Raw genomic sequence first — 113,453 nt, 5'->3', positions numbered from 1 at the left:
ACTCGGTCGCGGCCGACCCGGGCGGCAGCTTCGCGGTGTTTCCGCTGCGCGACGACGGCGCGGCCGGCCAGGCCGTGCTGGCGGTCCACCACGAAGGCACCGGGCCCGTGAAGGGCCGCCAGGACGGCGCGCACGTGCATTCGACGGTGTTTTCGCCGGACGGCCGCTACCTGTTCGTGCAAGATCTCGGCGCGGACAAGATCTACGGCTACCGCTACACGGTGGACGGCAGCCGCGGGCTGATCAGCCCGACCGACACGCGCTACACGCCGGTGAAGGCAGGCTCCGGCCCGCGTCACATGGTGTTCGGCGCGGACGGCCGCTTCGCGTATGTGACGAGCGAGCTCAACGCGTCGGTCGAGGTGTTCGGCTATCGCGACGGCAAGCTGACGCCGGTCGAGACGGTGCCGATGACGGCGCCGGGCTTCAAGGGCAAGGTCGGCGGCGGCGCGATCCACCTGTCGCCGGACGGCCGCTTCCTGTACGCGAGCAACCGCGGCGACGCGAACGACCTGGTGATCTACGCGGTGAACCAGGCCGACGGCCGGTTGAAGCGCGTCGGCCGCCAGTCGAGCCTCGGCAAGACGCCGCGCGAATTCCTGATCGACCCGACCGGCAAGTGGCTGATCGTCGGCAACCAGGACAGCGACACGTTCTACGTGTTCAGTCGCGATGTCGAAACGGGGCAGCTCGGCGCGAATCCGCAGAAGGTCGCGGTCGGCAAGCCGGTCGACTTCAAGCTGGTGCCGGTCGCGCAGTAAATCGCGGCCGATTCCCGGTCGATGCAAGAAGGGCGCTGCCGAGGCAGCGCCCTTCGTATTTGCGGCAGCCGCTTGCGCGGCGCGCCCGTATCGATGCCGGCGGCCGTGCTGCCGGCTTGCTCAGTCGGCCGCGGCTGGCACGAGCACCTCGCGGCTGCCGTTGATGCCCATCGCCGACACGAGGCCCGCGGCTTCCATCTGCTCGACGAGCCGCGCCGCGCGGTTGTAGCCGATGCGCAACTGACGCTGCACCGACGAGATCGACGCGCGCCGCGTGCGCACGACGAACGCGACGGCTTCGTCGTACAGCGGATCGGCTTCCGCATCCGGCGCATCGCCGAACAGGTCCTGCGTCGCGCCGTCGGCGGCCGGGCCGTCGAGAATCCCTTCCTCGTACTGCGGCTCGCCGAACTGCTTCAGGTACTCGACGATCCGGTGCACTTCCTCGTCGGCGACGAACGCGCCGTGCACGCGCTGCGGATACCCGGTGCCCGGCGGCAGGAACAGCATGTCGCCCATCCCGAGCAGCGACTCGGCGCCCATCTGGTCGAGGATCGTGCGCGAGTCGATCTTCGACGACACCTGGAACGCGACGCGCGTCGGGATGTTCGCCTTGATGAGGCCCGTGATCACGTCGACGGACGGCCGTTGCGTCGCGAGGATCAGGTGGATGCCGGCCGCGCGCGCCTTCTGCGCGAGGCGGGCGATCAGCTCCTCGATCTTCTTGCCGGCGACCATCATCAGGTCGGCCAGCTCGTCGATCACGACGACGATCAGCGGCAGCGTCGACAGCGGCTCCGGATCCTCGGGCGTCAGCGAGAACGGGTTGCCGATCTTCTTTTCCTTCGCCTCTGCGTCGCGGATCTTCTGGTTGAAGCCCGCGAGGTTGCGCACGCCGACGGCCGACATCAGCCGGTAGCGCTTCTCCATTTCGCCGACGCACCAGTTCAGCGCGTTCGCCGCGAGCTTCATGTCGGTGACGACCGGCGCGAGCAGGTGCGGGATGCCTTCGTAGACCGACAGCTCCAGCATCTTCGGGTCGATCATGATGAGCCGCACGTCTTCCGGCGTCGCCTTGTACAGCAGCGACAGGATCATCGCGTTGATCGCGACCGACTTGCCCGAACCCGTCGTGCCCGCCACGAGCATGTGCGGCGCCTTTGCGAGATCGGTGACGACCGGGTGGCCGGTGATGTCCTTGCCCATCGCGATCGTCAGTTGCGACGGCGAATGCTGGTACTGCCGCGATTCGAGGATCTCCGACAGGCGGATCATCTGGCGCTTCGCGTTCGGCAGTTCGAGACCCATGCAGGTCTTGCCGGGGATCGTCTCGACGACGCGGATCGACGTGAGGCCGAGGCCGCGCGACAGGTCCTTCATCAGCCCGACGATCTGGCTGCCGCGCACGCCGAGCGCGGGCTCGATCTCGAAGCGCGTGATCACGGGGCCGGCCGATGCGCCGACCACCGTCACCGGCACCTTGAATTCCTGCAGCCGCTGTTCGATTACTTGCGCGGTTTGCGCGAGGTGTTCCTCGGTGATCGTTTCGACGTCGTCGGACGCGGGCTCGAGCAGGTCGAGCGTCGGCAGTTCGACGTTGAACGACGCGGGCGCGTGGAATTCGAACGCGTTCGGGCGCGGCGGGCGGGCGGGGGGCGCGGCCGGGGCCGGTTCGGTCGTCTCGATTGCGTCGGTGGCCGGTGCGCCGATGGGCGGGATCGCGACGGGCGGCGGCGCGGAAATGACGGTTGCCGGCGTGGGCGGGAGGTTCGCGCCGGGGACGGTTGCCGCGGGCGGTGTGGCGGTCACGTCATGCGACACGGACCAGCTCGCCGACGAGGCGGCAGGCGCGGGCTGTGTCGTGAGCGTCGGGGTCGCGACTGCGGCAGGGACAGTCGCGATCGACGGCGCCTGCGTCGCGGTGGCCGCACCGATGGACGTCGGCGATCCGCCTGCAGCGGCGCCTGCGACTTGGTAAGCCGGCGTCGCGGCGGCCGTGGTCGTCGGCGCGATCGCGCCGAAGGACGGTGACGCCGGTGCGGACGCGGCTGGCGACGCGGGCAGGCCGATTGCCGGCTGCGGCGCGACCGCGCTCGATGAGCCGGATGGAGCGAAGGTCGTCGTGCCGGTCAACGTGGTCGATGTGGTTGCCGTGTCGGCGGAAAACGTCGATGCCGGCGCGGAAGACGGCGCAGCGATGGGTGCGGACGTGAAAGTCGCCAGTGTCGCGGTGGCGGGCGCCGGTGTTGCAGGCGCTTGCGCAGTCGAACCGAACGTCGAACCCGACGCGCCGGTCGTCGATGGCGTCGCGGCGGGCGCATCGGTCGATCCGGGCGTCGAAGCGGGGGGAAGCGAACCGTAAGTCATGCCCGTGACACCGGCAGGCGATGCCGACGCGGCGGAAGTAACGGGCGGTGCCGATGCGGCCGGTTGCGACGGCAAAGCGGACGCCGTGCCGGTCGCGCCGACCGGCGAAACGGCGGCGGCGACGGGCGCGATGCTCGATGCGGGGGCAGTCGAGTCAGGCGCCGTGCTGACCTGCGGCGATGCGGCGACAGCCGCAGCCGTCGATGCTGCGGCAAACGGCTGGACCGCCGGCGCTTTCGGCAATTCCGCGGCGACGGTTGTCTGCGTCGCGGCAGGCTGCATCGTCGGCGCAGTCCAATATGTAGCGGCCGTCGCGCGTTGAGTGACGGCCGACAACGGTGCCGCGGGGTCCGCCTCGACCGGCTTGGCAGCTTCCGGTGCAGCGCGATCGATTGCAGGCGCCGGTTGTGCGTCGTCGTTGTCGTCGATATCGACGGACGCGGTCGGCTCGCTGATGCCGGGATCGCGAACGGCTGCAGCACCTGCTGGCGTGAAGGCTGAATGGGTGGACTCCGATCCCGCGCTGTGCGCCGGCGACTCGGCGATCGGGCTTTCGGTCGACACGTCGAGCGCAGAAGCTGCCGGGCTGACAACGTCTTCCCACCGCGCGAGGTCGATGGGCGCGTCGATCGACGGCGCGGTGGCCGCTTGGTCGACGTGACGGATCTCGTCGTCGGCACGATGCGAGAACGCGGCATCGTAGATGCCGGGATTCCACCGTGCGTTCGATTCAGCGTCATCGAATGCAGGAGTGGACAAATCGCCGACCGGAGCCTGCGCGATACCGGATTCCGCCGGCATGAAGGCGTCGAGCACGATCGGTGCGCCGTCGTCGTAAGCGGGTGAGGTCGCGGATTCGGCCGGAACATGGGCGTCCTGGGCTGCGACGCCGTGCGCCGCGGAGACGAACGCGTTCGACGCGGCGGCCGATGCCGATGCCGCGACGCTGCCCGCTGCCGCGGTTACGCCGGCCACGGCAGCGGCTGGGGCCGCCGCGTGCGTCGCATCGCCCGACTGCGCGCCGCCCAGCGTCGCCCATTGCGCGGTGCTGGCCTCGATCGAGCGCAGCGTGTCGTGAACGCTCGGCGCCGGCGTAATCGGCGCGGCCGGCTTCTCGTTCCACGCATAGAGCGGCGCGCGCGCCGGCGCGGGGGGCGCCGGGCGGCGTCGGGCCGCGTCCGGCGACAGGCCGGCTGCCGTCGTGCCCGCGACCGGGCGCACCGGCGGACGCTGCGTTTGCGGCTGCGTACCGGCCGGTCGTGGCGTGACCGTGGCGCGCGGCGCCGTCTGCGTCAGCGCGGCGGCGGCCGGCCGCGCGGCGGTCGGACGCGGCCGGACGGGTTCGAATCCGGCCGGCAGCGGCGCCGGCGCGGGGCGCGGCATTTGCGCGTTCGCCGCGGCGCGCGCGAGGCTGGCGGTGCTGCCGGTGGTCGGCGGCGGCATCGCGCTGGCCGGGATCGGCGCGGCCGGCGCAGGCGTGCGCTGCGGCGCGGTCGGCTTCAGCCAGCCCGACGGCGCGACGGGCTCCGCAAGCGGACGCGGTGGCGTCTTGCTGCGCGGCTTCGGTCGCGCCTGCGGATCGGGTTTCCACACCGTCGGGCGCGAATACCGGCCGTTCTGGCGCGGCGCCATCGAGTTGACGGTGTGGGCGGTGGTCGGCTGTACGACGTCGTCGTCGCGATGCAGCGCGCTGCGCGGCAGGTCGGCGATCCCGCGCGCGTCGTCGTCGCCGCCGTCGCGCGACAGCTTGACGCCGAACGACGTGTCGACCCACGCGGCGAACTGCCGCCAGCCGATGCCGGTCAGCCAGGGCAAGCCGGCGAAGAACAGCACGACCATCGCGACCGGCGTGCCGATCGGGCCGAGCACGTGGGCGAAGCCGGCCGAGCACGCATGGCCGAGCGCGTTCGTGTCGGGGCCCGACAGCGGGCTCGTCAGCGTGACGCTTGAGACGAATACCGCGGCGAAGCCGAGCCACAGGCGGATCGAGCCGCGGCCGGCGAGCCCGGCGCCGCCGGGCAGCATCGCCTGCACGAGACGCCAGAAGAGAAGGAGGAACCAGACGGCGGAGATGCCGAACCAGCCGAAGACAACCGTGTGCATGCTTTGAAACAGGAGTGGGGAGGGGCGCGCGGGGCGCGACCCGCCGAGTTTAACCGGCCGGCGAACAAGACTCTAACGCGGCGTGATTCCGATTCACGCCGCGCGACGCACGTGGATCGCACATGCGCGTCGCGCGCCACGCGAAGGCGGTCGGTCGGCCTTCGCGCGCGCCGTGCATCAGGGGCTCCGGTGCGTGAACGTCAGTGTTGCGCCGGCCTGCGTCACGATCTGCAATTGCTGGGGCGCGCGCATCTGTACGCCGGTCTTCTCGATGTGGGCGAGCGCGTCGAGGTACGCGGATTCGAGCTGGCCGCCGAGCGTGTTCGGGCAGGCCATCCGCGTGCCGGCGAGCGGGCCGAAGCTCAGCAGGCCGTTCTTGATCGCGTAGGTGCCCATGTAGCGGTTGCAGCCCGAGAACCCGCTCGCGCGCCGGATGCCCGAGTCGGTCGACAGCGCGAGCCTGATCGGCTCGCCGTTGTCGCCGTGCGGGATCGCGCGTGGCGTGCCGTCGGCGTTCACCCAGCTGGTGAGTTCCCAGCTCGTGTCGTCGAGCAGCTGGACGGCGGCCGGGTTGTACGGGTCGGGCGCGGGGGCGGCGGAATCGGGATGGGTCGGCATCGCGCAGGCGGCGAGAAGCGTGGCAAGCGTCAACGCGCAGAGCGGCGCGCGCAACGGGCGAAGCAGGCCGGTGCGTGCGCGTGCGGCGGCAGACAGGTGGGACATGAGCCTCGTTCCTCTTCGGATTCTGATCAAGGCGTAAGAGTAACGCACCCGCCCCGCGGCAGGCGAGCCGACACTTCGCGTGCGAAAACGTTCGCGGGGCGCCCACGGGCCTCGCGCGATCGCGCGCGGGTGCGGCCCAACCGCCCAAACCGGCTCCGATGCCCGTGTTAACATCGAAGCCGTTTTCGTCCTCCAACAGAACCAGCGGGAAATCACATGCAGATCGGTCAGCGGCTCGGTACGCCGCTTTCACCCTCGGCCACGCGCGTCATGCTGCTCGGCGCGGGCGAGCTCGGCAAGGAAGTCATCATCGCGTTGCAGCGTCTCGGCGTCGAAGTCATCGCGGTCGATCGCTATCCGGACGCACCGGGCCACCAGGTCGCGCATCGCGCGCACGTGATCGACATGACGGACCCGGCCGCGCTGCGGGCCATCGTCGAAGCCGAGCGCCCGCACCTGATCGTCCCCGAAATCGAGGCGATCGCCACCGACGCGCTCGCGGCGATCGAGGCGTCCGGTCTCGCCGAGGTGATCCCGACCGCGCGTGCGACGCAGCTCACGATGAATCGCGAAGGGATCCGCCGGCTCGCGGCCGAGGAACTCGGCCTGCCGACTTCCCCGTATGCGTTCGCGGATTCGTTCGAGGCCTTCAGCGGGGCCGTCGCGAAGATCGGCATGCCGTGCGTCGTGAAGCCCGTGATGTCGTCGTCGGGCAAGGGGCAGTCGGTCGTGAAGACCGCCGCCGACGTGCAAGCCGCGTGGGACTATGCGATGGCGGGCGGGCGCGTGAACCACGGCCGCGTGATCGTCGAGGGCTTCGTCGATTTCGACTACGAGATCACGCAACTGACCGTGCGCGCGATCGACCCGGCGACGCTCGACACGCGCACCTACTTCTGCGAGCCGGTCGGCCACGTGCAAGTGGCGGGAGACTACGTCGAATCGTGGCAGCCGCAGCCGATGAGCGCGGCGGCGCTCGAGAAGTCGCGCGAGATCGCGCACAAGGTGACCGAGGCGCTCGGCGGGCGCGGGTTGTTCGGCGTCGAGCTGTTCGTGCGCGGCGATGACGTCTGGTTCTCCGAGGTGAGCCCGCGGCCGCACGATACGGGCCTCGTCACGCTTGCGTCGCAGCGCCAGTCGGAATTCGAGCTGCATGCGCGGGCGATTCTCGGGCTGCCGGTCGATCCGGCGCTCGGCACGCCGGCCGCGTCGGCGGTGATCTACGGCGGGCTCGACGAGCGCGGGATCGCGTTCGAAGGCGTGCGCGACGCGCTCGCGGTGCCGGGCGCGGACCTGCGCCTGTTCGGCAAGCCGGAGAGTTTTGCGAAGCGGCGCATGGGCGTCGCGCTGGCGACCGGCGCGACCGTCGACGAAGCCCGCGAACGCGCGAAGCGCGCGGCCGCGGCCGTGCGGCCCGTGTCGGCGCGTTGACGGAACGAGGAGACGACGATGGCGTCGAGGTGGTTGCGTATTGGAAAGCTGGGCGCCGCGCTGGCGCTCATCGCGAGTCTCGCGGGCTGCGGCCTCGCGGCCGCGCCGTGCCGGGTGGCGTCGGCCGGGCTCAAGATCGTGCCGCTCGTCGGCCATGTCGCCGCGGCGCCGACCGATGCGTGCGCGGACGTGATCGATCCGTGATTCCGGCGGCCGGCGCGATTTCCCGCAGCCTGATAAACAATAACCGCGCGCCCGCCGATGGCGCGCTTCCACCCGTCTCGTGAGAGGACCTGCATGATTCGCCCAACCCTCGCCGCGCTTGCGCTCGCCGGCAGTGCCGTTTCCGTCGCGCACGCCGCGCAACTGACCGTCGAAGAGATCGACGCCGACGCGCGCCAGCCTACCGTCTACCAGTGCGCGAACCACAAGGCGCCGGTGCGTGTGTCGTACTGGCTCGCGGGCAACGGCCAGAGCTTCGCGCTCGTGCCGGTCGACGGCAAGCAGATGCTGTTCGTCGACACGGTGTCGGGGTCGGGCGCGCGCTACCAGGCCGGCCGCTATACGTGGTGGACGAAAGGCAAGGAAGCGACGCTGCGCGACGAGATCGCCGACCCGAAGTCGCCGCCGCTGCTGGGCGATTGCGTGCAGGTCGATAAGAAAAAGAAGAAGGGCTGAGCAGCGGGCGCGGAGCCTGTTCGCCCTGACCGGTTGCGCCGGGCTGAAGGCCCGTACGCGCGGCCGACGGCGGGCATCCCGATGCGAGATTGCGCGATCGAACCCCTGATATTTTTCATCCGCCGATACGGCTACGCCGATCGGCCAGCCGCTCGCCTCCGCAGGCCGGGGCAGGCCCGCCGCGCGAACCGCCGTCGCGACCGTTCGCGGCGTTGTCACGGACAGATGCCCGCACGGTGCTACAATACGGCCCTTTCCGCCGGCATTCGCGCCGAACGGAGTCCGCACGGCCTGGCGTCCAGCGTTCGCATTGAACCGGTCCCAAGCGCCAGAGCGGCGCCGCGCGGCGCGCCGCGGCTCCGTCTATTTCCGAATTGTGATGAGCGCAGGCCCCGGCCGGCCTGACGCACGATGTCCCCGCCGCGCCTTTTGAGCGAAACGCCACCATGTCCGATTCTGTCGCCAAGCCCGTCGACGCAACCTTCGATCAATTCGGCCTTGCCCCCGATATCCTGAAAGCCATTGTCGAGCAGGGCTATACGACGCCGACGCCGATCCAGGCGCAGGCCATTCCGGTCGTGCTCGCCGGCCGCGACGTCATGGGCGCCGCGCAAACGGGCACCGGCAAGACCGCGAGCTTCTCGCTGCCGATCATCCAGCGCCTGCTGCCGCAAGCGAACACGAGCGCGTCCCCGGCGCGCCACCCGGTGCGGGCGCTGATCCTCACGCCGACCCGCGAACTCGCCGACCAGGTCGCCGCGAACGTGCACGCGTATGCGAAGCACACGCCGCTGCGCAGCGCGGTGGTGTTCGGCGGCGTCGACATGAACCCGCAATCGGCCGAACTGCGCCGCGGCGTCGAGATCCTGATCGCGACGCCGGGCCGCCTGCTCGACCACGTGCAGCAGAAGACGGCGAACCTCGGCCAGGTGCAGATCCTCGTGCTCGACGAAGCCGACCGGATGCTCGACATGGGCTTCCTGCCCGATCTGCAGCGCATCCTGAACCTGCTGCCGAAGGACCGTCAGACGCTGCTGTTCTCGGCCACGTTCTCGGGCGAAATCAAGAAGCTCGCATCGACCTACCTGCGTAACCCGCAGACGATCGAGGTCGCGCGCAGCAACTCGACGAACGCGAACGTCACGCAGATCGTCTACGACGTCGCGGAGGGCGACAAGCAGGCGGCCGTCGTGCAGTTGCTGCGCGATCGCGGCCTCAAGCAGGTGATCGTGTTCTGCAACAGCAAGATCGGCGCGAGCCGTCTCGCGCGCAATCTCGAACGCGACGGCGTGGTCGCGTCGGCGATTCACGGCGACAAGACGCAGATCGAGCGGATGCAGGCGCTCGACGCGTTCAAGCGCGGCGAGATCGAAGCGCTGGTCGCGACCGACGTGGCCGCGCGCGGCCTCGACATCGCCGAGCTGCCGGCCGTGATCAACTTCGACCTGCCGTTCAGCGCGGAAGACTACGTGCACCGGATCGGCCGTACCGGCCGCGCGGGTGCGACGGGCGACGCGCTGTCGCTGTGCAGCCCGAACGAGCGCAAGCAGCTCGCCGATATCGAGAAGCTGATCAAGCGTCCGCTCGACGTGCAGACGCTCACGCTCGACAAGCCGGCGCGCCAGCGTCACGATGAACGTGGCGGCGAGCGCAATAGCGAGCGCGGTGGCGAACGAGGTGGCGAGCGCGGCGGTCGGCGCGATCGCGACGAGCATCGCGGTGCATCGGGTCGCCGGTCGGGCAGCACCGAGCGCGGCGGCCATCATCGCCGCCACGAAGCGCCGGTCGATGATTTCTTCCTGAAGCCGTACGAGCCGTCGGCGTCCGCGAAGCAGCCGGACGACGCGCAGCCCGCGCAGCAGCCGGAAAAGAAAGGGCCGAAGCGCCAGGTCGCCGCGCTGCTCGGCGGCTTCGGGATGCCGCGCAAGCCGTCGGCGTAAGCCGGGCGGAGCGCAGCGGCGGCGCGTCGGCGCTGCCGGACAAGCGGGTGCATGCGACGAGCATGTGCCCGTTTTTCATTGGGCGACGCGATCGGGGCGGGGCGGGGAGTGCGCGCGGCCGCGAAAGCTTGCCGCGTGCGGGATTGGATATTTTGATGCGGTGTCGCAGCGGACGAGGTGCTCCGGCTTCCGTCACGGTTTCATGCGGTCGGATGCGCCGCTGACGGATGCCGGAACGCAGTCGCTACGGGGGCCGGTGCCGCGCAGGCGGTTCAACCGGCGCGCGGCCCGAAGCGACGTGCCCACGCGTCGGTCGCGGCCGCGTAGAACGCGTCGATCGTATGGCCCGGTAGATCGCCGCCTTCCGCCAGACCGAGATGCGCTGCCGCCGCCCGCAGCGCCGGCAGCGGATCGTGGCGCTCGAGCGCCGTCGCGCCCGTCTGCTTGCTGAGCTTTTCGCCGTTCGCATCGACGACGACCGGCACGTGCAGGTATGCGGGCGTCGGCACGCCGACGCAGCGCTGCAGATAGATCTGGCGCGCGGTCGAATCGAGCAGGTCGGCGCCGCGCACGACGTGCGTGATACCGGCGTCGGCATCGTCGACGACGACCGCGAGCTGATACGCCCATTGGCCGTCCGCGCGTTTCAGCACGAAATCGCCGACTTCGGTCGCGAGGTTCTGCGATTGCGTGTGCTGCCAGCGGTCGTCGAACGTGACGACCGCGTCGCTGCCGTCCGGCACGCGCAGCCGCCATGCGCGTGCAGGCTTGCCGTGCAGGCCGGTGCGGCAGGTGCCCGGATACGCGAGCGTCGTGTGGCGTTCATGCGCGGCGCGCAGCGAATCGGCGATTTCCTTGCGCGTGCAGCCGCACGGATACACGCGCCCCGCCGCGACGAGCCGCTCGAGCGCGGCCGCGTAGGCCGCGTCGCGCGTACTCTGCCAGACGGGCGGTTCGTCGGGCGTCATCCCGAAATGCGCGAGCGTCGCGAGGATGTCGTCGGCCGCGCCGGGCACCGTGCGCGGGCCGTCGAGATCCTCGATGCGCACGAGCCAGATGCCGTCGTGCGCGCGTGCGTCGAGCCAGCTCGCGAGCGCGCCGACCAGTGAGCCGAAGTGCAGCGGCCCGGTGGGCGAGGGCGCGAAGCGGCCGCGATAGCCGGGGTTCATCGGCGGGGCGCGGTGAGACGGGGGGGGAGGCGCGCCGTTACGCGGCGCTGGCTGCCTGCGCGCAGGCCGGGCACGACTGGCCGGGCACGTAGCTCGGCGATCGTTGCGCTTCCGGCGTGACGACCGCGCGACACGCGAAGCACGTGACGTTCTCGGTGGGCTGGAGTTGCGGATTCAGCGCGGTGCGGTAATCGAACACGAAGCAGTCGCCGTGATAGTGGGCGCCGCCGACTTCCTCGAAGTACTTCAGGATCCCGCCTTCGAGCTGGTACACGTTGTCGATGCCGATTTCCTTCATGTGGATCGCGGCTTTCTCGCAGCGGATGCCGCCGGTGCAGAACGACACGACCGTCTTGCCTTCGAGATCGGCGCGGTTCGCGTCGATCACTTCCGGGAATTCGCTGAACTTGTCGATCCGGTAGTCGAGCGCGTTGTCGAACGTGCCGACGTCGACTTCGAACGCGTTGCGCGTGTCGAGCATCACGACCGGGCGGCCCGTGTCGTCGTGGCCGCGGTCGAGCCACGTCTTCAGCGTGCGCGCATCGACGAACGGCGCGCGGCCGAGTTCCGGCTTGATCGCGGGCTTCTTCATCGTGATGATCTCGCGCTTCAGGCGCACGAGCATGCGGCGGAACGGCTGCGAGTCGGACAGGCTTTCCTTGAACTGCAGCGTCGCGAACTTGCCTTCGAACAGCGGATCGTGGCGGATGTACGCGATGAACGAGTCGGTGGCTTCGCGCGTGCCGGCGATGAACAGGTTGATGCCTTCCGGCGCGAGCAGGATCGTGCCGCGCAGGCCGAGTTCGTTGCAGCGGGCGGTGACGAGCGGACGCCATTGCTCGTTCGCGTCGAGCGACACGAAGTGGTAGGCGGCGAGGTTGACGATGGTCATGATGGTCCGACGGGAAAACGGCCGCACGGCGGCCCGCAAAAAAGGGTGCGAAGCCGGGGCGTTGATTCGAAAAACCGTATTATCCCGCAAACGGCGCGGGCATCGGTATCCGGCCGATCGGCCAGCCGCGCGACGCGTCGCCGCGTGCATCGGCCGAACGGCCAAAACGGGCATTTTTTGGGCAGCCTGCGCGGCGAGGCGGCTACAATAGCGCCCATGTCAGATCCTCGCTTCGTCCATCTTCGCGTTCACTCCGAGTTCTCGATCGCCGACGGCATCGTGCGCATTGACGACATCGTCAAGGCGGCCGCCGCGGACGGTCAGGGCGCGCTCGCGCTCACCGATCTCGGCAACGCATTCGGTCTCGTCCGTTTCTACCAGGAAGCCCGCGGCAAGGGCATCAAGCCGATCGCCGGCTGCGACGTCTGGATAGCCAATCCGGACGACCGCGACAAGCCGTCGCGGCTGCTGCTGCTGGTCAAGGACAAGGTCGGTTACCTGAATCTCTGCGAGCTGCTGTCGAAGGCGTGGCTCACGAACCAGTACCGCGGCCGCGCGGAACTCGACGCGAGCTGGCTCGACGGCGAGCTCGCGCAGGGGCTGCTCGCGCTGTCGGGCGCGCAGCAGGGCGATATCGGGCTCGCGCTGGCCGCGGGCAACGAAGAAGCCGCGCGCCGTCACGCGGAGCGCTGGGCGCGGGTGTTTCCGGGCGGCTTCTACATCGAGCTGCAGCGTTACGGCCAGCCGGGCGCCGAGGCATACATCCAGCAGGCCGCGACGCTCGCCGCGTCGCTGAAGCTGCCGGTCGTCGCGACGCACCCGACGCAGTTCATGACCGACGACGATTTCACCGCGCACGAGGCGCGCGTGTGCATCTCGGAAGGCGACATCCTCGCGAACCCGCGGCGCCAGAAGCGTTTCACGACCGACCAGTATTTCCGCACGCAGGACGACATGGCCGCGCTGTTCGCCGACCTGCCGTCGGCGATCGCGAACACGGTCGAGATCGCGAAGCGCTGCAACCTGAAGCTCGAGCTCGGCAAGCCGAAACTGCCGCTGTTCCCGACGCCGGACGGCATGTCGCTCGACGACTACCTGGTCCAGCTGTCGAAGGAAGGGCTCGAGACCCGCCTCGCGCAGTTGTATCCGGTCGAAGCCGAGCGCGACGCGCAGCGCGACACGTACTACAAGCGCCTCGAATTCGAGTGCGGGACCATCACGAAGATGGGCTTTCCCGGCTACTTCCTGATCGTCGCGGACTTCATCAACTGGGCGAAGAACAACGGCGTGCCGGTCGGCCCGGGCCGCGGCTCGGGCGCCGGCTCGCTGGTCGCGTACGCGCTCGGCATCACCGATCTCGATCCGCTGCGCTACAACCTGCTGTTCGAGCGCTTCCTGAACCCGGAACGCGTGTCGATGCCCGACTTCGACATCGACTTCTGCCAGCACGGCCGCGATCGCGTGATCCAGTACGTGAAGGAGAAATACGGCGCGGACGCCGTGTCGCAGATCGCCACGTTCGGCACGATGGCCGCGAAGGCGGCCGTGCGCGACATCGGCCGCGTGCTCGACCTCGGCTACATGTTCACCGACGGCGTCGCGAAGCTGATTCCGTTCAAGCCCGGCAAGCACGTGACGATTGCCGACGCGATGAAGGAAGAGCCGCAGTTGCAGGAGCGCTACGACCACGAGGACGAAGTCCACCAACTGCTCGATCTCGCGCAGCGCGTCGAGGGCTTGACGCGTAACGTCGGGATGCACGCGGGCGGCGTGCTGATCGCGCCCGGCAAGCTGACCGATTTCTGCCCGCTGTACACGCAGGGCGACGACGGCGGCGTGGTCAGCCAGTACGACAAGGACGACGTCGAAGCCGTCGGCCTCGTGAAGTTCGACTTTCTGGGCCTCACGACGCTGACGATCCTCGACTGGGCCGAGCGCTACATCCGCCGCCTCGATCCGTCGAAGGCCGACTGGTCGCTCGCGCAGGTGCCGCTCGACGATCCGGCGTCGTTCCAGATCCTGAAGAAGGCCAACACGGTCGCGGTGTTCCAGCTGGAAAGCCGCGGGATGCAGGGCATGCTGAAGGATGCGCAGCCCGACCGCTTCGAGGACATCATCGCGCTCGTGTCGTTGTACCGTCCGGGCCCGATGGACCTGATCCCGAGCTTCTGCGCACGCAAGCACGGGCGCGAGAAGGTCGACTATCCGGATCCGCGCGTCGAACCCGTCCTGAAAGAGACCTACGGCATCATGGTCTATCAGGAGCAGGTGATGCAGATGGCGCAGATCATCGGCGGCTATTCGCTCGGCGGCGCGGACTTGCTGCGTCGCGCGATGGGCAAGAAGAAGCCCGAGGAGATGGCCAAGCATCGCGAGATCTTCGCCGAGGGTGCGGCGAAGAACGGCCTCACGCGCGAGAAATCCGACGAGATCTTCGACTTGATGGAGAAGTTCGCGGGCTACGGCTTCAACAAGTCGCACGCGGCCGCGTATGCGCTGCTCGCGTATTACACCGCGTGGCTGAAGGCGCACCATCCGGCCGAATTCATGGCGGCCAACATGACGCTCGCGATGGACGACACCGACAAGGTGAAGATCCTGTTCGACGACTGCGTCGTGAACAACCTCGCCGTGCTGCCGCCGGACATCAACCAGTCGCATTACCGGTTCGAGCCGGTCGCGCAAGCCGACGGCAAGCGCTCGCGCACGATCCGCTACGGGCTCGGCGCGGTGAAGGGCAGCGGCCAGAACGCGATCGAGGAAATCCTGCGTGCGCGCGAGGAAAAGGCGTTCACCGACCTGTTCGACTTCTGCGAACGGATCGACCGGCGCGTCGTCAACCGCCGCACGGTCGAGGCGCTGATCCGCGCCGGCGCGTTCGACTCGCTGAACCCGAACCGTGCGCAGTTGATCGCGTCGGTGCCGCTCGCGATGGAAGCGGCCGATCAGGCCGAAGCGAACGCGATGCAGGCCGGGCTGTTCGACATGGGCGCCGAGTCGCCGCATGCGCACGCGCTCGTCGACGAACCCGCGTGGGACGACAAGCGCCGCCTGCAGGAAGAAAAGGCCGCGCTCGGCTTCTACCTGTCCGGTCATCTGTTCGACGCGTATCGCGAAGAAGTGCGCCGCTTCGTGCGACAGAAGGTCGGCGACCTGAAGGAAGGGCGCGACAAGCTCGTCGCCGGCATCATCGCGTCGCTGCGCACGCAGATGACCCAGCGCGGCAAGATGCTGATCGCGCTGCTCGACGACGGCTCCGGCCAGTGCGAGATCACGATCTTCAACGAACAGTTCGAGGCGAACAAGGCGCTGTTCAAGGAAGACGAGCTGCTGATCGTGCAGGGGCAGGCGCGCAACGACGCGTTTACCGGCGGCATTCGCTTCACCGCCGATACCGTGATGGATCTCGAACGCGCCCGTAGCCGCTATGCGCAGGCCGTGCGGCTGACGATGAACGGCAACGCCGACGCGCTCGCGCTGCGCCGCGTGCTCGAGCCGCACGTGTCGAACGACGATCCGGCCGCGGCGAACGTGGTCGAAGCGCCCGCGCCGCGCGGCGGGGGGCGCGATGGCGGTCGGCGCCCGCCGGCGCCGCTGCCGAACGGGCTTGCCGTCCAGATCCACTACAGCAACGCGCGCGCGCAAGGCGAAATGCGCCTGGGCGACGCGTGGCGCGTGAAGCCGAGCGACGTGCTGCTGGCGGATCTGCGCGCGGCGTTCGACGGCAGCGTCGTCGAAATCACGTACTGACCGCGCCCCGCTTCGGCGGCGGTCGCGCAGAGGCGGCCCGCCGCATCGCCATCGTGCGGTGCGGCGGGCCGTTTTTACGTGTGGCGGCAGCCGGGGTCTTGGGCTGGCCATCCGGACGCTATACAATCCCGCGCTGACCGTCCGAACGCGACGCGTGCCGCGGGTTCGCATGGCGAGCATCGCCGGTAGCGCGCGTAAACAGGGGCGGGATCCGTGCGGCGTGCGGCAGCGCGCGGCACGGTAAGCCCTCGGACCAGGATGCCGTGGAACGGCCCGTCGCGACGATAAAAACTGATTGTCCCCACATGACCATGGCCAATGGAAACCCGCCGCAGCGGATCCTCGTGATCCGGATTGATTTTCTGGGCGACATGCTGTGCACGACGGCGTTTCTCGGCGCGCTGAAGGCGCGTTGGACGGGCGCGGAGCTGCATGTGGTCGCGAACCGCTACAACGCGGCCGCGCTGGCCGGAAACCCGGACGTGGATACGATCCACACCTACGTGTACAGCCGCCAGTGCGAGCGCAACGATCGTCCCGGCCGGATGCGCGCATTCCTCGACCGGCTGCGCCTCGTGCGCCGTCTGCGCCGCTTGCGGTTCGACCTCGTGATCGTGCCGAACGGCGGCATGCATCGCAGCAGCATGCAGTTCGCGCGCCAGCTTCGCGCGAAGGATTGCCGCTGGCACGATGCCGAGACCGAATTCGACGATCGCAAGCCCGAGCATGTCGCGCGGCGGCCGATGTGCCACGAAGCGTTGTCGGGCTTCCGGCTCGTGCCCGAACTCGGTTGCGCCGATCTCGATCGCCTCGCGCTGTCGGTGCATCCCGATCGCACGCTGCAGGAAACGTGGCATCGGCTGCTCGGCGCGCGCATGAGGCCGCGCGTCGGGCTGTTCGTGTCGAACAAGGCGGTCGAGCGCCGCTGGCCCGCCGACCGCTGGCGCGACCTCGGCGAGCGCCTCGCACCGGTCGCCGACGTGATCGTGTTTCGCGATCCGGCCATCGGCCACGCTGCCGAAGGCGAGTTGTGGCGCGACGTGAATGCACGGCATGTCGCACCTTCGTCGGTCGCCGAGCTGGTGGCGGCCGCGAGCCTGCTCGATGCGATCGTCTCGGCCGACAGCGCGCCCGTGCATCTTGCGTCGGCGCTCGGCGTACCGGTGGCCGCCCTGTTCGAGGATCGTCCCGAGAAATACCTGCGCTGGCATCCGCTCGGCGTGCCGCACGTGATCCTGCGCGCGGGCCCGACCGTCGACGCGATCGGTATCGATGCGGTCGAGCGCGCGGTGCGCCACCTGCTGCCGCAGGCCGGCCATCGCGACGAAGCCGCGGCCGGTACGGCGCTCGCGCAACCGGCCGCCGCCACGTCACCTGCGATCGCGCCGATCGCATCGTAGCGCCGGGCGCGTCGTGCGGCCGCGTCCCGCACGACGCTGCGCCGGCGGGGCCGCATCGCGGCAGCCTGTGCGGCCGGTGCGCGATGCCGCGCCGGCTGCTGCAAAATCCTGTACATTGCCAGCCTTGTTCAGCCAGCCAGACGATCACCGTGGCCCTGTTTTCCTCCGCCCGTCCGCCCAGAACCATCCTCGTTGCCGCGCCGCGCCGTATCGGCGACGTGCTGCTGACGACACCGCTCGTCCGGTCGCTGAAGGCCCGCTGGCCGGACGCGCAGATCGACATGCTGGTGTTTCGCGGCACCGAGGGCGTGCTCGAGCACAATCCGGACGTGCGGCGCGTGATCGTGGTCGCGCAGCGCGCGGGGTTCGGCGAGCGGCTGCGCGACGCGCTGTCGATGTGGCGCCGCTACGATCTCGCGTGCGCGGCGCTGAGTTCCGACCGGCCGCGTTTCTACAGCTGGTTCGCCGGTCGCAAGCGGGTCGGCCTCGTCGACCCGAACCGCGTCACGTGGCTCACGCGGATGATGCTGAACGGGATCGCGATCAATCACCATGAATCCGCACATACGGTCGTCAGTACGCTCGCGCTTGCGCCGGTGATCGGCATCGAGCCGGTGTCCGAGGTCGTCGCGCCCGGCATCGGCGACGATCCCGCGCGGCGCGCACGTTTCGACGCGTGGCTCGCCGAGTCGCCCGCGATCCGCGCCGGCAAGCCGCTGGTCGTGCTGCATCCGTATCCGATGTTCCGCTACAAGCAATGGCGGCTCGACGGCTGGGTCGAGATGATCGGCTGGTTGCGCGAGCAGGGCTTCGCGGTCGCGCTGTCGGGCGGCCCGGCCGATCGCGAGCGCGAGTATGCGGAGCAGGTCGCGAGCGAGGCGGGTGGCGACGTGCTGAACCTGGTCGGCCGCCTGACGTTCGGCGAGAGCGCGGAGCTCGTGCGGCGCGCGCGGCTCTTCATCGGGCCCGACACCGGCGCGACGCACGTCGCGGCCGCGACCGGCACCGACACGATCGCGCTGTTCGGGCCGTCCGACCCCGTGCGCTGGGGGCCGTGGCCGCAGCACTGGCCCGCGACCGAGAATCCGTGGTCGCTGCGCGGCTCGGGCCGGCACGGGAACGTGTGGCTGCTGCAAGGGGAAGGCGACTGCGTGCCGTGCCGGCACGAAGGCTGCGAGCGTCATGTCGACAGCCGCAGCGACTGCCTCGTTCATCTCAGTGCGCAGCGCGTGAAGGCCGCGGCAGCCGAGATGCTCGGGCTGAATCCGCCGGGCCCGGCCGACATCGTCGTCGACACGTCGCGGCTGCACCGCACCGGATCCGACTGACGCGCGGCAAGCGCGCGTTTTTCTTCGTTCGCAGGGGGCGTGTTTCGCGGAGAGCCGCGCGGCTCGCCCGCATCGGCGGTGGATGTCCGCTGCCCCGAACCCGGCCGGGCAGGGCAGCGGAACGTATGCCGGCGTGCGTTACACGCTGCGCCGGATCGCCGACGTTTCGCGCGGCAGGGCTTCGCCGCGTTCGCCGCAACCGAGCAGGATGCCGGCCAGCAGCACGATCAAGTGCCCTTCGGCGAAATCCAGCAGCAGCGAATTCGCGAGGCTGCCGATCGCGAAGATCGCGAGCCACCCGAGCAGCAAGTGCTGCGAGCGCGGATCGAGCGTACGGCTGCCGCGCGCGATCTGCACGATCAGGTTGACGAACAGCAGCAGGCCGATCGTACCGAGCTGCACGGCCATCAGCAGGTATTCGTTGTGCGGGTTCGACGTGAGCTGCCCTTCGGCGGCCGTCTTGCCGGCCGTGAGCTTCTCGAATTCGGATTCGAGGCCGCCCGCACCGTAGCCGATCACCGGGCGCTGCCGATACAGCTCCAGCCCCTTCTTGTACCACTCGAGGCGCAGCCCGGTCGACGTGGCCGCATCGCTCTGCCGGTATTGCTGCACTTCCGTCACGACCTTCGTCAGCCGGCCGTTGTGGACCGTGCATGCAGCAACCACGAGCGCGACGCCCGCCAGGACGAGCACGCCGGCGGCAAGCCCCGCGCGCAGCGCGGACTGCCGGCGCAGCAACAGCACGAAACGCACCGCGACGACGAGGATCAGCAGCAGCGCGATGACCTGTCCCGTGCGTCCCTGCAGCATCACGAACACGTTGACGAGCGACCACGCGGCGACGCCCGCATAGGCGGCGCGCGACAGCGCCGTGCGGGCCGCGAGCGCGAGATCGGCCGCCTGGTAGAACAGCAGCGCGCCGAACATGCCGGCCGCGATGTGGTTCTTGAACACCCACGCGCGCGACAGCGGCAGTTGGGTCGCATACGCCGGCCCGATCGCGGTGAGCCCGAGATAGTTGGTCGTCGACAGCAGCAGGATCACGCACAGCGTGCCGAACCAGCAGCGCCGCACGAACGGCGCCCAGTTCGAATGACGGAACGCGAGCACGGCGAATGGCAGCAGCAGCAGCTTGTCGTACTTCGCGACCCAGTTCCACGCCTTGTGATGCGGTGCGACCGTATAGGTGACGCTCGCGGCCAGCGCGGCCAGGATCAGCAGCGCCGCGAGCGAAGCCGGGTCGGCGACGAACGAGCGCAGGTCGCGCCAGAACTCGGGGGAGATCACGAGCGCGGCGGCGAACAGCCCGCAGAACACGTTGGTCAGCGCGGTCGAAACGGGCACCATGCAGAGCGCGGCGACGGCGAATGCGCGGGCGGCGGTCAGGCGCCGCGTGGCGGGAGCGGAAAACGAAAGCATCGGAACCTGTCGTATGGACGAATGCGGCTTGCGGGCATCTGCGCCGCGTCGCTTATCCCGGCGAGAGACCCGGGACGAACGGCGCAGTATACGCGAAGCAGGGCAGGTTTCCGTGCGGTTTTCGGGGCGGGATCAGCTGAACGCGCGCTTGATCCGCGAGCGCAGCAGCGCGCGCTTGAGGCGGCCTTCCACCACCGGTGTATCGAGCGCGATCTGCGTGCCGAGCGGCTCGCCGCGATGCAGGTAGTAGCGGTCGAACGTCGCCTGCGTCATGCCCCATTTGTTCAGGAACTGGCGGCGGCCGTCGTTCTTGACGATCTTGCCGGTGCTCTTCTGCTGGAAGTGGTACACGAGGCTTTCGCCGACGCCGACGAAGATCCGGCAACCGGCGTCCCAGAATTTCATCGAGAAGTCGTTGTCGCTGCTCATGCCCGGCGACAGCTCGCTGCTGTAGCCGCCGATGCGGTTCCACCAGTCGCGGTGCACGAGCGTCGGCGGCCAGGTCGAGCCGAGCCAGTCGGCACGCACCAGCTTCGGAGTCGCGGCGACGAGGCCCGCCGCGTCGAACTGCTCGGCGTCGCGGCCGAAATTGCTGACGACCACGCACGGGTTGCGCGTGTCGACCGGCTCGACCATCGTGCCCGACAGCATGAACAGGTCGGTGGGCATCTGTTCGATGCGGCGCACGAGCGCCGTGTCCCAGCCCGGGCAGCAGAACATGTCGTCGTTCATGTAGACCACGTAGTCGCGCGTGGCGCGCGCGGCGGCCAGGTTGACCGCATGGCAGATGCCGATGTTGGTCGGCGACGCGGTGTGTTCGATCCCTTCGTTGCGCACCCAGTCGAGGGTGCCGTCCGAGCCGTCGTTCACGTGCACGATGATCTGGTGGTCGTACGCGGAATGCCGGCGCAGGCTGTCGACGACGAGCTTGAGGTACGGCAGGTTGTTCCAGGTCGGGATGATGATGGAGAACATGGCGGTCGGATTCGGTGGTCGTCGTGACGGGCGGCGCGCAGCGCGGCCGCTCGGGCGGGCACGCACGGTGCGCGCAACCCGGCATTGTAACGCCGCGCCGATCGCGCACCGGGCGGGTGCCTAGCGTGTCGGCTCGTGACCGAGCTTCAGGAAGCGGTAGTACACGGTTTCCGCGTTGAACACCGCGATCATGAAGCCCGCGCGGCCGTCGAGGAACCCGCGCCGCAGCACGTAGGTTCGCACGAACGCCCACGCGCCGCGGCCGAGCGCCTTGCCGAAGCCGCCGCGCTGGCCGGCCGCGCGGCGCTGGCGCGCGCCGGCCGTCGAATACGCGTCGAGCTTGCGCACGACCGTTTCGAAATCCTCGTACGAGTAGTGCATCAGCTTGCCGGTCAGGCGCTGCGCGGCGGTATCGAATACGAGGCGCTCGTGCACGAGATCGTCCGAGAACCGTGCGGTGCCGCGCCGGAACAGCCGCGGCACCCAGTCCGGATACCAGCCGCTGTGATGGATCCACTGGCCGCAGAAGCTCGACAGCCGGTCGAGCGCATAGACCTGCGCGGCCGGCGCGCGGATCGCGTCGCGGATCGACCGCGCGAGTTCCGGCGTGACGATTTCGTCGGTATCGAGCGACAGGATCCAGTCGGTGCCGAGCGCGTCGAGCGCGCGGTTCTTCTGCGGGCCGAAGCCCGGCCAGTCGCGCTCGACGATCACGCGCGCGCCGTGCGCCTGCGCGATCGCGACGGTATCGTCGGTGCTGCCGCCGTCGATCACGACGACGTCGTCGGCGAACGACAGCGCATCGAGACACTGCGCGAGCCGCGCGGATGCGTTGAGGGCGATGAGGGCGACGCCGAGGGAGGGTTCAGCCATGAAATCGTCGGAAAGGCGGAGAAAACGGTGAGCGGCAGTATACCTTCGGCCCGGCCGCGGCCCGCATCGGCGACGGGCGTGCCCGCGGGGGCGGTGCAGCTATAATGTTGAGCCCTTTCCGGCACCCGCCCGACGGGGCGCACACCCGGGCGGCCACGCGCCGGGCGCCGCATCGCGGCTCAAGAAGGATTGCCTTGGAAACCCAGAACACTCTTCGCAAACCGATGGACGGCACCGGCACGTCGCCGCTCACGGTCCTCAAGCGCCTGTGGCCGTACATCCGGCCGCTCGTCGGCATCGTGGTGCTCGCCGTGATGACGATGGGCGTCGTCGCGGCCACCGAAGCCGGCATTCCGGCGCTGCTCAAGCCGCTGCTCGACCACGGCTTCGGCTCGCACGGCAGCGACAGCGCGAAATGGTACGTGCCGATCGCGGTGATCGGCCTCGCGCTGGTGCGCGGCGTCTCGCAGTACACGTCGAATTACCTGCTCAACTACGTATCGAACCGCATCCTGCTGCAGCTGCGGCTCGAAATGTTCCAGCGGATGCTCCACACGGGCGCGTCGTTCTTCCAGCGCGAAACCGCGAGCACGGTAATCAACGCGATCGTGTTCGAGGTCAACCAGATCCTGTCGGTGCTGACGGGCGTGATGGTCACGCTCGTGCGCGACTCGCTGACGGTGATCTTCCTGCTCGGCTACCTGTTCTACCTGAACTGGCGGCTCACGCTGATCGTCGCGGTGATCCTGCCGGGCATCGGCTGGCTCGTCAGCAAGATCAACCGCCGGCTGCGCCGCCTGAACCGCGAGCACCAGACGCTGACCAACGAACTGTCGTACATCGTCGAGGAGACGGTCGGCGGCTACAAGGTCGTCAAGGTGCACAACGGCGAAGCGTACGAGATGGACCGCTTCACGACGATGAGCAAGCGCCTGCGCGGCTATGCGATGCGCATGACGATCTCGGGCGGCCTCGCGCAGCCGCTCACGCAGTTCCTCGCGTCGATCGCGCTCGCGGTCGTGATCACGATCGCGGTCGTGCAGTCGTCGAACGACCAGACGACGGTCGGCGGCTTCGTCGCGTTCGTCACGTCGATGCTGCTGGTGATCTCGCCGCTCAAGCACCTGATCGACGTCAACCAGCCGCTGCAGCGCGGGATGACGGCCGCCGAGCTGATCTTCGGGCTGATCGACGAGCCGGCCGAGCCGCAAGGCGGCGGGCGGCCGCTGTCGCACGCGCGCGGCGAGATCGAGTTCCGCTCCGTGTCGTTCGATTACGGCGCGGCCGAACGGCCGACGCTCGACCGCATCTCGTTCAAGGTCGCGCCGGGCGAAATGATCGCGCTCGCCGGCCCGTCCGGGAGCGGCAAGACGACGCTCGTGAACCTGCTGCCGCGCTTCTTCGACCCGACGGACGGCACGATCCTGGTCGACGGCGTGCCGGTTGCCGACTACGATCTTCACGCGCTGCGCAGCCAGATGGCGATGGTGAGCCAGGACGTCGTGCTGTTCAACGACACGATCGCCGCGAACGTCGCCTACGGGCAGACGCCCGACCGCGCGCGCGTGCAGGCCGCGCTCGAGGCCGCGAACCTCGCCGATGCGGTCGCCGCGATGCCCGACGGGCTCGATACGCTGGTGGGCGGCAACGGGATGCGGTTGTCCGGCGGCCAGCGCCAGCGGCTCGCGATTGCGCGCGCGATCTACAAGGACGCGCCGATCCTGATCCTCGACGAAGCGACGTCGGCGCTCGATTCGGAGTCGGAGCGCCACGTGCAGGCCGCGCTCGAGCGGCTGATGGAAGGCCGGACGACGCTGGTGATCGCGCACCGGCTGTCGACGATCGAGCGCGCGGACCGCATCCTCGTGCTCGAGGCCGGCAAGATCGTCGAGGAGGGCAGTCACGACGAACTGCTGCGCCACGGCGGCCTCTACGCGCACCTGCACCGGATCCAGTACCAGCAGCAGGCGGCGTGACGCGCGGTCATGCGGCCGGCCGTGTGCTAGTCTTCATCGGGCAAGCCCGGTCGTTTCTTGTTCGACGTGACACCACGGAGGGAAGGACAATGAAGAGGATGCACGGCACGATGCTGGCCGCCCTGATCGCGGCCGGCTGCGCCGCCACCACGGCGATGGCGCAGGATCACGGCAACCACGGCAATCGCGATGACCACGGCGGCCCCGGCATGCATCGCGGGCATGGCCCGAAACATGTGCCGCCCGGTCACGCGATGCATCGCGACGACGTGCCGCCGCGCTGGGCCGACGGGCCGCGCCGCGACTGGCACAAGGGCGACCGGCTGCCGGACGAATTCCGCGATCGTCAATACGTGGTCGACGACTGGCGCGGCTATCACCTGAGCGCGCCGCCGCGCGGCTATCACTGGGTCGGCGTCGGCGGCGACTACCTGCTCGTGCAGATCGGCTCGGGCATCGTGCTGCGGGTCGGTCCGTAACCGCCCGGCCCGTCCCCGTCACCGTCACGCAGCGTTCCGATCGTTCATCCGGCTGCCGGGCGCGTTGCCCGGCGCCGCGTTACTTTGCCGCCGCGCGGCGGAACCAGCGCCGCTCGATTCTCGACATCGCCCAGCACACGCCCAGCGCGCACACCGTGCCGAGCGTCACTTCGCCGAACCGGATCAGCGGAACGTCCCACAGCGGGCCGTTGCCGGGGAACAGCAGCACGATCGTCGCGGTCACGCCGCCGAGCCGTGCCGCGCTGCCGATGTTCAGGCACCAGCAGCAGACGATCACGACCGCGACCGTGATCGCATACGCAACGAGGCGATCGCCGCCCAACGCCGCACCGGCGAAGCCGAGGACGCCGCCGACCATCGCGCCGATGAACTGGTCGCGCGACAGCGACATCGTGTCCGAGTAGTTGTGCTGCGTGACGGCGATCGCGGTGATCGCCGCCCACACCGCCTGCTCGCTATGCACCGCGCGGCCGATCGCATACGCGAGGCACGCGCCGCACACGGCCTGCACCGCCATCAGCCCGCCTTGCGCGAGCCGCTCGCTGAATGACAGCCCCTTGAACAGATCGAAGATCGACTGCTGGATCTGCTGGCGGGCTTCGTTGAGTGTCCTGATCGTATCCATCGTGCATCGGCCAAGAAGCGGGTAGCGGCGGCGCGCCGCCGTCAATGCGCCTGTTCGGGCGAGGCGGGCGCCGGTTCGTCGGCTGTCGCGTCGCCGTTGTCGACGCGCGTTTCGGGCATCACGAGCCAGACCAGCAGCACCGCGAGCGCGCCTGCCGCGGCGAGCCCGAAGAAACTGACCGCGTTGCCGAAGTGATCGGCGACGTAGCCGGCCACGGCCGTGCTGAGCGTCGCGCCGATCCCGGCCGCGAGCCCGAACAGCCCGATACACAGGTTGTAGCGGCCCTTGCCGCCCGCGACGTCGGCCGCGATCAGCGGCAGCATCACGCCGAACACGGCCGCGCTGATGCCGTCGAGCATCTGCACCGGCACGAGCAGGTACGGGCTGCTGACGCCGGCGAACAGCAACGCGCGCACCGGCAGCGCGGAGAAGCCGAGCAGCAGGATCGGCCGGCGCCCCCAGCGCTGCGCGGAACGGCCGACCCACGGCGACAGCATCGCGACGATCGCCTGCGGCACGATGATGCACGCGGCGATCACGAGCTGCACGTTCTCGCCCATCCCGGCCGTGACTTCGCCGGCCGCGAGGTTCAGCATCGCGGCGTTCGACAGGTGGAACAGCACGACACAGGCCGCGAAGATCAGCATCCGGCGATCGCGCAGCAGTTCGAGCAGCGTTTCGCGCTCGCCGGCTTCGTCGACGTCGTCAGGCTTCGACGACTGCGGAATCACCTGGTGCGTCGGCTGGATCATCGCGAGCGCGAACAGCGCGGGCAGCGCCAGCACGGCGGTCAGCCAGAACACCGCGCGCGCGGAGAAGTATTCGCCGGTGAGCCCCATCAGGCCCGCCGCGACCGCGCTGCCGATCGACGCCCAGCGCGCGTTGCGGCCGAGCCGGTCGCCGAGGTCGGCGCGGCCGACGAGCGAGAACGAGATCGCGGCCATCGCCGGCACCAGCATGCAGCTCGCAAAACCGTGGAACACCTCGGCGGCGATTACCGGCACGATCGTCGGGCTCGACGCGAGCAGCACCGCGGACAGGATGATGGCCGCGATCGCCCACGCGGCCGCGCCCTTCTTGTTCTTCAGCGCATCGACGGCCGCGCCGCCCGGCACCTGGCTGACCATCGCACTGATCGTGCCGATCGACAGCACCATGCCGATCTCGCCCTGCGTCCACTTGTGCGACGCGAGGTAGGACGCGATGAACGGACCGAACCCGGTTTGAACGTTTGCAACGAAAAAGTTGAGCCAGTCGAGGGCCCGGAGACTGCGAACGCTGACGGAATGCTTGATCGTCATCGGGTGGCACTCGCAGACGAAGCCGGCACCGCTGCCGCCGGGGCAACGGGCGGGAAAACCGCGACGATCGGCTTGTCGGCCGCGTACGGCGGCGCTGCCTTGATCTGCGCGTCGTTCAGGTCGAGCTGCGGGTGCAGCGCCTTGTCGCGCGTGACGAAGCGCAGCGCGCCCCAGCTCGCGGCGATCGAACGGCGGTCGGTATTGACGAGCCCGCCGAGGTCGAGCACGACGGCCTGCGGTTGCGCGCCGCGGTCGATCAGCACGTCGACGATCCGGCCGATCTTCGTGCCGTTCGGGCGTTCGACATCGCTGTCGAGCATCGGCAGCCGCGTCGCCGGCGACGCCGCAGCCGAGCCCGACAGCGGCACGGCCTTCGGCCGCGCGGCCGGCGGCAGGTCGCCCGACGGCACGTCGAGCACGATCGGCTCCTGTTTGCCGCCCGGCGTGAAGCGGAACACGTTCCACGGGAAGATGACCTTGCGGTCGCCGATCCCCATGAAGCCTTGCAGGTTGACGATCATCTCGCGCGGCTTGCCGCCCGCGTCGACCACCATGTCGACCGCGCGGCCGACCACCTTGCCGTTGCGGCGCGCGACTTCGCTGTCGAGCAGCGCATGGATCTGGGTGCGGTCGAGCGCGCGCGTCGCGACGAGCGGCGGGGGCGGAGGCGGCGGCGGGGTCGGCGATTCGGGGCGCTGCACGGGCTTCGGCCGCGCCACTTCGCGGTGCGGCTTCTTCGGCGCTTCCGGTTCCTCCGGTTGCGTCGGCGCGGGCACCGGCGGCATCGTCAGCGGCTCGCCGGCGGTTTCCTCGACAGGCTCGACGAGCGCCTCGCTGATCGGCGCGGGCGGGTTCTGGACCGGCAGCAGCCCGCAGCCGGACAGCAGCGCGGCGACGGCGACGATCAGGAAGACCGTCGAGGACGGCAACGACTTGCGGGATGCGGGAAACGGGAGTCCGCCGCTCATTGACACTCACTCCATGGGTCGGGGCGGCCCGAGGGCACGCGGCTGGCGATGGATGGCGGGTGCGGGCGGCGCACCACGCGAGGGTGAGAGTTTAACGTGTCTTGCTTTCAGGACCGATATCGATGGCGGGTTGCAGGCGGACCGTCGGGAAAAGGAAGGGATCGGAGGCCGTCGCGGGCGGCTCCGGCGACTGATCGACGACGATGCGGGCGCCGGCGCTGCTACCGTCGGTGCGTTGGCTCAACGCGCCGAGCTGCCGCACGCGGACAGCAACGAGAGCGCCGCAACGCCGGCGGCCATCATGATCATTCTGCAGAAACGACGTCGACCTGGCCCGCCGTGGTGGCGGGGCGCTGCCTGAAGGCAGCGTCAAACCGGGAGATCAGGCGTCCGGATACCACGCGTCGGCGAATTCGCTGACCTGGACGTCCTTCAGCTCCGGACGCGCGGCCAGCCACCCGCGCACGAGCTCGCGATCGGCGTCGGTCGTCGTGCCGCGCGGCGCGCCGGAGATCACGTACGCGCCGATGCCTTCGTCCGCGGACGCGACGGTCAGCAGCCCGTTCGCTTCGACGAAGTCGATGAACGCATCGATCAACTGGCCGCGCTCGAGGTCGGTCATGTCGTTGCGGTAATGCGCGGTGGCGTTGAACGAGAGTTCCTGGAATTCGCCGATGTGGAGTTTCTTGCGCTGGCGGCGGTTGTAGCGTGTGCTCATGGTGTGTGACGAGTGAACGAGAGGTGGGAAAGGATAGCGCGGCGGATGGCGCGCGCACCCTGTCGACGTGCGGCATGGGCGAGGCTGGAGGCGAAAGAGGGCGTATCGCGGGACCGTTCCCGAAACTGTTCTTAAACAATTGCGCGATGCGCCTTTCGCCGTGCGGCCTGGTCAAGCGGCCTATTACACGCTTGACCGAATGATACAGGGATGGCGAGCGTGTTCGGCTTTGCTAAGGTCTGCGGTCATTCGAACAACCACGAGGGCCGTATGTCGAACAATCGCTATGCGTACGAGGGGCGCGAGGATCTCACGCCGCGAGCAGTCATCATGTTCAGCACGGTGCGCCGGTGTAACGCCGTCGCCAAACCAGAAGCCAGGGTGTTCTGATCGTGCCGACCGATACGTGGGAAAAGCTGGCCTCATTTGCACGCGAAGAGCTTGGTCGACCGCTGTTCGGCGGTCAGTTGAGGATCGAACCATCGTCGCGCCTCGAAGAGGATCTGCGCGTGACGGGAGTCGACGCAGTCGAGTTCATCGACAAATGGGCAGAAACATTTGGTGTGCAGGCCTCCGAGTTTCCTTACGACCGCTATTTCGGTCCTGAGGGCCAAGACATGGTGACGACGTTTCTCGCGCTGTTTTCGGAGCGTTACCGTAAGCCGCCGCGCGTGCCACTTACGCTCGCCATGCTGGAAGAAGCGATGCGTCTCGGCCGATGGGATACCGAAGCGATCGAGCGCTTCGCCCGGGAAGCGCCCGACGACGAATAGCCATTCGGCGATGCATGCAGGTCGAGGTTGCACGAAATCCGCGCTGCGCCGGGCACGCTTCGCACAACCTTGCACGAGCCCACCGTTACATCAGCACGATGTCGTACTGCTCCTGGCTCAGATTCGACTCGACCTGCAGCGACACCGGTTTGCCGATGAAGTCGATCAGCATTGCCAGATGCTGCGATTCTTCGTCGAGGAACAGGTCGATCACCTGCTGCGCGGCGATCACGCGAAACTCGCGCGGGTTGAATTGGCGCGATTCGCGCAGAATCTCGCGCAGGATGTCGTAGCACACGGTGCGCGACGTCTTCACCTGGCCCTTGCCCTGGCAGGTCGGGCACGGTTCGCACAGCACGTGCGCGAGCGATTCGCGCGTGCGCTTGCGCGTCATCTCGACGAGTCCGAGCTGCGAGAAGCTGTTGACCGTCACGCGCGTGCGGTCGCGCGACAGCGCCTTCTTCAGCTCGGACAGCACCGCGTCGCGATGCTCGGCGTTCTCCATGTCGATGAAGTCGATGATGATGATCCCGCCGAGGTTGCGCAGCCGCAGCTGCCGCGCGATCGTGTGCGCGGCCTCGAGGTTGGTCTTGAAGATCGTGTCGTCGAAGTTGCGCGCGCCGACATAGCCGCCCGTGTTCACGTCGATCGTCGTCATCGCCTCGGTCTGGTCGATCATCAGGTAACCGCCCGACTTCAGGTCGACGCGGCGCGACAGCGCGCGCTGGATCTCCGTCTCGATGTTGTACAGGTCGAACAGCGGCCGCTCGCCCGTGTAGTGATGCAGCTTCGGACTCACGGCCGGCGTGAACTCGCCCGCGAATTCCGACAGGCGCTGGTAGGTCTCGCGCGAATCGACCTGGATGCGCGTCGTGTCGTCGTTCGCGAAATCGCGCAGCACGCGCTGCGCGAGATCGAGATCCTGGTACAGCAGGCTCGTCGCCGGCAGCCGCTGCGCCTGCGCGACGATCGTCGCCCAGGTCTTGCGCAGGTACGCGACGTCGCCGGCCAGTTCGTCGGAGGTCGCATCCTCGGCGATCGTGCGCACGATGTAGCCGCCTTTCTCGTCCGGCGGGATCACGGCGGTCAGGCGCGCGCGCACGGCCTCGCGCTCGGCCTCGCTCTCGATCTTCTGCGAGATGCCGATATGCGGCTCCTGCGGCAGGTAGACGAGCGTGCGGCCCGCGATGCTGACCTGCGTCGACAGCCGCGCGCCTTTCGTGCCGATCGGATCCTTGATCACCTGCACCATCAGCGTCTGGCCTTCGAACACGATCTTCTCGATCGGCTGGTGCGGTGCGCCCGACTGCGGCTCGCCCGCGAGGCGCGGATGCCAGATGTCGGCGACGTGCAGGAACGCCGCGCGCTCGAGGCCGATGTCGATGAACGCCGACTGCATGCCGGGCAGCACGCGTACGACCTTGCCGAGATAGATGTTGCCGACCCGTCCGCGCGACAGCGTCCGCTCGACGTGAAGCTCCTGCACCGCACCTTGCTGGACGAGTGCGACGCGCGTTTCCTGCGGCGTGAGGTTGATCAGGATTTCTTCGTTCATGGTGCGGTTCAGAAGGCGACGCGTGCGGTACGCAGCAGCGCGGCAGTCTCAAAAAGGGGCAGACCCATGATACCTGAATGGGATCCGTCGATTCGCTCGATGAATTCGGCCGCGCGGCCCTGGATCGCGTACGCGCCGGCCTTGCCGAACGGCTCGCCGGTGTCGACGTAGCGCGCGAACGCATCGCGCGATGCGTTTGAAAAGCGTACCGACGAGCGCGACAGCGCGGGCGGCAGCAGTTCGCCGTCGGCGCCGATCACGGCGACGGCGGTCAGGACTTCGTGTGCGCGGCCCGCGAGGCGGGTGAGCATCGCGAGCGCATCGTCGGCGTCGGCCGGCTTGCCGAGGATCGCGCCATCGATGGTCACCGTAGTGTCCGCAACGAGCACCGGCGCGGGCGGCTTGCCGCTCGCGATGAGGCGCGCACGCGCGGCCTCGGCCTTCGCGACGGTCACGCGCCGCACGTACGCGTCGGCGGCTTCGCCGGGCAGCTCGGCCTCGAGCGCCTCGGCGTCCTCGTCGGGGCGCGGCAGCAGCAGCTCGAAGCGTACGCCGATCTGCAGCAGCAGCTCCTGGCGGCGCGGGCTTTGCGAGGCGAGGTAAAGGATCGGGAAAAGCGCGGGGGACGTGCTGGACGGCATGGTGTCGTTATCTCGTTAGGCGCGCGTGGCGCGCGTCTCGAGGACGACACGTCATGCGCGGTGGTAGGGGTGATTCTGCGTGATGCTCCACGCCCGGTAAAGCTGTTCGGCGAGCAGCACGCGCACCATACCGTGCGGCAGCGTCATGCTCGAAATGCGCAGCAGCACGTCGGCGCGCGCTTTCAGGTCCGGATCGAGCCCGTCAGCGCCGCCGATCACGAACGCGACGTCGCGGCCGTCCTGCTGCCAGCCGGGCAGCGCCTGCGCGAGCTGCATTGTGGTCCAGTCGCGGCCGCGCTCGTCGAGCGCGACGAGGCGCGCGCCCTTCGGCAGTGCGGCCTCGATCTTCTGCCGCTCGGCGGCCATCACGCTTTCGGCGCTGCGGCCGCCCGAACGCAGTTCAGGCTTGATTTCGCGCAGCTCGATGCGCAGTTCGGGCGGCATCCGCTTCGTGTATTCGTCGAAGCCGGATGCGATCCAGCCCGGCATCTTGTGGCCGACCGCGAGGATGAAAAGCTTCATCGGGACGACTCGCTGCGACTCAGCGGCGGCGGGCCGCCGTCTTGCGCGCCGGGCGTGCGGGCGCGGCTTCTTCCTCGTCGTCCTCGTCTTCGCTCGCCGTCGCGAAGCCGTTGCCCTTGCCGCCGCCGAGCTTCATCCGCACGGGCTTGTCGCCCCAGATTTCCTCGAGGTTGTAGTACTGGCGCAGCGCCGGTTGCAGGATGTGCACGACCGCGTCGCCGCAGTCGACCAGCACCCATTCGCCGGTGTCCTCGCCTTCGGAGCTGACGACGTCGCCGCCGGCTTCCTTGACCTTGTCGCGCACGTTCGACGCGAGCGCCTTGGTCTGTCGGTTGGAGGTGCCCGACGCGACGACCACGCGGTCGAACAGTTCGGTCAGGTGGCTGGTGTTGAACACCTTGATGTCTTGCGCCTTGACGTCTTCGAGGGCGTCGACGATCACGCGCTGCAGTTTGCGAATATCCATGGATTCAGGAATGGTAGAGGCGATGTTGAAGAATATAGGCCCATACGGCGGCCGGCACATGTTCGGCCGACGCGTCGGGCATTTGCGCATGGCGTGCGATGCATGCGCGCAGGTGCGCGCGGATGTCGGTCGCGGCGATGTCGAACGAAAGGGTCGTATCGATCAGCAGGTTGCCTGCCGGCGTGGCCTTGAGCACGTCGGCGCAGGCCTGCCGCGCGGCGATCTCCCGCGCGACGTCCGGCGGCGCCGCGCCGAGCTCGAAGCCCGGGCGCGTCGACACGCCGATGTGCGCGTAGTCGAACAGCGTGCGCCAGTCGCGCCACGTATCGAGGCGCACGAGCTGGTCGGCGCCGATCAGCAGCGACAGCGACGCATCCGGGCCGATCCGCTCGCGCCAGCGCGCGAGCGTCTCGACCGTGTAGGTCGGGCCGGTGTGCTCGATCTCGTCGGTGGCGACGGTCACGGTCACGCCCGGCAGCACGAGCGAATCCGCGGCCGCGCGCGTCATCGCGAGCCGGTGCTCGGCGGCCGACACGTCGCGCTTCTGGTACGGCTGTCCGGCGGGCAGCAGCACGAGTTCGGTCAGGTCGAGCAGCGCGGCGAACCGGCGCGCGAGCGCGAGATGACCGTCGTGGATCGGGTCGAAGGTGCCGCCCAGCAAGCCGATACGACGCGGCAGCGGGGCGGGGCGGGCGGTGGTGTCCAGAAACGCGTCCTTTCGTTGGGGCAGCGGCACGCGCGGGCTCAGACCCAGTCGCGCGGCACGAGGAAGTCGCTGTAAAGGCGCGCTTCCGGCGAACCCGGCTCGGGTTGCCAGTTGTAGCGCCAGTTCGCGACCGGCGGCATCGACATCAGGATCGACTCGGTCCGGCCGCCGCTTTGCAGGCCGAACAGCGTGCCGCGGTCGAACACGAGGTTGAATTCGACGTAGCGGCCGCGGCGGTAGGCCTGGAAGTCGCGTTCGCGCTCGCCGTACGGCAGTTCGGCGCGGCGCTCGATGATCGGCAGGTAAGCGTGCAGGAACGCATCGCCGACGCTTTGCATCATGTCAAACGAGCGTTCGAAACCGGGTTCCGAGAAATCGTCGAAGAAGATCCCGCCGATGCCGCGCGTTTCGTTGCGGTGCTTCAGGAAGAAATATTCGTCGCACCATTGCTTGAAGCGCGGGTAGAGCTCGGCGCCGAACGGGTCGAGCGCATCCTTGCAGGTCTGGTGGAAATGCCGCGCGTCGTCCTCGAAGCCGTAAACCGGTGTCAGATCCATGCCGCCGCCGAACCAGAACACGGGGTCTTCGCCCGGTTTCGTCGCGATCAGCATCCGCACGTTCATGTGCACGGTCGGGCAGTACGGATTGCGCGGGTGCAGCACGAGCGACACGCCGAGCGCCTCGAAGCCGCGGCCCGCGAGCTGCGGACGCGCCGCGCTCGCCGACGGCGGCAGCGCGTCGCCCGCGACGTCGGAAAAGCCGATTCCCGCGCGTTCGAACACGCGGCCGCCTTCGAGAATCCGCGTGCAGCCGCCGCCGCGCAGGCGTTCGGCCGGCCCGCGCTGCCACGTGTCGGTCGCGAGCGGCGTGCCGTCGAGCGCGCCGAGCGCGTCGGCGATGCGTGTCTGCAGGCCCTGGAGGTACGTGCGCACACGCGCCACGTCGTAGGTCGAATCGGTCATGTCTGGACTGGCTGCCCCCACCCGGAGCGGGGGCCATAAAAAAAGCATCTGCCGGGCATTCTATCGAACCCCGGCAGACGGGTCGCCGCCGCGCGGGCGCGGGGCGGCGATGGCGACGTCACGCGCTCTTGCGGTTGAGCGCGCGAAAGCCGATGTCGCGGCGGTACTGCATGCCTTCGAAATTGATCTGGTTGATCGTGTCGTACGCATGCTGCTGCGCTTCGCGCACCGAATCGGCGAGGCCGACCACGCACAGCACGCGGCCGCCGGACGTCACGAGCTTGTCGCCGTCATTGAGCGTCGTGCCCGCATGGAACGTCACGGCCTGTTCGGTCTCGGCCGGGATGCCGTTGATGCGGTCGCCCTTGCGCGGCGCGTCCGGGTAACCGTGCGCGGCCAGCACGACGCCGAGCGCGGTGCGGCGATCCCAGTCGAGCTCGACCGTGTCGAGGGTGCCCGCGAGCGCCTGCTCGACGACCTTCGAGAAATCGCTCTTCAGGCGCGCCATGATCGGCTGCGTTTCCGGGTCGCCCATCCGGCAGTTGAACTCGAGCGTGCGCGGATTGCCATCCTTGTCGATCATCAGGCCCGCGTACAGGAAGCCCGTGAAGCGGATGCCGTCCTTCTCCATCCCGCGCACGGTCGGCATGATGATTTCGCGCATCACGCGGGCGTGCATCTGCGGCGTGACGATCGGCGCGGGCGAATATGCACCCATGCCGCCGGTGTTCGGGCCGCGATCTTCGTCGAGCAGGCGCTTGTGGTCCTGGCTGGACGCCAGCGCCAGCGCGTGCTTGCCGTCGACCATCACGATGAAGCTCGCTTCCTCGCCATCGAGGAATTCCTCGATCACGACGCGCGCGCCGGCATCGCCGAGCTTGTTGCCCGACAGCATCATGTCGACGGCCGCATGGGCCTCTTCGAGCGTCATCGCGACGACGACGCCCTTGCCGGCCGCGAGGCCGTCGGCCTTCACGACGATCGGCGCACCCTTCGCGTCGATGTACGCGTGGGCGGCGGCCGCGTCGGCGAAGGTTTCGTAGTCGGCCGTCGGAATGTTGTGGCGCTTCATGAACGCCTTCGCGAAATCCTTCGAGCTTTCGAGCTGCGCGGCTTCGCGGGTCGGGCCGAACACCTTCAGGCCGCGTGCGCGGAACAGGTTGACGATGCCGGCCGCGAGCGGTGCTTCCGGCCCGACGAGCGTGAACGCGACGCCTTCGCGTTCCGCGAAATCGGCGAGTTCGTCGAGCGCCGTGATGTCGACGTTCTTCAGCCGCTCGTCCTGCGCCGTGCCGCCATTGCCCGGCGCGACGTAGACCATCTGGACGCGCGGCGACTGCGCGAGCTTCCACGCCAGCGCATGTTCGCGGCCGCCGGAACCGACGACGAGTAGTTTCATGGGATTCCCCGCAGACTAGAAAACAGGGCGGCCGGCACGCTCAGGCGCGCCGGCCGCGAAATCGGTCGGGCCGCCGCCGCAACGCTGCGCACGGCGGCCGGCATCTCATTCCTCGACGATGACGGCGTTCGTATACACGTCCTGCACGTCGTCGAGGTTCTCGAGCGCGTCCAGCAGCTTCTGCATCTTCGCCGCGTCGTCGCCGGTGAATTCGACTTCGTTCTGCGGCTTCATCGTCACTTCGGCGAGTTCGGCCTTGAAGCCCGCGGCTTCGAGCGCGTCCTTCACCGCCGAGAATGCCTGCCAGTCGCACAGCACTTCGATCGAGCCGTCGTCGTTCGTGTTCACGTCGTTCGCGCCGGCTTCGAGCGCGGCTTCCATCAGCGCGTCTTCCGACGTGCCGGGCGCGAACAGGAACTGGCCGACGTGATCGAACATGAACGCGACCGAGCCGTCGGTGCCCATGTTGCCGCCGAACTTCGAGAACGCGTGGCGGACTTCCGCGACCGTGCGGGTGCGGTTGTCGGTCAGCGTGTCGACGATGATCGCCGCGCCGCTGATGCCGTAGCCTTCGTAACGGATTTCTTCGTAGTTCGCGCCGTCCGCGCCGCCGACGCCGCGATCGATCGCGCGCTTGACGTTGTCCTTCGGCATGTTCGCGTCGGCTGCCTTGTCGACCGCGAGACGCAGGCGCGGGTTCGAGTTGACGTCGCCGCCGCCGAGGCGCGCCGCCACCTGGATTTCCTTGATCAGGCGGGTCCAGATCTTGCCGCGCTTCGCGTCGGCCGCAGCCTTCTTATGCTTGATGTTGGCCCATTTCGAATGACCAGCCATACCTTTCTCCGTGCCCGGGCGCGCAGCGCGGGCGATTGTTGCAATGTGTCGTTGAATCGGCGGCCGTGTCGGCGGGCATGAAGCCGCGGGGCCGCGCGTGTCGAGTGGATCGTGATTTTATCACGCGGCGACCGCCGGTTCGGGGCCGCCGCGCATGGCCGAACGGCCAGGGCGGCCGTCGCGGCGCGCCGGGCCGCGCGGCACGGTGGCGCCGGCCGCTCGGTTCCGTCAGTTCTTGGTGCCGAACAGGCGGTCGCCGGCGTCGCCCAGGCCCGGCACGATGTACGCGTGCTCGTTCAGGTGCGAGTCGAGCGACGCGACGAACAGCTTCACGTCCGGGTGCGCGTCCTGGAACACCTGCACGCCTTCGGGCGCGGCGACCAGCGCGACGAACATGATGTTCGCGGCCGGCACGTTGCGGCGCTTGAGCACGTCGACCGCATGCACGGCCGAATAGCCGGTCGCGACCATCGGGTCGCACAGGATGAAGATGCGGTCTTCCAGGTCCGGCAGGCGCACCAGATATTCGACCGGGCGGTGGTCTTCGGCGCGGTACACGCCGATGTGACCGACGCGCGCGGACGGCACCAGGTCGAGCAGGCCGTCCGACATCCCGATGCCCGCGCGCAGCACGGGCACGATCGCGAGCTTCTTGCCGGCGATCACCGGCGCGTCGACCGCCACCAGCGGGGTTTCGACCCGCTTGGTCGTGATCGGCAGGTTGCGGGTGATCTCATAGCCCATCAGCAGCGTGATCTCGCGCAGCAGTTCGCGGAACGTGCGCGTGGACGTGTCCTTGTCGCGCATGTGCGTGAGCTTGTGCTGGATCAGCGGGTGATCGGTGATGAAGAGGTTCGGGAAACGGCTGTCCTGTTTCATGACGGGGTGCCTTGGCGGCAAAAGGGGATCGGGGGCGGCGGCGGGCGCGAGGCCGGCCGTCGCTCATGGCCGCAATTTTACCAAGGCGCGCCGCGCGATCCGGATATTATCGACGTCTCACGACAATCCGCGTGCCGCGCACGCCCGCTCGCCCGCCCGCCGGCGGCCACGCGGGGCCGCGCCGACACGCGCGCCACCAGGGAAGCGACGATGGATCTCGGCATTGAAGGAAAGACCGCGCTCGTGTGCGCGGCCAGCAAGGGTCTCGGGCGCGGCTGCGCGGAAGCGCTGGCCGCCGAGGGCGTGAACCTCGTGATCGTCGCGCGCACGCGCGACACGCTGGAGGAAACCGCGGAAGAGATCCGTGCCGGCGCGAACGTGTCGGTCACGGCGGTCGCGTGCGACATCACGACGCCGGACGGCCGCGCGGCCGCGCTCGCCGCGTGCCCGCAGCCGGACATTCTCGTGACGAATGCCGGCGGCCCGCCGCCCGGCGACTTCCGCGATTTCTCGCACGACGACTGGATCCGCGCGCTCGAGGCGAACATGCTGACGCCGATCGAGCTGATCCGCGCGACCGTCGACGGGATGATCGGCCGCGGCTTCGGCCGGATCGTCAACATCACGAGTTCGGCCGTGAAGGCGCCGATCGACGTGCTCGCGCTGTCGAACGGCGCTCGCTCGGGGCTGACTGGCTTCGTCGCGGGGCTGTCGCGCAAGGTCGCGGGGCAGGGCGTGACGATCAACAACCTGCTGCCCGGGTTGTTCGACACCGACCGGATCGCGACGACGCTCGCCGCGTCGGCGAAGGCGCAGGGCGTGACGGTCGACGAGATGCGTGCGCGGCGCACCAAGGACATCCCGGCCGGGCGCCTGGGCACGCGCGCGGAATTCGGCGCGGCCTGCGCGTTCCTGTGCAGCGTGCATGCCGGCTACATCACCGGGCAGAACTGGCTGCTCGACGGCGGCGCGTATCCGGGTACGTTCTGACCCGCGCTTTTCGATTCACGACGACAACAACCGAACGACGAAGGAACTGGAGATGAGCAAACCCCGCATCGCATTGATTGCGCACGACGCGAAGAAGGACGAGATCGTCGCGCTCGCGGGCCAGTATCGCGAGACGCTCGCGCAATGCCGGCTGGTGGCGACCGGCACGACGGGCGGCCGGATCGCCGCCGCGCACGGGCTCGAGGTCGAGCGCAAGCTGTCGGGGCCGCTCGGCGGCGACCTGCAGATCGGCGCGGAACTGGCCGACGGCCGCGTCGACATTGTCATATTCCTGCGCGATCCGATGACCGCGCAGCCGCACGACCCCGACATCACCGCGCTGGTGCGCGCGTGCGACGTGCACGACGTGCCGGTCGCGACCAACGCCGCGACCGCGCGGATGCTGCTCGACGATCTGGCGCGGAACATGCAGGACGTTTGCTAGGCAGCTGTTGAAGAGCGCCGCGCTTTAGCGGTCGGGGGCTTCGTTCAAGAAGTTGTCGTATGCGATCGGCCGCGGAGTGTCGGACGGATCGTGCCGAATGCTTCGCTGTCGAGCGAGCGGGCCGGTGCATTGCCACGCAACGGCCGGGTTCGAAGGCTTCAGCGCGCCACTCATGACGGCACCGCTTCTTGGCGTGATGGCCTGGCACACAATCGAGCTGGCGAGCGCGCTTGCGCGTTCGGCGAAGCCGTCGGCTGGCTGACTACGGCGTCGACCAAGGCACGTGCATCCGCGCGCGAGGGCCTCGATTACGGTGATTTGCGCGTTCCCCTGAACGATAGAAGGGATTCGATTCCTTGTAGCAGTTCGGGCAAGAAGGACTGATCCAGCCCGCAATACCCCGTGATGCATGCTCCCTCGGGAGGGGGCGGCTGAAAGCGCCAGTCGCCCACGATTGCGCGTCGATCAAGTGTTCGCAATATCAGCTCAAACCCCGGCTCAACGCCTGTTAGCTCCGCTTGTTGCCCGGCTTGAAGCTGCGTTTGAATGGATTGAATCTGTTGCCGAAATTGTCGCAACTCGTCGGGCATGACACTCCATTGCCCTTCCGCCTGGATACTCGGTACCGTCAATTGGATCCGTACATCGATCCATTCAAGATACGGCCCTCCCGGTTCGTCGCGTCGCGCAGCAACGGGCTCCATTTGAAGTCTAAAGTCATCTGTGTCGATGGTTAGCATGTGTTCAACGTTAAGAGCGCAACCTTCCGAGACGTTGTGATCAGTCGGCCCAGCTACCCGTTCGTTCCGGTGAGAGGCAATGTCCGGTATTTCGGGCGCGGCTAATGGCACGGGTATTTTTGTCGCAAGACGTATGTGACCAGGACTGCCGCATTTGCCCTCAGCGCATCTCTCGGCCATTTCCCGAGATCGTGGAGCACTTCCGAATCGATTTCCCCCGGTTTGACACGCCCGTTGTCGCACCAGTCCTGGCCTTCGGTCGCATCGGCCACGCCTGCCAGATACCCGGCCATAGCGTGGCGCTCGGCGCCAGCATACGGCGTGTTGTCGGAACGGCTCAGGCCGTCGAGCAAACGGGTGCCGTCCGCACGCGGTATCGGGGCCGCGGTTGCGCTGCCGATACTTGCGGATAGCGACGCGAAAGCGATCACATTCCAGACAAGAGCGAGCTTCATGGGGTGGACTGGGCGAATTGGGCAGAGGCAAATTAGCACGGCCGTCGTCTCGTAAATGACCATGGCCAGAACCGGTTGTCGGGCCGATCGACGTCGACCTTCGTCGGTTCGGGAAAAGCGCGTCGACACCGCGCGGGAGATCCTTTGCGCACGGGGCGCGAGGCGAGAAATGACCAACGGCCCGGTTCGGCCATCGCGGCGCGAGCGACGTGACGTCAACGTTACAAAGTGTGCCGAACATCATTGACTGCGCAAGCGAAGGAAACGAGCGGCAGCGACCGGTCTCATACCGCGCCGTTTTCCTCATGCGCGGCCCATGCCATCCATTTCCCGCGAAAACCCTACCGATGTGAAGGGATTGCGACGACGCGCTGCGCGACCGCGCACGACGCGCGAGAATCCTCCGCTATGACCCGTGTTCACGCGCATCGCCGCAGCGGCAATGTCGATGCATTCGCCGAACCGGATTTCCAGATTCCAGACAGAAGAGGAGCAAAACGATGCCGAAAGCAATCCGATACGACCAGCCGGGCGGCCCGGACGTGATGAAGTGGGTCGATGTCGACGTCGGCGCGCCGAAGGCCGGCGAAGTCCGCATCCGGCAACACGCGGTCGGGCTCAACTACATCGACGTGTATTTCCGCACGGGCCTGTATCCGCAGCCGCTGCCCGGCGGTCTCGGGATGGAGGCGGCGGGCGAGGTGACGGCCGTCGGCGACGGCGTGACCGCGTTCAAGGCCGGCGACCGCGTCGCGTATGTCGGCCAGCCGCCCGGCGCGTATGCGCAGGAGCGCGTGATGCCGGCCGAGCGCGTCGTGAAGCTGCCGGACGGGATCAGCGACGACGACGCGGCGTCGGTGATGCTGCAAGGCCTGACCGCGCATTACCTGCTGCGCCGCACGTACCCGGTGAAGGCCGGCGACACGATCCTGATCCACGCGGCGGCCGGCGGCGTCGGGCTGCTCGTGTGCCAGTGGGCGAAGGCGCTCGGCGCGACCGTGATCGGCACGGTCGGCTCCGACGAGAAGGCCGAACTCGCGAAGGCGCACGGCTGCGATCACCCGATCGTCTACACGCGCGAGAACTTCACGCAGCGCGTGAAGGCAATCACGAACGGCGCGGGCGTGCCGGTCGTCTACGATTCGATCGGCAAGGACACCTACGTCGGCTCGCTCGACAGCCTCGCGCCGCTCGGCTACTTCGTCAGCTTCGGCAACGCGTCGGGCCCGCTGCCGCCGATCGACTCGAAGGAATTCTCGTCGCGCGGCTCGCTGTTCTTCACGCGGCCCACGCTGTTCTCGTACATCGCGAAGCGTGCCGATCTCGACGCCGCGGCCACCGAATTGTTCGACGTGATTCTGTCGGGCAAGGTGAAGACGAGCATCAACCAGCGCTACCCGCTCGCGGAAGTCGGCCGCGCGCATGCCGACCTCGAAGCACGCAAGACCACCGGCTCGACGATTCTCGTTCCCTGACCGTCCCCCGTGCCGGCGCGACGCCGGCACGCGCCTGTTGCGGGCGGCGCTGCAGCGCCGCTCGTCCCGCCTCGTTTTGCGCCAGTCCCGCCGCACGCGTTTACGCGTTTTTTACACCCGCCCCGACACCTTTGACCCGCCCTTTACGTGCGTTCCCATAAGGTTCTAGTCGTCCGATTTCGACGACGGAGAACAAAAAATGGATGGGGTTTTCATCGGCGCACTGGTGCTCTTCACCGCGCTGATCCTCGGTTTGCTTGCCGGTTGCGACAAGCTCGTGCAATACGGTCGCGGGGGGCGCGCATGACCTGGATGCTTTGGCTGGCGGGCGCCTCGACGGCCCTGCTGTTCGCGTATCTCGTCTTTGCGCTGCTGCGCGCGGAGGACATCGAATGAACGCGAACAACCTGTTGCAGACGCTGCTGTTCATCGTCGTGCTGCTCGCGGCGGCCGTGCCGGTCGCGCGCTACCTGAGCGCGGTGATGGATGGCAGTTCGCGCGTCGTGCGCGTGTTCGGCCCGCTCGAACGCGCGCTGTACCGCGTCGCCGGCGTCGACGCCGGCACCGAGATGAACTGGAAGCAGTATGCGATCGCGACGATCGCGTTCAACGCGCTCGGCGTGCTGTTCCTCTACGGGCTGTTGCGCCTGCAGGGCTTCCTGCCCGGCAACCCGCAGCAGTTCGGCGCGATGACGCCCGACGGCGCGTTCAACACGGCCGTCAGCTTCGTCGCGAACACGAACTGGCAGGACTACACGCCCGAGCAGACCGTCAGCTATCTGTCGCAGATGCTCGGCCTGACCGTGCAGAACTTCCTGTCGGCAGCGACCGGCATCGTCGTCGTGATCGCGCTGATCCGCGGCTTCGCGCGTCACACCGCGCAGACGATCGGGAACTTCTGGGTCGACCTCACGCGCGTGACGCTGTACGTGCTCGTGCCGATGGCGGCGCTCGTCGCCGCGCTGCTGATGAGCCAGGGCGTGCTGCAGAACATGAAGGCGTACCAGGACGTGCCCGTGCTGCAGGCGAGCACCTACGCGGCGCCGAAGCTCGACGCGCAGGGCAGCCCGGTGAAGGACGACAAGGGCAACGCGGTCACGGTGCCGACTCCGCTGACGAAGCAGACGCTCGCGATGGGGCCGGTCGCCTCCCAGGAAGCGATCAAGATGCTCGGCACCAACGGCGGCGGCTTCTTCAACGCGAACTCCGCGCACCCGTTCGAAAATCCGACGCCGTTCGCGAACTTTCTGCAGATCTTCTCGATCCTGATCATCCCGGCCGCGCTGTGTCTCGTGTTCGGCCGGATGATCGGCGACCGCCGGCAGGGCATCGCGGTGCTCGCGGCGATGACGGTCGCGTTCGCGGTCGCGACCGGCGTCGAGGTGAGCGCCGAGCAGGCCGGCAACCCGACGCTCGCCGCGCTGCACGTCGACCAGTCGGCCGGCGCGCTGCAGCCGGGCGGCAACATGGAAGGCAAGGAAACCCGCTTCGGGATCGCACAGACCGGCATCTTCACGGTCGCGACGACGGCCGCGTCGTGCGGCGCGGTGGACGCGATGCACGATTCGCTGACGCCGGTCGGCGGCCTCGTGCCGATGCTGCTGATGCAGCTCGGCGAGGTGGTCTTCGGCGGCGTCGGCTCCGGCCTCTACGGGATGCTCGTGTTCGCGCTGCTCGCGGTGTTCGTCGCCGGCCTGATGATCGGCCGCACGCCGGAATACGTCGGCAAGAAGATCGAGTCGTACGAGATGAAGATGGTGTCGATCGTCGTGCTGCTCACGCCGCTGCTCGTGCTGGTCGGCACGTCGATCGCGGTGTTGGCGGACGCGGGCAAGGCCGGCATCTCGAACCCGGGCCCGCACGGCTTCTCGGAAATCCTCTACGCGTTCAGCTCGGCCGCGAACAACAACGGCAGCGCGTTCGCGGGCCTGACGGTCGGCACGCCGTTCTACAACTGGATGACCGCGATCGCGATGTGGTTCGGCCGCTTCGGCACGATCGTGCCGGTGCTGGCGATCGCCGGTTCCCTCGCCGCGAAGAAGCGCATCGCGGTGACGAGCGGCACGCTGCCGACGCACGGCCCGCTGTTCGTCGTGCTGCTGCTCGGCACCGTGCTGCTGGTGGGCGCGCTGACCTACGTGCCGGCGCTCGCGCTCGGCCCGGGTGTCGAGCACCTGATGATGTGGCTGGGCGCTTGATGCGCGCCCGCATCGCGACACACTGAAAAGACTGAAGAGCTTGAAGAGATCGCAATGACTCAACATTCCGCAACACGGTCCATGTTCGATCCGGCGCTGCTGCGCCCGGCGATCGTGGATTCGTTCAAGAAACTCACGCCGCGCACGCAGTTCCGCAACCCGGTGATGTTCTGCGTGTACGTCGGCAGCATCCTGACCACGATCCTGTGGATCGCGGCGCTCTCGGGCCAGGCCGAGGCGCCCGCGGGCTTCATTCTCGCGATCGCGCTGTGGCTGTGGTTCACGGTGCTGTTCGCGAACTTCGCCGAAGCGCTCGCCGAAGGGCGCTCGAAGGCGCAGGCCGCGTCGCTGCGCAGCGCGAAGAAGGACGTGATGGCGAAGAAGCTCAACGAGCCGCATCCGAAGTCGCCGATCCGCATCACGACCGCGTCCGACCTGCGCAAAGGCGACGTCGTGCTGGTCGAGACCGGCGACGTGATCCCGGCCGACGGTGAAGTCGTCGACGGCGTCGCATCGGTCGACGAATCGGCGATCACCGGCGAATCCGCGCCGGTGATCCGCGAATCGGGCGGCGACTTCTCGTCGGTGACGGGCGGCACGCGCGTGCTGTCCGACTGGATCGTCGTCAAGGTCACAGCGAACCCCGGCGAGGCGTTCCTCGACCGGATGATCGCGATGGTCGAAGGCGCGAAGCGCAAGAAGACGCCGAACGAGGTCGCGCTGACGATCCTGCTCGTCGCGCTGACGATCGTGATGCTGCTCGCGACCGCGACGCTGCTGCCGTTCTCGATGTTCTCGGTCGAAGCGATGAAGGCCGGCCACGTGGTGACGATCACCGCGCTCGTCGCGCTGCTCGTGTGCCTGATTCCGACGACGATCGGCGGGCTGCTGTCCGCGATCGGCGTGGCCGGGATGAGCCGGATGATGCAGGCGAACGTGATCGCGACGTCGGGCCGCGCGGTCGAAGCGGCCGGCGACGTCGACGTGCTGCTGCTCGACAAGACCGGCACGATCACGCTCGGCAACCGTCAGGCGTCGACGTTCGTGCCGGCGCCGGGCGTGACCGAGGAAGCGCTGGCCGATGCCGCGCAACTGTCGTCGCTCGCCGACGAAACGCCGGAAGGGCGCAGCATCGTCGTGCTCGCGAAGGAGCGCTTCAACATTCGCCAGCGCGACATGGCGCAACTGCATGCGACGTTCCTCGGCTTTTCCGCGCAGACGCGGATGAGCGGCGTCGATCTGCCCGGCCGCGAGATCCGCAAGGGCGCGGCCGACGCGATCCGCCGCTACGTCGAAACCCACGGCAGCCGCTTCCCCGAAGAAGTGCGCCGCGCGGTCGACGACGTCGCGCGCCGCGGCAGCACGCCGCTCGTCGTGGCCGACCTGCAGGACGGCGCGGCGCGCGTGCTCGGCGTGATCGAGCTGAAGGACATCGTGAAGGGCGGCATCAAGGAGCGCTTCGCGGAGCTGCGCAAGATGGGCATCAAGACCGTGATGGTGACGGGCGACAACCGGCTGACGGCCGCGGCGATCGCGGCGGAAGCGGGCGTCGACGATTTCCTCGCGGAAGCGACGCCGGAAACCAAGCTCGCGACGATCCGCGAGCACCAGGCGGCCGGGCGTCTCGTCGCGATGACGGGCGACGGCACCAACGACGCGCCGGCGCTCGCGCAGGCCGACGTGGCGGTCGCGATGAACACCGGCACGCAGGCGGCGAAGGAAGCCGGCAACATGGTCGACCTCGACTCGAACCCGACGAAGCTGATCGAGATCGTCGAGATCGGCAAGCAGATGCTGATGACGCGCGGTTCGCTCACGACGTTCTCGATCGCGAACGACATCGCGAAGTACTTCGCGATCATCCCGGCCGCATTCGTGACGACCTACCCGCAATTGCGCGTGCTCGACATCATGCATCTGACGTCGCCGGCGTCCGCGATCCTGTCCGCGGTGATCTTCAACGCGCTGATCATCGTCGCGTTGATCCCGCTCGCGCTGAAGGGCGTGACCTATCGGCCGCTCGGCGCCGCGTCGCTGCTGCGCCGCAACCTGCTGGTCTACGGCCTCGGCGGCGTGCTGCTGCCGTTCCCGTTCATCAAGCTGATCGACATGACGCTCGCCGCGCTCGGCTGGGCCTGAGCCGGCCGTCCTTGAAGGAACCATCATGAAATCGTTGATTCGCCCGCTCGTCGTGCTGTTCGTCGTCCTGACCGCCGTGACGGGGCTCGCTTACCCGGCGGTGATGACCGTGTTCGGTCAGGCCGTGTTCCCGTCGCAGGCCAACGGCAGCCTGATCGAGCAGAACGGCAAGGTCGTCGGCTCCGCGCTGATCGGCCAGTCGTTCGACGCGCCGAAGTATTTCTGGGGCCGGCTGTCGGCCACCGCGCCGATGCCGTACAACGCGGCCGGCTCCGGCGGCTCGAACTTCGGCCCGCTGAACCCGTCGCTCGCCGACCAGGTGAAGGCGCGCATCGCCGCGCTGCGCGACGCGGGCACCGACCTGTCGAAGCCGGTGCCGGTCGACCTCGTGACGGCGTCGGCGAGCGGCCTCGATCCGGAGATCACGCCGGCCGCGGCCGCGTACCAGGTCGAGCGCGTCGCGAAGGCGCGCAACCTGGCGCCGGACGCGGTCGCGCAACTCGTCGCCGCGAACACGGCGGGCCGCCAGTTCGGCGTGCTCGGCGAGCCGCGCGTGAACGTGCTGAAGCTGAATCTCGCGCTCGACGCGGCGCAGGCCGCGCACTGAGCGTGCGGGCGTGCGGGCTCCCCGGCGCGGCTGGCTGCGCGCCGGGCCCGACTTCGTTTCGACGGCGCGCGCGCCGTCTTTGCCTTTTGCGGCGATTTGGAACCACAATGGCTGTATCTCGCGCGCCATCCGGCGCGTCGCCCTTCTGACGCATGAACCGCCCCGATCCCGACCAACTCCTCGACAAGCTGCAGCGCGATGAAGAAAAGCAGCGGCGCGGCCAGCTCAAGATCTTCTTCGGCGCGTCCGCCGGCGTCGGCAAGACCTACGCGATGCTGCAGGCCGCGCGCCAGCGCGTGCAGGAAGGCGTCGACGTCGTCGTCGGCATCGTCGAGACTCACGGCCGCAGTGAAACCGCCGCGCTGCTCGACGGCCTCGACGTGCTGCCGCCCGCCCGCATCGACTATCGCGGCCGCACGCTCGCCGAATTCGATCTCGACGGCGCGCTCGCGCGTGCGCCGCAACTGATCCTCGTCGACGAGCTCGCGCATTCGAACGTGCAGGGCGCACGGCACCTGAAGCGCTGGCAGGACGTCTACGAGCTGCTCGATGCGGGCATCGACGTGTATACGACCGTCAACGTCCAGCATCTCGAAAGCCTGAACGACGTGGTCGGTGCGATCACCGGCATTCGCGTGTGGGAGACCGTTCCCGATCGCGTGTTCGACGCGGCCGACGAAGTCACGCTCGTCGACCTGCCGGCCGAGGAATTGCTCGAGCGGATGCGCGACGGCAAGGTCTATCTCGCGCAGCAGGCCGAGCGCGCGGTGCGCAACTTCTTCCGCAAGGGCAACCTGATCGCGCTGCGCGAGCTCGCGCTGCGGCGCACGGCCGATCGCGTCGACGCGCAGATGCGCGAGTACCGCGCAGACCGTTCGATCCAGCGCATCTGGCAGGCGCGCGAGCGGCTGCTCGTGTGCGTCGGCCCGGGCGCCGAAGCGCCGACGCTCGTGCGCGCGGCGGCGCGCCTCGCCGCGAGCCTGAAGGCCGACTGGATCGCCGTGTACGTCGAGACGCCGCGCCTGCAGCGGCTGCCCGACGCGCGGCGGCAGCGCACGCTCGACGCACTGAAGCTCGCGGCCGAGCTCGGCGCGGAGACGGTCACGCTCGCCGGGCCCGACGCGGTCGCCGCGTTGATCGGCTATGCGAAGGTGCGCAACGTATCGAAGCTCGTCGCGGGCGGCTCGCCGAAGGTCGGGCTCGCGCGCCGCTTCGCACGGCCGTTCGGCGAGCAGCTGGCGGAACGCGCGGGCGACGTCGACCTGATGCTGATCCGTGCGTCCGCGAGCGACGAGACGCGCGCCGCGCCGCTCGACGCGCGGGCGCGCGACTGGCGCGACGCGTTCGCGCAGTTCGGCACGCACCGTTCGCCGCCGCGCCACTACGCGTATGCGGCCGCGATCTGCGCGGCGATCACCGTCGTCGCGAGCGTCGTGTCCGGGCGGCTCGACCTCACGAACCTCGTGATGCTGTACCTGCTCGGCGTGGTGTTCTCGGCGGTGCGGCTCGGCCGCGGCCCGGGCGTGCTGCAGTCGTTCCTGTCGGTGGCCGCGTTCGATTTCTTCTTCGTGCCGCCGCGCATGTCGTTCTCGGTCAGCGACACGCAATACCTGCTGACCTTTTTCGGGATGCTGCTGACGTCGCTCGTGATCAGCCACCTGACGTCGACGCTCACGCGTCAGGCGAGCGTCGCGCAGCGCCGCGAGCGCCGCACCGGCGCGATCTACGCGATGGCGCGCGAGCTCGGCGCGGCGCTGACGACCGAGCAGATCGTCGAGATCGGCAGCCGTCACGTGGGCGAGGTGTTCCGCGCGCGCGTCGCGTTCCTGCTGCCCGACAGCGCGGACCAGGTGCGGCAGAAGATCGAGGAGCCCGACGCGGTCGTCACGCTGACGGGCGCGGAGCTCGACAGCGACGTCGGCCAGTGGGTGTACGACCAGCAGAAGCCGGCCGGGCGCGGCACCGATACGTTGCCGGCGACGGCCGCGCTGTACCTGCCGCTGAAGGCGCCGATGCGCACGCGCGGCGTGCTCGCGGTCGCGTCGCGCGAGCCGCGCGAACTCGAGGTCCCCGAGCAGCAGCGGATGCTCGACGCATTCGCCGCGCAGATCGCGCTCGCGCTGGAGCGCGTGCACTACGTCGAGATCGCGCGCGACGCGCTCGTCAACATGGAATCCGAGCGGTTGCGCAACTCGCTGCTGTCGGCGATCTCGCACGACCTGCGCACGCCGCTCACGACGATCGTCGGTTTTTCGTCGATGCTCGCGAACGGGCGCGCGGCCGCGCAGGCCGGCGACGCCGCGGCGGCCGGGCGGCTCGCGCAGCGCGAGGGCGAACTCGTCGACGCGATTCACGACGAGGCGCTGCGCATGACGGGCATCGTCACGAACCTGCTCGACATGGCGCGGCTGCAGGCCGGCAGCCTGCAGCTCAAGCGCCAGTGGTCGCTGCTCGAGGAAACCGTCGGCGCCGCGCTCGCCGCGTGCCGGCGCGTGCTCGCGCGCCATCCCGCGCACGTCGCGCTGCCGGCCGACCTGCCGCTGCTGCAGATGGACGCGGTGCTGATGGAGCGGTTGTTCACCAACCTGTTCGAGAACGCGGCGAAGTACACGCCGCCCGATACGTCGCTCGACATCGGCGCGGAGCGCGTGACCGACGACGGCCATCCTTTCGTGTGCGTGCACGTCGACGATCACGGCCCGGGCCTGCCGGTTGGCATGGAAACGCGGATCTTCGACAAGTTCACGCGCGGCGAGAAGGAATCGGCGACGCCGGGCATCGGGCTCGGTCTCGCGATCTGCCGCGCGATCGTCGAGGCGCACGGCGGTAAAATCGGCGCGCTCAACCGCACCGCGCCCGACGGCCGCGTGACGGGCGCGCGCTTCTGGTTCACGCTGCCGGTCGACACGCCGCCGGCGGCACCCGCCGTGCCCGACGACGAATCCGACCTGCCGGACGCATCGCCCCCATCCGAGTCATTGCCCGACCATGAGTGAACCCAGCCTGACCGTCGTCCTGATCGAGGACGAAAAGCAGATCCGCCGCTTCGTGCGCGCCGCGCTCGAGGAGGAGGACATCGCGGTGTTCGAAGCCGAGACGGGCAAGCAGGGGCTGATCGACGCGGCGACGCGCAAGCCCGACCTCGTGATCGTCGATCTCGGCCTGCCCGACACCGACGGCCTCGACGTGATCCGCGAACTGCGCGGCTGGTCCGAGGTGCCGGTGATCGTGCTGTCCGCGCGCACGCAGGAAGAGGAGAAGGTGGCCGCGCTCGACGCGGGCGCCGACGACTACCTGACCAAGCCGTTCGGCGTGTCCGAACTGCGTGCGCGAATTCGCGCGCAACTGCGCCGGCGCAACCAGGGCGGCGCGAACGAGTCGCCGAAGGTGACCTTCGGCGGCGTGACCGTCGATCTCGCGCTGCGCCAGGTGTGGCGCGACGACGCGATCGTGCACCTGACGCCGCTCGAATACCGGCTGCTCGCGACGCTCGTGCGTCACGCGGGGCGCGTGCTCACGCACCGCCAGCTGCTGCGCGACGTGTGGGGGCCGTCGCACGTCGAGAGCCATCATTACCTGCGCATCTACATGGCGCATCTGCGCCAGAAGCTCGAGGCCGATCCCGCGCAGCCCGAGCACATCGTCACCGAGACGGGCGTCGGCTATCGGCTCGTCGGCGCCGTGTGACGCACGGGGCGCGGCCAAGCATGCGGCCGCGGCGTCGCGCCCCGGCAGGGTTGCGCCGGCGCGACAGCCTCGCGACCGGCGCCGGCCTTGCACACCCGCTGCGCAATCCCCGCTATCCTGACCGTTCCGCGAACCAAATCGAGGAGCGTGCAATGTCCGTCCGTCTGGTCGTCATCTGTGCGCTGGCGCTCGCTGCGCCCGGCGCGTTCGCCCAGCCGCTGCCGCCCGGGCAGCACCCGCCCGCGCAGGCGGCGCTGGCCAATCCCGCGTCGGTCAACTGCGAGAAGCTCGGCGGTCGCCACGTAATCCGCAACCTGTCGAGCGGGCAGGTCGGCATGTGCGTGTTCAAGGACGGCCGCGTGTGCGAGGAGTGGGCGCTTTACCGCGACGACCGCTGCGTCGGCGGCGGCGCGCCGAAGCGCGTGGCGAACTGACCGCGTCCTGACGATCGCGCCCCGCATCGGCGACGGCCTGCCAGGCCGCCGGCAGGTCCGTAAGCTACTTGTTATACTCGGCGCCGCCCGGGGACGACCCCGGGTCATTCGCTTCAACGGGGACGGCCCCATCCGATACGGAGTACGTCGAGATGGCGTGGGTATGGTTGTTGATCGCCGGTTTGCTGGAAGTGGCCTGGGCGGCCGGCTTGAAATCGTCGGACGGCTTCACGAAGCTCGGTCCGTCGGTGTTCACGATCGCGACGGCGCTGGCCAGCTTCGGGCTGCTCGCGGTCGCGATGCGCCAGTTGCCGCTCGGCACCGCGTACGCGGTGTGGACGGGCATCGGCGCGGTCGGCGCGTTCGTGTTCGGCATCGTGATGCTGGGCGAGGCGCTGACCGTCGCCCGCGTCGCCAGTGCGGCGCTGATCGTCGCGGGGCTGGTCGGCCTGAAATTGTCGTCGGCCGCCTGACGACGGACTCCGCGGCGCGCACGCGCCCGCGCGCCGCCCCGCGCCGCGGAATTGCGCCGGTCGCCCGTCCAGCCTGTCTATAATGGAACGTATTCGGGCCTGAATCCCGTCGTGCTGCGCGCGGCACGCGGTGCCGGTCGCCACGCGCCGCGCGGCCGGTCTGTCCGACCCGATCCGATCAATCGGCAAAACGCACGGAAAGTGCAAGGAGAGGGCCATGATCGAAGCCATTTCGCTCGGCGCGGGACTCGCGTGGGCGAGCGGCCTGCGCCTGTACCTGACGGTGCTGATCGCCGGCGTGCTGGCACGCTTCGGCTGGCTCCATCTGCCCGACACGCTGGCCGTGCTGATGTCGCCGTGGGTCATCGGCGCCGCGGCCGTGCTCGCCGTCACCGAATTCCTGGCCGACAAGATCCCCGCGTTCGACTCGCTGTGGGATGCCGTGCATACCTTCATCCGCATTCCGGCCGGCGCCGTGCTCGCGGCCGGTGCGCTCGGCCATGCCGATCCGACCATGCTGGCGGTCGCGGGGCTCGCCGGCGGCTCGCTCGCCGGCGCCGCGCATGTGGCGAAGGCCGGCACGCGCGCGCTGATCAACCTGTCTCCCGAACCGATTTCGAACTGGATTGCGTCGTCGACCGAGGACGGTCTCGTGGTCGGCGGGCTCGTCCTCGCGTTCTTCGTTCCGCTCGCGTTCCTCGTGCTGCTTGCCGCGTTCATCACGGCGTCGGCGTGGGCGCTGCCGCGCCTGTGGCGCGGCGTGTCGGGTGGCTTTCGCGGGATGGCTAACCACATGGTGTCGCGGCTCAACTCGATCGGAGGGAAGCGCGATTGAAGGGGCCGCAACACGCGGCGCAGCCGCCGGCCGGATACTCCGGCCATGACGGGCGCACGCATGCCGGCCGCTTCGGCCTGCGCGACCTGATTCGCCAGGCTGCCCGGATGACCGCGCGCGACTGGCGCGCGGGCGAATTGACGCTGCTGGTCCTCGCGCTGGTGCTCGCGGTCGCGGCGCTGACGAGCGTCGGCTTTCTCGCCGATCGGCTGCGCCAGGGCCTCGAGCGCGACGCGCGCCAGATGCTCGGCGCCGATTTCGTCGTGCGCGCCGATCGCCCCGTCGATCCGTCGTTCGACCGCCAGGCGCGCGCGCTCGGCCTGCGTACCGCGACGACCGCCATTTTTCCGAGCATGATCGCGGCCGCCGCGGGCGGGCAGGCGGCCGACGCCGCGCCGTCGCGCCTCGCGGCCGTGAAGGCCGTGTCGCCCGGCTATCCGCTGCGCGGCGCGGTCGAGATTCTGCCGGCCGGTGCGACCACTGCGCAGAAGGCGTCCGCGATCCCCGCGCCGGGCACCGTATGGGCCGACCCGTCGCTGCTCGACGCGCTGCACCTGAAGGCGGGCGATACGGTGCGCGTCGGGCTGCGCACGTTCACGGTCGCCGCGGCGATCACCCGCGAACTCGATCGCGGCTTTTCGTTCGTCAATTTTTCGCCGCGGCTGATGATGCGCGCGGACGAGCTCGCCGCGACGGGGCTCACGGGCTACGGCAGCCGCGTCACGTACCGGCTGCTGGTCGCCGGCGACGCAGCGGCCGTCGCACGCTTCGAAACCTATGCGCACGCGCGCGTCGACGGCGGGAAACTGCGCGGCGTCGGGCTCGAGTCGTTGCAGGAGGGGCAGCCGCAGGTGCGGCAGACGCTGGATCGCGCGCGCCACTTCCTGACGCTCGTCGCGTTGCTGACCGCGCTGCTCGCGGCGGTCGCGATCGCGATGGCCGCGCAGCGCTACATGCGGCGTCATCTCGACGGCTGCGCGACGATGCGCTGCCTAGGCGTGAGCCGCCGCACGCTCGGCGCGTTGTTCGCGCTCGAATTCGCGGGCGTCGGCATCGTGTCGGGCGCCGCGGGCGCAGTGCTCGGCTACGGTGGCCACTGGGCGCTGCTGGCCGCGCTCGGCAGCCTGATCGACGTCGTGCTGCCGCCGCCCACGTTGTGGCCGGCGCTGATCGGCATGGGCGCCGCGCTCGTGCTGCTGCTCGGTTTCGCGCTGCCGCCGCTCGTGCCGCTCACGCGCGTGCCGCCGGTGCGTGTGCTGCGGCGCGAGTGGGGCGACGCGTCGCGCACCGCGTGGGCCGCGTATGCGGTCGGCGTCGTGCTGTTCGCGGGGCTGCTGATCGTGGCCGCCGGGAACCTGAAGCTCGGCCTGATCGTCGCGGGCGGCTTTGCCGGCGCGCTGGTCGGGTTCGCGCTGATTGCCCGGCTCGTGCTGTTCGCCGCCGCGCGCGCGGTGCGCAATGCGCGCGTGGCCGCGGGCGTCGGCTGGCGTTACGCGCTGGCGTCGCTGTACCGGCGCGGCACGGCCAGCGCGCTGCAGATCACCGCGCTCGCGCTCGGCCTGATGTGCCTGCTGCTGATCGCGATCACGCGCAACGACCTCGTGGCGGGCTGGCGGCAGTCGACGCCGCCCGATGCGCCGAACCAGTTCCTGATCGACATCCAGCCCGACCAGCGCGCCGACGTCGCCGCCTATCTGGCCGCACACGGCGTGCGCGACGCGGTGCCCGCGCCGATGGTGCGCGGCCGCCTCGTCGCGATCAACGGCAAGCCGGTGAATCCGGACGCGTACCCGTCGGAAGAGGCGCGCCGGCTCGTCGATCGCGAATTCAACCTGTCGTATACGACCGACCTGCCGTCCGACAACCGGATCGTCGAAGGCGACTGGTTCGGCGCCGCGGCCACGCCGCAGATCTCGATCGAAGCCGGCCTCGCGAAGACGCTGAACGTGAAACCGGGCGACACGCTGCGCTTCGACGTGACGGGGCTGACGGTCGACGCGCCGATCACGAGCGTGCGCAAGCTCGACTGGGGCTCGTTCCGCGTCAACTTCTTCGTGCTGATGCCGCCGCCGGTGCTGAAGGATTTCCCGGCCGTCTACCTGACGAGCTTCCATCTGCCCGCATCGAACGCCGCGCTGCTCGATCCGCTGATCGCGCGCTACCCGAACCTGACCGCGATCGACGTCGCGCCGATCCTCGCGCAGTTGCAGCGGATGATGCTGCAGGTGGTCGGCGCCGTGCAGTTCCTGTTCGCGTTCACGCTCGCGGCCGGCGTGCTCGTGCTGTACACGGCGCTTGCCGGCTCGCGCGACGAGCGCGTGCGCGAGGCCGCGCTGCTGCGCGCGCTCGGTGCGTCGCGCGCGCAGGTCAACGCGGTGCAGCGCGCGGAATTCGTCGTGGTCGGCGCGCTGGCCGGCGTGCTCGCGTCGGCGGGCGCGATCGCGGTCGGCTGGGTGCTCGCGTCGCGCGTGTTCGACTTCCAGCTCGCCGTCGATCCATGGCTCGTGCCGGCCGGCATCGCGGCCGGCGTCGTCTGCGCCGGTGCGGCCGGCTGGCTCAGCCTGCATAATGTGTTGCGGCGCCCCGCGCTGCAGTCGCTGCGCGACGCGTGAGCGTCGCCCGCGGCCCCGAAGATCCCGTTTTCCGACTATCCGTAATGACCGATGTGAATGACGATGCGCCGTCGCAGCCGACGGCGTTCGAGCTCGTGGGCGGCGAAGCCCGCGTGCGCGAAATGGTGGACCGCTTCTACGACCTGATGGACCTCGAGCCCGAGTTCGCGCAGATTCGCGCGCTGCATCCGCCGTCGCTCGACGGTTCGCGCGACAAGCTGTTCTGGTTCCTGTGCGGCTGGCTCGGCGGCCCCGACCACTACATCAGCCGGTTCGGCCATCCGCGGCTGCGCGCGCGGCATTTGCCGTTCCCGATCGCGTCGGTCGAGCGCGACCAGTGGCTGCGCTGCATGGCGTGGGCGATGGAGGATGTCGGGCTGCCGGAGCCGCTGCGCGAGCGGCTCATGCATTCGTTCTACGACACGGCCGACTGGATGCGCAACCGGCCCGGTTGATCGACCGGTACGCCGCTGCCCGCGCGCGGGACGATCTGCGTCTGGGCGCACGTGCGGGCCGGCGCGACACTGGCCGTTTCCTCCATCGACACGAGGCTCATCCCGATGACGACACAGGCGCTGTTTCGCGAAGACGCGTACCTGATGCAATGCGACGCGATCGTCGAGGCCGTCGGCGACGACGGCATCCGGCTCGACCGCACCGTGTTCTATCCGCTCGGCGGCGGCCAGGCCGGCGACACCGGCACGCTGACGCTGCCCGACGGCAGCACGATCGCGATTGCCGATACGCGCAAGGCGAAGTTCGACGGCGCGACGCCCGACGACGCCGTGCACGTGCCCGCGCCGGGCCAGGACGCGCGCGTCGCGACGCTGGCCCCCGGCACGCGCGTGGTCGCGGCGATCGACTGGCAGCGCCGCCACCGGCATATGCGCCTGCATACGGCCGCGCACCTGATGTGCGCGGTGCTGCCGTACGCGGTCGACGGCTGCAGCGTGACGGCCGACTACGTGCGGCTCGATTTCGCGACGTCCGACGCGATCGATCGCGACGACGTCGAGCGGCGCCTCGCGGGTTTCGTCGCCGGCGCGCATCCGGTCACGACCGAATGGATCACCGACGACGAGATGGCCGAGCGGCCCGAACTCGTCCGCACGATGAGCGTGAAGCCGCCGATGGGCCTCGGCCGCGTGCGGCTGCTGCGCATCGAGAACGTCGACCTGCAGCCGTGCGGCGGCACGCACGTGCGCAACACGTCCGAAATCGGCGGGCTGCGGGTCGCGAAACTGGAAAAGAAGAGTGCGCGCACACGGCGCCTCGTACTGGAGTTTGCATGACGATCGATACCGGGAAAGCGGGCGCGGCGGCGCTCGATCCGCAGGCACGGGACATTCTCGATTTCTGGTTCGGCGAGCCGGGCTCGGCCGAGTTCGGGCAGAACCGCAAGGTCTGGTTCAACGGCGGCGCGGCGTTCGACGACGTGCTGCGCACGCGTTACGGCGCGCTGCTCGATGCTGCATGCGACGGCGCGTGCGATCACTGGGCCGCTTCGCCGTCGGGCGCGCTGGCGTTGATCGTCGTGCTCGACCAGTTCTCGCGCAACATCCATCGCGGCACGCCGCGCGCGTTTGCCGCCGATCCGAAGGCGCTCGGGCTGGCCCGCCGCGTCGTCGCGGCCGGCTGGGACGCGCGGTTGCCGAGCGGGCATCACCGCGCGTTCGCGTATCTGCCGTTCGAGCACGACGAGTCGGTCGAGAGCCAGCGCGAGGCCGTGCGCCTGTGCGCGGGCATCCGCGACGAGGCCGGGTGCGAGCGCTATCACCGCTACGCGTTGCTGCATGCGGCGGTCGTCGAGCGCTTTGGCCGCTTTCCGCACCGGAACGCGATTCTCGGTCGCGCGTCGACCGACGAGGAAGCGGCGTTTCTGCGGGAGCCGGGCTCGTCGTTCTGACGATCCGTTCGTTGGCGAGACGAAGGAGCGGGGCGGCGAACCCCACGACGCTTGCGGGTTGCCGGTATTGCAGCGCAGGCTGCGCAGCGCTCGAATGGACGATCGCGGCCCGTGCCGAAGAAGAAAGCGAAGGCGGGCAGGGCAGCGCATCGCGCCGCCCTGTGTTACTGCGGGTGCTGTTCGGGCGTGCGCACGTAGACGCGCAGCAGCTCCTCGTTGTCGCCCGGGCGGGCGCCGGTCCAGAACAGCTTCCATTCGTCGCCGGGCGCCGGATCGACGGCCCGCACGCCCTGCACGATCATCCACGTGCAGCGCGTCGTCTTCGCGTCGTCGATCGGCGTGTGCTGGATGCCGGAGAAGTAATACAGCATCGGCGCTTCCGATTCGCCGAGCCCGTGCAGGCTCGCCATGCAGTCGCCGTCGTTCCATTCGAGCGCGAGATGCGCGTTCAGGTCGTCGAACACCGACCGGTAGCTCTTCGCGACGTCGAGCCACGGCAGCAGCAGCGTATAGATGAGCCCCCACGCGACCAGCGTGCCGGCGCCCCACGACAGCGCGCCGCGCCACAGGCCCGTCGTGCGTAGCTTCGGCAGCAGCGTCAGCCAGCCGACCGTCAGCGCGAGCGCGCCGGTCACGAGCGCGGGCTGGATTGGCATCGTCCAGTCGAGCGGCAGCCAGCGGCCGAGCAGTGCGAGATCGGCGCGCGACGCGGCCGGATCGGCCATCACCGCCCAGATCGCCCACGCGAGCACGACCACCATGCCGAACAGGATGCGGCTCAGGTAATCCCACGCGAGATGCAGCCGGCGCGGCAGGCGGTCGATCGCCTGCGCGGCGACCAGCGCGAGCGGTGCGAAGAACGGCAGGATGTAGAGCTGGCGCGACGTCGCGGACACCTGCAGTACCACCAGTCCGATGCCGGCGAACAGCACGGGCAGCGCGATGCGCGGCGTACGCCAGTCGCGCCATGCGCCGCGGGCGAGCGCGACGATCGCGAGCGGCGCGACCGGGAAGCCGACGAGCAGGAACGCGCGCAGGATGAAGAACGGCTTGTCGTTTTCGGCGCCCAGTTCGGGAACGGAGAAGCCGAAGAAGCGGCCGACGTTGTTGTCCCAGAACCACGTCATGAACAGCGTTTCCGAGCGCAGGAACAGCGCGGTCGGCCAGATCAGCGCGAACGGCGCGAACACGAGCGCGGCGACGCCGAGCGCGCGTGCGAACGAGCGGGTGCGGCAGGCCGGGTAGAGCACCAGCGTGCAGACGAGCGTGGCCGCGAACACGAGCGGCACGAACAGCCCCTTCGCCATCAGCGCGATGCCGACGCCCGCGCCGAAGATCGGCGCGGCCCAGCGGCCGGCCGGGTGCGCCGGCAGCCCGTGACGCATCGGCTGCGCACGCGCGACGTGCTCCATCACGAGTTCCAGCAGCCCGCAGAACGCGATGGCGGTGCCGGCAAACAGCGCGACGTCCGTCATCATGTCATGCACGTGCTTGATCACGACGAGCGTGCCCGCGCTCAGCACGACCGGGCCGAGCACGCGCAGGTCGAACCAACTGTCCGCGCGGCTGGCCACGCGGGCCGCGCGCGCGATGAAGCCGAACGCGAGCGCGGCGAACAGGGCGCTCGCGAGGCGCGCCGCGTCGTGCAGCGGCATCGCGCGCTGCAGCAGCCACGCGAGGCTGGTCGCGACCCACGCGTAAAGCGGCGGCTTTTCCATGAACGGCAGGCCGGCATTGGTCGGCACGACGAAATCGCCGGTCTCGAGCATGTGCTGGATGATGCCGAACGTATAGGTTTCGTCCTGTTTCCACGGATCGTGCCCGAGCACGCCGGGCAGCGTGTACGCGCACACCAGCGCGGCGACGAACAGCCATGCGCGCCAGCCGAGCAGTAGCGAGCGGTCGCGCAGGGGGCTGATGGCGGCGGTCGAGGCCGCGACGGGCGTGCCGGCGACGTCCAGCGTCGCGCTGACGTCGGTATCGGCGGTCGAGCGGGTGTGCGCGGCCGGGGCGGGCACGGACGTGCGTCGCCGGCTGGGCGCTGCGGTTCCAGGCATGGAAAAGATCTCGGGTCGAGTCGAGCCGGTCCGGCGACATGGGCTGGACCGATAAGGGGCTACATCCGGGGTAACGGACAGCGTGTTTGAGACACCTGTCTGAATGGCCGCTAGTAGAGCACGGAATTGTTACGGATGTTTACTGGAAGTGTCACGGAATTGTGGAGATTTGTGGCGCCGTGACCACGGGGCGATTTCGACCGCCGTATTGTTGCGCCGCGCGTCAGCTTAGCGGCCGCCGCCGACGTCGAGCAGGGCGCCCGTCGTGTAGGACGCCGCATCGCCGAGCAGCCAGACGATCGCCTCGGCGATCTCCTGCGCTTCGCCCGCGCGGCCGAGCGGCGTTTGCGCGCCGAGACGCGCCGCACGGCCCGGCTGGCCCCCGCTTGCATGAATGTCGGTCTCGATCAGGCCCGGGCGCACCGCGTTGACGCGCACGCCGTGCGGGCCGAGCTCCCTGGCGAGGCCGATCGTCAGCGAATCGACCGCGCCTTTCGAGCCCGCGTAGTCGACGTACTCGTTCGGCGAGCCGAGCCGAGACGCGATCGACGACACGTTGACGATCGCGCCGCCGCGCCCGCCGCGGTCGGTGGACAGCCGGCGCGCCGCTTCGCGCGCACACAGGTAGGCGCCGAGCACGTTGGTATCGAACATCCGTCGCAGCCGGTCGACCGGCATGTCGGCGAGCGGCATCGACGGCGCGACGATGCCGGCATTGTTGACGAGCGCGTCGAGGCGCCCGAACTCGGCCGCAACGGTGTCGAACATCGCGACGACGTTCGCCTCGTTCGCGACGTCGCCCGCGACGATGCACGCGCGGCCGCCCGCGTCGCGCACGGCCTGCGCGGTCAGTTCGGCCGCGGCCGCGTCGCGCGCGTAGTTGATGCCGACGTCCCAGCCGCGTTCGGCCGCGAGCACGGCGGTCGCGCGGCCGATGCCGCGGCTCGCGCCGGTGATGAGGACAGCCTTGCGGTCGGACGGTGCGGTCATCGCGTGCGGTTTCCGGTGACGGTTACTTCGCGGCGTCGGGCGCCCACTTGTCGCGGGTGGGCGGCTGGTAGCGGCGCAGCCGCTCGATCAGCGCGACGGGTTCCGACTCGACGCACAGTGCGTCGAAATAGGCCGGCCGCATGAAGCCTTCGTCGACCGTATGGCGCAGCAGCGCGATCAGCGGATCGTAGAACGAATCGATGTTGTAGAGCGCGACGGGCTTGCGGTGATAGCCGAGCTGCGCCCACGTATAGACCTCGAAGAGCTCTTCGAGCGTGCCGGCACCGCCGGGCATCGCGACGAACGCGTCGGAGAGGTCGGCCATCATTTTCTTGCGATGGTGCATGTCGGGCACGACGTGCAGTTCCGACAGCCCCGTATGGCCGACTTCCTTGTCGACGAGCAACTCGGGAATCACGCCGACCGCCCGGCCGCCGGCCGCCATCACTTCGTCGGCGATCACGCCCATCAGGCCGACGCGGCCGCCGCCGTACACGAGCGTGAGGCCTGCCTCGACGAGCGCACGGCCGAACGCGCGCGCGGCATCGGCATAGACGGGTCGCACGCCGGACGACGAGCCGCAGTAAACGCAGACTGCCTTCATTGCTTCGCGTCCTTGGCGGGGGCCTGGCCGGTGGCGACGGGGCCGCCCGCCGGGCGCGGCGACCCGTCGCGCGGCGGCAGGTAATCGGTGAACTGGCGCTTGGGCAGCTTGCCGGACACGAGATCGTCGAACAGCTGGCGCGAACGGCCGCGCAGGTACGGGGCCATGATCGAGATCACGTGCATGCTCACCTGGTGCAGCTCTTCGCGGATCGCGTCCTGGTCGTTGTATTTGCGCGGATGCATCACGTATTGGTACGACAACCAGTACGTCGAGATCACCGCCATGTTGGTCGCGATGACCTCGATCTCGGCGGGCGTCGCGACCATCTCGGCATCGGAGACGAGCAGCTCGCACATGTCGTGCGCGAAGCGCACCTTGTGGCTGATGATCTGCTTGAAGTGCGTCTCGAGCGTGCGGTTGCGGGCGAGCAGGTCGTTGAGGTCGCGATACAGGAACCGGTAGGTCCACATGAAATCGGCCATGTACTGCAGGTACGACCAGGTTTCGTCGATCGTCGGACGGTGATCTTCGGGGAAGCGCAGCCGCCGTTCGATCTGCTGCTCGAACTGCGCGAAGATGCTGTTGATGATGTCGTCCTTGTTGCGGAAATGGTAGTACAGGTTGCCTGGACTGATTTCCATTTCCTCGGCGATCGTCGTGGTGGTGACGTTCGGCTCGCCGATCTCGTTGAAGAGTTTCAACGACAACTCGAGAATCCGTTCGCGGGTGCGGCGGGGAGGTTTCGCTTCCATGTCGTCCGGCCCTGTGTGTGCCGGACTGGCGGGCGCTGCAATCGATGCTGCGTGATTCGTCCGGCGCGGGTTGCTGTTCTATGTCTAGCGGCCGATTATAAACCGGGGTTTCGCCACGTCGGGGCATTTCGTGATCGCGGCGCCGCGCCGCGCATGGTGCGGCGCCGCATGCGGGCGTGGCGAAAGGCGCCCGGCGGTGGCCTAGAAACCGAGCCAGCGTGCGACCACCGGCCCGAGCACGAAGCCCCACGTCGTCACGCACGCGAACAGCGCGACCGTGACGGCCGCGCTGCCGAGGTCCTTCGCGCGCTTCGACAGTTCGTGGCGCTCGAGCGAGATGCGGTCGATCGCGGCTTCGACGCTCGAGTTCAGCAGCTCGACGATCAGCACCAGCAGCACCGAGCCGATCAGCAGCGCGCGCGATGCGGCCGGCACCGGCGCGAATGCGCCGATCGGCAGCATCAGCGCGGCGAGCGTGAGTTCCTGGCGAAACGCGCTTTCCTCGCGGATCGCGACGCGAAAGCCGTTCAGCGAATGCTTGAGCGCGAACCAGGCACGCGTGATGCCGCGATGGCGCTTGTACGGGTTCGGCGGCAGCGGCGCGAGCCGGTCGTCGGGGCCGAGCGGCTCGTGCGGGTGCACGTCCGCGTCGGCATGCGGCTCTTCCTCGTCGAACGGGCGGTGCCGTGACGGCGTCGCGGCGGGGGGCGGGATCTTGTCGTTCAGGTCTCGTTTCAAACGGCTGCACCTTCGGCTGGCGAGTACGCGGTCTTCGGCAGCGGCTTCAGATGCGACGCGAACTGCTCGGATGCGGCGCGCCACGAGAAGCGTTCCGCCCACGCGCGCGCAGTCGTGCGTTCGATCTTCAGCGCCTCGAGGCAGGCTTCCTGCAGGTCCTCGTGCATCGCGCCGGCATCGCCTCCGCTGAGCACGTCGATCGGGCCCGTCACGGGATACGCGGCCACCGGCGTGCCGCAGGCGAGCGCTTCGAGCAGCACGAGGCCGAACGTGTCGGTGCGACTCGGGAATACGAACACGTCGGCCGCAGCATACACCTTCGCGAGCTCGGTCTGTGACAGCACGCCGAGATAGTTCGCCTCCGGATAGCGCGACTTCAGTTCCGCGAGCGCGGGGCCTTCGCCCGCGACCCACTTCGAGCCGGGCAGGTCGAGGCGCAGGAACGCCTCGACGTTCTTCTCGATCGCGACGCGGCCCACGTACAGGAAGATCGGCCGCGCGGTGTTGAGCACCTTCGACTCCATCGGCCGGAAGGTGTCGAGGTCGACGCCGCGGGTCCACAGCACGACGTTCGTGAAGCCGAATTTCTCGAGGTCCTGCTTGACGACCGGCGTCGGCGCCATCACCGCGCGCGACGGGCCGTGGAACCAGTGCAGGAACTTGTAGGTCGCCGCCAGCGGAATGCCGAAGCGCGCCTGCACGTATTCCGGGAAGCGCGTGTGGTACGCGGTCGTGTACGGCAGCTTGCGGGCGCGCGCATAGCGCCGCGCGGCGAGGCCGAGCGGGCCTTCGGTCGCGATGTGCAGCGCGTCGGGTGCGAACGCATCGATCCGCGCGCGCAGCTTGCGATACGGCAGGATCGACAGGCGGATCTCGGGGTAGGTCGGGCAGGGCACCGTGCGGAATTCCAGCGGCGTCAGCAGTTCGACGCGGTGGCCGAGCGCCGTGAGTTCGCGCGACGTGCTCTTCAGCGTGCGTACGACGCCGTTGACCTGCGGTTCCCACGCGTCGGTGACGATCATGATCTTCATCGCGGCATGTCCTGTAAGTAGGGTTGTGTCAGGCAGCGGCCTTGGCCTTGCGCGACGCGGTCTCGGACGGTGCGGTGCGCATCACCGTCCAGTAGACGATCTTCAGTTCGCCTTCCATCGTTTCGACGAGCGCGGACAGGCTTTCGACCCAGTCGCCGTCGTTGCAGTACAGCACCCCGTCGATGTCGCGGATCTCGGCCTTGTGGATGTGGCCGCACACGACGCCGTCGCAGCCGCGGCGGCGCGCCTCGTCGGTCATCACGGTCTCGAACTGCGAGATGAAGTTGACCGCGTTCTTGACCTGGTGCTTCAGGTACTGCGACAGCGACCAGTACTGGAAGCCGAGCCGGCTGCGGATCCGGTTGAACCAGCGGTTCAGCACGAGGATCAGCGTGTAGAGCGTGTCGCCGAGGTACGCGAGCCATTTCGCATGCTGGATCACGCCGTCGAACAGGTCGCCGTGCACGATCCACAAACGTTTGCCCGCGAGCGTCGTGTGGAATGCCTCGCCGCGCACCTGGATGTCGCCGAACGCGAGATCGCAGAACTGCCGCGCGCCTTCGTCGTGGTTGCCGGGGATGTAGACGACCTGCGTGCCCTTGCGCGCCTTGCGCAGGATCTTCTGCACGACGTCGTTGTGCGCCTGCGGCCAGTACCAGCCTTTCTTCAGTTGCCAGCCGTCGATGATGTCGCCGACGAGGTACAGGTATTCCGAGTCGTTGTGACGCAGGAAATCCAGCAGGTAGGGCGCCTGACAGCCGCTCGAGCCGAGGTGGATGTCGGACAGCCAGATGGTGCGGTAGCGATGGGCGGACGGCTCGGGGTCGTCGTGCTGCGTGGTGGGCGCGACGGGCGGCTTGTGCGACACCACGCCGTCGGTTGCGCCCGAGCCGGACAGGAACGCAGTGGCGGCGCGGGCGCCGATGGGATGACGAAACAATGAAGTCGCGGACGTTTTCTGGCCCATGCATGACTCGCGCCGGTTGACATTACCGGCATTCCGCCATGCGGGCGTGACTGTACCGTGACAGTCACGAGACGTTCTTATTACGACCGTCGAAGGGTGTTTAGCAGTAAATGAGCGGGCGTTGCGTAAGCTGCCGCACTGAACGGTCGGCGTGTGTCCGGCAGGGCCGTCCTCGATGGAGACGGGTGGGGCGAGCGGCTTTCATCTGGTGAATGCGGCGCGTCAGCGCGGTATCGCGACGACGCGCGTACGCGCGAGCCGGTCGTGCGGGAACTGGCGGCCGGCGTGCAACCGGGCGGCGCCGGCCCACACGACGATCCATGCGGCGGCGAGCGCGAGCGTGACGGGCACCGACAGGCCGAGGAGCGGGTGCAGCGCGAGCGGCGGCAGGAACCACAGCCAGCCGAGCGCGTAGCGGACGAGCGCGTGGCCGGCGCTCAGCGGCCGGCCGCTCGACGACTCGAGCCGCAGCCGCCAGGTTTTCATCGGCAGCGTCTGGCCGCCGTGCGTCCAGAACCACACGAAATACGCGCCGACGACGAGCGCGATCCACGCGGCAAGCAGGTTGTGATGAACGAGGCCGTTGCGTTGCTGCGTCGCGAGGCTGAACGCGAGCCCGGCGAAGAACACGACGCCGAACAGCAGCACGCCTTCGTAGAGCAGCGCGGCGAGGCGCCGCCGCACGGACGGCGCGGCAGCCGGGGTCTCGGGAGCGCGGGCGGTCGCCACGGCGCTCAGGAGCCCTTGAACAGCGAAGGCGCGTCGGCGGGCGACACCGGCAGGGCCGCGGCCGGTGCCGATGCGGTGCCGGACGTGGACGACGCGGGCACCGGCTGCACGACGACGCCGGCCGACGCGGGCGCCGGGGCGGCGGCCGCGCCGCTCGCCGGGTGTTCGTGCGAGTTGACGAGGCGGCGGACGTCACGGTCGGCGACGGTCGGCGGCGCGCTGACGACGCTCGGCCTGCGGCGGCGCTCGGCGGCGGCAAGCCGTTCCTTCTGCTCCTCGGGGAGTTGCTGGTAGGCCTTCCACGCGCGCTCGCGCGCCTGTGCGGACAGCTCCTTCGCGCTCTGGTAGTTCTCGCGCGCGACGCGGCGCTGCTCGGGCGTCATCTTCGCCCATTCGGTCATCCGGTCCTGCAGGCGTTTCTGGTCATCCGGCGACAACTTCGCGAAACGCGATGCGATCTTCAGCCATTTACGCTTGCGGGCGTCGCTGAAGCCGTCCCACTGGTCGGCGAACGGCGCGAGGGCCGCATGCTGCGCCGGCGTGAGGCGTGCCCACGACAGCGGGCCGGCGGCGGCCGGCAGCGGCAGCGGAAGGGGCAGCGGCGGGAGTTCGGTGGTCAGCCCGGTCGCGGTCGACGCGGGCGCGGCGGGGCTGGTGGTCGCGACGGGCGCCGTCGCGGGGGCCGGGTGGAATCGGGGATAGGTGGCGACGTAGGAAACGGCGATCGCGATCACGCATCCGAAAAATACGGCCAGGCCGCGCTTCTGACTCACCCGTGCGATCCCCTCGTTATTGTCTGTTAGTGAGCGCGCGAAAGATACGCGTTGAACCCGTGATCGAGATACGCATTGAGCGGCAGGTCGTCGCTGAGCATCGCCACGTCGATGTCGGCGAGTTCGGCGGTGCGCTGCATGTCTTCCCAGTACGCGATGCCGACGAGCCCCGCGAGCAGCAACGCGAGCGGCCACGCACGCAGCAGGCGGCGGGCAAACGACGCGTACGGGCGGCCGGCGGGCGGGCGGTTCGCGGGCGTCGGGCCGTAGGCGCCGGCCGCGCCGGCGAAGGCCGGCACGAACACCGGCGCGCTCGCGGCTTCGGGCTTCTTGCGCGCGAGCGCGGCCCGGCGGGCGACGGCCAGCCGGTCGGTGGTCGCGGCCGGCAGCGCGGCCGCGCGCTCGTCCAGCGCGCGGCGCACCTTCAGCGCGAATTCGTGTTCTCGGTTTGCGGAGCTCATAGCGTGATTCCTTTGGCCTTGAGCGCTTGCGCCAGGGTATGAGTGGCTCGCGAGCAGTGCGTCTTGACGCTGCCCTCGGAGCACCCCATTGCGGCGGCAGTCTCGGCGACATCCATATCTTCCCAATAACGCATCAGGAACGCTTCCCGTTGACGCGTCGGAAGCTTCTGGATTTCTTCGTCGATCAGGGCCAGAACCTGCTCTCTTTCGAGGCGGTGCTCGCTGCTCTCGACGCCCGCGTTGTCGTCCGCGGATTCGAGCGTTTCAAGCGGGTCGAAGTCGTCGTCGTCGGTGTTGTTCAGCGACGAGAAGAGCGTCACCCACGTGTTGCGGACCTTCTGCCGGCGGAACCAGTCGTGGATCGCGTTCTGCAGGATCCGCTGAAAAAGCAGCGGCAGCTCGGCGGACGGCCGGTCGCCGTACTTTTCCGCGAGCTTGATCATCGCGTCCTGCACGATGTCGAGCGATGCATCGTCGTCACGTACGGCGTACGCAGCCTGCTTGAACGCGCGCCTTTCGACGCCCGCCAGAAAGTCGGCGAGTTCCTTGTCTGATGCCATTCCGTGAAGGTATGCGCTGCGGCCCGCTGCGTGGTGAAAAAGGTCGAAAAATTTCGTAAAACCCGCGGATGCTATCAAATTTTCATGCGCCTTGGCACCGGGTCGGCCGCCGCACGTTGCGCGCGAACCGCGGCGGCCGGGCGCCGGGCGGCGCGCATGATGCGCTGCGGGATATTTTGCTTGACGGCCCAGCTGCGACCCGCTATTGTCGGCGATTCGCAACATGAAGTGATGGTCTCATTTGAGGCTGGCCCAAGAAGCCCGCCCTTCAAACTGGACGCGCCGCTTGAACCCGAGCCACAAGCCCGGCAGAGAGCACCCGATCAATTTTTTGCCGAAAATTCGAAAGGTCAAAATGAACATGCCCAGCGCGGAATTCTCCACGTCGGAACCCCTTTCCCCTCCCGATAGCGACTCCATCGGCGGTACCGTGCTCATGAAGGCACTGGCCGACGAAAACGTCGAATTCATCTGGGGCTACCCCGGCGGCTCGGTTCTCTACATCTACGACGAGCTGTACAAGCAGGACAAGATTCAGCACGTGCTGGTGCGCCATGAACAGGCGGCCGTGCACGCAGCCGATGCGTATGCGCGCTCCACCGGCAATGTCGGCGTCTGTCTCGTGACGTCCGGCCCCGGTGTCACCAACGCGGTGACCGGCATCGCAACGGCGTACATGGATTCGATCCCGATGGTCGTGATCAGCGGCCAGGTGCCGACTGCCGCGATCGGTCAGGATGCGTTCCAGGAATGCGACACCGTCGGCATCACGCGTCCGTGCGTGAAGCACAACTTCCTCGTGAAGGACGTGCGCGACCTCGCGGAAACCGTCAAGAAGGCGTTCTATATCGCCCGCACCGGCCGTCCTGGCCCGGTGCTGATCGACATCCCGAAGGACATCTCGAAGACGCCGTGCCAGTACGAGCCGGTGAAGAGCGTGTCGCTGCGTTCGTACAATCCGGTCACGAAGGGCCATTCGGGCCAGATCCGCAAGGCCGTGTCGCTGCTGCTGACGGCCAAGCGCCCATACATCTACACGGGTGGCGGCATCATCCTCGCCGACGCGTCGCGCGAGCTGAACCAGTTCGCGGACCTGCTCGGCTACCCGGTCACGAACACGCTGATGGGCCTCGGCGGCTATCGCGCGTCGGACAAGAAATTCCTCGGCATGCTCGGCATGCACGGCACCTACGAAGCGAACATGGCGATGCAGCACTGCGACGTGCTGATCGCGATCGGCGCCCGCTTCGACGACCGCGTGATCGGCGACCCGGCGCACTTCGCGTCGCGCCCGCGCAAGATCATTCACATCGACATCGACCCGTCGTCGATCTCGAAGCGCGTGAAGGTCGACATCCCGATCGTCGGCGACGTGAAGGAAGTGCTGAAGGAGCTGATCGAGCAACTGCAGACGGCCGAGCATGGCCCCGACACCGACGCGCTCGCGCAATGGTGGAAGGACATCGAGGGCTGGCGCGCGAAAGACTGCCTGAAATACGACCGCGAAAGCGAGATCATCAAGCCGCAGTACGTGGTCGAGAAGGCGTGGGAGCTGACGGACGGCAACGCGTTCGTGTGCTCGGACGTCGGCCAGCACCAGATGTGGGCCGCGCAGTTCTACCGTTTCAACAAGCCGCGTCGCTGGATCAACTCCGGCGGCCTCGGCACGATGGGCTTCGGCCTGCCGGCGGCGATGGGCGTCAAGATGGCCCATCCGGACGACGACGTGCTGTGCATCACGGGCGAAGGCTCGATCCAGATGTGCATCCAGGAACTGTCGACCTGCCTGCAGTACGACACGCCCGTGAAGATCATTTCGCTGAACAACCGCTACCTCGGCATGGTCCGCCAGTGGCAGCAGATCGAATACAGCAAGCGCTATTCGCATTCGTACATGGATGCGCTGCCCGATTTCGTGAAGCTTGCCGAAGCGTACGGCCACGTCGGCATGCGGATCGAAAAGACTTCGGATGTGGAGCCGGCGCTGAAGGAAGCGCTGCGCCTGAAGGACCGCACCGTGTTTCTCGACTTCCAGACCGATCCGACCGAAAACGTCTGGCCGATGGTACAGGCCGGCAAGGGCATCACCGAGATGCTGCTCGGATCGGAAGATCTGTAACGGCGCGACGCGCGCCCGGCCCGATGCGGCCGCCTTCACGAAGGGCGGTGCGGCACGCGGCGGCGCGCGGCGCGGGTGAATCGACACGGACACATTCTGGAAGAAGCGAACATGAGACACATCATTTCCGTCCTGCTGGAGAACGAACCGGGCGCGCTGTCGCGCGTGGTCGGCCTGTTTTCCGCACGCGGCTACAACATCGAAACCTTGACGGTGGCGCCGACCGAAGACCAATCGCTGTCGCGGCTCACCATCGTTTCCATTGGCTCCGACGACGTGATCGAACAGATCACGAAGCATCTGAACCGCCTGATCGAGGTGGTGAAAGTGGTGGACCTGACCGACGGTGCACACATCGAACGCGAGCTGATGCTGATCAAGGTACGTGCAGTGGGCAAGGAGCGCGAAGAAATGAAGCGGATGTCGGACATTTTCCGCGGCCGCATCATCGACGTGACCGAAAAGACCTACACGATCGAATTGACGGGCGCGAGCGACAAGCTCGACGCATTCATCCAGGGGCTGGACGCCAGCGCGATCCTCGAGACCGTGCGCACCGGCAGCTCCGGCATCGGACGCGGCGAGCGCATCCTGAAGGTGTGATGCCGACATAGCCAGAAATGGCACGCCGGGTGCGCCGTCATGTCCCGGCCCGCAGTACTCCATCCGAACGAATCATTGAATTTTTTGAATTAGCGAAGGAACCATCATGAACGTTTTCTACGACAAAGACGCCGACCTCTCCCTCATCAAGGGCAAGCAAGTCACGATCATCGGCTACGGCTCGCAAGGCCATGCGCACGCGCTGAACCTGAAGGAAAGCGGCGTGAACGTGACGGTCGGCCTGCGCAAGGACGGCGCGTCGTGGAGCAAGGCCGAAAACGCCGGCCTGTCGGTCAAGGAAGTCGCCGAAGCAGTGAAGGGCGCGGACGTCGTCATGATGCTGCTGCCGGACGAGCAGATCGCCGACGTGTACGCGAAGGAAGTGCACGCGAACATCAAGCAGGGCGCGGCGCTCGCGTTCGCGCACGGCTTCAACGTCCACTACGGCCAGGTGATCCCGCGCGCCGACCTCGACGTGATCATGATCGCGCCGAAGGCACCGGGCCACACCGTGCGCGGCACGTACTCGCAAGGTGGCGGCGTGCCGCACCTGATCGCGGTTGCGCAGAACAAGTCGGGCGCGGCGCGCGACATCGCGCTGTCGTACGCGGCGGCGAACGGCGGCGGCCGTGCCGGCATCATCGAGACGAACTTCCGTGAAGAAACCGAAACCGACCTGTTCGGCGAGCAGGCCGTGCTGTGCGGCGGTACCGTCGAGCTGATCAAGGCCGGTTTCGAGACGCTGGTCGAAGCCGGCTACGCGCCGGAAATGGCGTACTTCGAGTGCCTGCACGAACTGAAGCTGATCGTCGACCTGATCTACGAAGGCGGCATCGCGAACATGAACTACTCGATCTCGAACAACGCCGAGTACGGCGAATACGTGACCGGCCCGCGCGTCGTCACGGAAGAGACGAAGAAGGCGATGAAGCAGTGCCTGACCGACATCCAGACGGGCGAGTACGCGAAGAGCTTCATTCTCGAGAACAAGGCGGGCGCGCCGACGCTGCAATCGCGCCGCCGCCTGACGGCCGAGCACCAGATCGAGCAGGTCGGCGCGAAGCTGCGCGCGATGATGCCGTGGATCGCGAAGAACAAGCTCGTCGACCAGACGAAGAACTAAGCACCGATAGAAGCAAAACGTGCTGTTCCGGCCCTTCGAGTGGAGGGTCGGTATCAAAAAGCCGTCCGAAGGCAGCAGTGCCCCGGGCGGCTTTTGCTATCCTACGGGCTTTGCAATTCACCGAACACCGAACGAACCCATGAACTATCCTCATCCGATCATCGCGCGCGAAGGCTGGCCGTTCATCGCGATTGCAGCCGTCATCGCGCTGTTGATCCACGCCGTCGGGGGCTTCGGCTTCGCGTGGCCGTTCTGGCTGCTGCTCGTCTTCGTCGTCCAGTTCTTCCGCGATCCGCAGCGCCCGATCCCGGCGCAGCCGAACGCGGTGCTGTGCCCGGCGGACGGCCGCATCGTCGCGGTCGAGACCGCGCAGGATCCGTACGCGAACCGCGAAGCGCTGAAGATCAGCGTGTTCATGAATGTCTTCAACGTCCATTCGCAGCGTTCGCCGGTCGATGGCGCGATCAGCAAGGTCGAGTACTTCCCGGGTGCGTTCCTGAACGCGGCGATCGACAAGGCGTCGACCGAGAACGAGCGCAATGCGGTCGTGATCCAGACGGCGAGCGGCAAGACCGTCACGTCCGTGCAGATCGCGGGCCTGATCGCCCGCCGGATCCTCTGCTACGTGCGCGCCGGCGAGCCGCTGTCGCGCGGCCAGCGCTACGGTTTCATCCGCTTCGGTTCGCGCGTCGACGTGTACCTGCCGCTCGGCAGCCGCGCGAAGGTGTCGATCGGCGAGAAGGTCTACGCGTCGTCGACGATCCTCGCCGAGCTCGAACAGTAAGCGGCGGGGCGCACGATGGCCGCATTCAAACCGCGTCGGCCGCGTAACGGCTCCGGCCAGACGCCACGCCCGTTCCGCCGCAACAAGGTGATGGCGCCCGATGCGGCGCCGCTCGAAAGCCGCCGCGCCGCGCGCCAGCGGTTCCTGAAGACGCGCGGCATCTATTTGCTGCCGAACGCATTCACGACCGCCGCGCTGTTCTGCGGCTTCTTCGCGGTCGTGCAGGCGATGAACGTCCGCTTCGAGATCGCCGCGATCGCGATTTTCGTCGCGATGGTGCTCGACGGGATGGACGGGCGCGTTGCGCGCATGACGCATACGCAGAGCGCGTTCGGCGAGCAGTTCGACAGCCTGTCGGACATGGTGTCGTTCGGCGTCGCGCCGGCGCTCGTGATGTACGAATGGGTGCTGAAGGATCTCGGCCGCTGGGGCTGGCTCGCCGCGTTCGTCTATTGCTCGGGCGCCGCGCTGCGCCTCGCGCGCTTCAACACGAACATCGGCAGCGTCGACAAGCGTTTCTTCCAGGGGCTGCCGAGCCCGGCCGCCGCCGCGCTGATCGCGGGCTTCGTGTGGCTCGCGACCGACAACCGCGTGCCGATGAAGCTTGGCTGGCTGCCGTGGGTCGCATTCGCGCTGACGATCTACGCGGGCGTGACGATGGTGTCGAACGCACCGTTCTACAGCGGCAAGGCGCTCGACGTGCGGCACCGCGTGCCGTTCGCGGCGATCCTGCTCGTCGTCGTCGCGTTCGTGCTCGTGTCGTCCGATCCGCCGCTGATGCTGTTCTGCCTGTTCGTGCTGTACGGGCTGTCCGGCTATGTGTTCTGGGCCTACCAGGCCATTCGCGGGCGGGCGAACCCGGCGCGCTCGTCGCAGCGCGATCACTGAATCCGCGCGCGATCTGCGATCTGCCCGGAAACGGCGGCCTCGGGGCCGCCGTTTTCATTTGTCCCTTTTTGCTGGCCGGACTGCGTCGGTTCCCGGGCGCCGTCCGATTGCGCGGCCAGCGGAATGTCGCTATAGTCTTCGGCATGACTGCATTTCCCCGCCTCTCCCTCCTTCTAGCCGGTGCGCCGCTACGCGCGCTAGCTTTGGCGCGCCTGCCGCGCTGACCGTTCTCGCCCCCCGTCTCAAGCCTCGTCTGTTGTTGAGCGTCGCCAGCGGTGGCGCGATCTCATTACGTTTGACTTCCGTATAAAAGAGCCCTGGAGCCCCCCATGACAGACAAGCTGATCATTTTCGATACGACGTTGCGTGACGGCGAGCAATCGCCCGGTGCGTCGATGACGAAGGAAGAGAAAATCCGCATTGCGAAGCACCTCGAGCGGATGAAGGTCGACGTGATCGAGGCCGGCTTCGCCGCCAGCTCCAACGGCGATTTCGACGCGATCCACACGATCGCCGGTCTCGTGAAGGACAGCACGATCTGCTCGCTGGCGCGGGCCAACGACAAGGACATCCAGCGCGCGGCGGACGCATTGAAGCCGGCCAACAGCGCGCGGATCCACACGTTCATCGCGACGTCGCCGCTGCACATGGAGAAGAAGCTGCGGATGACGCCGGACCAGGTGTTCGAGCAGGCGCGTCTCGCGGTGCGTTTCGCGCGCAAGTTCACCGACAACGTCGAGTTCTCGCCGGAAGACGGCAGCCGCTCGGATCTCGATTTCCTGTGCCGCGTGCTGGAAGCCGTGATCGCCGAAGGCGCGACGACGATCAACATCGCCGATACGGTCGGCTACGGCGTGCCGGAGCTGTACGGCAACCTCGTGAAGACGCTGCGCGAACGCATTCCGAACTCGGACAAGGCGATCTTCTCGGTGCATTGCCACAACGACCTCGGGATGGCGGTCGCGAACTCGCTCGCCGGCGTGAAGATCGGCGGTGCGCGCCAGATCGAGTGCACGATCAACGGCCTCGGCGAGCGCGCGGGCAACACGTCGCTCGAAGAAATCGTGATGGCCGTGAAGACCCGCAAGGACTACTTCGGCCTCGACGTCGGCATCGACACGACGCAAATCGTGCCGACGTCGAAGCTCGTGTCGCAGATCACCGGTTTCGTCGTGCAGCCGAACAAGGCAGTGGTCGGCGCGAACGCGTTCGCGCACGCGTCGGGCATTCACCAGGACGGCGTGCTGAAGGCGCGCGACACCTACGAGATCATGCGTGCGGAAGACGTGGGCTGGACCGCGAACAAGATCGTGCTCGGCAAGCTGTCGGGCCGCAACGCGTTCAAGCAGCGCCTGCAGGAACTCGGCGTATCGCTCGACAGCGAAGCCGAATTGAATGCCGCGTTCATGCGCTTCAAGGATCTGGCCGACCGCAAGGCGGAGATCTTCGACGAGGACATCATCGCGATCGTGTCCGAGGAATCGGCGCTCGCGCACGAGCAGGAGCACTTCAAGTTCGTGTCGCTGTCGCAGCGTTCGGAAACGGGCGAGCAGCCGCAGGCGAAAATCGTGTTCGCGGTCGAAGGCAAGGAAGTGACCGGCGAGGCGCGCGGCAACGGCCCGGTCGACGCGACGTTCAATGCGATCGAGGGCGAAGTCGGCAGCGGGTCCGAGCTGCTGCTGTACTCGGTGAACGCGATCACGACCGGCACGCAGGCGCAGGGCGAAGTGACGGTCCGGCTGTCGAAGAGCGGGCGGATCGTCAACGGCGTCGGTACCGATCCGGATATCGTCGCCGCGTCCGCGAAAGCGTACATTTCCGCGCTGAACAAGCTGCACTCGAAGGACGACAAGGTCAACCCGCAGCGTTCGTAAGCTGCGCGCGCCGCCGCGCTCATCAGGCAGCCCCGAAACGCCCCGTGTGGCCCTGCGCCGCCCGAGGCGTTTTTTCATTGGCCGCTCATTCGGCGGCCGGCGCGCGGAACAGCCAGCGGCGCGCAGCCGCGCGTGGCGCCGGCTGGCGCCGGCGGAACTCGACCGCGATCCCGCGCCGCGGCGCATCGGCGACGAACGCATCGAGCAGTTCGAGCACGTCGTGATCGATGTAGTCGGCGCGCGTCGCGTCGATGATCACCGCCGCCCGGTCCGGAATGTGGCGCAGGTGGTGCTTGACCTGTACCTTGCCCAGAAACGACACGTCCTTGCGGAACGACAGCAGGAAGTGGTCGTCATGCTGCGCGAGCGTGACGGGGCTCTTCAGGTTCGCGACGGCGACGGCCAGCACGCTGCACGCGAGGCCGAGCGCGATGCCGAACAGCAGGTCGACTGCGAGCACGCCGACGATCGTCGCGGCGAACGGCGCGAACGCGGCCGGGCCTTGCTTCATCACCGAGCGGAACAGCGCCGGTTTCGCGAGCTTCAGACCGGTGTGGATCAGGATCGCGGCCAGGCTCGCGAGCGGGATCAGATTGATCAGGCCGGTGAGCGCGAACACGCTCGCGAGCAGCAGGATCCCGTGCACGATCGCGGACATCCGGCTTTGCGCGCCTGCGTTGACGTTGGCCGAACTGCGCACGATCACCGACGTGATCGGCAGGCCGCCGACCGCGCCCGCGACCAGATTGCCGACGCCCTGGGCCTTCAGTTCGCGATCGGGTTGGGTCGGTCGCCGCTTCGGATCGATCTGTTCGACCGCTTCGAGGCACAGCAGCGTCTCGAGGCTCGCGACGACCGCCAGCGTGATCGCAACCCGCCAGACGTCCGGATTGACCAGGTGCGCGAAGTTCGGGCCGAGCTCCGCATGCTTGAGCGATGCCGCGAGCGTCGCGAACGAGTCGAATTCGGGCAGCGTGACGCGATGCGCGGCGCCCGGTGCGGCTGCCGGTGCGACCATGCCGAGCACGAGCGTCGCGCCGATGCCGAGCACGACGACCGCGAGCGGGGCGGGGACCGAACGCACCCATGCGAAGCGCTTGAGTGCCGGCGTGTCCCACGCGATCAGCAGCGCCAGCGACGCAACCGCGATGGCCGTGGCGGCCCATGCGGTCGGCAGCGTCAGCCAGTTCGCAAACGATTGCGAAGCCGCGCCGCCGATGCCGAATGCGAACGGAATCTGCTTCACGATCAGCAGCAGGCCGATCGCGGCGAGCATGCCCTTGATGACGGGCGACGGCACGTAGGCGGCGAAGCGGCCGGCGCGCAGCATGCCGAAGCCGAACTGCAGCACGCCGGACAGCAACACCGCGAGCAGGAACGCGGAGAAGCTGCCGAGCTGCGCGATGCCTTCGACGACGATCACGACGAGGCCGGCGGCCGGCCCGCTGACGGACAGCGACGAGCCGCTCAGCAGCGCGACGACGATGCCGCCGACGATGCCGGACACGAGCCCGGCGAACGGTTCGACGCCGGAGGCATTGGCGATGCCGAGACAGAGCGGCAACGCGACGAGGAAAACGACGATACCGGCGACGATGTCGCGCGGCAGGGTGGACAGGCGCTCGTTCAGTTTCATGGTTGGGGCGGTTTCGTTGGCGTGGAGGGCAGGGCGCGGGTCAACCGAGCGCGGCGGCGGCGGCAACAGGCTCCGGCTCGGGCTCGGGCTCGGCTTCGGCCGGCGGTGCTGCATAGCCGGAATCGAGCTCCTTCAGGCGGCCGTCGGCGAGCGAAAAGATCCAGCCGTGCACGAGCGGCGGTCGTTCGCGGCCGCGCACGATCGGCGACGCGCGCAGCAGCCGCACCTGTTCGAGCACGTTCAGCTCGGCGAGGCGATCGGCGGCGGCCAGGTCGTCGAGCCCGTCGAGCGTGTCGCGATGGCGCCGCGCGAGCGCGCAGAGCGGCGCGATGCGGCGCGCGACGTGCGGCAGGTCGGCGGGCGGCGGCAGCAGCGATGCGCGCACGCCGCCACACCCGTAGTGACCGCACACGATCACGTGGTCGACCTTCAGCACCCGCACCGCGTACTCGAGCACGCTGGCGGAATTGTCGTCGTCCGGCTGGAACAGGTTCGCGATGTTGCGATGGACGAACAGCTCGCCGGGCGCGCAGTGCGTGATGGTTTCGGCCGGCACGCGGCTGTCGGCGCAGCCGATCCACAGCACGCGCGGGTTCTGGCCGCGCGCGAGCGTGTCGAAGAAGCCGGGCGTGTGTTCGCGCGTCTCGCGGGCCCAGGCAATGTTGGCAACCAGCATGCTCTTGGGGCGGTTCATGAGGACTCCTTTATGAACAAGGCGAATAAATATCGATCGAAATGGCGTACCGACATTCTTTCTAAGTTGAAAGGTTCGATTTCGACTGATATTAGGGGTATGCCCTAGCACTCCGGGTGGGTTGAAACAAATTGTTTCAAATTGATTAGGCGTAGTGCATTGCATGCACCAGCGAGACGCATGACATGCGCCGGGCATGCCTGTTTATGCGCAGGCGCCCGCATGACGGGCCGTTCAGCGTATTGCCATCGAAATATTAACGATCGGAAAAGTTTTCCGTCTTATTCCTGAAATTAAATAACACGACGGAAAAAATGAAATGGCCATTCACGCAATCATTCGTGAATGGCCATTGCGACAATTGCGCGTCAATGCGCAATCGGTCAGAACAGCGTGCGGCGATCGGGATCGTGCAGCGGGTCCGGCGTTTTCTGCGTGGTGCGCAGGATGCCCTGCGGATCGAAGTAGAAGCTGTACATCATGTACCAGACGTTGTCCTCGAGATACCGGTACGTCCACACCTCGCGCTTCATCAGCGGAAAGTAGGAGGTCTCGACCGGGCGTCCGAAATTGACGAGGACGTCGGTCTTCGTCCACTTGCCGATCTCCGCGCGATAGAACTCGCTCGGCTGCAGCACCTGGCGCACGTTGACGATCCGGTGGGCCGCGTCGACGTCGGCCGCGACCGTGATCTCGCCCATTGGCTGGGTCGGCCACATCAGGCGCTTGCCGCCGCCCGGGAGGTCATAGATCTCGCGCGGCGGGCCCATGCGCGCGACGATCGCCGACTCGTCCTGGCCGGCCTGGTATTGCTGCCACGGTTGCGCGCAACCGGCCAGCAGCGCGGCGGCGCAGGCGACCAGCACCGGCAGGCGCGCGGGAATGCGAGAGCGCATCGGATTCTCCAGAACACGGAAACAGGTCCCGTTTTATCACGGACGGCGCGCGATCGTGCATCGGGCGGAAAAAATCGGTGCGGATCGCGCGCCGTCGCGCTTGCGGGCCGCGGGCGCGGCGGCCTATGATCCGCGCTTCTCGGGCAGATTGAAGGGCAGGTTGGCGATGCACGGATGGAAGCGATGCGCGCTCGCGTGGAGCGCGGGGTGGATGCTGGTGTCGTCCGCGTTTGCCGGCGGCGAGCCGGTGCGGATCGCACTGATCGAAGGGATGTCCGGCCCGTTCGCGAACGCGGGCGCGGCGGTCGAGCGCAACCTGCGCTTCGGCGTCGAGCAGGTCAATGCGGCGGGCGGCGTGAAGCTGCGCGACGGCGCGCACCCGCTCGAGCTCGTCGTGCTCGACAGCAAGGGCAGCCCTGAGGAGGCGCTCGTGCAGTTGCGCGCGGCCGCCGACCGCCATGTCGGCTTCGTCGCGCAGGGCAACAGCTCGGCCGTCGCGGCCGCGCTCGTCGCGGCGCTCGACAAGCTGAACGCACGCGATCCGGACAACCGGATGCTGTTGCTGAACTACTCGGCCGACGATCCGGCGCTGACCGGCGCGCGCTGCAGTTTCTGGCATTTCCGCTTCGATGCGCATGCCGGCATGCGGATGGCGGCGCTCGCGGACGTGATGGCGCGCGATCGCGCGCTGCGCAGGGTCTATCTGCTGAACCAGGACTACAGCTTCGGTCACGACGTCAGCACCCTCGCTCGGCAGGCGCTGGCCGCGCGGCGCCCGGACGTGACGATCGCCGGCGACGAATTCCACCCGATCGGCCGGATCAAGGATTTCTCGCCGTACATCGCGAAGATCCGCGCGAGCGGCGCGGACGCCGTCGTGACCGGCAACTGGGGCAACGACCTCACGCTGCTCGTGAAGGCGGCGCGCGAACAGGGGCTCAACGCCAAGTTCTATACGTTCTACGGCAACAGCCTCGGCGCGCCGGCGGCCCTGGGTGACGCGGGTGTCGGCCGCGTCGTGGCGGTAGCCGACTGGCACCCGAACGCGGGCGGCGCCGCGTCCGACGCGTTTTACCGCGCGTTCCGGACCCGTTTTCCGGCCGCCCAGGACGACTACCCGGTGCGGCGGATGAGCCAGATGATCCAGATGCTGGCCGCCGCGATGACCCGTGCGGGTTCGGCCGACCCAGTCGCGGTCGCGCGTGCGCTCGAGGGGCTGTCGTTCGACGACGGCTTCCACGCGTCGCGGATGCGCGCGCAGGATCACCAGCTGATCCAGCCCCTTTACGTGATGGAAATGGACAAGGCCGGCACGCCGGGCGTGCGCTTCGACAACGAGGGATCGGGCTACGGCTTCCGGACGGCGCTCGCGGTGCCGGCGCAACGCACGGAGATGCCGTCGACGTGCTCGATGACGCGCCCGTGACGGGAAGCGCCAAGAACGGCACCGAGTTGTGCTACAATGCGCGCCGGTTGTAAGTCACGGCACGGCCATTCTTCCGTGTCCGCCTGTTCAGTTAGAAAGGAAATCACATGTCTGTTGCAGATATCAAGAAGTCGGAAGTCGTTGCTCAGTTCGCCCGCGGTACCAACGACACGGGGTCGCCCGAAGTCCAGGTCGCACTGCTGACCGCACGTATCGTCGAACTGACGGGTCACTTCAAGACCCACGCGAAGGATCACCACAGCCGCCGCGGTCTGCTGCGCATGGTGAGCCGCCGCCGCAAGCTGCTCGACTACCTCAAGGGCAAGGATGCCGACCGTTACCGCGCACTGATCGAGAAGCTGGGTCTGCGTAAGTAATCGAGGCGATTGCCGCCAGCAAGATGCCTGTGTCAGTCCGCTGATACAGGCATTTTGTTTTTGCGCGGTGCGTAGCGTCACACGCACCGCAGGCGCTCCCGCACGTTCGTACGGGGCCGCCGCCACGACCGATACCGGGGCAGGATTTGTGTCATTCCAGCGCGTCGCTGCTTGAGCGCCGCGCTGGAATGGCATAAAAAACACACCTTGCTCCGGGTGATTCGGTCGGGACGCCGCCGCGCGGGATGGCCGGCGCGGCGAATGAAATGCATGAATACAAAGGAGCAACCATGTCCATGTTCAACAAGGTCGTGAAGGAATTCCAATGGGGCCAGCACAAGGTGCGCCTCGAAACCGGTGAAGTCGCCCGCCAGGCGAGCGGCGCCGTGATCGTCGACGTCGAAGACACCGTCGTGCTGGCAACCGTCGTCGGCGCGAAGTCGGCGAAGCCGGGCCAGGATTTCTTCCCGCTGACCGTCGACTACCTCGAGAAGACCTACTCGGCCGGCAAGATTCCGGGCGGCTTCTTCCGCCGCGAAGGCCGTCCGTCGGAGCACGAGACGCTGACGTCGCGCCTGATCGACCGTCCGCTGCGCCCGCTGTTCCCGGAAGGCTTCTACAACGAAGTCCAGGTCGTGATCCACGTGCTGTCCGTGAACCCGGAAATCCCGGCGGACATCCCCGCGCTGATCGGCGCATCGGCCGCGCTCGCCGTGTCGGGCCTGCCGTTCAACGGCCCGGTCGGTGCCGCGCGTGTCGCATACATCGACAACGCATACGTGCTGAACCCGACGCGTGACCAGCTCAAGGCATCGAGCCTCGACCTCGTCGTCGCGGGTACGGAGCGCGCCGTGCTGATGGTCGAGTCGGAAGCCGATCAACTGTCGGAAGAAGTGATGCTGGGCGCCGTGGTGTTCGGCCACGAGCAGATGCAGATCGCGATCGACGCGATCCACGAGCTGGTGCGCGACGGCGGCAAGCCCGAGTGGGACTGGCAGCCGGCGCCGAAGAACGAGGCGCTGATCGCCCGCGTGACCGAGCTGGCGCAGAACGATCTGCTCGCCGCTTACCAGTTGCGCGACAAGCAGGCGCGTTCGGCGAAGCTGAAGGAAGTCTACGCGGCGACGTCGGCGAAGCTCGAGGAAGACGCGCTGGCGGCCGGTACGGTCGCGGCCGACAAGGCCACGGTCGGCAACGTGCTGTTCGACATCGAGGCGAAGATCGTCCGTTCGCAGATCCTGAACGGCGAGCCGCGCATCGACGGCCGCGACACGCGCACCGTGCGCCCGATCGAGATCCGCACCGGCGTGCTGCCGCGTACCCACGGCTCGGCGCTGTTCACGCGCGGCGAAACGCAGGCGCTGGTCGTCGCGACGCTCGGCACGAAGGGTGACGAGCAGATCATCGACGCGCTCGAAGGCGAATACCGCGAGCGCTTCATGCTCCACTACAACATGCCCCCGTTCGCGACCGGCGAAACGGGCCGCGTCGGCTCGCCGAAGCGTCGCGAAATCGGCCACGGCCGTCTGGCCAAGCGCGCGCTGGTCAAGTGCCTGCCGAGCGCCGACGAATTCGGCTACTCGATCCGCGTCGTGTCGGAAATCACCGAATCGAACGGTTCGTCGTCGATGGCATCGGTGTGCGGCGGCTGCCTCGCGCTGATGGACGCCGGCGTGCCGATGAAGGCGCACGTCGCGGGTATCGCGATGGGCCTGATCCTCGAAGGCAACAAGTTCGCGGTGCTGACCGACATCCTCGGCGACGAAGATCACCTCGGCGACATGGACTTCAAGGTGGCCGGCACCGAGCAAGGCGTGACGGCACTGCAGATGGACATCAAGATCCAGGGCATCACGAAGGAAATCATGCAGGTCGCGCTCGCGCAGGCGAAGGAAGGCCGCATGCACATCCTCGGCAAGATGACGTCGGCGGTGTCGGGTGCGAACACGCAACTGTCGGAATTCGCGCCGCGCATGATCACGGTCAAGATCAACCCGGAAAAGATCCGCGACGTGATCGGCAAGGGCGGTTCGGTGATCCGCGCGCTGACCGAGGAAACGGGCACGACCATCGACATCTCGGACGACGGCGTCGTGACGATCGCGAGCACGAGCAGCGAAGGCATGGCCGAAGCGAAGAAGCGCATCGAGCAGATCACGGCTGAAATCGAAGTCGGCCAGGTGTACGAAGGCACGGTGCTCAAGCTGCTCGATTTCGGTGCGATCGTGAACCTGCTGCCGGGCAAGGACGGTCTGCTGCACATCTCGGAAATCGTCAACGAGCGTGTGAAGGACATCAACGACTACCTGAAGGAAGGTCAGCAGGTGAAGGTCAAGGTGATCCAGACGGACGAGAAGGGTCGCGTGCGTCTGTCGGCCAAGGCGCTGCTGAATGAAGCAGCGGCGGCAGCGCAGTCGGATACGCCGCCGCAGCAGTAAGCGGACAGGCGGACCAACGGCCGGCAGTGCGAAAGCGTGCCGGCCGTTTTTTCTGTAGCATCGTTGTGCGGCGCAGCAGCGCCGGCGAGGCGCCCGCGCCGTGCGCACGGGCGTGCCATCCGATTCCGATCCTGGAGCGATTCTCACCATGAAAGCCATCGAAATCACCGAATTCGGCGCCCCCGACGTGCTGAAGCTCGCGGAGCGTCCGCGCCCCGAACCGAAGCGCGGCGAAGTGCTGATCAAGGTGGCGGCTTCCGGCGTGAACCGGCCCGACGTGTTCCAGCGCAAGGGCGCCTATGCGCCGCCGCCGGGTGCGTCGGATCTGCCGGGCCTCGAGGTCGCGGGCGAGATCGTCGGCGGCGACGTGTCCGATGCGGCGCTGAACCCGTTCGGCCTGAAGCTCGGCGATCGCGTGTGCGCGCTGCTCGCGGGCGGCGGCTATGCCGAATATGCGGTCGCGCCGCTGCCGCAGTGCCTGCCGGTGCCGGACGGCCTCACCGATGTCGAGGCCGCCTCGCTGCCCGAAACGTTTTTCACCGTGTGGAGCAACGTGTTCGACCGTGCGCAGCTCGGCGCGGGCGAGGGCGGCGAGCAGGAGACGCTGCTCGTGCAGGGCGGCTCGAGCGGCATCGGCGTGACGGCGATCCAGATCGCGCATGCGCTCGGCTTTCGCGTGTTCGCGACGGCCGGCACCGCCGACAAGTGCCGCGCGTGCGAGGCGCTCGGCGCCGAGCGCGCGATCGACTACAAGACCGAAGACTTCGTCGAAGTCGTGAAGTCGCTGACGCACGATCGCGGCGTTGACGTGATCCTCGACATGGTGGCGGGCTCGTACGTGCCGCGCGAGCTGTCCGCGCTCGCGGACGGCGGCCGTCTCGTGCTGATCGCGCTGCTCGGCGGCGCGAAGGCCGAGGTCAACCTGAACGAGATCCTGCGCCGCCGGCTGACGGTGACGGGCTCGACGCTGCGCCCGCGCCCGGTCGAGTTCAAGGCGCGCATCGCCGCGCAGTTGAAGGCGCGCGTGTGGCCGCTGCTGGCCGACGGTCGCATCAAGCCCGTGATCTATCGTGTGCTGCCGGCCGGCGAGGCCGCGCAAGCGCATGCGCTGATGGAAAGCGGCGAGCACATCGGCAAGATCGTGCTCGATTGGGGTACGAACGCGTGACGGCCCGCGCAGCGGGCTTGACATACGCGGTTTGACCGGTTCAAGCCGCGCGCAGTAAAATCGCGGGTTTGCTTCGCCAGATCCAACCTGACGGCCGGGTTCCGGCACGTTAATGACAAGATAGTGACGAGACAGACACGATGTCGAAACAACGAACAAAGCGAGTGATCGGCAACTGGAAGATGCACGGCCGGCTGGCCGGCAACCAGGCGCTGCTGAACGAAGTGGTGCAGGGTGCGGGCGCGGTGGCGGCTGAAACGTCGATCGGCGTGTGCGTGCCGTTCCCGTATCTCGCGCAGGTTCAGGCGCAGCTCGGCGGTGGCCGTGTCGCGTTCGGCGCGCAGGACGTGTCCGCGCACGAGCAAGGCGCGTTCACCGGCGAGGTGGCGGCCGCGATGGTGGCGGAGTTCGGCGCGCAGTATGCGATCGTCGGCCATTCGGAGCGTCGCGCGTATCACGGCGAAAGCAGCGAGACGGTCGCCGCGAAAGCGCAACGCGCGCTCGCGGCAGGCCTCACGCCGGTCGTGTGCGTCGGCGAGACGCTCGACGAGCGCGAATCGGGTGCGACCGAGCAGGTCGTCGGTGCGCAGCTCGACGCGGTGCTGGCCGTGCTGACGGCTGACGAAGCTGTCCGCATCGTCGTCGCGTACGAGCCGGTCTGGGCGATCGGTACGGGCAAGAGCGCGACGTCGGCGCAGGCGCAGGACGTGCACGCGTTCCTGCGTACGCGTCTCGCGGCGAAGGGTGCGGCGGACGTGTCCGTGCTGTACGGCGGCAGCGTGAAGCCGGACAACGCGGAAGAGCTGTTTGCTCAGCCGGACATCGACGGTGGCCTGATCGGCGGCGCGTCGCTGAAGGCGGAAGATTTCCTGGCGATCTGCCGGGCCGCGCGTTGAGCGGTCCGAGATCGAATTGAACCATGACGGCGGCCGGTCGGTCCGGTCGCCCGATCCAATCGGGTGGGTGTGATGCTGTTATTCAAGACGTTGATTATTGTGGTGCAGGTGCTGTCTGCGCTCGGCGTGATCGGGCTCGTGCTGCTGCAGCATGGCAAGGGTGCCGACATGGGCGCCGCGTTCGGCAGCGGCGCGTCGGGCAGCCTGTTTGGTGCGACGGGCTCGGCGAACTTCCTGTCGCGCACGACGGGCATTCTCGCGGCGATCTTCTTCGTCGCGACGCTCGCGCTGACGTACCTCGGTTCGTACAAGTCGACGCCGTCGGCAGGCGTGCTCGGCACGGCAGCGACCGCGCCGGCATCGGCGCCGGCTGTCGCGGCGTCCGCCGCAGCCGCTTCGGCCGCAAGCGCGCCGGGCCAGGATGTCCCGAAATAAAAAGTTAATTTTTTTGCGGTTGTGCGTTGAACAAATCCGGAACTCGGGTTAGAATTTAATTCTTGAAGCGATTCGCGGGAACAAGCAGCACAACCCGAGTTGCATGCAGTGCCGACGTGGTGAAATTGGTAGACACGCTATCTTGAGGGGGTAGTGGCGAAAGCTGTGCGAGTTCGAGTCTCGCCGTCGGCACCAAAGTTACTCAATGCCAGCCGCTTCTAGTGGCTGGCATTTTTCATTTCTGGGGTGGGCTTGCGGTTGTCTTGCGATCGCCTGTACTCCGAAATGATTCCTTCCGCCGGAAGTGGTATTCTCCGGACGCTCAGAACCAACCGATAGAGGATTGCCTTGAACCTCGCAGCCTATTACCCCGTCTTGTTGTTCCTCCTCGTGGGCACTGGTTTAGGTATAGCGCTGGTCAGCATCGGCAAGCTCCTTGGTCCCAACAAGCCGGACGTCGAGAAGAACGCACCGTACGAGTGCGGCTTCGAAGCCTTTGAAGACGCCCGGATGAAGTTCGACGTTCGGTATTACCTCGTCGCCATCCTGTTCATCATCTTCGATCTCGAAACCGCATTCCTGTTCCCGTGGGGCGTCGCGCTCCGGGACATCGGCTGGCCGGGTTTCATCGCAATGATGATTTTTCTGCTCGAATTCCTGCTGGGCTTTGCCTATATCTGGAAGAAAGGCGGCCTCGACTGGGAGTGATGGGTTAATCGCCGGTTTGCATGGGCGGCCACGCTCGGTCGCTCGTCTGGAGTGGAAAGCAAATGAGTATCGAAGGGGTCTTGAAGGAAGGGTTTGTCACCACGACGGCTGACAAGCTGATCAACTGGACGCGTACCGGCTCGCTGTGGCCGATGACGTTCGGGCTCGCGTGTTGCGCCGTCGAGATGATGCATGCGGGCGCCGCCCGTTACGATCTGGACCGGTTCGGTGTCGTGTTCCGTCCGAGCCCGCGTCAGTCGGACGTGATGATCGTCGCCGGCACGCTGTGCAACAAGATGGCGCCCGCGCTGCGCCGCGTGTACGACCAGATGGCCGAGCCGCGCTGGGTGATCTCGATGGGGTCGTGCGCGAACGGCGGTGGTTACTACCACTACTCGTACTCGGTGGTCCGCGGCTGCGACCGGATCGTGCCGGTCGACGTCTACGTGCCGGGCTGTCCGCCCACGGCCGAGGCGCTGGTCTACGGCGTGATCCAGCTTCAGGCGAAGATCCGCCGCACCAATACCATCGCCCGTCAATAAAGCCCCGAGCGTCCCCTCAATATGGCAAGCAAAATCGAGACCCTGAAGGCAAACCTCGAAGCCGCGCTCGGCGCGCGCGTGGTGAGCCTCACCGAAGCGATCGGTGAACTGACGCTCGTCGTGAAGGCGAGCGATTACCTCGAAGTCGCAAAGACGCTGCGCGACGATCCGAAGCTCCGTTTCGAGCAACTGATCGACCTCTGCGGCGTCGACTACCAGACCTTCGGCGACGGCGCCTACGACGGCCCGCGCTTCGCGGCCGTGTCGCACCTGCTGTCGGTCACGAACAACTGGCGTCTGCGCCTGCGCGCGTTCGCGCCGGACGACGATCTGCCGATCGTGGCGTCGCTGGTCGACATCTGGACCTCGGCGAACTGGTACGAGCGCGAAGCGTTCGACCTGTACGGCATCGTGTTCGAAGGCCACCCCGACCTGCGCCGCATCCTCACCGACTACGGCTTCATCGGTCACCCGTTCCGCAAGGACTTCCCGGTGTCGGGCTACGTCGAAATGCGTTACGACCCGGAAGAGAAGCGGGTCGTGTACCAGCCGGTGACGATCGAGCCGCGCGAAATCACGCCGCGCGTGATCCGCGAGGATCGCTATGGCGGTCTGAAACATTAAGGGGGCGTCATGGCAGAAATCAAGAACTACACGCTCAACTTCGGCCCGCAGCACCCGGCAGCGCACGGCGTGCTGCGCCTCGTGCTCGAGCTCGACGGCGAAGTCATCCAGCGTGCCGATCCGCACATCGGCCTGCTGCACCGCGCGACCGAAAAGCTCGCGGAATCCAAGACCTTCATCCAGTCCGTGCCGTACATGGACCGTCTCGACTACGTGTCGATGATGGTCAACGAGCACGGCTACGTGCTCGCGATCGAAAAGCTGCTCGGCATCGACGTGCCGGAGCGCGCGCAGTACATCCGCGTGCTGTTCGACGAAATCACGCGCGTGCTGAACCACCTGATGTGGATCGGCGCGCATGCGCTCGACGTCGGCGCGATGGCCGTATTCCTGTACGCGTTCCGCGAACGCGAAGACCTGATGGACGTGTACGAAGCGGTGTCCGGCGCCCGGATGCACGCGGCCTACTATCGTCCGGGCGGCGTCTATCGCGATCTGCCTGACGCAATGCCGCAATACAAGGCGTCGAAGATTCGCAACGAGAAGGCGCTCGCGAAGATGAACGAAGCGCGCAGCGGCTCGGTGCTCGACTTCATCGACGATTTCTTCACGCGCTTCCCGAAGTGCGTCGACGAATACGAAACGCTGCTGACCGACAACCGGATCTGGAAACAGCGTCTGGTCGGGATCGGCGTGGTGAGCCCGGAACGTGCGCTGCAGATGGGCCTGACGGGCCCGATGCTGCGCGGCTCGGGCATCGCGTGGGACCTGCGCAAGAAGCAGCCCTACGAAGTGTACGACCGGATGGATTTCGACGTGCCGGTCGGCGTGAACGGCGATTGCTACGACCGCTATCTGGTGCGCGTCGAAGAAATGCGCCAGTCGATCCGCATCGCGAAACAGTGTATTGAGTGGCTCCGCAAGAATCCGGGCCCGGTGATGACGGACAATCACAAGGTTGCCCCGCCGTCGCGCGTCGGCATGAAGACCAACATGGAAGACTTGATTCACCACTTCAAGCTCTTCACCGAAGGTTTCCATGTGCCGGAAGGCGAAGCGTACGCGGCGGTCGAGCATCCGAAGGGTGAGTTCGGCATCTATCTCGTGTCGGATGGCGCCAACAAGCCGTATCGCCTCAAGATTCGCGCGCCGGGTTTCGCGCACCTGGCGTCGCTCGACGAAATGGCGCGCGGTCACATGATCGCCGACGCCGTCACGATCATCGGTACGCAGGACATCGTGTTCGGCGAAATCGATCGCTAATGGTTGCGCCGCCCGCGCGCGGGCGGCGAGCAGTCAGTCGCACGCGAAGTCACAAGCGGTATGCGCCGAACCGGCGCGGCTTCGCAAGCTGTCAACAGAGTGAGCGCCAGGTCTGCCGTCCATGCACCCCAGTGTGCGGCAGGTTGTTCGTTCGGTAGGAATTGAAAGAGTCGTGTCTGAAAATGATCTCAGCTGAAGGCCTGAAGGAAATCGATCGAGCGTTGACGAAGTATCCCGCCGATCAGAAACAGTCCGCCGTGATGTCGGCGTTGGCCGTGGCTCAAGAAGAGCATGGCTGGCTGTCGCCCGAACTGATGCAGTTCGTCGCGGACTATCTCGGCATGCCGGCGGTCGCCGTGCAGGAAGTCGCGACGTTCTACACGATGTACGAGCTCAAACCGGTCGGCAAGCACAAGATCACGCTCTGCACGAACCTGCCGTGCCAGCTCGGCCCGCACGGCGGCGCGGAAGCGACTGCCGACTACCTGAAACAGAAGCTGGGCATCGGCTTCGGCGAGACCACGCCCGACGGCAGGTTCACGCTGAAGGAAGGCGAATGCATGGGCTCGTGCGGCGATGCGCCGGTGCTGCTGGTGAACAATCACAGAATGTGCAGCTTCATGAGCCGCGAGAAGATCGACCAGCTGCTTGAGGAGCTCTCGAAATGACGTCCCTCCACGACCGTCACATCAAACCGCTGATCCTCGCTGGTCTGAACGGCGAGAACTGGCACCTCGAAGACTACGTTGCGCGCGGCGGCTACAAGCAGTTGCGCCGCATTCTCGAAGAAAAGATTCCGCCCGAGCAGGTGATCGCCGACGTGAAGGCGTCGGGCCTGCGCGGCCGCGGCGGTGCGGGCTTCCCGACCGGCCTGAAGTGGAGCTTCATGCCGCGTCAGTTCCCGGGGCAGAAGTACCTCGTCTGCAACTCGGACGAAGGCGAGCCGGGCACGTTCAAGGATCGCGACATCCTGCGCTGGAACCCGCACGCGCTGATCGAAGGCATGGCCATCGGCGCATACGCGATGGGCATCACCGTCGGCTACAACTACATCCACGGCGAGATCTTCGAAGTGTATCGACGCTTCGAAGCCGCGCTGGATGAAGCGCGCGCGGCCGGGTTCCTCGGCGACAACATCATGGGCTCGGAATTCTCGTTCCAGCTGCACGCGCACCACGGTTACGGCGCGTACATCTGCGGCGAGGAAACGGCGCTGCTCGAGTCGCTCGAAGGCAAGAAGGGCCAGCCGCGCTTCAAGCCGCCGTTCCCGGCGAGCTTCGGCGTGTACGGCAAGCCGACCACGATCAACAACACCGAGACGTTCGCCGCGGTGCCGTTCCTGCTGTCCATCGGGCCGCAGAATTACCTCGAGATCGGCAAGCCGAACAACGGCGGCACGAAGATTTTCTCGGTGTCGGGCGACGTCGAGCGTCCGGGCAACTACGAAGTGCCGCTCGGCACGCCGTTCGCGACGCTGATGGAGCTCGCCGGCGGGATGCGCGGCGGCAAGAAGATCAAGGCCGTGATTCCGGGCGGTTCGTCGGCGCCGGTGATCCCGGGCGACATCATGATGCAGACGGATCTCGACTACGATTCGATCGCGAAGGCGGGCTCGATGCTCGGTTCCGGCGCGGTGATCGTGATGGACGAGACGCGCTGCATGGTGCGCTCGCTGCTGCGCCTGTCGTACTTCTACTACGAGGAATCGTGCGGCCAGTGCACGCCGTGCCGTGAAGGCACCGGCTGGCTGTATCGCGTCGTGAATCGTATCGAGCACGGCGAAGGGCGCCAGGAAGATCTGGACCTGCTGAACTCGGTGGCCGAGAACATCATGGGCCGCACGATCTGTGCGCTCGGCGATGCGGCGGCGATGCCGGTTCGCGGGATGCTCAAGCACTACTGGGACGAATTCGCGTACCACGTCGAGCACAAGCATTGCATGGTCGGCGGTCACGCGCCGCATGTGGCTTCGGCTGCGGCGGCCTGAAGCGAAACACCCGGTTGCGGAATTTGAGCGCACGGTCGGGCGAAGGCGCGAACGGGCGGAAATAGGTTAAGGACCATTCACCATCATGGTTGAACTTGAAATAGACGGCAAGAAGGTCGAGGTGCCCGAAGGCAGCATGGTGATCCAGGCTGCGCACAAGGCGGACACGTACATTCCTCACTTCTGCTATCACAAGAAACTGTCAGTTGCGGCCAACTGCCGGATGTGTCTCGTCGAAGTCGAGAAGATGCCGAAGGCCGTGCCGGCCTGCGCGACCCCCGTGTCGGCCGGCATGATCGTCCGCACGCAGTCCGACAAGGCTGTGAAGGCGCAGCAGTCGGTGATGGAATTCCTCCTCATCAATCACCCGCTCGATTGCCCGATCTGCGATCAGGGCGGCGAATGCCAGCTGCAGGATCTGGCGGTCGGCTACGGCAAGTCGTCGTCGCGCTACTCGGAAGAAAAGCGCGTGGTGTTCCACAAGAACGTGGGCCCGCTGATCTCGATGGAAGAAATGTCGCGCTGCATCCACTGCACGCGCTGCGTCCGTTTCGGCCAGGAAATCGCCGGCGTGATGGAGTTCGGCATGCTGGGCCGCGGCGAGCATTCGGAAATCACGACGTTCGTCGGCAAGACGGTCGACTCCGAAATGTCGGGCAACATGATCGACCTGTGCCCGGTCGGCGCGCTGACCAGCAAGCCGTTCCGCTACAGCGCCCGGACGTGGGAACTGTCGCGCCGCAAGTCGGTGAGCCCGCACGATTCCGTCGGCGCGAACCTCGTCGTGCAAGTGAAGAACAACCGCGTGATGCGCGTGCTGCCGTTCGAGAACGAAGCGATCAACGAATGCTGGATCTCGGACAAGGACCGCTTCTCGTATGAAGGCCTCAACAGCGAAGCGCGCCTGACGAAGCCGATGCTGAAGCAGGGCGGCCAGTGGATCGAAACCGACTGGCAGACCGCGCTCGAATACGTCGCGAAGGGCCTGAAGGGCATCGCCGCGGATCACGGCGCGAACGCGCTGGCGATGCTCGCGAGCGCGCACAGCACCGCGGAAGAGCTGTTCCTCGTGAAGCAGCTCGCCAACGAACTGAAGACGCCGAACGTCGACTTCCGTCTGCGTCAGCAGGATTTCTCGGCGCCGGTCCAGGGCGCACCGTGGCTCGGCATGCCGATCGCCGACCTGTCGAACGTGGACGCCGCGTTCGTCGTCGGTTCGTTCCTGCGCCGCGACCACCCGCTGTTCGCATCGCGCCTGCGTCAGGCTGCGAAGAACGGCGCGAAGCTGCACTTCCTGCATGCGACCGGTGACGATTCGCTGATCCCGACCGCGCAACGCATCGTCGCCGCGCCGTCCGCATGGCTCGACGAGCTGGCCGGCATCGCCGCGGCCGTCGCGCAACTGCGCGGCGTCGCGCTGCCCGACGCGCTCGCGGGCGTCACCGCATCGGCGGCCGCGCAAGCCGTCGCGCAGTCGCTCGCGAACGGCGAACGACGCGCGGTGCTGCTGGGCAACGTCGCGGTCCGTCATCCGCAATTCGCGCAACTGCACGCCGTCGCGCAGTGGATCGCCGACAACACCGGCGCCACGTTCGGCTTCCTGACGGAAGCGGCGAACACGGTCGGCGCGCACGTCGTCGGCGCACTGCCGGGCGAAGGCGGCCTGAACGCACGCGAAGCGTTCACGCAGCCGCGCAAGGGGTACGTGCTGCTGAACGTCGAACCGGAATTCGACGCCGTCGATCCGGCACAGGCGCTGGCCGCGCTGAACCAGGCGGAAATGGTCGTCGTGATGTCGCCGTTCAAGCACGGCCTCGACTACGCCGACGTGCTGCTGCCGGTCGCGCCGTTCACGGAAACGGCCGGGACGTTCGTCAACGCCGAAGGCACCGTGCAGAGCTTCAACGGCGTCGTGCGCCCGCTCGGCGACACGCGTCCGGGCTGGAAGGTGCTGCGCGTGCTCGGCAGCCTGCTCGGCCTGCCGAACTTCGAATACGAGACCGCGGAAGAAGTGCGTCTCGCCGCGCTCGGCGACGCCGGCGTCGCGGGCCGCCTGTCGAACCAGACGTCGGTCGCGCCGGCCCGTGCCGCGGCGAATGCCGCGAACGGCGGTTTCGAGCGCCTGGCCGATGTGCCGATCTATCACGCCGACGCGCTCGTGCGCCGCGCGGGTGCGCTGCACCTGACGGCCGCCGCGAAGGCGGCGAACGCCGCAGCCCTGCCGGCCGCGCTGTTCGACAAGCTGGGCTTGAAGGAAGGCGACGCGGTGCGCGTGCGCCAGGGCGAGCGTGCGGTGCAGTTGCCGGCCGTGCGCGACGCGAATCTTGCGGAGACGGTCGTTCGCGTGTCGGCGGCGACGCCTGCCGGCGCAGCGCTCGGCAGCCTGTTCGGTGAACTGGTGGTGGAGAAGGCGTAAATGAGCTTGTTCGATACGATCAACGCGGGCGGGGCCGAGCTTCTCGGCTTCGCATGGCCGACGGTGTGGGCAGTCGTGCGCATCCTCGTCGTCTCCGTCGTCATCCTGCTGTGCGTCGCGTACCTGATTCTGTGGGAACGCAAGCTGATCGGCTGGATGCACGTGCGTCTCGGCCCGAACCGCGTCGGCCCCGGCGGCCTGCTGCAGCCGATCGCCGACGTGCTGAAGCTGCTGCTGAAGGAAGTCATTCAGCCGAGCGCCGCCAGCCGCTGGCTGTACCTGATCGCGCCGGTGATGACCGTCGTGCCGGCATTCGCCGTGTGGGCGGTGATCCCGTTCCAGGCCGAAGCCGTGCTCGCGAACGTGAACGCGGGCCTGCTGTACGCGATGGCGATCTCGTCGATCGGCGTGTACGCGGTGATTCTCGCCGGCTGGGCGTCGAACTCGAAGTACGCGTTCCTCGGTGCAATGCGCGCCGCGGCGCAGATGGTGTCGTACGAAATCTCGATGGGCTTCGCGCTGGTGCTCGTGCTGATGACGGCCGGCAGCCTGAACCTGTCGGAAATCGTCGGTTCGCAACAGCACGGCTTCTTCGCCGGCCACGGCGTGAACTTCCTGTCGTGGAACTGGCTGCCGCTGCTGCCGGCGTTCGTCGTCTACTTCATCTCGGGCATCGCCGAAACGAACCGTCACCCGTTCGACGTGGTGGAAGGGGAGTCGGAGATCGTCGCGGGTCACATGATCGATTACTCGGGCATGGCGTTCGCGCTGTTCTTCCTCGCCGAGTACATCAACATGATCGTGATCTCGGCGCTGGCTGCGACGCTGTTCCTCGGCGGCTGGGACGCACCGTTCGAATTCCTGTCGTTCATCCCGGGCATCTTCTGGCTGGTGCTGAAGGTCTTCGCGCTGCTGTCGGTGTTCATCTGGGTGCGCGCGACGTTCCCGCGCTACCGTTACGACCAGATCATGCGTCTGGGCTGGAAGGTGTTCCTGCCCGTCACGGTGGTCTGGGTGGTCGTGGTCGGCTTCTGGATGATGTCGCCGCTGAACATCTGGGTGAAGTAAGGACGAAATCATGACGGCTATCCAACACTTCTTTAAGACCTTCTTCCTGACCGAGCTGCTGAAGGGGCTCGCGCTGACCGGTCGCTACACGTTCAAGCGCAAGTTCACCGTGCAGTTCCCGGAAGAGAAGACCCCGATTTCGCCGCGTTTCCGCGGGCTGCATGCACTGCGCCGCTACGAGAACGGCGAAGAGCGCTGCATCGCGTGCAAGCTGTGCGAGGCCGTGTGCCCCGCGCTGGCGATCACGATCGAATCGGAAACGCGCGCGGACAACACGCGCCGCACCACGCGCTACGACATCGACCTGACGAAGTGCATCTTCTGCGGTTTCTGCGAAGAGAGCTGCCCGGTCGATTCGATCGTCGAGACGCAGATTCTCGAGTACCACGGCGAAAAGCGCGGCGACCTGTATTTCACGAAGGATATGCTGCTCGCGGTGGGCGACCGCTACGAGAAGGACATCGCAGCGGCGAAGGCTGCCGACGCGCCGTATCGTTGATTGTGTTTGCAGTGCCGGCCCGGCATGAACGATGAACGGGCCGAGCCGCCGCGACGGGTGCGGGCCTTCCGCAAGCCGCGCCTGACTATGGCCTAACGATGAACCGGTAATCATGGAATTCACGACCGTACTGTTCTACATCTTCGCGCTGCTCCTGGTGGTATCAGGGCTGAAGGTGATCACTTCGCGCAACCCGGTGGCGTCTGCGCTTTTCCTTGTGCTGGCGTTCTTCAACGCCGCCGCGATCTGGATGCTGCTGGAAGCGGAGTTCCTCGCGATCCTGCTGGTTCTGGTCTACGTGGGCGCGGTGATGGTGCTGTTCCTGTTCGTCGTGATGATGCTGGACATCAACATCGACTACCTGCGCCGCGACTTCAAGCGCTTCGTACCGATGGCGACCGTGGTCGGCGCGATCATCGTGATCGAAACCGCGCTGATCCTGTGGCGCGGCTACGGCGACACGCACACCGTGCATGCGATGGCGACGGGCGAGATGGCCAACTGGTCGAATACGCGCCTGATCGGCAAGGTGATCTACACCGACTACATCTTCGCGTTCGAAATCGCCGGCCTCGTGCTGCTGGTCGCGATCATCGCCGCGATCGGGTTGACCGAGCGCAAGGGCAAGGACAGCAAGCGCCAGCGCGTGTCGGATCAGGTCAAGGTGCGCCGCAACGACCGCGTGCGCCTCGTGAAGATGGAAGCGGACAAGCCGCAGCCGGAGACGGCGCAGAGCGAAGCCGGCTCGGGCACCAACGGCTAAGCGGAGGAAAAGAAAACCATGCTGACTCTTGCTCACTACCTTGTGCTCGGCGCGATCCTGTTTGCGATCGCGATCGTCGGGATTTTCCTGAACCGCCGCAACGTCATCATCATCCTGATGTCGATCGAACTGATGCTGCTGGCGGTGAACACCAACTTCGTCGCGTTCTCGCATTACCTCGGCGACGTGCACGGCCAGATCTTCGTGTTCTTCGTGCTGACCGTCGCCGCAGCGGAAGCCGCGATCGGCCTCGCGATTCTGGTGACCCTGTTCCGTAAGCTCGGCACGATCAATGTCGAGGATCTCGATCAGCTCAAAGGTTAATTTCAGGCTACGCTGTTATGTCAACGACACTCAATGAAAACCTGCTGCTGGCGATTCCGCTCGCTCCGCTGGCCGGCTCGCTGATTGCGGGGCTGTTCGGGAACGCAGTCGGGCGCAAGGGCGCACACCGGATCACGATCCTCGGCGTCATGATCGCGTTCCTCCTGTCGGCGAAAGTCTTCCTCGACGTGATGGGCGGCGCAAGCTTCAACGCGACCGTCTACGAATGGATGAACGTCGGCTCGCTGAAGCTCGAGGTCGGCTTCCTCGTCGATTCGCTGACCGCGATGATGATGGTCGTCGTGACCTTCGTCTCGCTGATGGTGCACGTGTACACGATCGGCTACATGGCGGAAGAAGACGGCTACCAGCGCTTCTTCTCGTACATCTCGCTGTTCACGTTCTCGATGCTGATGCTCGTGATGAGCAACAACTTCCTGCAGCTGTTCTTCGGCTGGGAAGCGGTGGGTCTGGTGTCGTACCTGCTGATCGGCTTCTACTTCACGCGTGAGAGCGCGATCTACGCGAACATGAAGGCGTTCCTCGTGAACCGCGTGGGCGACTTCGGCTTCCTGCTCGGCATCGGCCTGCTGCTCGCGTTCGCCGGCTCGATGAACTACGGCGAAGTGTTCGCGAAGCGCGCGGAACTCGCGAGCCTGCACTTCCCGGGCACCGACTGGGGCCTGCTGACCGTCGCCTGTATCTGCCTGTTCATCGGCGCGATGGGTAAGTCGGCGCAGTTCCCGCTGCACGTGTGGCTGCCGGACTCGATGGAAGGCCCGACCCCGATCTCGGCGCTGATTCACGCGGCGACGATGGTCACGGCCGGCATCTTCATGGTGTCGCGCATGTCGCCGCTGTTCGAGCTGTCGGATACCGCGCTGTCGTTCATCACGGTGATCGGCGCGATCACGGCGCTCTTCATGGGCTTCCTCGGCATCGTGCAGAACGACATCAAGCGCGTGGTCGCGTATTCGACGCTGTCGCAGCTCGGCTACATGACCGTCGCGCTCGGCGTGTCCGCCTACCCGGTCGCCGTGTTCCACCTGATGACGCACGCGTTCTTCAAGGCGCTGCTGTTCCTTGGCGCCGGCTCGGTCATCATGGGCATGCACCACGACCAGGACATGCGCAACATGGGCGGCCTGCGCAAGTACATGCCGATCACGTGGATCACGTCGCTCGTCGGCTCGCTCGCGTTGATCGGCACGCCGTTCTTCTCGGGCTTCTACTCGAAGGACTCGATCATCGACGCGGTGAAGCTGTCGCACCTGCCGGGTTCGGGCTTCGCGTACTTCGCGGTCGTCGCGAGCGTGTTCGTCACGGCGCTGTACTCGTTCCGCATGTACTTCCTGGTGTTCCACGGCGAAGAGCGCTTCCGCCATCCGAAGCATCCGGAATCGCCGATGGGCATGGCCGCCGCACATGGCCACGACGATCACGGCCATGGCCACGACCACGGTCATGACGACCACGCGCACGAGCCGCACGAGACCCCGTGGGTCGTGTGGGTGCCGCTGGTCCTGCTGGCGATCCCGTCGGTGATCATCGGCGCGATCGCGATCAGCCCGATGCTGTTCGGCGATTTCTTCCAGCACGGCGTCGCATTCGACAAGGTGATCTTCATCGGCGAAAACCATCCGGCGCTGGCCGAGATGGCCGAAGAGTTCCACGGCTGGGTCGGCATGGGCCTGCACTCGGTGTCGGGCCTGCCGGTGTGGCTGGCGCTCGCCGGTGTGGTCGTCGCGTGGTTCCTGTACCTGAAGCGTCCGGAACTGCCGGCGTCGATCCGCCGCGCGTTCGGCCCGATCTACACGCTGCTGGACAACAAGTACTACATGGACAAGATCAACGAAGTGGTGTTCGCCCGCGGTTCGGTGGCGATCGGCCGCGGCCTGTGGAAGGAGGGCGACGTCGTAGTGATCGACGGCCTCGTCAACGGCAGCGCCCGGTTCATCGGCTGGTTCGCCGGCGTGATCCGCTTCCTCCAATCCGGTTACATCTATCACTACGCGTTCGCCATGATCATCGGCATGCTGGGGCTCCTGACCCTGTTTGTAACGCTCGGCGGCAAATAAGGCGGGGAGACAACACTAATGCACGCTTTTCCGATTCTCAGTACCGCGATCTGGCTGCCGATCGTTTTCGGCCTCCTCGTGCTGGCGGTGGGTAACGACAAAAATCCGGGGACGGCCCGCTGGGTCGCGCTGATCGGCGCGCTGCTCGGCCTCGCGGTCACGATCCCGCTGATCACGGGCTTCGACTCGAGCACGGCTGCGCTGCAGTTCGTCGAGAAGTCGACCTGGATCGAACGCTTCGACATTGCGTATCACCTCGGCGTCGACGGCATCTCGATGTGGTTCGTCGTGCTGACCGCGCTGATCACGGTGATCGTCGTGATCGCCGCGTGGGAAGTGATCACCGAGAACGTCGCGCAGTACCTCGCGGCGTTCCTGATCCTGTCCGGGATCATGATCGGCGTGTTCTCGGCGGCCGACGGCCTGCTGTTCTACGTGTTCTTCGAGGCGACCCTGATCCCGATGTACATCATCATCGGCGTGTGGGGCGGCCCGAACCGCGTGTACGCGGCGTTCAAGTTCTTCCTGTACACGCTGGCCGGCTCGCTGCTGATGCTGGTCGCGCTGATCTACCTGTACACGCAGACGCATTCGTTCGACCTCGCGACGTGGCAGAGCGCGAAGATCGCGATGACGCCGCAGATCCTGCTGTTCATTGCGTTCTTCCTCGCATTCGCGGTGAAGGTGCCGATGTGGCCGGTGCACACGTGGCTGCCGGATGCGCACGTGGAAGCGCCGACGGGCGGCTCGGTCGTGCTGGCCGCGATCATGCTGAAGCTCGGCGCATACGGTTTCCTGCGTTTCTCGCTGCCGATCACGCCTGACGCGAGCCACTTCCTGGCGCCGGTCGTGATCACGCTGTCGCTGATCGCGGTGATCTACATCGGCCTCGTCGCGATGGTGCAGGCCGACATGAAGAAGCTGGTCGCGTATTCGTCGATCGCGCACATGGGCTTCGTCACGCTCGGCTTCTTCATCTTCAACCAGCTCGGCGTCGAAGGCGCGATCATCCAGATGATCTCGCACGGCTTCGTGTCGGGCGCAATGTTCCTGTGCATCGGCGTGCTGTACGACCGCGTGCACTCGCGCCAGATCGCCGATTACGGCGGCGTCGTGAACGTGATGCCGAAGTTCGCGGCATTCGCGATGCTGTTCTCGATGGCCAACTGCGGCCTGCCGGGTACGTCGGGTTTCGTCGGCGAGTTCATGGTGATTCTCGCGGCCGTCCAGTACAACTTCTGGATCGCCTTCGGTGCGGCATTCACGCTGATCCTCGGCGCGGCCTACACGCTGTGGATGTACAAGCGCGTGTACTTCGGGGCCGTCGCGAACGATCACGTCGCCAAGCTGAAGGACATCGGCCGTCGCGAATTCCTGATGCTGGCCGTGCTTGCCGCGTTCACGCTGCTGATGGGCCTGTATCCGAAGCCTTTCACCGACGTGATGCACGTTTCCGTCGAAAACCTCCTCTCCCACGTCGCGCAGTCGAAGCTGCCGCTGGCCCAGTAATCGCGAGCGGAGGAACTCAAGATCATGCAAAACGCCCCTATGAATGTCCTGTTGCCTGACGCGCTGGTGCTGGCCGCCATCGTCGTCGCCTGGCTGAACGACACCTTTACCGGTGCGTCCGGCCGCCGCCTGACCTATCTGATCGCGGTCGTCTCGTCGGTCGTCGCCGGCGTGTGGTTCTCGGTCCAGGCGCTCGACCCGCAGCAGTACTACTTCTTCTCGAAGATGGTCGTCGTCGACTCGTTCGCGAGCACGATGAAGGCCGTCGTGTCGTTCGGTTTCGCGGTGTCGCTCGTCTATTCGCGCAAGTACCTCGAAGACCGCGACATGTTCCGCGGCGACGTGTTCCTGCTTGGCATGTTCTCGCTGCTCGGTCAGCTGGTCATGGTGTCGGGCAACAACTTCCTGACGCTGTACCTCGGCCTCGAACTGATGTCGCTGTCGCTGTACGCGGTCATCGCGCTGCGCCGCGATGCTGCCCAGTCGAGCGAAGCCGCGATGAAGTACTACGTGCTGGGCGCGCTCGCGTCGGGCTTCGTGCTGTACGGCATCTCGATGCTCTACGGCGCGACCGGCTCGCTCGAGCTCGGCGAGGTGTACAAGGCGGTCGGCGGCAACACCGACGCGGCCGTGCTGATGTTCGGCGTGGTCTTCATCGTCGCCGGTATCGCGTTCAAGCTGGGCGCCGTGCCGTTCCACATGTGGGTGCCGGACGTCTACCAGGGCGCACCGACCGCGATGACGCTGTTTGTCGGCGGCGGCCCGAAGGTTGCCGCGTTCGCATGGGGCCTGCGCTTCCTGGTGATGGGCCTGCTGCCGCTCGCGCAGAACTGGCAGACCGCGCTCGTGATCCTCGCCGCGCTGTCGCTGATCGTCGGCAACATCACCGGTATCGTCCAGCGCAACATCAAGCGGATGCTCGCGTACTCGGCGATCTCGAACATGGGCTTCGTGCTGCTCGGCCTGCTCGCCGGCATCGTGAAGGGCGACGCGGCGGCACCGGCGAACGCGTACAGCTCGGCGATGTTCTACGCGATCGTCTACCTGATCACGACGCTCGGCTCGTTCGGCGTGGTGATGCTGCTCGCGCGCCGCGATTTCGAAGCGGAAACGATCGACGACTTCAAGGGCCTCAACAAGCGCAGCCCGGTGTTCGCGTTCGTGATGATGGTCATGATGTTCTCGCTGGCCGGCATCCCGCCGACCGTCGGCTTCTACGCGAAGCTCGCCGTGCTCGAGGCGACCGTCAACGCGGGCCTCACGTGGCTGGCCGTGCTGGCCGTGATCACGTCGCTGTTCGGCGCGTTCTACTACCTGCGCATCGTGAAGCTGATGTACTTCGATGCCCCGCAGGATTCGACGCCGATCTCGGGCGATTTCTGCAAGCGCACGATCCTCGTGCTGAACGGCCTGGCCGTCGTCGTGCTCGGTCTGATCCCGAGCCCGCTGCTGACCGCCTGCCTGCAGGCCATCCGTCACACGCTGCCGCTGTAATGTCGGCAGCCGGCTGGTTCATCGTGCTGTTGGCGCTCGTCTGCGCCAACCTGCCGTTCCTGAATCAACGCCTCTTCGCCGTCGTGCCGTTCGGCGCGACGAAGAAGAACGCGTGGGTGCGGATCGGCGAGCTGATCGTGCTGTACTTCGTCGTCGGCGCGCTCGGCTTCTGGCTCGAGTCGCGCGTCGGCAACCGCTTCGAACAGGGCTGGCAGTTTTACGCGATCACGTTCAGTCTCTTCGTCGTGTTCGCGTTTCCCGGCTTCACGTTCCAGTATCTCGTCAAACGACGCTGACGGCTTCGGCCGTCCGTCGTGCTCATTCAGGAGCCGCCGATGGCCGAACTACCCAATCACGACGCCGCACTGACCGAAACCTGCCTCGAAAGCGAGGCGATCTTCGAAGGCGCGTTCCTCAAGCTCAAGCGCGACACCGTCCGTCTGCCGGACGGCAAGAAGGCCACGCGCGAATACGTGCAACACCCGGGCGCGGTGATGGTGATCCCGCTGTTCGACGACGGCCGCGTGCTGATGGAGAGCCAGTTCCGCTATCCGATCGGCAAGGTGATGGCCGAATTCCCGGCCGGCAAGCTCGACCCGAACGAAGGCGCGCTCGCGTGTGCGGCGCGCGAACTGCGCGAGGAAACCGGCTACACGGCGCGCGAATACGTGTTCCTGGCCCGTATTCACCCGATCATTTCCTATTCGACCGAATTCATCGACCTGTACCTCGCGCGCGGGCTCACGGCCGGCGAGCGCAAGCTCGACGAAGGCGAATTCCTCGAAACCTTCACCGCGACGCTGGCCGACCTGCAGGAATGGGTGCGCACCGGCCAGATTTCCGACGTGAAGACGATCATCGGCACGATGTGGCTCGACAAGGTGCTGTCCGGCGCGTGGCCGCTCGGGCCGGTCGTCACGCCCTGAGCACGGCGTCAGCGGCGGGCGGGGCGCCGCGTTACAATCCGGTGACGCGGTGCGTTCGTGCCGCGCGATCGGGATTTAGCACGACCGTTCACAAAACCGCTTTTTGCGCTACACTCGTCACACGCCCTGATTCAGCATGAAGGTCCTCGATTTACAGTGTCCGCACGGTCATCGGTTCGAAGGCTGGTTCGCTTCCGCCGATGAATTCGAAGCGCAGTTGTCCCGCAAGCTGGTCGAATGCCCGGTGTGCGGAACGACGGAGATCAACCGGATGCCGTCCGCGCCGCGCCTGAACCTGTCGGGCGCGACGCAGCCGCAGCCGGCCGATCCGCGTGCGCTGCAGGCGCAGGTGATGCGCGCGCTGCGCGAGGTGCTGGAGAAGACCGAGAACGTGGGCGAGCGCTTCGCCGAGGAAGCGCGGCGCATCCATTACAACGAGGCGCCCGCACGCAGCATTCGCGGCGTCACGACGCCGGAGGATGCGCAGTCCTTGGTCGAAGAAGGCATCGACGTGATGCCGCTGCCGATTCCTGCCGCGCTGAAAGAACCGCTGCAATGACGTACGCAGTGTGTCCTTGGCCGGGCCGGACGGCCGCGGACAGGAGACACTGCGCATGGATCTGGACTATTCCCCCGCCGACGACGCGTTCCGCGCCGACGTCCGCGCCTGGCTCGAGGCCAACCTGCCTCACGCACTGCGCGCCAAGGTACTCGATCACAAACGACTCGACCGCGAGGATTTCGCGCGCTGGCACCGGATCCTGGGCCAGCGCGGCTGGTCCGCGCCCGCCTGGCCGGTCGAATACGGCGGCCCGGGCTGGAACGCGACGCAGCGGCACATCTGGGACGAGGAGTGCGCACGGATCGGTGCGCCCACCGTGCTGCCGTTCGGGGTGTCGATGGTCGCGCCGGTCCTGATGAAATACGGCAGCGAAGCGCAGAAGCGCCACTATCTGCCGCGTATTCTCGACGGCTCGGACTGGTGGTGCCAAGGTTATTCGGAGCCGGGTTCCGGGTCCGACCTCGCGTCGCTGCGCACGCGCGCCGAGCGCCACGGCGATCACTACGTCGTCAACGGCCAGAAGACCTGGACCACGCTCGGCCAGTATGCCGACATGATGTTCTGCCTCGTGCGCACCGATCCGGCCGCGAAGAAGCAGGAAGGCATCTCGTTCCTGCTGATCGACATGAAGACGCCCGGCATCACGGTGCGCCCGATCGTGATGCTCGACGAGGACCACGAGGTCAACGAGGTGTTCTTCGAGGACGTGAAGGTGCCGGTCGAGAACCTCGTCGGCGACGAGAACCGCGGCTGGACCTACGCGAAATACCTGCTGGGCCACGAGCGCACCGGCATCGCGCGCGTCGGCGCGTCGAAGCGGGAGCTCGCGTTCCTGAAGCGCGTCGCATCGAACCAGCGCAAGAACGGCAAGCCGTTGCTCGCCGATCCCGTGTTCGCCGCGAAGGTCGCGGCGCTCGAAGTCGAGTTGATGGCGCTGGAGGTGACGGTGCTGCGCGTCGTCAGCCGCGAGACGAGCGGCAAGGGGCCCGGCCCCGAGGCGTCGATGCTGAAGATCAAGGGCACCGAGGTGCAGCAGGCGCTCACCGAGCTGATGGTCGAAGCGATCGGTCCGCTGGCCGCACCGTTCGACGTTCCGTTCCTCGATGGCGAGCGCGAACACAGCATCGCCGGCGACGACGATGCGGCGCCGCTCGCCGCGTACTACTTCAATTACCGGAAGACGTCGATCTACGGCGGGTCGAACGAGATCCAGAAGAACATCATCGCGCAGATGATTCTGGGGCTGTGATCAGGGAACGGAGACAACCATGGATTTCAGCTTTACCGATGAGCAGCAGCAGTTCGCCGACGCGCTGCGCCGGTATCTTGGCGAGCAATACGGCTTCGACGCGCGCCAGGCGATCGTGCGTAGCGATACCGGCGTGTCGGATGCGCAGTGGAGCGCATTCACCGAACTGGGCTTGACCGCGTTGCCCGTGCCGGACGCACAGGGCGGTTTCGGCGGCGGCCCGGTCGACATGCTGGTCGTGATGCAGGAGCTCGGCCGTGCGCTCGTGATCGAGCCGTACTGGGCCACGGCGGTTGGCGTCGAGGCGTTGCGGATCGCCGGCTCCGGCGCGGGCGACGATGCCGCGCTGCTGGAGGCGGTCGCGCAGGGGCACAAGCGCGTGGCGGTCGCGTTCCACGAACCGCACGCGCGCTACGACCTGTACGAGCTCGACACGCGCGCGCGCGGGCAGGGCGGCACGTACCGGCTGACCGGTACCAAGTCGGTCGTTCAGCACGGCGCCCAGGCGCACGCGTGGATCGTGCCTGCGCGGGTCGACGGCGGCGGCCTCGGCCTCTTCGTCGTCGAACGCGATGCGGCCAATGCGAAGGTGGTCGACTACCGGACCATCGACGGCCAGCGCGCCGCGACGATCATGTTCAACGAAACGCCGGCCCGATTGCTGACGGGTGGGGCGCGCGACGCGGCGGCGCTCGAGCAGATCGCCGATTACGCGACCTTCCTGCTGTGCGCGGAAGCGGTCGGCGCGCTCGACGAACTGAATCGCGCGACGGTCGAATACACGAAGACGCGCGAGCAGTTCGGCGTGCCGATCGCGCGTTTTCAGGCGCTGCAGCACCGGATGGTCGACATGCTGATGCATGCGGAGCAGGCGCGTTCGCTGACCTATCTCGCGGCGGTCCGCTACGCGAACGGCGATGCCGATGCGCGGCGCAAGGCCGTGTCGGCCGCGAAGGCGCGGGTCGGCGCGGCCGCGCGCTTCGTCGGCCAGCAGGCGGTCCAGCTGCACGGCGGCATGGGCGTGACCAACGAGGTGGCCGCCGCGCATTTGTTCAAGCGGCTGTCGATCATCGAGACGACGCTCGGCGATACCGATCATCACCTCGCCCGCATCGCGGCGCTGCCCGATTTCGCGCAGACCGACGTAGCATGACGGTGACGCGCGAGCGCGCCAGACAAGGAGACTTATCAGTGGGCATCAGTTACGAAGACCTGGTGGTCGGCAGTACCACCGAAGTGGGCCGCTACACGTTCGAGGCCGACGACATCAAGACGTTCGCGATGCGCTACGATCCGCAGCCGTTCCATGTCGACGAGGAAGCGGGGAAGGCGTCGCATTTCGGCGGGCTCGTCGCGAGCGGCTGGCATACGTGCTCGGTATTCATGAGCCTGCTGGTCCAGAAGCTCGGGCCGGATTCGACCAGCATGGGCTCGCCGGGCATCGATTCGATCCGCTGGCTGAAGCCGGTGCGCGCCGGCGACACGATCACGATGTACCAGAAGGTGCACGACAAACGCGTGTCGGAGAGCAAGCCCGATCGCGGCATCGTGTCGACGGAATGGATCGGCGTGAACGAAGCCGGCGAGACGGTGATCTCCGTGCACACCAAGGTGATTTTCGGGCTGCGCCATCCGGGGGGCGCGAACTCATGACCGACGTGACCTTGCCGCTGATCGCATCGGCGCAGGCGCTGCAGGCGCGGGTCGGCGCGGAGCCGCTCGCGAGCGGCTGGATCGAGATCGACCAGCCGCGCGTCGACGGTTTTGCCGACGCGACCGGCGATCATCAATGGATTCACGTCGACCCCGAACGCGCGCGACGCGAGTCGCCGTTCGGCGGGCCGATCGCGCACGGGTTCCTGACGCTGTCGCTGATTCCTGCGTTGATGACCGACGCGATGCGCTTCGAGCAGAAGATGGGCGTGAACTATGGGCTGAACCGCGTGCGGTTCCTGAAGCCGGTGCCGGTCGGGGCGCGCGTGCGTGCGCTGTTCGCGGTAAAGGAAACCGCCGACGCCGCGCGCGGCGGCATCCAGGTAACGTGGTCGGTATCGATGCAGGTCGAGCGCCCCGACGCGCCGCTGCCGGTATGCGCGGCGGAGTTCGTCACGCTGCATTACTTCTGAAGCACGGAGCGGCATGCGCGGATGCCGCTCCGCTCGTTACACGCTCGTCAGTGCTTCGCGTATTGCGTTGCGCCGAACAGCACCTCGCGAGCCTTGTCGTCCTGCAGCGCCTTGCGCATCGACGCGAGCACCTCGACGCCGCGCTGCACGGCCGGTCGCGCGGCGATCGCCTCGTGCCAGCGCTTCACGTTCGGCAGTTCATCGAGCACGATGCCCTGGTTTTGCCACGAGCGCGTCCACGGGAAAGTCGCAATGTCCGCGATCGTGTACGTGTCGCCTGCGAGATACTCGGATTCGCCGAGCCGCTTTTCCATCACGTTGTACAGGCGCTTCGCTTCGTTCGTGTAGCGGTTGACCGCATACTCGATCTTCTCCGGCGCATACAGCCGGAAGTGGTGCGCCTGCCCGAGCATCGGGCCGACGCCGCCCATCTGGAACATCAGCCACTCGAGCGTCGCATAGCGCGCGGCCGGCTCGGTCGGCAGGAACTTGCCGGTCTTCTCCGCGAGGTAGATCAGGATCGCGCCCGATTCGAACAGCGAGATCGGCTGGCCGCCGGGGCCGTCCGGATCGACGATCGCGGGGATTTTGTTGTTCGGGCTGATCTTCAGGAATTCGGGCTTGAACTGGTCGCCGGCACCGATATCGACCGGATGCGCACGATACGCGAGGCCGGTTTCCTCGAGCATGATGTGTACCTTGTGGCCGTTCGGGGTCGCCCAGCTATAGACGTCGATCATCGTCAACTCCTGTGTGGCATGCGCGAAAACGGCGCCGGCGGCGCCGCGACAGGCGGTCATTAGAGCATGGATCGACACGGGCTGCTGGCGACGGAAACGCGCGTGCCGACGGGCATGCGCGGCCGCACGGGAGAGCGCCGCGGGCGTTGCGCGCGGCGCATCGGATGGACGTCGCGGCGTAGCGTCGGTTCGAAGGCCGACGCGGCGGATCAGCGCTTGTAGCGCGGCTGGCGCTTATCGAGAAAGGCGGTGATGCCTTCGAGCCCGTCCGCATGATGCAGCGACGCGACGAAATGATCGCGCTCGGTGCCGAGATGCGCGTCCAGCGGTTGCGCGGTCGCGTCGTCGAGCAGCGACTTGATGCGCGTGAGCGCATTCGGCGAGATGCCGGCGAGCGCGTCGGCCCATGCCAGTGCGTCGCTCAGTGCCGTGCCGGGCGCGGTGAGCCGGTTGACGACGCCGAGCGCATGCAGGCGTTCGGCGGCAACCGGCTTGCCTTCGAAGAGGATTTCGGCCGCGATCGCACGCGGCAGTGCGCGGGCGAGAAACCACGAGCCGCCGCCGTCGGGCGTCAGGCCCACGCGCGCATACGACATCACGAATTTCGCATCGTGTGCGGCGACGATCAGGTCGCACGCGAGCGCGAGCGAGAAGCCCGCGCCGGCCGCGGCGCCTTCGACGGCCGCGATCACCGGCTTCGTCGACGCGCGGATCGCCGTGACCCATGCCGCGAGCTGATCGATGCTGTCGGCCTGGAAGGACGGATCCTTCGAGCGATTCTCGAGCAGCCGGTTCAGGTTGCCGCCTGCGCAGAAGAAGCGATCGGCGCCGGTCAGCACGACGGCGCGAATCGCCGGATCGCGCTCGGCGGTGGCGAGCGCTTCGATGCCGGCCGCGTACATGTCGGGATGCAGCGCGTTGCGCGCGCCGGGATTGGACAGCGTGAGGACGAGCGTCGATTCGCTCTCGGGCGGACGCGAGGCCAGCAGTTCAGCACTCATGCGAGCGTGTCTCCATCGGATGGCGCGGCGGCGACGCCGCGTGTGTCGCGCGGACGGGCGAAGCCGACGCCGCAGCGGAGGTAATGTCGTCGTGACGAACACACAACTTGCTTTAGACTAGCACGGACGTGCTTTTCAGCGCGATGAATCCCGATGCGGCCGGCGTCGATGCGGCCGCGCTTCAGCAAGGAAGGAGACCCCGATGCTACAGCTGTGCGGTATTCCGTTGTCCAACTACTACAACAAGGTGAAGTTCGTCCTGCTCGAGCACGACATTCCATTCGAGGAACGGGTGTGCGGTTTTCCGATCAGCGATCCGGCGCAGCTTGCCGATTCGCCGCTCGGCAAGATTCCGTTCCTGAAGACCGAAGAGGGCGCGCTGTTCGAGTCGCAGGCGATCATCGAATACCTGGCGGCGCGCTATCCCGAGAAAGGCATTTTCCCCGCAAGCCCGTTCGCTGCGGCGAAGGTGCGCGAACTTGTCGAGACGCTCGAGCTGTATCTCGAATGGATGGCGCGGGAGGTGTACACGGAAGCGTTTTTCGGCGGCAAGGTGAGCGACGGGATGAAGGCGCACGTCGAGAAGCGCCTGCCGCGCGCGATCGATGCATTCAAGCAGATGACGCGCTTTTCGCCGCATGTGCTCGGCGACTCGTTCGGCCTCGCGGACATGGCCGCGTGGGTTCATCTGCCGGTCGTCGGGATGGCGACGAAGGCCGTCTTCGGGCGCGACTTCCTGCTCGATGCTGGCATCGACTGGAAGGCGCACGCAAAGACGGTCGGTGAACGCCCGGCCGCGCAACGCGTGGCAGCCGAGCGCAAGGCGTATGTCGAAGCGGCGAACGTCGTGCGTTCGTAAGCGTGTCTGACGGGCGGCGCGTGGCCGCCCCTGCCGGGCTTACAGGCGGGCGAGCCGTTCGAGCGCGGATGCGAGCGTGCTTTCCTGCTTCGCGAAGCAGAAGCGCACGACGCCCGATTCGTGCGGCTCATGATAGAACGCCGACACCGGAATGGCCGCCACGCCGATCTCCGACGTGAGCCACTTCGAGAATTCCGCTTCGGGCAGGTCGCTGATCGCCGAGTAATCGACGCACTGGAAGTACGTGCCCGTGCACGGCAGCAGCTTGAAGCGCGTGCGCTCGAGGCCGGCCCGGAAGAAGTCGCGCTTCTTCTGATAGAAGCCCGCGAGCGACAGGTACGGCGCCGGGTCGCGCAGGTAGTCGGCGAGCCCGATCTGCATCGGCGTGTTCACCGTGAACACGTTGAACTGGTGGACCTTGCGGAATTCCGCGGTCAGCGCCGCCGGCGCCGCGACGTAACCGACCTTCCAGCCCGTCACGTGATAGGTCTTGCCGAAGCTCGACACGATGAAGCTGCGCGCGGCGAGCTCCGGGTAGCGCGCGACGCTCTCATGGCGCGCGCCGTCGTAGACCATGTGTTCATAGACCTCGTCGGACAGGATCAGCACGTTGGTGCCGCGCACGATGTCCTCGAGCTTGCGCATGTCGGCCTCGCGCCACACGGTGCCCGTCGGGTTGTGCGGCGTGTTGATCAGGATCATCCGCGTTCGCGGCGTGATCGCGGCCGCGAGACGGTCGAACGGGATCGTGTAGTCGGGTGCGTCCAGCGTGACGAACACGGGTTTGCCGCCGGCAAGCTCGATCGACGGCAGGTAGCTGTCGTAGGTCGGCTCGACGACGATCACTTCGTCGCCCGGATGCACCGCGCAGAGGATCGCCGTCAGCAGCGCCTGCGTCGCGCCGGCCGTCACGGTGATTTCGGTGCCCGGATCGTAGCGTCGGCCGTACACCTGCGCGATCTTGTCGGCGATCGCGTCGCGCAGCGGCGCGACGCCGGCCATCGGCGGGTACTGGTTGTGTCCGTTGCGCATCGCGGTGGCGACCGCATCGACGATGCGCGGATCGCAATCGAAATCCGGGAAGCCCTGGCCGAGGTTCACCGCGCCTTTTTCGGTGGCAAGCGCGCTCATGACCGTGAAGATCGTCGTGCCGACGTTCGGCAGGCGCGACGGGAAAACGGGAGTCGTTGGCATATCTGAAGGAGCGTTCATCGAGACGGTCGAATTCGGGTGTGAGGCGTCAGGCCGGCGTCGCCGTGGCGTCGAGCGCGCAGGCTTCCACGAACGGCGCGGGTTGCGCGATCCGGAAGCCGAAGTCGCGTGCGGTGCGTTTCGCGAGCTTCAGCAGCGCGCGGTCTTTCGACACGAGCCAGTCGGCCTGTGCGGCGCGGGCGAGTTCGAGAAATTTCTGGTCGTCGCGGTCCTTGCACTTCGGCAGCGGCGGCGCGTCGGCGTCGGCGGGCGACGGTTCGACGAGGCTCGCGAGCCGGGCGACCGTCGCGAGCGCGGCAGCCTTGTCGATCGCGCGCGACTGGAACTGCGGATAGTCGAGCACGTATTCGAGCTCGGTCAGGCAGCGGCCGTCGATTACGGCGGCCAGCGTGCCGCGCTCCAGCGCGGCACGGATTGGGCGCGTAGCGGGGTCGTCGAATACGAGGATGTCGATCCAGACGTTCGAGTCGAGCACGACGCGGTGGGCGGCATGCGGGGCGAGAGAGCGGGGCATTCGTTACAATCGGTGGTTTTCGTCTGACCGCAAGGCACGGCGTGCCAGCGAGCCTCTATGATAATCGTTCTCTCTCCCGCCAAATCCCTCGACTACGAGACGCCCGCGCACATCCAGTCTTACACGAAGCCTGCATTCGTCGACGACGCGTCGGAGCTGATCGCCGGCCTGCGCAAGCTGTCGCCGCAGGACATCGCGGCGCTGATGGATATCTCCGACCCGCTCGCGCGCCTGAACTTCCAGCGCTACGCCGATTGGTCGCCGACCTTCACGCCGGCCAACGCGAAGCAGGCCGTGCTGGCGTTCAACGGCGACGTCTACGAGGGTTTCGACGCGAAATCGCTGTCGCCGACCGATCTCGACTATGCGCAGCAGCACGTGCGCGTGCTGTCGGGCCTGTACGGGCTGTTGCGTCCGCTCGACCTGCTGCAGCCGTACCGGCTCGAGATGGGCACGCGTTTCGCGAACGCGCGCGGCAAGGATCTGTATGCGTTTTGGGGCGACCGCATCACGCGGGCGCTGAACGAGCAGCTCGAGACGCGCAGCGGCGCGGCGCGCGTGCTCGTCAACTGCGCGTCGACCGAATACTTCAAGTCGGTCAAGCCGAAGCTGCTGGCCGCGCCGGTCATCACGCCGGTATTCGAGGACTGGAAGGGCGGCCGCTACAAGATCATCAGCTTCCATGCGAAACGCGCGCGTGGCCTGATGGCGCGTTTTGTCGTCGAGAACCGTATCACCGACCCGAAGGCGCTGAAGGCATTCGCGACCGAAGGCTATGCGTTCGATGCGGCGGCGTCGAACGATTCGACTTACGTATATCGCCGGCGCATCGGCGAGTGACCCAGCCGGCCGTTCACGAGACGGCCGGCGCATGCATTGGGGCCGGACAGGCGGTACGCTGCCCGATTCGGTCGACCGCTTTGCATGGGACCAGCGTAAGCGCTGAAGCGCTAACGCTGGTCGACAAAGGAGATAGACAGATGGCCGTTTCGATCACCAGTAGTTTCGACGCAGGCGCAATCGACGTCGTGTCGTGCGATAGCCCCGACGCAATCCGGCTGCGCGTGCGTGGCGACAATCGCTCGGAATTCGCGCAATGGTTTTACTACCGTTTGACGGGGGCGCGCGGCGAGCGATGCGTGATGACGTTCGAGAACGCAGCCGAATGCGCGTATCCGTCGGGCTGGCGCAACTACCACGCGGTAGCGAGCTATGACCGCGTCGACTGGTTCCGGGTGCCGACGACATTCGACGGCAAGACGATGACCATCGACCATACGCCGGAATTCGATAGCATCTACTACGCGTATTTCGAACCGTACTCCGAAGAGCGTCACGCGGCGTTTCTCGGCGCGGTCCAGCAGTTGCCGCAGGCGAGGGTCGCCGAGCTCGGCCGCACGGTCGAAGGCCGTCCGATGTCGCTGCTGACGCTCGGCACGCCGGAAACCGATGGCGCGCCGAAGAAGAAGGTGTGGATCATCGCGCGCCAGCATCCGGGCGAATCGATGGCCGAGTGGTTCGTCGAAGGCCTGGTCAAGCGGCTGGCCGGATGGGGCGACTGGGCGGGCGACCCGGTTGCGCGTAAGCTCTACGATCGCGTGACGTTCCACATCGTCCCGAACATGAACCCGGACGGCAGCGTGCACGGTAACCTGCGCACCAATGCGGCCGGCGCGAACCTGAACCGCGAGTGGATGGCGCCCGATGCCGAGCGCAGCCCCGAAGTGCTGGCCGTGCGCGATGCGATCCACGCGATCGGCTGCGACATGTTCTTCGACATTCACGGCGACGAGGATTTGCCGTACGTGTTCGTCGCCGGCTCGGAGATGCTGCCCAGCTTCACCGAGCAGCAGCGCAAGGAGCAGGCCGCGTTCATCGACGCGTTCAAGGTCGCCAGCCCCGACTTCCAGACCGAGCATGGCTACGCGGCGAGCAAGTACAAGGAAGATGCGCTGAAGCTCGCGTCCAAGTACATTGGCCACCAGTTCGGCTGCCTGTCGCTGACGCTCGAAATGCCGTTCAAGGACAATGCGAACCTGCCCGACGAGCGCGTCGGCTGGAACGGCGAGCGTAGCGCGGCGCTCGGCGCGGCGATGCTGGCCGCGATCCTCGTGCACGTCGACACGTTCGCGTAAGCGCAGCCGTCGTCGCATGAAAAAGGCCGGCGCATCTTGCGATGCACCGGCCTTTTTTGATGCTGTCGTCGCCGCTCCGCCGTATCAGGACTTCTTCGCGGTTTTTTTCTTCACGGCTTTCTTCTGCCCGCCTGATTTCTTCGTCGCGACGGCCTTCTTGCTGCCGGTGCGGCCCGATGCCTTCGCCTTGGCTTTGCCGCGGTGCGACTTGCCCTTGAACTTCTTCGTCGAAGACGACGAGCGCTCGACGCGCGGCTTCAGCGGCGGAACCGGATCGTTCCAGCTGAACGCGAGCATTTGCTGGCCGACATAGCCGCAACGGAATTTCAGCGGCGTCGGGTCGCTGCCGTCGCTATGGATGCCGAGCCCGTCGACGGTGACGATGTTGTCGACTTTCACACGCTGCTTGCCCTGGTCGAACGAGTCGTTCCACGGCGTGATCGTCGCGTTGCCGCCGTCGAATGCGTTCGGCGCGAAGTCGACGCGATCGAACGCCGTCGACGTGCTGGCGATGAAGCTGCCGTGCGCCGCACAATCGGCGGCGAGCGGATCGGCATGCATCTCGTTGACGAATTTGTTGATCAGTTCGGAACGCTGGTCGAGCAGGTCGGCGAATACCGGTGCGGGAAGCGCAAGCGACAGGCCCGCGATACAGGCTGCCAGCTTGCCGAGCGCCCGGAAAATCCGGAGCGAGGCAGGTGAGCTGTCCATCTGGTTATTGGTGAGGAGCGAAGAAGACGTCGGGCACGTATAGATGCCCGATGAAGAACAGGAGTTCAATCTTAGCGTAAAAAAGTTGTGCGGCAGTAGGTGACGTATTCGGCGCGCGCGGCGGAATGGCCGCCGATACGCGTGTGCGCTCGTCCGATGCGGAGGAAATTCAGGCGCGCGGGCCGCCGAGGCGGTAGCGGCGGACGTCGAAGGTCGTGACCCACGCGGGGCGATAGACGGCGATGAGGGCCGTTGCCATGCCGGTGAACCAGGCCTCGCCGAGCGCGAGCAGCGCGGTGTTCAGCAGATAGCCGGCCGGAATCACGACGGGCACGCCGTCCGCGAGCGCGAGCTGGACACCGGCCGCCGCCGCGGCGACCGCGACGATCGCGATAGCGGGCGACAGGAAGCCCTGCCCGGTGATGAACGACGCGAGGTTGTGCGGCAGCCACGCGAGTGCGGCGCGTTGCAGCAACGCCGACACGCCGACAGGCAGCGCACCGTAGATCAGATAGGTCAGGCCGATGCCTTGCCACGGCGCGTCGAAGATGACCGCGGCAATCGCCGTGACGGCGCCCATCGCGACCAGTGCGAGCGTCCAGTCGAACAGCGTGACGAGCAACGTCGCGCCGAGCAGATGCATGACGATGCCATCTTCGAGCCATGCGTTCGAGGCCCACAGGACCGCGATCGCTGTGACGAGCGCGAGCCACACGTGCTGAAGCGTGGCGTCTTGCAGGCGTACGAAGGGGCGATTCCAGATCGCGAGCGCGAGCAGGGCCACGGCGGCGATCCAGCCACCGATGCCAACCCAGAGCGGAAGCGGTGTGAAAAGAAAACCCATGCGTCCATATTACTCGTTGAGCATCAAAGGTGGGAGCCTGCACATGCCCGACCGTCGCAATATCGAGACTGTTTGCCTAGCGTCCGCGCCTGAACCGTGCCGGTGGCTCGGCGGCGAGTGGCAGGTCCTGCGTGCCGGTATTCGCGGTGGGTAACGGGTACGGACGGTCATGCCGTTGTGTACGCAGCGGAGCCGGGCCGTGTTCCCCGATGACCGGTTTACGGGCGCGGTTCCGGTTCGCCAGCAGCACCTCGAGATGGGGCGACAGCCAGCCGTTGTAGATCGCGACCGCGGCGGCGCGGTTTGCGGCGCCGAGCTGCTGGAAGATGCTCGCGAGGTGGATCTTCACGGTGCCTTCGCTGATGCCGAGCGTACGCGCGATCATCTTGTTCGTGCTGCCCATGTGGACGAACCGCATGATCTGCGCTTGCCGCGGCGACAGGAGGCCGCTCGGCGGGCGCCGCGGCAGGGAGCCGGCGAGCGTCTGGAAATGGGCGTCGTGGCGGGCCGTCGCCGTTGCCGTGGACGGCAGCAGGCTGAGGGCGATCGGCGGAATGTAGTGGCCGCCCAGCAGCACGATCTCGAGCGCCCGCACGATCAGGTGCGGCCGCGTGGAATGCGGGATCACGCCTGCGACGCCGTAATTGAAGAAGCGCTGGATCGCTTCGGGCGAGATGTCGTCGACCAGGACGGCGACCGGGGTCGGCGAGCACGCGTTGCCGAGTGCCTGAAGCTCGCTGATCCGGCCCACGTCCAGCCAGTCGATCGCGACGAGGTCGAAACGCTGGGTGCGCAGCAGCCGGCGTGCCTGGAAACCGTCAGGCGCATCGTTGATGCTGGCGTGCCGGTCGATCTGCCGCAACAGGGTCTTCAGTCCGTCACGCCGTTCGGCGTCTGAGTTAAGTACCAAGAACCGCATATTCAACCTCCGTGAAGTGAGTCATTGACTGCCGTCGGGGATAAGCTGGCCCCGATAATGACAAAGACCTTACACGATGTCTGCTTGGCTGAAAGGCTTAGGAAAAGTTCGAAATTTCGAGCGACCGGGCATCGGATATGAAAAAAGCCGCTTCGGCAGGGAACCGAAAGCGGCTTTGGGGCGGGCAGGCCGTCTGGGCCTGCGGTGCGGGTCAGTGGAAGTGCGGCTGGGCGGGCGACGCGTCTTCCGGCATTTCCGCATGGACAATTTCGCCGAGCGGATCGGCGTAAAGCGGCACGCCGCAGTCGTCGCAGTATTCGGGTTCGAAGCGGCCCGCGTGCCGCCGGACGTCGGTTACGCCGCATTCCTTCAGCAGGCTCACGATTTCCTCGAGCGGTCCTTCGATCGGCGCTTCGCCTTCGAGCGTCGCGTTGTCGACCGAGATGTCGCCGTTTTCACGGCCGTAGAGCGGCCACACGACACCGTAGATCACGTCGTTGCTCGCACGTCGCGTGAAGCCGACGCGATACTCGTCGATACGGCGTTCGCCGAAGCCGGCGACCACCGCGCGCAGCTCTTGCGGCGCTGCACCAAGTGTGTCGAATAGATAACGAATGGCCGTTCGGACGGTATGCGGACGTACGCGTTCGTCCGCATCGCGGCAAGCCGAGTAGTACGCGTCCGGAAGCAGGCATTCGAACTCGCAGCCGGGCAGCGCGATCGACAGGTTCGGGCCGCCTTGGGCCGTCCATTGTTCGAGGCACTGGCCGCGCTCGATCCGGCTGCCGTTTTCTTCTTCTTGCCAGCGGAACAGCGGCGCGCCGGCCGGCGCGGCGACGACCGCCAGCAGGAAGCGCGGATCGGCGAGGATCGGCGAAGTTTCCGGCAGGTCGCCGAAGCTCAGCTTCGGGGCGTGCTGGCCGATTGCCGCGTGGGCGAGCTGCTGGGCCAGCCGGTAGGTTTCGACATGGTGCCGCGGCAACTGGTCGATGCTGTAGAGGAACGGTGCGAGGCCGACGAGGGTGCCGTTCGCGAGCACGTGCGCTTGCAGATGCGTTCGCAGCGCGTCGGCAACGTCGCCCTTGAGCGGGCCCGACGGAATCATGTAGCGCGTCCAGGCGAGGACCGGGACGGCGACCAGCAGCGCATCGTATGGTTGGCCGTCGTGCTCGATCACCATCGACTCGCTGTGCGTCTCGGCCATGTCGGCGAGCGCGCCGTAGGCGTCGGGATGATTCTGCTGAAGATGGTCGAGCGCGGCGTCGAGCGTAGTCTGATTGCCGTTGCGGACGATCTTGGCGAGCAGCGTATCGAGCTTCGCTTCCCAGAAGCGATCCTCGATGCGGCTGCCCGACGCGAAGAGCGCAAGTGACAGACCGACCAGTTTGTCGGCATCGGGGGGGAGGCGTTTGGCGATTCGCTGGCGCATATTAAAGACGTATATAGAAAGAGGCGAAGAACCTCACATTCTAGTCGGTTCTTTGCACCATAAGCGGTCTCGTGGCCAAGCATGGCCGGACGGCCGAATTGCGGCCTGTGTAAAAAGTTTCTGCGAAACCCCTTGCGCTCACGACCTGAGCTGCATAGAATCACGCCTCTTTCGCGCTAACGGAAACGCGGCGCGGAAGGAAGGGAGGCGGTGCTGTTGGGGTTCGGTCGTAGCGAGCCTTGGCGGTACAGGAAGTTGAGCCCCGCAGTCGCAACGATGTAGTGTAAAAAGTTGTTGAC

General features: G+C 67.3%; 109 protein-coding genes and 1 tRNA gene (1 of these 110 running past the window's edge). 65 read left to right on the top strand and 45 right to left on the bottom strand.

Annotated elements, in window-relative coordinates; translation table 11 throughout:
• Nucleotides 1-761, top strand: the 3' portion of a protein-coding gene (locus tag HWX76_RS07190; protein ID WP_124631388.1) for a lactonase family protein. It extends 487 nt beyond the left edge of the window; the window shows 761 of its 1,248 coding nt (coding positions 488-1,248); the start codon falls outside the window, past its left edge; it ends in the stop codon at nt 759-761.
• Between the two features lie 120 nt (nt 762-881).
• On the opposite strand, the gene HWX76_RS07185 is transcribed toward HWX76_RS07190, so the two are convergent.
• Entirely contained in the window at nt 882-5,231 is a 4,350-nt protein-coding gene (locus HWX76_RS07185; RefSeq protein ID WP_279612886.1) for a DNA translocase FtsK, read from the bottom strand.
• A 177-nt stretch (nt 5,232-5,408) separates the two neighbouring features.
• Nucleotides 5,409-5,954 (bottom strand): META domain-containing protein, encoded by a 546-nt coding sequence (locus tag HWX76_RS07180; RefSeq protein ID WP_050016347.1) that lies wholly within the window; start codon nt 5,952-5,954, stop codon nt 5,409-5,411.
• 216 nt (nt 5,955-6,170) lie between these two features.
• Here HWX76_RS07180 and purT point away from each other — a divergent pair, with 216 nt between their 5' ends.
• From purT to HWX76_RS07160, 4 genes are all read left to right on the top strand, one after another.
• Complete coding sequence (purT, locus tag HWX76_RS07175) at nt 6,171-7,385, top strand: formate-dependent phosphoribosylglycinamide formyltransferase (protein WP_050016349.1); 1,215 nt, start codon at nt 6,171-6,173, stop codon at nt 7,383-7,385.
• Between the two features lie 18 nt (nt 7,386-7,403).
• A complete protein-coding gene (locus HWX76_RS07170) occupies nt 7,404-7,589 on the top strand; it encodes a DUF6726 family protein (RefSeq protein WP_050016351.1) in 186 nt (61 codons plus the stop codon).
• Between the two features lie 93 nt (nt 7,590-7,682).
• Nucleotides 7,683-8,063, top strand: coding sequence for an MliC family protein (locus HWX76_RS07165; protein ID WP_124637629.1), 381 nt, complete (start codon nt 7,683-7,685; stop codon nt 8,061-8,063).
• 446 nt (nt 8,064-8,509) lie between these two features.
• Nucleotides 8,510-10,003 (top strand): DEAD/DEAH box helicase, encoded by a 1,494-nt coding sequence (locus tag HWX76_RS07160; RefSeq protein ID WP_089488700.1) that lies wholly within the window; start codon nt 8,510-8,512, stop codon nt 10,001-10,003.
• A 272-nt stretch (nt 10,004-10,275) separates the two neighbouring features.
• Here HWX76_RS07160 and gluQRS read toward each other — a convergent pair whose 3' ends face one another.
• Together gluQRS and HWX76_RS07150 are read right to left on the bottom strand one after the other, a co-directional pair.
• Nucleotides 10,276-11,172, bottom strand: a complete 897-nt coding sequence (gluQRS, locus tag HWX76_RS07155; protein ID WP_050016356.1) for a tRNA glutamyl-Q(34) synthetase GluQRS — start codon at nt 11,170-11,172, stop codon at nt 10,276-10,278.
• A gap of 37 nt (nt 11,173-11,209) precedes the next feature.
• Nucleotides 11,210-12,064 carry a sulfurtransferase gene (locus HWX76_RS07150; RefSeq protein ID WP_176015626.1) on the bottom strand — a complete coding sequence of 285 codons (855 nt, stop codon included), beginning with the start codon at nt 12,062-12,064 and terminating at the stop codon, nt 11,210-11,212.
• A gap of 216 nt (nt 12,065-12,280) precedes the next feature.
• On the opposite strand from HWX76_RS07150, the gene dnaE reads away from it, so the two are divergent.
• The 3 genes from dnaE to HWX76_RS07135 all read left to right on the top strand — a co-directional run bounded on the left by dnaE (nt 12,281) and on the right by HWX76_RS07135 (nt 18,542).
• Nucleotides 12,281-15,814: a DNA polymerase III subunit alpha gene (dnaE, locus tag HWX76_RS07145; RefSeq protein WP_050016359.1), complete on the top strand. Its 3,534-nt coding sequence runs from the start codon at nt 12,281-12,283 to the stop codon at nt 15,812-15,814.
• Between the two features lie 311 nt (nt 15,815-16,125).
• On the top strand, nt 16,126-17,214 hold the full coding sequence (locus tag HWX76_RS07140) for a glycosyltransferase family 9 protein (protein ID WP_050016509.1): 1,089 nt from the start codon (nt 16,126-16,128) through the stop codon (nt 17,212-17,214).
• A 149-nt stretch (nt 17,215-17,363) separates the two neighbouring features.
• On the top strand, nt 17,364-18,542 hold the full coding sequence (locus HWX76_RS07135) for a glycosyltransferase family 9 protein (protein WP_050016362.1): 1,179 nt from the start codon (nt 17,364-17,366) through the stop codon (nt 18,540-18,542).
• 138 nt (nt 18,543-18,680) lie between these two features.
• On the opposite strand, the gene HWX76_RS07130 is transcribed toward HWX76_RS07135, so the two are convergent.
• From HWX76_RS07130 to HWX76_RS07120, 3 genes are all read right to left on the bottom strand, one after another.
• Nucleotides 18,681-19,961, bottom strand: coding sequence for an O-antigen ligase family protein (locus HWX76_RS07130; RefSeq protein ID WP_124631393.1), 1,281 nt, complete (start codon nt 19,959-19,961; stop codon nt 18,681-18,683).
• A 132-nt stretch (nt 19,962-20,093) separates the two neighbouring features.
• A complete protein-coding gene (locus tag HWX76_RS07125) occupies nt 20,094-20,936 on the bottom strand; it encodes a glycosyltransferase (protein WP_050016365.1) in 843 nt (280 codons plus the stop codon).
• 120 nt (nt 20,937-21,056) lie between these two features.
• Nucleotides 21,057-21,809 carry a glycosyltransferase family 2 protein gene (locus HWX76_RS07120; protein ID WP_050016370.1) on the bottom strand — a complete coding sequence of 251 codons (753 nt, stop codon included), beginning with the start codon at nt 21,807-21,809 and terminating at the stop codon, nt 21,057-21,059.
• Nucleotides 21,810-22,033: 224 nt separating this feature from the next.
• Here HWX76_RS07120 and msbA point away from each other — a divergent pair, with 224 nt between their 5' ends.
• Together msbA and HWX76_RS07110 are read left to right on the top strand one after the other, a co-directional pair.
• Entirely contained in the window at nt 22,034-23,785 is a 1,752-nt protein-coding gene (gene msbA / locus HWX76_RS07115) for a lipid A export permease/ATP-binding protein MsbA (protein ID WP_244137952.1), read from the top strand.
• 89 nt (nt 23,786-23,874) lie between these two features.
• Nucleotides 23,875-24,264: an RcnB family protein gene (locus tag HWX76_RS07110; protein WP_050016374.1), complete on the top strand. Its 390-nt coding sequence runs from the start codon at nt 23,875-23,877 to the stop codon at nt 24,262-24,264.
• Nucleotides 24,265-24,343: 79 nt separating this feature from the next.
• Here the strand turns inward: HWX76_RS07110 and HWX76_RS07105 are convergent, their stop codons facing one another.
• The 5 genes from HWX76_RS07105 to HWX76_RS07085 all read right to left on the bottom strand — a co-directional run bounded on the left by HWX76_RS07105 (nt 24,344) and on the right by HWX76_RS07085 (nt 27,897).
• The gene (locus HWX76_RS07105) at nt 24,344-24,910 is read right to left on the bottom strand and encodes an FUSC family protein (protein ID WP_050016377.1); all 567 of its coding nucleotides are present in this window, start codon (nt 24,908-24,910) and stop codon (nt 24,344-24,346) included.
• A 41-nt stretch (nt 24,911-24,951) separates the two neighbouring features.
• Nucleotides 24,952-26,211, bottom strand: coding sequence for an MFS transporter (locus tag HWX76_RS07100; protein ID WP_050016379.1), 1,260 nt, complete (start codon nt 26,209-26,211; stop codon nt 24,952-24,954).
• Entirely contained in the window at nt 26,208-27,179 is a 972-nt protein-coding gene (locus tag HWX76_RS07095; protein ID WP_089488694.1) for a PRC-barrel domain-containing protein, read from the bottom strand. Before HWX76_RS07095 ends, HWX76_RS07100 begins: the two co-directional genes overlap by 4 nt.
• A 91-nt stretch (nt 27,180-27,270) precedes the next feature.
• The gene (locus tag HWX76_RS07090) at nt 27,271-27,423 is read right to left on the bottom strand and encodes a hypothetical protein (RefSeq protein WP_160300526.1); all 153 of its coding nucleotides are present in this window, start codon (nt 27,421-27,423) and stop codon (nt 27,271-27,273) included.
• Nucleotides 27,424-27,561: 138 nt separating this feature from the next.
• Entirely contained in the window at nt 27,562-27,897 is a 336-nt protein-coding gene (locus HWX76_RS07085) for a 50S ribosome-binding protein YggL (RefSeq protein WP_050016383.1), read from the bottom strand.
• A 210-nt stretch (nt 27,898-28,107) separates the two neighbouring features.
• On the opposite strand from HWX76_RS07085, the gene HWX76_RS07080 reads away from it, so the two are divergent.
• Together HWX76_RS07080 and HWX76_RS07075 are read left to right on the top strand one after the other, a co-directional pair.
• The gene (locus HWX76_RS07080) at nt 28,108-28,287 is read left to right on the top strand and encodes a hypothetical protein (protein WP_050016386.1); all 180 of its coding nucleotides are present in this window, start codon (nt 28,108-28,110) and stop codon (nt 28,285-28,287) included.
• A gap of 2 nt (nt 28,288-28,289) precedes the next feature.
• Nucleotides 28,290-28,670: a DUF1493 family protein gene (locus HWX76_RS07075; RefSeq protein WP_050016388.1), complete on the top strand. Its 381-nt coding sequence runs from the start codon at nt 28,290-28,292 to the stop codon at nt 28,668-28,670.
• A gap of 85 nt (nt 28,671-28,755) precedes the next feature.
• On the opposite strand, the gene rng is transcribed toward HWX76_RS07075, so the two are convergent.
• From rng to upp, 9 genes are all read right to left on the bottom strand, one after another.
• Nucleotides 28,756-30,225: a ribonuclease G gene (rng, locus tag HWX76_RS07070; protein WP_050016390.1), complete on the bottom strand. Its 1,470-nt coding sequence runs from the start codon at nt 30,223-30,225 to the stop codon at nt 28,756-28,758.
• Nucleotides 30,226-30,233: 8 nt separating this feature from the next.
• A complete protein-coding gene (locus tag HWX76_RS07065) occupies nt 30,234-30,866 on the bottom strand; it encodes a Maf family protein (protein ID WP_050016392.1) in 633 nt (210 codons plus the stop codon).
• A 51-nt stretch (nt 30,867-30,917) separates the two neighbouring features.
• A complete protein-coding gene (gene rlmH, locus HWX76_RS07060) occupies nt 30,918-31,388 on the bottom strand; it encodes a 23S rRNA (pseudouridine(1915)-N(3))-methyltransferase RlmH (RefSeq protein ID WP_006478222.1) in 471 nt (156 codons plus the stop codon).
• Nucleotides 31,389-31,407: 19 nt separating this feature from the next.
• Nucleotides 31,408-31,854 carry a ribosome silencing factor gene (gene rsfS / locus HWX76_RS07055; RefSeq protein WP_050016394.1) on the bottom strand — a complete coding sequence of 149 codons (447 nt, stop codon included), beginning with the start codon at nt 31,852-31,854 and terminating at the stop codon, nt 31,408-31,410.
• Nucleotides 31,855-31,858: 4 nt separating this feature from the next.
• Nucleotides 31,859-32,584 carry a nicotinate-nucleotide adenylyltransferase gene (locus HWX76_RS07050; RefSeq protein WP_306427010.1) on the bottom strand — a complete coding sequence of 242 codons (726 nt, stop codon included), beginning with the start codon at nt 32,582-32,584 and terminating at the stop codon, nt 31,859-31,861.
• A gap of 14 nt (nt 32,585-32,598) precedes the next feature.
• On the bottom strand, nt 32,599-33,522 hold the full coding sequence (gene hemF / locus HWX76_RS07045; RefSeq protein WP_176015625.1) for an oxygen-dependent coproporphyrinogen oxidase: 924 nt from the start codon (nt 33,520-33,522) through the stop codon (nt 32,599-32,601).
• 118 nt (nt 33,523-33,640) lie between these two features.
• On the bottom strand, nt 33,641-34,921 hold the full coding sequence (gene purD / locus HWX76_RS07040) for a phosphoribosylamine--glycine ligase (protein WP_176015624.1): 1,281 nt from the start codon (nt 34,919-34,921) through the stop codon (nt 33,641-33,643).
• A gap of 105 nt (nt 34,922-35,026) precedes the next feature.
• Nucleotides 35,027-35,755: a YebC/PmpR family DNA-binding transcriptional regulator gene (locus HWX76_RS07035; protein ID WP_006478227.1), complete on the bottom strand. Its 729-nt coding sequence runs from the start codon at nt 35,753-35,755 to the stop codon at nt 35,027-35,029.
• A gap of 228 nt (nt 35,756-35,983) precedes the next feature.
• The gene (gene upp, locus HWX76_RS07030) at nt 35,984-36,634 is read right to left on the bottom strand and encodes a uracil phosphoribosyltransferase (protein WP_006478229.1); all 651 of its coding nucleotides are present in this window, start codon (nt 36,632-36,634) and stop codon (nt 35,984-35,986) included.
• A 210-nt stretch (nt 36,635-36,844) separates the two neighbouring features.
• Between upp and HWX76_RS07025 the strand changes: the two genes are divergently transcribed.
• Nucleotides 36,845-37,624, top strand: a complete 780-nt coding sequence (locus HWX76_RS07025) for an SDR family oxidoreductase (RefSeq protein ID WP_124594795.1) — start codon at nt 36,845-36,847, stop codon at nt 37,622-37,624.
• A 52-nt stretch (nt 37,625-37,676) separates the two neighbouring features.
• A complete protein-coding gene (locus tag HWX76_RS07020) occupies nt 37,677-38,069 on the top strand; it encodes a methylglyoxal synthase (RefSeq protein WP_176015623.1) in 393 nt (130 codons plus the stop codon).
• A 308-nt stretch (nt 38,070-38,377) separates the two neighbouring features.
• Here HWX76_RS07020 and HWX76_RS07015 read toward each other — a convergent pair whose 3' ends face one another.
• Together HWX76_RS07015 and HWX76_RS07010 are read right to left on the bottom strand one after the other, a co-directional pair.
• On the bottom strand, nt 38,378-38,809 hold the full coding sequence (locus tag HWX76_RS07015; RefSeq protein ID WP_176015622.1) for a hypothetical protein: 432 nt from the start codon (nt 38,807-38,809) through the stop codon (nt 38,378-38,380).
• 101 nt (nt 38,810-38,910) lie between these two features.
• Nucleotides 38,911-39,264 carry a Rap1a/Tai family immunity protein gene (locus HWX76_RS07010; protein WP_060733606.1) on the bottom strand — a complete coding sequence of 118 codons (354 nt, stop codon included), beginning with the start codon at nt 39,262-39,264 and terminating at the stop codon, nt 38,911-38,913.
• A gap of 500 nt (nt 39,265-39,764) precedes the next feature.
• Between HWX76_RS07010 and HWX76_RS07005 the strand changes: the two genes are divergently transcribed.
• From HWX76_RS07005 to HWX76_RS06940, 14 genes are all read left to right on the top strand, one after another.
• Complete coding sequence (locus HWX76_RS07005) at nt 39,765-40,739, top strand: quinone oxidoreductase (protein ID WP_089488691.1); 975 nt, start codon at nt 39,765-39,767, stop codon at nt 40,737-40,739.
• A gap of 303 nt (nt 40,740-41,042) precedes the next feature.
• The gene (gene kdpF, locus HWX76_RS07000) at nt 41,043-41,135 is read left to right on the top strand and encodes a K(+)-transporting ATPase subunit F (RefSeq protein WP_006752209.1); all 93 of its coding nucleotides are present in this window, start codon (nt 41,043-41,045) and stop codon (nt 41,133-41,135) included.
• Nucleotides 41,132-42,937: a potassium-transporting ATPase subunit KdpA gene (gene kdpA, locus HWX76_RS06995; RefSeq protein ID WP_124554850.1), complete on the top strand. Its 1,806-nt coding sequence runs from the start codon at nt 41,132-41,134 to the stop codon at nt 42,935-42,937. Before kdpF ends, kdpA begins: the two co-directional genes overlap by 4 nt.
• A gap of 54 nt (nt 42,938-42,991) precedes the next feature.
• Nucleotides 42,992-45,076, top strand: coding sequence for a potassium-transporting ATPase subunit KdpB (gene kdpB, locus HWX76_RS06990; protein WP_050016412.1), 2,085 nt, complete (start codon nt 42,992-42,994; stop codon nt 45,074-45,076).
• Nucleotides 45,077-45,101: 25 nt separating this feature from the next.
• Nucleotides 45,102-45,683: a potassium-transporting ATPase subunit KdpC gene (gene kdpC / locus HWX76_RS06985; protein WP_124637620.1), complete on the top strand. Its 582-nt coding sequence runs from the start codon at nt 45,102-45,104 to the stop codon at nt 45,681-45,683.
• Nucleotides 45,684-45,835: 152 nt separating this feature from the next.
• Nucleotides 45,836-48,679 carry a sensor histidine kinase KdpD gene (locus HWX76_RS06980; RefSeq protein WP_050016416.1) on the top strand — a complete coding sequence of 948 codons (2,844 nt, stop codon included), beginning with the start codon at nt 45,836-45,838 and terminating at the stop codon, nt 48,677-48,679.
• Entirely contained in the window at nt 48,672-49,370 is a 699-nt protein-coding gene (gene kdpE, locus HWX76_RS06975; RefSeq protein ID WP_050016417.1) for a two-component system response regulator KdpE, read from the top strand. Before HWX76_RS06980 ends, kdpE begins: the two co-directional genes overlap by 8 nt.
• 152 nt (nt 49,371-49,522) lie before the next feature.
• Nucleotides 49,523-49,804, top strand: a complete 282-nt coding sequence (locus HWX76_RS06970) for a DUF333 domain-containing protein (protein ID WP_050016419.1) — start codon at nt 49,523-49,525, stop codon at nt 49,802-49,804.
• Nucleotides 49,805-49,956: 152 nt separating this feature from the next.
• The gene (sugE, locus tag HWX76_RS06965) at nt 49,957-50,277 is read left to right on the top strand and encodes a quaternary ammonium compound efflux SMR transporter SugE (protein ID WP_089488688.1); all 321 of its coding nucleotides are present in this window, start codon (nt 49,957-49,959) and stop codon (nt 50,275-50,277) included.
• Between the two features lie 217 nt (nt 50,278-50,494).
• The gene (locus tag HWX76_RS06960; protein WP_050016423.1) at nt 50,495-51,112 is read left to right on the top strand and encodes a DUF4126 domain-containing protein; all 618 of its coding nucleotides are present in this window, start codon (nt 50,495-50,497) and stop codon (nt 51,110-51,112) included.
• Nucleotides 51,109-53,724, top strand: a complete 2,616-nt coding sequence (locus tag HWX76_RS06955) for an FtsX-like permease family protein (RefSeq protein WP_176015621.1) — start codon at nt 51,109-51,111, stop codon at nt 53,722-53,724. The genes HWX76_RS06960 and HWX76_RS06955 overlap by 4 nt, the downstream gene beginning before the upstream one ends.
• A gap of 44 nt (nt 53,725-53,768) precedes the next feature.
• Nucleotides 53,769-54,179, top strand: coding sequence for a group II truncated hemoglobin (locus HWX76_RS06950; RefSeq protein WP_006488211.1), 411 nt, complete (start codon nt 53,769-53,771; stop codon nt 54,177-54,179).
• Between the two features lie 105 nt (nt 54,180-54,284).
• Nucleotides 54,285-55,016 (top strand): alanyl-tRNA editing protein, encoded by a 732-nt coding sequence (locus HWX76_RS06945; RefSeq protein ID WP_124554855.1) that lies wholly within the window; start codon nt 54,285-54,287, stop codon nt 55,014-55,016.
• On the top strand, nt 55,013-55,630 hold the full coding sequence (locus HWX76_RS06940) for a DUF924 family protein (protein ID WP_176015620.1): 618 nt from the start codon (nt 55,013-55,015) through the stop codon (nt 55,628-55,630). Before HWX76_RS06945 ends, HWX76_RS06940 begins: the two co-directional genes overlap by 4 nt.
• Nucleotides 55,631-55,794: 164 nt before the next feature.
• Here the strand turns inward: HWX76_RS06940 and HWX76_RS06935 are convergent, their stop codons facing one another.
• From HWX76_RS06935 to HWX76_RS06885, 11 genes are all read right to left on the bottom strand, one after another.
• Entirely contained in the window at nt 55,795-57,687 is a 1,893-nt protein-coding gene (locus tag HWX76_RS06935) for a glycosyl transferase (protein WP_050016431.1), read from the bottom strand.
• 228 nt (nt 57,688-57,915) lie between these two features.
• Nucleotides 57,916-58,677 carry an SDR family oxidoreductase gene (locus tag HWX76_RS06930; RefSeq protein WP_050016433.1) on the bottom strand — a complete coding sequence of 254 codons (762 nt, stop codon included), beginning with the start codon at nt 58,675-58,677 and terminating at the stop codon, nt 57,916-57,918.
• A gap of 22 nt (nt 58,678-58,699) precedes the next feature.
• A complete protein-coding gene (locus HWX76_RS06925) occupies nt 58,700-59,281 on the bottom strand; it encodes a TIGR00730 family Rossman fold protein (RefSeq protein WP_050016434.1) in 582 nt (193 codons plus the stop codon).
• Nucleotides 59,278-60,036 carry a TetR/AcrR family transcriptional regulator gene (locus HWX76_RS06920; protein ID WP_050016436.1) on the bottom strand — a complete coding sequence of 253 codons (759 nt, stop codon included), beginning with the start codon at nt 60,034-60,036 and terminating at the stop codon, nt 59,278-59,280. The genes HWX76_RS06925 and HWX76_RS06920 overlap by 4 nt, the downstream gene beginning before the upstream one ends.
• Nucleotides 60,037-60,237: 201 nt before the next feature.
• On the bottom strand, nt 60,238-60,774 hold the full coding sequence (locus HWX76_RS06915; protein WP_011694335.1) for a diacylglycerol kinase: 537 nt from the start codon (nt 60,772-60,774) through the stop codon (nt 60,238-60,240).
• Entirely contained in the window at nt 60,771-61,805 is a 1,035-nt protein-coding gene (locus HWX76_RS06910) for a glycosyltransferase family 1 protein (RefSeq protein WP_050016438.1), read from the bottom strand. Before HWX76_RS06910 ends, HWX76_RS06915 begins: the two co-directional genes overlap by 4 nt.
• Before the next feature lie 28 nt (nt 61,806-61,833).
• Nucleotides 61,834-62,772 (bottom strand): UDP-2,3-diacylglucosamine diphosphatase, encoded by a 939-nt coding sequence (locus HWX76_RS06905; protein WP_050016440.1) that lies wholly within the window; start codon nt 62,770-62,772, stop codon nt 61,834-61,836.
• A 222-nt stretch (nt 62,773-62,994) separates the two neighbouring features.
• A complete protein-coding gene (locus HWX76_RS06900; protein WP_050016442.1) occupies nt 62,995-63,501 on the bottom strand; it encodes an RDD family protein in 507 nt (168 codons plus the stop codon).
• 5 nt (nt 63,502-63,506) lie between these two features.
• Nucleotides 63,507-64,274: a DUF3106 domain-containing protein gene (locus tag HWX76_RS06895; RefSeq protein WP_050016444.1), complete on the bottom strand. Its 768-nt coding sequence runs from the start codon at nt 64,272-64,274 to the stop codon at nt 63,507-63,509.
• A 26-nt stretch (nt 64,275-64,300) separates the two neighbouring features.
• Nucleotides 64,301-64,735 (bottom strand): DUF3619 family protein, encoded by a 435-nt coding sequence (locus tag HWX76_RS06890; protein WP_176015619.1) that lies wholly within the window; start codon nt 64,733-64,735, stop codon nt 64,301-64,303.
• The gene (locus HWX76_RS06885) at nt 64,732-65,295 is read right to left on the bottom strand and encodes an RNA polymerase sigma factor (RefSeq protein WP_006491033.1); all 564 of its coding nucleotides are present in this window, start codon (nt 65,293-65,295) and stop codon (nt 64,732-64,734) included. Before HWX76_RS06885 ends, HWX76_RS06890 begins: the two co-directional genes overlap by 4 nt.
• Before the next feature lie 355 nt (nt 65,296-65,650).
• Between HWX76_RS06885 and HWX76_RS06880 the strand changes: the two genes are divergently transcribed.
• The 6 genes from HWX76_RS06880 (at nt 65,651) to HWX76_RS06855 (ending at nt 72,686) form a co-directional block, all read left to right on the top strand.
• Entirely contained in the window at nt 65,651-67,414 is a 1,764-nt protein-coding gene (locus HWX76_RS06880) for an acetolactate synthase 3 catalytic subunit (protein ID WP_176015618.1), read from the top strand.
• Between the two features lie 111 nt (nt 67,415-67,525).
• Nucleotides 67,526-68,017 carry an acetolactate synthase small subunit gene (gene ilvN / locus HWX76_RS06875; protein ID WP_006750445.1) on the top strand — a complete coding sequence of 164 codons (492 nt, stop codon included), beginning with the start codon at nt 67,526-67,528 and terminating at the stop codon, nt 68,015-68,017.
• Between the two features lie 106 nt (nt 68,018-68,123).
• Nucleotides 68,124-69,140: a ketol-acid reductoisomerase gene (gene ilvC / locus HWX76_RS06870; protein WP_034190794.1), complete on the top strand. Its 1,017-nt coding sequence runs from the start codon at nt 68,124-68,126 to the stop codon at nt 69,138-69,140.
• 139 nt (nt 69,141-69,279) lie between these two features.
• Nucleotides 69,280-69,924: a phosphatidylserine decarboxylase gene (locus tag HWX76_RS06865; RefSeq protein ID WP_006491035.1), complete on the top strand. Its 645-nt coding sequence runs from the start codon at nt 69,280-69,282 to the stop codon at nt 69,922-69,924.
• 15 nt (nt 69,925-69,939) lie between these two features.
• Nucleotides 69,940-70,812 carry a CDP-diacylglycerol--serine O-phosphatidyltransferase gene (gene pssA / locus HWX76_RS06860; RefSeq protein WP_050016452.1) on the top strand — a complete coding sequence of 291 codons (873 nt, stop codon included), beginning with the start codon at nt 69,940-69,942 and terminating at the stop codon, nt 70,810-70,812.
• A gap of 329 nt (nt 70,813-71,141) precedes the next feature.
• Nucleotides 71,142-72,686, top strand: coding sequence for a 2-isopropylmalate synthase (locus HWX76_RS06855; protein WP_050016453.1), 1,545 nt, complete (start codon nt 71,142-71,144; stop codon nt 72,684-72,686).
• 85 nt (nt 72,687-72,771) lie between these two features.
• On the opposite strand, the gene HWX76_RS06850 is transcribed toward HWX76_RS06855, so the two are convergent.
• The 3 genes from HWX76_RS06850 to HWX76_RS06840 all read right to left on the bottom strand — a co-directional run bounded on the left by HWX76_RS06850 (nt 72,772) and on the right by HWX76_RS06840 (nt 75,912).
• Entirely contained in the window at nt 72,772-74,322 is a 1,551-nt protein-coding gene (locus HWX76_RS06850) for a SulP family inorganic anion transporter (protein WP_050016455.1), read from the bottom strand.
• Between the two features lie 40 nt (nt 74,323-74,362).
• Complete coding sequence (locus HWX76_RS06845; RefSeq protein ID WP_050016456.1) at nt 74,363-75,016, bottom strand: carbonic anhydrase; 654 nt, start codon at nt 75,014-75,016, stop codon at nt 74,363-74,365.
• Nucleotides 75,017-75,399: 383 nt separating this feature from the next.
• Nucleotides 75,400-75,912 (bottom strand): hypothetical protein, encoded by a 513-nt coding sequence (locus HWX76_RS06840; RefSeq protein WP_050016457.1) that lies wholly within the window; start codon nt 75,910-75,912, stop codon nt 75,400-75,402.
• A gap of 166 nt (nt 75,913-76,078) precedes the next feature.
• Here HWX76_RS06840 and HWX76_RS06835 point away from each other — a divergent pair, with 166 nt between their 5' ends.
• The 28 genes from HWX76_RS06835 to HWX76_RS06700 all read left to right on the top strand — a co-directional run bounded on the left by HWX76_RS06835 (nt 76,079) and on the right by HWX76_RS06700 (nt 102,790).
• Nucleotides 76,079-77,338, top strand: a complete 1,260-nt coding sequence (locus tag HWX76_RS06835) for a branched-chain amino acid ABC transporter substrate-binding protein (RefSeq protein ID WP_050016511.1) — start codon at nt 76,079-76,081, stop codon at nt 77,336-77,338.
• Between the two features lie 107 nt (nt 77,339-77,445).
• Nucleotides 77,446-77,715, top strand: a complete 270-nt coding sequence (gene rpsO / locus HWX76_RS06830) for a 30S ribosomal protein S15 (protein ID WP_006398792.1) — start codon at nt 77,446-77,448, stop codon at nt 77,713-77,715.
• A 290-nt stretch (nt 77,716-78,005) separates the two neighbouring features.
• A complete protein-coding gene (pnp, locus tag HWX76_RS06825) occupies nt 78,006-80,153 on the top strand; it encodes a polyribonucleotide nucleotidyltransferase (protein ID WP_050016459.1) in 2,148 nt (715 codons plus the stop codon).
• A gap of 148 nt (nt 80,154-80,301) precedes the next feature.
• A complete protein-coding gene (locus HWX76_RS06820; RefSeq protein ID WP_050016461.1) occupies nt 80,302-81,321 on the top strand; it encodes an NAD(P)H-quinone oxidoreductase in 1,020 nt (339 codons plus the stop codon).
• Between the two features lie 140 nt (nt 81,322-81,461).
• Nucleotides 81,462-82,217, top strand: coding sequence for a triose-phosphate isomerase (gene tpiA / locus HWX76_RS06815; protein WP_050016464.1), 756 nt, complete (start codon nt 81,462-81,464; stop codon nt 82,215-82,217).
• A gap of 72 nt (nt 82,218-82,289) precedes the next feature.
• Nucleotides 82,290-82,652, top strand: a complete 363-nt coding sequence (secG, locus tag HWX76_RS06810; protein WP_050016466.1) for a preprotein translocase subunit SecG — start codon at nt 82,290-82,292, stop codon at nt 82,650-82,652.
• Between the two features lie 110 nt (nt 82,653-82,762).
• Nucleotides 82,763-82,847, top strand: a tRNA-Leu gene (locus HWX76_RS06805).
• Nucleotides 82,848-83,000: 153 nt separating this feature from the next.
• Entirely contained in the window at nt 83,001-83,360 is a 360-nt protein-coding gene (locus HWX76_RS06800) for an NADH-quinone oxidoreductase subunit A (RefSeq protein WP_006398798.1), read from the top strand.
• A 62-nt stretch (nt 83,361-83,422) separates the two neighbouring features.
• Nucleotides 83,423-83,902: an NADH-quinone oxidoreductase subunit B gene (locus HWX76_RS06795; RefSeq protein ID WP_006398799.1), complete on the top strand. Its 480-nt coding sequence runs from the start codon at nt 83,423-83,425 to the stop codon at nt 83,900-83,902.
• A gap of 21 nt (nt 83,903-83,923) precedes the next feature.
• The gene (locus tag HWX76_RS06790) at nt 83,924-84,526 is read left to right on the top strand and encodes an NADH-quinone oxidoreductase subunit C (RefSeq protein ID WP_006478264.1); all 603 of its coding nucleotides are present in this window, start codon (nt 83,924-83,926) and stop codon (nt 84,524-84,526) included.
• Between the two features lie 9 nt (nt 84,527-84,535).
• A complete protein-coding gene (locus HWX76_RS06785) occupies nt 84,536-85,789 on the top strand; it encodes an NADH-quinone oxidoreductase subunit D (protein ID WP_034184888.1) in 1,254 nt (417 codons plus the stop codon).
• 182 nt (nt 85,790-85,971) lie between these two features.
• Nucleotides 85,972-86,457: an NADH-quinone oxidoreductase subunit NuoE gene (gene nuoE / locus HWX76_RS06780; RefSeq protein ID WP_050016470.1), complete on the top strand. Its 486-nt coding sequence runs from the start codon at nt 85,972-85,974 to the stop codon at nt 86,455-86,457.
• Nucleotides 86,454-87,776 carry an NADH-quinone oxidoreductase subunit NuoF gene (gene nuoF, locus HWX76_RS06775; protein ID WP_017331620.1) on the top strand — a complete coding sequence of 441 codons (1,323 nt, stop codon included), beginning with the start codon at nt 86,454-86,456 and terminating at the stop codon, nt 87,774-87,776. Before nuoE ends, nuoF begins: the two co-directional genes overlap by 4 nt.
• Before the next feature lie 85 nt (nt 87,777-87,861).
• Nucleotides 87,862-90,192, top strand: a complete 2,331-nt coding sequence (nuoG, locus tag HWX76_RS06770; protein WP_176015617.1) for an NADH-quinone oxidoreductase subunit NuoG — start codon at nt 87,862-87,864, stop codon at nt 90,190-90,192.
• Nucleotides 90,193-91,260: an NADH-quinone oxidoreductase subunit NuoH gene (gene nuoH, locus HWX76_RS06765; RefSeq protein ID WP_050016474.1), complete on the top strand. Its 1,068-nt coding sequence runs from the start codon at nt 90,193-90,195 to the stop codon at nt 91,258-91,260.
• A 10-nt stretch (nt 91,261-91,270) separates the two neighbouring features.
• Entirely contained in the window at nt 91,271-91,759 is a 489-nt protein-coding gene (gene nuoI, locus HWX76_RS06760; protein WP_006484869.1) for an NADH-quinone oxidoreductase subunit NuoI, read from the top strand.
• A gap of 112 nt (nt 91,760-91,871) precedes the next feature.
• Complete coding sequence (locus HWX76_RS06755) at nt 91,872-92,522, top strand: NADH-quinone oxidoreductase subunit J (protein WP_011545812.1); 651 nt, start codon at nt 91,872-91,874, stop codon at nt 92,520-92,522.
• Between the two features lie 18 nt (nt 92,523-92,540).
• On the top strand, nt 92,541-92,846 hold the full coding sequence (gene nuoK / locus HWX76_RS06750; protein WP_176015616.1) for an NADH-quinone oxidoreductase subunit NuoK: 306 nt from the start codon (nt 92,541-92,543) through the stop codon (nt 92,844-92,846).
• Between the two features lie 17 nt (nt 92,847-92,863).
• A complete protein-coding gene (gene nuoL, locus HWX76_RS06745; RefSeq protein ID WP_050016476.1) occupies nt 92,864-94,924 on the top strand; it encodes an NADH-quinone oxidoreductase subunit L in 2,061 nt (686 codons plus the stop codon).
• Nucleotides 94,925-94,942: 18 nt separating this feature from the next.
• Nucleotides 94,943-96,433: an NADH-quinone oxidoreductase subunit M gene (locus HWX76_RS06740; protein WP_176015615.1), complete on the top strand. Its 1,491-nt coding sequence runs from the start codon at nt 94,943-94,945 to the stop codon at nt 96,431-96,433.
• A 39-nt stretch (nt 96,434-96,472) separates the two neighbouring features.
• Nucleotides 96,473-97,927, top strand: coding sequence for an NADH-quinone oxidoreductase subunit NuoN (gene nuoN / locus HWX76_RS06735; protein ID WP_175886159.1), 1,455 nt, complete (start codon nt 96,473-96,475; stop codon nt 97,925-97,927).
• Complete coding sequence (locus HWX76_RS06730; RefSeq protein ID WP_176015614.1) at nt 97,927-98,223, top strand: DUF2818 family protein; 297 nt, start codon at nt 97,927-97,929, stop codon at nt 98,221-98,223. The genes nuoN and HWX76_RS06730 overlap by 1 nt, the downstream gene beginning before the upstream one ends.
• A gap of 39 nt (nt 98,224-98,262) precedes the next feature.
• Entirely contained in the window at nt 98,263-98,853 is a 591-nt protein-coding gene (locus tag HWX76_RS06725) for an NUDIX hydrolase (protein WP_124554868.1), read from the top strand.
• 136 nt (nt 98,854-98,989) lie between these two features.
• Entirely contained in the window at nt 98,990-99,412 is a 423-nt protein-coding gene (locus tag HWX76_RS06720) for a DUF1178 family protein (protein ID WP_050016483.1), read from the top strand.
• 55 nt (nt 99,413-99,467) lie between these two features.
• Complete coding sequence (locus tag HWX76_RS06715) at nt 99,468-100,664, top strand: acyl-CoA dehydrogenase family protein (RefSeq protein WP_124631402.1); 1,197 nt, start codon at nt 99,468-99,470, stop codon at nt 100,662-100,664.
• Between the two features lie 19 nt (nt 100,665-100,683).
• On the top strand, nt 100,684-101,817 hold the full coding sequence (locus tag HWX76_RS06710; protein WP_176015613.1) for an acyl-CoA dehydrogenase family protein: 1,134 nt from the start codon (nt 100,684-100,686) through the stop codon (nt 101,815-101,817).
• A 38-nt stretch (nt 101,818-101,855) separates the two neighbouring features.
• Nucleotides 101,856-102,317 (top strand): MaoC family dehydratase, encoded by a 462-nt coding sequence (locus HWX76_RS06705; protein ID WP_176015612.1) that lies wholly within the window; start codon nt 101,856-101,858, stop codon nt 102,315-102,317.
• Entirely contained in the window at nt 102,314-102,790 is a 477-nt protein-coding gene (locus HWX76_RS06700) for a MaoC family dehydratase (protein WP_089488680.1), read from the top strand. The genes HWX76_RS06705 and HWX76_RS06700 overlap by 4 nt, the downstream gene beginning before the upstream one ends.
• Nucleotides 102,791-102,837: 47 nt before the next feature.
• Here HWX76_RS06700 and HWX76_RS06695 read toward each other — a convergent pair whose 3' ends face one another.
• A complete protein-coding gene (locus HWX76_RS06695) occupies nt 102,838-103,530 on the bottom strand; it encodes a glutathione binding-like protein (RefSeq protein WP_050016513.1) in 693 nt (230 codons plus the stop codon).
• A 209-nt stretch (nt 103,531-103,739) separates the two neighbouring features.
• A complete protein-coding gene (locus HWX76_RS06690) occupies nt 103,740-104,531 on the bottom strand; it encodes an enoyl-CoA hydratase (RefSeq protein ID WP_089488679.1) in 792 nt (263 codons plus the stop codon).
• A gap of 202 nt (nt 104,532-104,733) precedes the next feature.
• Between HWX76_RS06690 and HWX76_RS06685 the strand changes: the two genes are divergently transcribed.
• On the top strand, nt 104,734-105,390 hold the full coding sequence (locus tag HWX76_RS06685; protein WP_050016493.1) for a glutathione S-transferase: 657 nt from the start codon (nt 104,734-104,736) through the stop codon (nt 105,388-105,390).
• 39 nt (nt 105,391-105,429) lie between these two features.
• Here HWX76_RS06685 and HWX76_RS06680 read toward each other — a convergent pair whose 3' ends face one another.
• Both HWX76_RS06680 and HWX76_RS06675 read right to left on the bottom strand, forming a co-directional pair.
• Nucleotides 105,430-106,602: a pyridoxal phosphate-dependent aminotransferase gene (locus HWX76_RS06680; RefSeq protein WP_050016494.1), complete on the bottom strand. Its 1,173-nt coding sequence runs from the start codon at nt 106,600-106,602 to the stop codon at nt 105,430-105,432.
• Nucleotides 106,603-106,630: 28 nt separating this feature from the next.
• Complete coding sequence (locus HWX76_RS06675; RefSeq protein ID WP_050016496.1) at nt 106,631-107,116, bottom strand: putative toxin-antitoxin system toxin component, PIN family; 486 nt, start codon at nt 107,114-107,116, stop codon at nt 106,631-106,633.
• A 57-nt stretch (nt 107,117-107,173) separates the two neighbouring features.
• Here HWX76_RS06675 and yaaA point away from each other — a divergent pair, with 57 nt between their 5' ends.
• Together yaaA and HWX76_RS06665 are read left to right on the top strand one after the other, a co-directional pair.
• Entirely contained in the window at nt 107,174-107,956 is a 783-nt protein-coding gene (gene yaaA, locus HWX76_RS06670; RefSeq protein ID WP_050016498.1) for a peroxide stress protein YaaA, read from the top strand.
• A gap of 140 nt (nt 107,957-108,096) precedes the next feature.
• Nucleotides 108,097-109,251, top strand: a complete 1,155-nt coding sequence (locus tag HWX76_RS06665; protein WP_050016500.1) for a M14-type cytosolic carboxypeptidase — start codon at nt 108,097-108,099, stop codon at nt 109,249-109,251.
• 84 nt (nt 109,252-109,335) lie between these two features.
• On the opposite strand, the gene HWX76_RS06660 is transcribed toward HWX76_RS06665, so the two are convergent.
• From HWX76_RS06660 to HWX76_RS06645, 4 genes are all read right to left on the bottom strand, one after another.
• Nucleotides 109,336-109,962 carry a hypothetical protein gene (locus HWX76_RS06660; RefSeq protein WP_089488674.1) on the bottom strand — a complete coding sequence of 209 codons (627 nt, stop codon included), beginning with the start codon at nt 109,960-109,962 and terminating at the stop codon, nt 109,336-109,338.
• Nucleotides 109,963-110,131: 169 nt separating this feature from the next.
• Nucleotides 110,132-110,806: an energy-coupling factor ABC transporter permease gene (locus HWX76_RS06655; protein WP_050016504.1), complete on the bottom strand. Its 675-nt coding sequence runs from the start codon at nt 110,804-110,806 to the stop codon at nt 110,132-110,134.
• A gap of 76 nt (nt 110,807-110,882) precedes the next feature.
• Nucleotides 110,883-111,725 carry a response regulator transcription factor gene (locus HWX76_RS06650; RefSeq protein WP_050016506.1) on the bottom strand — a complete coding sequence of 281 codons (843 nt, stop codon included), beginning with the start codon at nt 111,723-111,725 and terminating at the stop codon, nt 110,883-110,885.
• 211 nt (nt 111,726-111,936) lie between these two features.
• Entirely contained in the window at nt 111,937-113,154 is a 1,218-nt protein-coding gene (locus HWX76_RS06645) for a DUF2863 family protein (RefSeq protein WP_089488673.1), read from the bottom strand.
• Nucleotides 113,155-113,453: the final 299 nt, after the last annotated feature.

This window comes from Burkholderia sp. BCC0398 (assembly GCF_902833245.1).
In the GTDB taxonomy this organism is placed as follows: domain Bacteria; phylum Pseudomonadota; class Gammaproteobacteria; order Burkholderiales; family Burkholderiaceae; genus Burkholderia; species Burkholderia sola.
The sequence above is the reverse complement of the archived record's forward strand: the minus strand, read 5'-3'. Positions and strand labels throughout refer to the sequence as shown.

Coding starts and splice junctions, on each gene's coding strand:
- HWX76_RS07185 (WP_279612886.1), bottom strand. CDS start 5,231: ATGCACACGGTTGTCTTCGGCTGGTTCGGCATCTCCGCCGTCTGGTTC.
- HWX76_RS07180 (WP_050016347.1), bottom strand. CDS start 5,954: ATGTCCCACCTGTCTGCCGCCGCACGCGCACGCACCGGCCTGCTTCGC.
- purT (WP_050016349.1), top strand. CDS start 6,171: ATGCAGATCGGTCAGCGGCTCGGTACGCCGCTTTCACCCTCGGCCACG.
- HWX76_RS07170 (WP_050016351.1), top strand. CDS start 7,404: ATGGCGTCGAGGTGGTTGCGTATTGGAAAGCTGGGCGCCGCGCTGGCG.
- HWX76_RS07165 (WP_124637629.1), top strand. CDS start 7,683: ATGATTCGCCCAACCCTCGCCGCGCTTGCGCTCGCCGGCAGTGCCGTT.
- HWX76_RS07160 (WP_089488700.1), top strand. CDS start 8,510: ATGTCCGATTCTGTCGCCAAGCCCGTCGACGCAACCTTCGATCAATTC.
- gluQRS (WP_050016356.1), bottom strand. CDS start 11,172: ATGAACCCCGGCTATCGCGGCCGCTTCGCGCCCTCGCCCACCGGGCCG.
- HWX76_RS07150 (WP_176015626.1), bottom strand. CDS start 12,064: ATGACCATCGTCAACCTCGCCGCCTACCACTTCGTGTCGCTCGACGCG.
- dnaE (WP_050016359.1), top strand. CDS start 12,281: ATGTCAGATCCTCGCTTCGTCCATCTTCGCGTTCACTCCGAGTTCTCG.
- HWX76_RS07140 (WP_050016509.1), top strand. CDS start 16,126: ATGGCCAATGGAAACCCGCCGCAGCGGATCCTCGTGATCCGGATTGAT.
- HWX76_RS07130 (WP_124631393.1), bottom strand. CDS start 19,961: ATGCTTTCGTTTTCCGCTCCCGCCACGCGGCGCCTGACCGCCGCCCGC.
- HWX76_RS07125 (WP_050016365.1), bottom strand. CDS start 20,936: ATGTTCTCCATCATCATCCCGACCTGGAACAACCTGCCGTACCTCAAG.
- HWX76_RS07120 (WP_050016370.1), bottom strand. CDS start 21,809: ATGGCTGAACCCTCCCTCGGCGTCGCCCTCATCGCCCTCAACGCATCC.
- msbA (WP_244137952.1), top strand. CDS start 22,034: ATGGACGGCACCGGCACGTCGCCGCTCACGGTCCTCAAGCGCCTGTGG.
- HWX76_RS07110 (WP_050016374.1), top strand. CDS start 23,875: ATGAAGAGGATGCACGGCACGATGCTGGCCGCCCTGATCGCGGCCGGC.
- HWX76_RS07105 (WP_050016377.1), bottom strand. CDS start 24,910: ATGGATACGATCAGGACACTCAACGAAGCCCGCCAGCAGATCCAGCAG.
- HWX76_RS07100 (WP_050016379.1), bottom strand. CDS start 26,211: ATGACGATCAAGCATTCCGTCAGCGTTCGCAGTCTCCGGGCCCTCGAC.
- HWX76_RS07095 (WP_089488694.1), bottom strand. CDS start 27,179: ATGAGCGGCGGACTCCCGTTTCCCGCATCCCGCAAGTCGTTGCCGTCC.
- HWX76_RS07085 (WP_050016383.1), bottom strand. CDS start 27,897: ATGAGCACACGCTACAACCGCCGCCAGCGCAAGAAACTCCACATCGGC.
- HWX76_RS07080 (WP_050016386.1), top strand. CDS start 28,108: ATGGCGAGCGTGTTCGGCTTTGCTAAGGTCTGCGGTCATTCGAACAAC.
- rng (WP_050016390.1), bottom strand. CDS start 30,225: ATGAACGAAGAAATCCTGATCAACCTCACGCCGCAGGAAACGCGCGTC.
- HWX76_RS07065 (WP_050016392.1), bottom strand. CDS start 30,866: ATGCCGTCCAGCACGTCCCCCGCGCTTTTCCCGATCCTTTACCTCGCC.
- rlmH (WP_006478222.1), bottom strand. CDS start 31,388: ATGAAGCTTTTCATCCTCGCGGTCGGCCACAAGATGCCGGGCTGGATC.
- rsfS (WP_050016394.1), bottom strand. CDS start 31,854: ATGGATATTCGCAAACTGCAGCGCGTGATCGTCGACGCCCTCGAAGAC.
- hemF (WP_176015625.1), bottom strand. CDS start 33,522: ATGACCGATTCGACCTACGACGTGGCGCGTGTGCGCACGTACCTCCAG.
- purD (WP_176015624.1), bottom strand. CDS start 34,921: ATGAAACTACTCGTCGTCGGTTCCGGCGGCCGCGAACATGCGCTGGCG.
- HWX76_RS07035 (WP_006478227.1), bottom strand. CDS start 35,755: ATGGCTGGTCATTCGAAATGGGCCAACATCAAGCATAAGAAGGCTGCG.
- upp (WP_006478229.1), bottom strand. CDS start 36,634: ATGAAACAGGACAGCCGTTTCCCGAACCTCTTCATCACCGATCACCCG.
- HWX76_RS07025 (WP_124594795.1), top strand. CDS start 36,845: ATGGATCTCGGCATTGAAGGAAAGACCGCGCTCGTGTGCGCGGCCAGC.
- HWX76_RS07020 (WP_176015623.1), top strand. CDS start 37,677: ATGAGCAAACCCCGCATCGCATTGATTGCGCACGACGCGAAGAAGGAC.
- HWX76_RS07015 (WP_176015622.1), bottom strand. CDS start 38,809: ATGCTAACCATCGACACAGATGACTTTAGACTTCAAATGGAGCCCGTT.
- HWX76_RS07010 (WP_060733606.1), bottom strand. CDS start 39,264: ATGAAGCTCGCTCTTGTCTGGAATGTGATCGCTTTCGCGTCGCTATCC.
- HWX76_RS07005 (WP_089488691.1), top strand. CDS start 39,765: ATGCCGAAAGCAATCCGATACGACCAGCCGGGCGGCCCGGACGTGATG.
- kdpF (WP_006752209.1), top strand. CDS start 41,043: ATGACCTGGATGCTTTGGCTGGCGGGCGCCTCGACGGCCCTGCTGTTC.
- kdpA (WP_124554850.1), top strand. CDS start 41,132: ATGAACGCGAACAACCTGTTGCAGACGCTGCTGTTCATCGTCGTGCTG.
- kdpB (WP_050016412.1), top strand. CDS start 42,992: ATGACTCAACATTCCGCAACACGGTCCATGTTCGATCCGGCGCTGCTG.
- kdpC (WP_124637620.1), top strand. CDS start 45,102: ATGAAATCGTTGATTCGCCCGCTCGTCGTGCTGTTCGTCGTCCTGACC.
- HWX76_RS06980 (WP_050016416.1), top strand. CDS start 45,836: ATGAACCGCCCCGATCCCGACCAACTCCTCGACAAGCTGCAGCGCGAT.
- kdpE (WP_050016417.1), top strand. CDS start 48,672: ATGAGTGAACCCAGCCTGACCGTCGTCCTGATCGAGGACGAAAAGCAG.
- HWX76_RS06970 (WP_050016419.1), top strand. CDS start 49,523: ATGTCCGTCCGTCTGGTCGTCATCTGTGCGCTGGCGCTCGCTGCGCCC.
- sugE (WP_089488688.1), top strand. CDS start 49,957: ATGGCGTGGGTATGGTTGTTGATCGCCGGTTTGCTGGAAGTGGCCTGG.
- HWX76_RS06960 (WP_050016423.1), top strand. CDS start 50,495: ATGATCGAAGCCATTTCGCTCGGCGCGGGACTCGCGTGGGCGAGCGGC.
- HWX76_RS06950 (WP_006488211.1), top strand. CDS start 53,769: ATGACCGATGTGAATGACGATGCGCCGTCGCAGCCGACGGCGTTCGAG.
- HWX76_RS06945 (WP_124554855.1), top strand. CDS start 54,285: ATGACGACACAGGCGCTGTTTCGCGAAGACGCGTACCTGATGCAATGC.
- HWX76_RS06940 (WP_176015620.1), top strand. CDS start 55,013: ATGACGATCGATACCGGGAAAGCGGGCGCGGCGGCGCTCGATCCGCAG.
- HWX76_RS06935 (WP_050016431.1), bottom strand. CDS start 57,687: ATGCCTGGAACCGCAGCGCCCAGCCGGCGACGCACGTCCGTGCCCGCC.
- HWX76_RS06930 (WP_050016433.1), bottom strand. CDS start 58,677: ATGACCGCACCGTCCGACCGCAAGGCTGTCCTCATCACCGGCGCGAGC.
- HWX76_RS06925 (WP_050016434.1), bottom strand. CDS start 59,281: ATGAAGGCAGTCTGCGTTTACTGCGGCTCGTCGTCCGGCGTGCGACCC.
- HWX76_RS06920 (WP_050016436.1), bottom strand. CDS start 60,036: ATGGAAGCGAAACCTCCCCGCCGCACCCGCGAACGGATTCTCGAGTTG.
- HWX76_RS06910 (WP_050016438.1), bottom strand. CDS start 61,805: ATGAAGATCATGATCGTCACCGACGCGTGGGAACCGCAGGTCAACGGC.
- HWX76_RS06905 (WP_050016440.1), bottom strand. CDS start 62,772: ATGGGCCAGAAAACGTCCGCGACTTCATTGTTTCGTCATCCCATCGGC.
- HWX76_RS06890 (WP_176015619.1), bottom strand. CDS start 64,735: ATGAGCTCCGCAAACCGAGAACACGAATTCGCGCTGAAGGTGCGCCGC.
- HWX76_RS06885 (WP_006491033.1), bottom strand. CDS start 65,295: ATGGCATCAGACAAGGAACTCGCCGACTTTCTGGCGGGCGTCGAAAGG.
- HWX76_RS06880 (WP_176015618.1), top strand. CDS start 65,651: ATGAACATGCCCAGCGCGGAATTCTCCACGTCGGAACCCCTTTCCCCT.
- ilvN (WP_006750445.1), top strand. CDS start 67,526: ATGAGACACATCATTTCCGTCCTGCTGGAGAACGAACCGGGCGCGCTG.
- ilvC (WP_034190794.1), top strand. CDS start 68,124: ATGAACGTTTTCTACGACAAAGACGCCGACCTCTCCCTCATCAAGGGC.
- HWX76_RS06865 (WP_006491035.1), top strand. CDS start 69,280: ATGAACTATCCTCATCCGATCATCGCGCGCGAAGGCTGGCCGTTCATC.
- pssA (WP_050016452.1), top strand. CDS start 69,940: ATGGCCGCATTCAAACCGCGTCGGCCGCGTAACGGCTCCGGCCAGACG.
- HWX76_RS06855 (WP_050016453.1), top strand. CDS start 71,142: ATGACAGACAAGCTGATCATTTTCGATACGACGTTGCGTGACGGCGAG.
- HWX76_RS06850 (WP_050016455.1), bottom strand. CDS start 74,322: ATGAAACTGAACGAGCGCCTGTCCACCCTGCCGCGCGACATCGTCGCC.
- HWX76_RS06845 (WP_050016456.1), bottom strand. CDS start 75,016: ATGAACCGCCCCAAGAGCATGCTGGTTGCCAACATTGCCTGGGCCCGC.
- HWX76_RS06840 (WP_050016457.1), bottom strand. CDS start 75,912: ATGCGCTCTCGCATTCCCGCGCGCCTGCCGGTGCTGGTCGCCTGCGCC.
- HWX76_RS06835 (WP_050016511.1), top strand. CDS start 76,079: ATGCACGGATGGAAGCGATGCGCGCTCGCGTGGAGCGCGGGGTGGATG.
- rpsO (WP_006398792.1), top strand. CDS start 77,446: ATGTCTGTTGCAGATATCAAGAAGTCGGAAGTCGTTGCTCAGTTCGCC.
- pnp (WP_050016459.1), top strand. CDS start 78,006: ATGTCCATGTTCAACAAGGTCGTGAAGGAATTCCAATGGGGCCAGCAC.
- HWX76_RS06820 (WP_050016461.1), top strand. CDS start 80,302: ATGAAAGCCATCGAAATCACCGAATTCGGCGCCCCCGACGTGCTGAAG.
- tpiA (WP_050016464.1), top strand. CDS start 81,462: ATGTCGAAACAACGAACAAAGCGAGTGATCGGCAACTGGAAGATGCAC.
- secG (WP_050016466.1), top strand. CDS start 82,290: ATGCTGTTATTCAAGACGTTGATTATTGTGGTGCAGGTGCTGTCTGCG.
- HWX76_RS06795 (WP_006398799.1), top strand. CDS start 83,423: ATGAGTATCGAAGGGGTCTTGAAGGAAGGGTTTGTCACCACGACGGCT.
- HWX76_RS06790 (WP_006478264.1), top strand. CDS start 83,924: ATGGCAAGCAAAATCGAGACCCTGAAGGCAAACCTCGAAGCCGCGCTC.
- HWX76_RS06785 (WP_034184888.1), top strand. CDS start 84,536: ATGGCAGAAATCAAGAACTACACGCTCAACTTCGGCCCGCAGCACCCG.
- nuoE (WP_050016470.1), top strand. CDS start 85,972: ATGATCTCAGCTGAAGGCCTGAAGGAAATCGATCGAGCGTTGACGAAG.
- nuoF (WP_017331620.1), top strand. CDS start 86,454: ATGACGTCCCTCCACGACCGTCACATCAAACCGCTGATCCTCGCTGGT.
- nuoG (WP_176015617.1), top strand. CDS start 87,862: ATGGTTGAACTTGAAATAGACGGCAAGAAGGTCGAGGTGCCCGAAGGC.
- nuoH (WP_050016474.1), top strand. CDS start 90,193: ATGAGCTTGTTCGATACGATCAACGCGGGCGGGGCCGAGCTTCTCGGC.
- nuoI (WP_006484869.1), top strand. CDS start 91,271: ATGACGGCTATCCAACACTTCTTTAAGACCTTCTTCCTGACCGAGCTG.
- HWX76_RS06755 (WP_011545812.1), top strand. CDS start 91,872: ATGGAATTCACGACCGTACTGTTCTACATCTTCGCGCTGCTCCTGGTG.
- nuoK (WP_176015616.1), top strand. CDS start 92,541: ATGCTGACTCTTGCTCACTACCTTGTGCTCGGCGCGATCCTGTTTGCG.
- nuoL (WP_050016476.1), top strand. CDS start 92,864: ATGTCAACGACACTCAATGAAAACCTGCTGCTGGCGATTCCGCTCGCT.
- HWX76_RS06740 (WP_176015615.1), top strand. CDS start 94,943: ATGCACGCTTTTCCGATTCTCAGTACCGCGATCTGGCTGCCGATCGTT.
- nuoN (WP_175886159.1), top strand. CDS start 96,473: ATGAATGTCCTGTTGCCTGACGCGCTGGTGCTGGCCGCCATCGTCGTC.
- HWX76_RS06730 (WP_176015614.1), top strand. CDS start 97,927: ATGTCGGCAGCCGGCTGGTTCATCGTGCTGTTGGCGCTCGTCTGCGCC.
- HWX76_RS06725 (WP_124554868.1), top strand. CDS start 98,263: ATGGCCGAACTACCCAATCACGACGCCGCACTGACCGAAACCTGCCTC.
- HWX76_RS06720 (WP_050016483.1), top strand. CDS start 98,990: ATGAAGGTCCTCGATTTACAGTGTCCGCACGGTCATCGGTTCGAAGGC.
- HWX76_RS06715 (WP_124631402.1), top strand. CDS start 99,468: ATGGATCTGGACTATTCCCCCGCCGACGACGCGTTCCGCGCCGACGTC.
- HWX76_RS06710 (WP_176015613.1), top strand. CDS start 100,684: ATGGATTTCAGCTTTACCGATGAGCAGCAGCAGTTCGCCGACGCGCTG.
- HWX76_RS06700 (WP_089488680.1), top strand. CDS start 102,314: ATGACCGACGTGACCTTGCCGCTGATCGCATCGGCGCAGGCGCTGCAG.
- HWX76_RS06695 (WP_050016513.1), bottom strand. CDS start 103,530: ATGATCGACGTCTATAGCTGGGCGACCCCGAACGGCCACAAGGTACAC.
- HWX76_RS06690 (WP_089488679.1), bottom strand. CDS start 104,531: ATGAGTGCTGAACTGCTGGCCTCGCGTCCGCCCGAGAGCGAATCGACG.
- HWX76_RS06685 (WP_050016493.1), top strand. CDS start 104,734: ATGCTACAGCTGTGCGGTATTCCGTTGTCCAACTACTACAACAAGGTG.
- HWX76_RS06680 (WP_050016494.1), bottom strand. CDS start 106,602: ATGAACGCTCCTTCAGATATGCCAACGACTCCCGTTTTCCCGTCGCGC.
- HWX76_RS06675 (WP_050016496.1), bottom strand. CDS start 107,116: ATGCCCCGCTCTCTCGCCCCGCATGCCGCCCACCGCGTCGTGCTCGAC.
- yaaA (WP_050016498.1), top strand. CDS start 107,174: ATGATAATCGTTCTCTCTCCCGCCAAATCCCTCGACTACGAGACGCCC.
- HWX76_RS06665 (WP_050016500.1), top strand. CDS start 108,097: ATGGCCGTTTCGATCACCAGTAGTTTCGACGCAGGCGCAATCGACGTC.
- HWX76_RS06660 (WP_089488674.1), bottom strand. CDS start 109,962: ATGGACAGCTCACCTGCCTCGCTCCGGATTTTCCGGGCGCTCGGCAAG.
- HWX76_RS06655 (WP_050016504.1), bottom strand. CDS start 110,806: ATGGGTTTTCTTTTCACACCGCTTCCGCTCTGGGTTGGCATCGGTGGC.
- HWX76_RS06650 (WP_050016506.1), bottom strand. CDS start 111,725: ATGCGGTTCTTGGTACTTAACTCAGACGCCGAACGGCGTGACGGACTG.
- HWX76_RS06645 (WP_089488673.1), bottom strand. CDS start 113,154: ATGCGCCAGCGAATCGCCAAACGCCTCCCCCCCGATGCCGACAAACTG.